120 protein-coding genes, 1 tRNA gene and 1 pseudogene (2 of these 122 only partly in view) are annotated in these 108,668 nt (G+C 67.5%); 50 read left to right on the plus strand and 72 right to left on the minus strand.

Annotated features, from left to right (window positions below; translation table 11 throughout):
• A protein-coding gene (locus ACODSL_RS12635) for a CPBP family intramembrane glutamic endopeptidase (RefSeq protein ID WP_488901048.1) crosses the window boundary here: on the plus strand, positions 1-665 show its 3' portion. The gene continues 244 nt to the left of window position 1, outside the view; the window shows 665 of its 909 coding nt (coding positions 245-909); its start codon lies beyond the left edge, outside the window; the stop codon is at positions 663-665.
• Here the strand turns inward: ACODSL_RS12635 and ACODSL_RS12640 are convergent.
• From ACODSL_RS12640 to ACODSL_RS12650, 3 genes are read right to left on the minus strand one after another with little or no spacing between them, the layout of a single operon-like run.
• Positions 637-1,884: an O-antigen ligase family protein gene (locus ACODSL_RS12640; protein ID WP_488901177.1), complete on the minus strand. Its 1,248-nt coding sequence runs from the start codon at positions 1,882-1,884 to the stop codon at positions 637-639. The two genes, ACODSL_RS12635 and ACODSL_RS12640, sit on opposite strands and share 29 nt — an antisense overlap.
• Before the next feature lie 2 nt (positions 1,885-1,886).
• Positions 1,887-2,591 carry a P-loop NTPase family protein gene (locus ACODSL_RS12645; RefSeq protein WP_488901049.1) on the minus strand — a complete coding sequence of 235 codons (705 nt, stop codon included), beginning with the start codon at positions 2,589-2,591 and terminating at the stop codon, positions 1,887-1,889.
• A 59-nt stretch (positions 2,592-2,650) separates the two neighbouring features.
• Positions 2,651-4,153, minus strand: coding sequence for a GumC family protein (locus tag ACODSL_RS12650; RefSeq protein ID WP_488901050.1), 1,503 nt, complete (start codon positions 4,151-4,153; stop codon positions 2,651-2,653).
• Between the two features lie 87 nt (positions 4,154-4,240).
• Between ACODSL_RS12650 and ACODSL_RS12655 the strand changes: the two genes are divergently transcribed.
• Positions 4,241-5,017 carry a polysaccharide biosynthesis/export family protein gene (locus tag ACODSL_RS12655; RefSeq protein WP_488901051.1) on the plus strand — a complete coding sequence of 259 codons (777 nt, stop codon included), beginning with the start codon at positions 4,241-4,243 and terminating at the stop codon, positions 5,015-5,017.
• A gap of 7 nt (positions 5,018-5,024) precedes the next feature.
• On the opposite strand, the gene ACODSL_RS12660 is transcribed toward ACODSL_RS12655, so the two are convergent.
• Entirely contained in the window at positions 5,025-5,300 is a 276-nt protein-coding gene (locus ACODSL_RS12660; RefSeq protein ID WP_488901052.1) for a sel1 repeat family protein, read from the minus strand.
• A gap of 341 nt (positions 5,301-5,641) precedes the next feature.
• Between ACODSL_RS12660 and ACODSL_RS12665 the strand changes: the two genes are divergently transcribed.
• A complete protein-coding gene (locus ACODSL_RS12665) occupies positions 5,642-6,151 on the plus strand; it encodes an RcnB family protein (protein WP_488901053.1) in 510 nt (169 codons plus the stop codon).
• Between the two features lie 78 nt (positions 6,152-6,229).
• Here ACODSL_RS12665 and gatB read toward each other — a convergent pair whose 3' ends face one another.
• From gatB to gatC, 3 genes are read right to left on the minus strand one after another with little or no spacing between them, the layout of a single operon-like run.
• Positions 6,230-7,720 carry an Asp-tRNA(Asn)/Glu-tRNA(Gln) amidotransferase subunit GatB gene (gene gatB, locus ACODSL_RS12670; RefSeq protein WP_488901054.1) on the minus strand — a complete coding sequence of 497 codons (1,491 nt, stop codon included), beginning with the start codon at positions 7,718-7,720 and terminating at the stop codon, positions 6,230-6,232.
• A 2-nt stretch (positions 7,721-7,722) separates the two neighbouring features.
• Positions 7,723-9,198 (minus strand): Asp-tRNA(Asn)/Glu-tRNA(Gln) amidotransferase subunit GatA, encoded by a 1,476-nt coding sequence (gene gatA, locus ACODSL_RS12675; protein WP_488901055.1) that lies wholly within the window; start codon positions 9,196-9,198, stop codon positions 7,723-7,725.
• Between the two features lies 1 nt (position 9,199).
• Complete coding sequence (gene gatC, locus ACODSL_RS12680) at positions 9,200-9,487, minus strand: Asp-tRNA(Asn)/Glu-tRNA(Gln) amidotransferase subunit GatC (RefSeq protein ID WP_488901056.1); 288 nt, start codon at positions 9,485-9,487, stop codon at positions 9,200-9,202.
• An 81-nt stretch (positions 9,488-9,568) separates the two neighbouring features.
• On the opposite strand from gatC, the gene ruvX reads away from it, so the two are divergent.
• The 9 genes from ruvX (at position 9,569) to rnr (ending at position 20,893) form a co-directional block, all read left to right on the plus strand.
• On the plus strand, positions 9,569-10,042 hold the full coding sequence (gene ruvX, locus ACODSL_RS12685) for a Holliday junction resolvase RuvX (protein ID WP_488901057.1): 474 nt from the start codon (positions 9,569-9,571) through the stop codon (positions 10,040-10,042).
• Positions 10,039-10,968: an AEC family transporter gene (locus tag ACODSL_RS12690; RefSeq protein ID WP_488901058.1), complete on the plus strand. Its 930-nt coding sequence runs from the start codon at positions 10,039-10,041 to the stop codon at positions 10,966-10,968. The genes ruvX and ACODSL_RS12690 overlap by 4 nt, the downstream gene beginning before the upstream one ends.
• A 159-nt stretch (positions 10,969-11,127) precedes the next feature.
• On the plus strand, positions 11,128-12,105 hold the full coding sequence (locus ACODSL_RS12695) for an aspartate carbamoyltransferase catalytic subunit (RefSeq protein ID WP_488901059.1): 978 nt from the start codon (positions 11,128-11,130) through the stop codon (positions 12,103-12,105).
• A complete protein-coding gene (gene pyrC, locus ACODSL_RS12700; protein WP_488901060.1) occupies positions 12,105-13,406 on the plus strand; it encodes a dihydroorotase in 1,302 nt (433 codons plus the stop codon). The genes ACODSL_RS12695 and pyrC overlap by 1 nt, the downstream gene beginning before the upstream one ends.
• A 3-nt stretch (positions 13,407-13,409) precedes the next feature.
• Entirely contained in the window at positions 13,410-13,844 is a 435-nt protein-coding gene (locus ACODSL_RS12705) for a DUF5360 family protein (protein WP_488901061.1), read from the plus strand.
• 48 nt (positions 13,845-13,892) lie between these two features.
• Positions 13,893-14,543 carry a glycerol-3-phosphate 1-O-acyltransferase PlsY gene (gene plsY, locus ACODSL_RS12710; protein ID WP_488901062.1) on the plus strand — a complete coding sequence of 217 codons (651 nt, stop codon included), beginning with the start codon at positions 13,893-13,895 and terminating at the stop codon, positions 14,541-14,543.
• Positions 14,540-15,619, plus strand: a complete 1,080-nt coding sequence (dprA, locus tag ACODSL_RS12715) for a DNA-processing protein DprA (protein WP_488901063.1) — start codon at positions 14,540-14,542, stop codon at positions 15,617-15,619. The genes plsY and dprA overlap by 4 nt, the downstream gene beginning before the upstream one ends.
• A gap of 166 nt (positions 15,620-15,785) precedes the next feature.
• Positions 15,786-18,455 (plus strand): type I DNA topoisomerase, encoded by a 2,670-nt coding sequence (topA, locus tag ACODSL_RS12720; protein ID WP_488901064.1) that lies wholly within the window; start codon positions 15,786-15,788, stop codon positions 18,453-18,455.
• A 137-nt stretch (positions 18,456-18,592) separates the two neighbouring features.
• Positions 18,593-20,893 carry a ribonuclease R gene (rnr, locus tag ACODSL_RS12725; RefSeq protein ID WP_488901065.1) on the plus strand — a complete coding sequence of 767 codons (2,301 nt, stop codon included), beginning with the start codon at positions 18,593-18,595 and terminating at the stop codon, positions 20,891-20,893.
• 3 nt (positions 20,894-20,896) lie between these two features.
• Here the strand turns inward: rnr and ACODSL_RS12730 are convergent, their stop codons facing one another.
• Together ACODSL_RS12730 and ACODSL_RS12735 are read right to left on the minus strand one after the other, a co-directional pair.
• On the minus strand, positions 20,897-21,703 hold the full coding sequence (locus ACODSL_RS12730; protein WP_488901066.1) for a transglutaminase-like domain-containing protein: 807 nt from the start codon (positions 21,701-21,703) through the stop codon (positions 20,897-20,899).
• 18 nt (positions 21,704-21,721) lie between these two features.
• Positions 21,722-22,660 carry a transglutaminase family protein gene (locus ACODSL_RS12735; RefSeq protein ID WP_488901067.1) on the minus strand — a complete coding sequence of 313 codons (939 nt, stop codon included), beginning with the start codon at positions 22,658-22,660 and terminating at the stop codon, positions 21,722-21,724.
• 72 nt (positions 22,661-22,732) lie between these two features.
• Between ACODSL_RS12735 and ACODSL_RS12740 the strand changes: the two genes are divergently transcribed.
• Complete coding sequence (locus ACODSL_RS12740) at positions 22,733-23,470, plus strand: N-formylglutamate amidohydrolase (protein ID WP_488901068.1); 738 nt, start codon at positions 22,733-22,735, stop codon at positions 23,468-23,470.
• A complete protein-coding gene (locus ACODSL_RS12745) occupies positions 23,470-23,865 on the plus strand; it encodes a VOC family protein (RefSeq protein ID WP_488901069.1) in 396 nt (131 codons plus the stop codon). The genes ACODSL_RS12740 and ACODSL_RS12745 overlap by 1 nt, the downstream gene beginning before the upstream one ends.
• A 3-nt stretch (positions 23,866-23,868) precedes the next feature.
• Here the strand turns inward: ACODSL_RS12745 and ACODSL_RS12750 are convergent, their stop codons facing one another.
• Positions 23,869-25,701: a methyl-accepting chemotaxis protein gene (locus ACODSL_RS12750; RefSeq protein WP_488901070.1), complete on the minus strand. Its 1,833-nt coding sequence runs from the start codon at positions 25,699-25,701 to the stop codon at positions 23,869-23,871.
• Between the two features lie 207 nt (positions 25,702-25,908).
• Between ACODSL_RS12750 and ACODSL_RS12755 the strand changes: the two genes are divergently transcribed.
• The 4 genes from ACODSL_RS12755 to rpmG all read left to right on the plus strand — a co-directional run bounded on the left by ACODSL_RS12755 (position 25,909) and on the right by rpmG (position 28,519).
• A complete protein-coding gene (locus ACODSL_RS12755; RefSeq protein WP_488901071.1) occupies positions 25,909-26,919 on the plus strand; it encodes a DUF4424 domain-containing protein in 1,011 nt (336 codons plus the stop codon).
• Between the two features lie 47 nt (positions 26,920-26,966).
• On the plus strand, positions 26,967-27,695 hold the full coding sequence (locus ACODSL_RS12760) for an NUDIX hydrolase (RefSeq protein ID WP_488901072.1): 729 nt from the start codon (positions 26,967-26,969) through the stop codon (positions 27,693-27,695).
• Positions 27,692-28,276 carry an NUDIX hydrolase gene (locus ACODSL_RS12765; RefSeq protein WP_488901073.1) on the plus strand — a complete coding sequence of 195 codons (585 nt, stop codon included), beginning with the start codon at positions 27,692-27,694 and terminating at the stop codon, positions 28,274-28,276. The genes ACODSL_RS12760 and ACODSL_RS12765 overlap by 4 nt, the downstream gene beginning before the upstream one ends.
• Positions 28,277-28,351: 75 nt before the next feature.
• Entirely contained in the window at positions 28,352-28,519 is a 168-nt protein-coding gene (gene rpmG / locus ACODSL_RS12770) for a 50S ribosomal protein L33 (RefSeq protein ID WP_488901074.1), read from the plus strand.
• 59 nt (positions 28,520-28,578) lie between these two features.
• Here rpmG and ACODSL_RS12775 read toward each other — a convergent pair whose 3' ends face one another.
• Positions 28,579-29,943 carry a PleD family two-component system response regulator gene (locus tag ACODSL_RS12775; RefSeq protein WP_488901075.1) on the minus strand — a complete coding sequence of 455 codons (1,365 nt, stop codon included), beginning with the start codon at positions 29,941-29,943 and terminating at the stop codon, positions 28,579-28,581.
• 13 nt (positions 29,944-29,956) lie between these two features.
• Entirely contained in the window at positions 29,957-30,322 is a 366-nt protein-coding gene (locus ACODSL_RS12780) for a response regulator (RefSeq protein WP_488901076.1), read from the minus strand.
• 121 nt (positions 30,323-30,443) lie between these two features.
• On the opposite strand from ACODSL_RS12780, the gene ACODSL_RS12785 reads away from it, so the two are divergent.
• Complete coding sequence (locus tag ACODSL_RS12785) at positions 30,444-31,082, plus strand: 5' nucleotidase, NT5C type (RefSeq protein ID WP_488901077.1); 639 nt, start codon at positions 30,444-30,446, stop codon at positions 31,080-31,082.
• Positions 31,079-31,984 (plus strand): ROK family protein, encoded by a 906-nt coding sequence (locus ACODSL_RS12790; protein ID WP_488901078.1) that lies wholly within the window; start codon positions 31,079-31,081, stop codon positions 31,982-31,984. Before ACODSL_RS12785 ends, ACODSL_RS12790 begins: the two co-directional genes overlap by 4 nt.
• Positions 31,985-32,095: 111 nt before the next feature.
• On the opposite strand, the gene ACODSL_RS12795 is transcribed toward ACODSL_RS12790, so the two are convergent.
• Positions 32,096-33,265: an aromatic ring-hydroxylating oxygenase subunit alpha gene (locus ACODSL_RS12795; protein ID WP_488901079.1), complete on the minus strand. Its 1,170-nt coding sequence runs from the start codon at positions 33,263-33,265 to the stop codon at positions 32,096-32,098.
• A 100-nt stretch (positions 33,266-33,365) separates the two neighbouring features.
• On the opposite strand from ACODSL_RS12795, the gene ACODSL_RS12800 reads away from it, so the two are divergent.
• From ACODSL_RS12800 to ACODSL_RS12830, 7 genes are all read left to right on the plus strand, one after another.
• On the plus strand, positions 33,366-34,631 hold the full coding sequence (locus tag ACODSL_RS12800; RefSeq protein ID WP_488901080.1) for a DNA polymerase IV: 1,266 nt from the start codon (positions 33,366-33,368) through the stop codon (positions 34,629-34,631).
• Between the two features lie 49 nt (positions 34,632-34,680).
• The gene (locus ACODSL_RS12805; protein ID WP_488901081.1) at positions 34,681-35,733 is read left to right on the plus strand and encodes a DUF2332 domain-containing protein; all 1,053 of its coding nucleotides are present in this window, start codon (positions 34,681-34,683) and stop codon (positions 35,731-35,733) included.
• A 144-nt stretch (positions 35,734-35,877) separates the two neighbouring features.
• Positions 35,878-36,207, plus strand: a complete 330-nt coding sequence (gene clpS / locus ACODSL_RS12810) for an ATP-dependent Clp protease adapter ClpS (protein ID WP_488901082.1) — start codon at positions 35,878-35,880, stop codon at positions 36,205-36,207.
• Positions 36,208-36,218: 11 nt separating this feature from the next.
• On the plus strand, positions 36,219-38,537 hold the full coding sequence (gene clpA, locus ACODSL_RS12815) for an ATP-dependent Clp protease ATP-binding subunit ClpA (RefSeq protein WP_488901083.1): 2,319 nt from the start codon (positions 36,219-36,221) through the stop codon (positions 38,535-38,537).
• An 85-nt stretch (positions 38,538-38,622) separates the two neighbouring features.
• The gene (locus ACODSL_RS12820) at positions 38,623-40,716 is read left to right on the plus strand and encodes an ATP-binding protein (protein ID WP_488901084.1); all 2,094 of its coding nucleotides are present in this window, start codon (positions 38,623-38,625) and stop codon (positions 40,714-40,716) included.
• 42 nt (positions 40,717-40,758) lie between these two features.
• Positions 40,759-41,196, plus strand: coding sequence for an EamA family transporter (locus tag ACODSL_RS12825; protein ID WP_488901085.1), 438 nt, complete (start codon positions 40,759-40,761; stop codon positions 41,194-41,196).
• Between the two features lie 15 nt (positions 41,197-41,211).
• The gene (locus ACODSL_RS12830) at positions 41,212-42,147 is read left to right on the plus strand and encodes an aldo/keto reductase family protein (protein ID WP_488901086.1); all 936 of its coding nucleotides are present in this window, start codon (positions 41,212-41,214) and stop codon (positions 42,145-42,147) included.
• Here the strand turns inward: ACODSL_RS12830 and ACODSL_RS12835 are convergent.
• Together ACODSL_RS12835 and ACODSL_RS12840 are read right to left on the minus strand one after the other, a co-directional pair.
• Entirely contained in the window at positions 42,144-42,710 is a 567-nt protein-coding gene (locus tag ACODSL_RS12835; RefSeq protein WP_488901087.1) for a hypothetical protein, read from the minus strand. The genes ACODSL_RS12830 and ACODSL_RS12835 overlap by 4 nt on opposite strands.
• Complete coding sequence (locus ACODSL_RS12840) at positions 42,711-43,148, minus strand: HIT family protein (RefSeq protein WP_488901088.1); 438 nt, start codon at positions 43,146-43,148, stop codon at positions 42,711-42,713.
• Positions 43,149-43,204: 56 nt separating this feature from the next.
• On the opposite strand from ACODSL_RS12840, the gene ACODSL_RS12845 reads away from it, so the two are divergent.
• On the plus strand, positions 43,205-43,798 hold the full coding sequence (locus ACODSL_RS12845; RefSeq protein ID WP_488901089.1) for a DUF4287 domain-containing protein: 594 nt from the start codon (positions 43,205-43,207) through the stop codon (positions 43,796-43,798).
• 20 nt (positions 43,799-43,818) lie between these two features.
• On the opposite strand, the gene ACODSL_RS12850 is transcribed toward ACODSL_RS12845, so the two are convergent.
• The 5 genes from ACODSL_RS12850 to ACODSL_RS12870 all read right to left on the minus strand — a co-directional run bounded on the left by ACODSL_RS12850 (position 43,819) and on the right by ACODSL_RS12870 (position 47,189).
• Complete coding sequence (locus tag ACODSL_RS12850) at positions 43,819-44,979, minus strand: GNAT family N-acetyltransferase (RefSeq protein WP_488901090.1); 1,161 nt, start codon at positions 44,977-44,979, stop codon at positions 43,819-43,821.
• On the minus strand, positions 44,976-45,374 hold the full coding sequence (locus tag ACODSL_RS12855) for a glyoxalase superfamily protein (protein WP_488901091.1): 399 nt from the start codon (positions 45,372-45,374) through the stop codon (positions 44,976-44,978). Before ACODSL_RS12855 ends, ACODSL_RS12850 begins: the two co-directional genes overlap by 4 nt.
• Positions 45,371-46,144: a glycerophosphodiester phosphodiesterase family protein gene (locus ACODSL_RS12860; RefSeq protein ID WP_488901092.1), complete on the minus strand. Its 774-nt coding sequence runs from the start codon at positions 46,142-46,144 to the stop codon at positions 45,371-45,373. The genes ACODSL_RS12855 and ACODSL_RS12860 overlap by 4 nt, the downstream gene beginning before the upstream one ends.
• Positions 46,141-46,605, minus strand: a complete 465-nt coding sequence (locus ACODSL_RS12865; RefSeq protein WP_488901093.1) for a RidA family protein — start codon at positions 46,603-46,605, stop codon at positions 46,141-46,143. Before ACODSL_RS12865 ends, ACODSL_RS12860 begins: the two co-directional genes overlap by 4 nt.
• A 146-nt stretch (positions 46,606-46,751) precedes the next feature.
• Entirely contained in the window at positions 46,752-47,189 is a 438-nt protein-coding gene (locus tag ACODSL_RS12870) for a phasin family protein (protein ID WP_488901094.1), read from the minus strand.
• Between the two features lie 286 nt (positions 47,190-47,475).
• Between ACODSL_RS12870 and ACODSL_RS12875 the strand changes: the two genes are divergently transcribed.
• Complete coding sequence (locus ACODSL_RS12875) at positions 47,476-48,798, plus strand: D-alanyl-D-alanine carboxypeptidase (RefSeq protein WP_488901095.1); 1,323 nt, start codon at positions 47,476-47,478, stop codon at positions 48,796-48,798.
• A 94-nt stretch (positions 48,799-48,892) separates the two neighbouring features.
• Here ACODSL_RS12875 and ACODSL_RS12880 read toward each other — a convergent pair whose 3' ends face one another.
• Together ACODSL_RS12880 and mipZ are read right to left on the minus strand one after the other, a co-directional pair.
• Positions 48,893-49,312: a J domain-containing protein gene (locus ACODSL_RS12880; protein WP_488901096.1), complete on the minus strand. Its 420-nt coding sequence runs from the start codon at positions 49,310-49,312 to the stop codon at positions 48,893-48,895.
• An 18-nt stretch (positions 49,313-49,330) separates the two neighbouring features.
• Positions 49,331-50,170, minus strand: coding sequence for a division plane-positioning ATPase MipZ (gene mipZ / locus ACODSL_RS12885; protein ID WP_488901097.1), 840 nt, complete (start codon positions 50,168-50,170; stop codon positions 49,331-49,333).
• Between the two features lie 156 nt (positions 50,171-50,326).
• On the opposite strand from mipZ, the gene panC reads away from it, so the two are divergent.
• Positions 50,327-51,187: a pantoate--beta-alanine ligase gene (panC, locus tag ACODSL_RS12890; RefSeq protein WP_488901098.1), complete on the plus strand. Its 861-nt coding sequence runs from the start codon at positions 50,327-50,329 to the stop codon at positions 51,185-51,187.
• Positions 51,188-51,265: 78 nt separating this feature from the next.
• Here panC and ACODSL_RS12895 read toward each other — a convergent pair whose 3' ends face one another.
• Positions 51,266-51,673, minus strand: coding sequence for a DUF1489 family protein (locus tag ACODSL_RS12895; protein WP_488901099.1), 408 nt, complete (start codon positions 51,671-51,673; stop codon positions 51,266-51,268).
• 99 nt (positions 51,674-51,772) lie between these two features.
• Between ACODSL_RS12895 and ACODSL_RS12900 the strand changes: the two genes are divergently transcribed.
• Entirely contained in the window at positions 51,773-52,540 is a 768-nt protein-coding gene (locus ACODSL_RS12900) for an OmpA family protein (protein ID WP_488901100.1), read from the plus strand.
• Between the two features lie 102 nt (positions 52,541-52,642).
• Here the strand turns inward: ACODSL_RS12900 and ACODSL_RS12905 are convergent, their stop codons facing one another.
• From ACODSL_RS12905 to ACODSL_RS12920, 4 genes are read right to left on the minus strand one after another with little or no spacing between them, the layout of a single operon-like run.
• Positions 52,643-54,595 (minus strand): acetyl/propionyl/methylcrotonyl-CoA carboxylase subunit alpha, encoded by a 1,953-nt coding sequence (locus ACODSL_RS12905; RefSeq protein ID WP_488901101.1) that lies wholly within the window; start codon positions 54,593-54,595, stop codon positions 52,643-52,645.
• Positions 54,592-55,539 (minus strand): DUF3667 domain-containing protein, encoded by a 948-nt coding sequence (locus tag ACODSL_RS12910; RefSeq protein ID WP_488901102.1) that lies wholly within the window; start codon positions 55,537-55,539, stop codon positions 54,592-54,594. The genes ACODSL_RS12905 and ACODSL_RS12910 overlap by 4 nt, the downstream gene beginning before the upstream one ends.
• Before the next feature lie 18 nt (positions 55,540-55,557).
• Complete coding sequence (locus tag ACODSL_RS12915) at positions 55,558-56,397, minus strand: enoyl-CoA hydratase-related protein (protein WP_488901103.1); 840 nt, start codon at positions 56,395-56,397, stop codon at positions 55,558-55,560.
• A gap of 20 nt (positions 56,398-56,417) precedes the next feature.
• A complete protein-coding gene (locus tag ACODSL_RS12920; protein ID WP_488901104.1) occupies positions 56,418-58,025 on the minus strand; it encodes a carboxyl transferase domain-containing protein in 1,608 nt (535 codons plus the stop codon).
• Positions 58,026-58,144: 119 nt separating this feature from the next.
• Here ACODSL_RS12920 and ACODSL_RS12925 point away from each other — a divergent pair, with 119 nt between their 5' ends.
• The gene (locus ACODSL_RS12925) at positions 58,145-59,890 is read left to right on the plus strand and encodes a patatin-like phospholipase family protein (RefSeq protein ID WP_488901105.1); all 1,746 of its coding nucleotides are present in this window, start codon (positions 58,145-58,147) and stop codon (positions 59,888-59,890) included.
• Here ACODSL_RS12925 and ACODSL_RS12930 read toward each other — a convergent pair.
• Positions 59,887-60,669 carry a methyltransferase domain-containing protein gene (locus tag ACODSL_RS12930; protein ID WP_488901106.1) on the minus strand — a complete coding sequence of 261 codons (783 nt, stop codon included), beginning with the start codon at positions 60,667-60,669 and terminating at the stop codon, positions 59,887-59,889. The genes ACODSL_RS12925 and ACODSL_RS12930 overlap by 4 nt on opposite strands.
• A gap of 87 nt (positions 60,670-60,756) precedes the next feature.
• Between ACODSL_RS12930 and ACODSL_RS12935 the strand changes: the two genes are divergently transcribed.
• On the plus strand, positions 60,757-61,212 hold the full coding sequence (locus ACODSL_RS12935) for a DUF3617 domain-containing protein (RefSeq protein ID WP_488901107.1): 456 nt from the start codon (positions 60,757-60,759) through the stop codon (positions 61,210-61,212).
• Between the two features lie 316 nt (positions 61,213-61,528).
• Complete coding sequence (locus tag ACODSL_RS12940) at positions 61,529-62,677, plus strand: MBL fold metallo-hydrolase (protein ID WP_488901108.1); 1,149 nt, start codon at positions 61,529-61,531, stop codon at positions 62,675-62,677.
• Here the strand turns inward: ACODSL_RS12940 and ACODSL_RS12945 are convergent.
• From ACODSL_RS12945 to ACODSL_RS12970, 6 genes and pseudogenes are all read right to left on the minus strand, one after another.
• Positions 62,674-62,829, minus strand: a pseudogene (locus tag ACODSL_RS12945) (DUF3008 family protein); the annotation flags it as partial. The gene ACODSL_RS12940 and the pseudogene ACODSL_RS12945 sit on opposite strands and share 4 nt — an antisense overlap.
• Before the next feature lie 88 nt (positions 62,830-62,917).
• On the minus strand, positions 62,918-63,718 hold the full coding sequence (locus tag ACODSL_RS12950; protein ID WP_488901109.1) for a DUF6602 domain-containing protein: 801 nt from the start codon (positions 63,716-63,718) through the stop codon (positions 62,918-62,920).
• Positions 63,719-64,882, minus strand: a complete 1,164-nt coding sequence (locus tag ACODSL_RS12955) for an isovaleryl-CoA dehydrogenase (RefSeq protein WP_488901110.1) — start codon at positions 64,880-64,882, stop codon at positions 63,719-63,721.
• A gap of 207 nt (positions 64,883-65,089) precedes the next feature.
• A complete protein-coding gene (locus ACODSL_RS12960; RefSeq protein WP_488901111.1) occupies positions 65,090-66,514 on the minus strand; it encodes a lysozyme in 1,425 nt (474 codons plus the stop codon).
• 189 nt (positions 66,515-66,703) lie between these two features.
• Positions 66,704-68,176, minus strand: coding sequence for a magnesium transporter (gene mgtE / locus ACODSL_RS12965; RefSeq protein ID WP_488901112.1), 1,473 nt, complete (start codon positions 68,174-68,176; stop codon positions 66,704-66,706).
• Between the two features lie 57 nt (positions 68,177-68,233).
• A tRNA-Leu gene (locus ACODSL_RS12970) sits at positions 68,234-68,320 on the minus strand.
• Between the two features lie 318 nt (positions 68,321-68,638).
• Between ACODSL_RS12970 and ACODSL_RS12975 the strand changes: the two genes are divergently transcribed.
• Positions 68,639-69,682: a hypothetical protein gene (locus ACODSL_RS12975; protein WP_488901113.1), complete on the plus strand. Its 1,044-nt coding sequence runs from the start codon at positions 68,639-68,641 to the stop codon at positions 69,680-69,682.
• Here the strand turns inward: ACODSL_RS12975 and msrB are convergent.
• Positions 69,679-70,152: a peptide-methionine (R)-S-oxide reductase MsrB gene (msrB, locus tag ACODSL_RS12980; protein ID WP_488901114.1), complete on the minus strand. Its 474-nt coding sequence runs from the start codon at positions 70,150-70,152 to the stop codon at positions 69,679-69,681. The genes ACODSL_RS12975 and msrB overlap by 4 nt on opposite strands.
• 52 nt (positions 70,153-70,204) lie before the next feature.
• Here msrB and ACODSL_RS12985 point away from each other — a divergent pair, with 52 nt between their 5' ends.
• From ACODSL_RS12985 to ACODSL_RS13005, 5 genes are all read left to right on the plus strand, one after another.
• The gene (locus ACODSL_RS12985) at positions 70,205-70,930 is read left to right on the plus strand and encodes an SDR family NAD(P)-dependent oxidoreductase (protein ID WP_488901115.1); all 726 of its coding nucleotides are present in this window, start codon (positions 70,205-70,207) and stop codon (positions 70,928-70,930) included.
• Between the two features lie 113 nt (positions 70,931-71,043).
• Positions 71,044-73,035 carry an acetyl-CoA carboxylase biotin carboxylase subunit gene (locus ACODSL_RS12990; RefSeq protein WP_488901116.1) on the plus strand — a complete coding sequence of 664 codons (1,992 nt, stop codon included), beginning with the start codon at positions 71,044-71,046 and terminating at the stop codon, positions 73,033-73,035.
• A gap of 78 nt (positions 73,036-73,113) precedes the next feature.
• A complete protein-coding gene (locus tag ACODSL_RS12995; protein ID WP_488901117.1) occupies positions 73,114-73,551 on the plus strand; it encodes a DUF805 domain-containing protein in 438 nt (145 codons plus the stop codon).
• Positions 73,552-73,595: 44 nt separating this feature from the next.
• Positions 73,596-74,000 (plus strand): DUF805 domain-containing protein, encoded by a 405-nt coding sequence (locus ACODSL_RS13000; protein WP_488901118.1) that lies wholly within the window; start codon positions 73,596-73,598, stop codon positions 73,998-74,000.
• A gap of 11 nt (positions 74,001-74,011) precedes the next feature.
• Positions 74,012-74,371, plus strand: coding sequence for a hypothetical protein (locus ACODSL_RS13005; RefSeq protein ID WP_488901119.1), 360 nt, complete (start codon positions 74,012-74,014; stop codon positions 74,369-74,371).
• On the opposite strand, the gene lipB is transcribed toward ACODSL_RS13005, so the two are convergent.
• Entirely contained in the window at positions 74,359-75,117 is a 759-nt protein-coding gene (lipB, locus tag ACODSL_RS13010) for a lipoyl(octanoyl) transferase LipB (RefSeq protein WP_488901120.1), read from the minus strand. The genes ACODSL_RS13005 and lipB overlap by 13 nt on opposite strands.
• Between lipB and ACODSL_RS13015 the strand changes: the two genes are divergently transcribed.
• Both ACODSL_RS13015 and ACODSL_RS13020 read left to right on the plus strand, forming a co-directional pair.
• Complete coding sequence (locus tag ACODSL_RS13015) at positions 75,116-75,424, plus strand: FliM/FliN family flagellar motor switch protein (RefSeq protein ID WP_488901121.1); 309 nt, start codon at positions 75,116-75,118, stop codon at positions 75,422-75,424. The two genes, lipB and ACODSL_RS13015, sit on opposite strands and share 2 nt — an antisense overlap.
• Before the next feature lie 13 nt (positions 75,425-75,437).
• Positions 75,438-75,728 (plus strand): DUF1330 domain-containing protein, encoded by a 291-nt coding sequence (locus ACODSL_RS13020; protein ID WP_488901122.1) that lies wholly within the window; start codon positions 75,438-75,440, stop codon positions 75,726-75,728.
• 20 nt (positions 75,729-75,748) lie between these two features.
• On the opposite strand, the gene ACODSL_RS13025 is transcribed toward ACODSL_RS13020, so the two are convergent.
• Together ACODSL_RS13025 and ACODSL_RS13030 are read right to left on the minus strand one after the other, a co-directional pair.
• A complete protein-coding gene (locus tag ACODSL_RS13025; RefSeq protein WP_488901123.1) occupies positions 75,749-77,281 on the minus strand; it encodes an acyl-CoA carboxylase subunit beta in 1,533 nt (510 codons plus the stop codon).
• Positions 77,282-77,353: 72 nt separating this feature from the next.
• A complete protein-coding gene (locus tag ACODSL_RS13030) occupies positions 77,354-78,076 on the minus strand; it encodes an ATP12 family chaperone protein (RefSeq protein ID WP_488901124.1) in 723 nt (240 codons plus the stop codon).
• Between the two features lie 88 nt (positions 78,077-78,164).
• On the opposite strand from ACODSL_RS13030, the gene ACODSL_RS13035 reads away from it, so the two are divergent.
• Together ACODSL_RS13035 and ACODSL_RS13040 are read left to right on the plus strand one after the other, a co-directional pair.
• Positions 78,165-79,565 carry a DUF1800 domain-containing protein gene (locus ACODSL_RS13035; RefSeq protein ID WP_488901125.1) on the plus strand — a complete coding sequence of 467 codons (1,401 nt, stop codon included), beginning with the start codon at positions 78,165-78,167 and terminating at the stop codon, positions 79,563-79,565.
• The gene (locus ACODSL_RS13040; RefSeq protein WP_488901126.1) at positions 79,562-80,800 is read left to right on the plus strand and encodes a DUF1501 domain-containing protein; all 1,239 of its coding nucleotides are present in this window, start codon (positions 79,562-79,564) and stop codon (positions 80,798-80,800) included. The genes ACODSL_RS13035 and ACODSL_RS13040 overlap by 4 nt, the downstream gene beginning before the upstream one ends.
• Here ACODSL_RS13040 and ACODSL_RS13045 read toward each other — a convergent pair.
• The 4 genes from ACODSL_RS13045 to crcB are packed head-to-tail and all read right to left on the minus strand — an operon-like array spanning position 80,797 to position 85,515.
• A complete protein-coding gene (locus tag ACODSL_RS13045) occupies positions 80,797-82,596 on the minus strand; it encodes a tetratricopeptide repeat protein (RefSeq protein ID WP_488901127.1) in 1,800 nt (599 codons plus the stop codon). The genes ACODSL_RS13040 and ACODSL_RS13045 overlap by 4 nt on opposite strands.
• Positions 82,593-84,095: a putative 2OG-Fe(II) oxygenase gene (locus ACODSL_RS13050; RefSeq protein ID WP_488901128.1), complete on the minus strand. Its 1,503-nt coding sequence runs from the start codon at positions 84,093-84,095 to the stop codon at positions 82,593-82,595. Before ACODSL_RS13050 ends, ACODSL_RS13045 begins: the two co-directional genes overlap by 4 nt.
• On the minus strand, positions 84,092-85,132 hold the full coding sequence (locus ACODSL_RS13055; protein WP_488901129.1) for an RluA family pseudouridine synthase: 1,041 nt from the start codon (positions 85,130-85,132) through the stop codon (positions 84,092-84,094). The genes ACODSL_RS13050 and ACODSL_RS13055 overlap by 4 nt, the downstream gene beginning before the upstream one ends.
• Positions 85,129-85,515, minus strand: a complete 387-nt coding sequence (crcB, locus tag ACODSL_RS13060; RefSeq protein WP_488901130.1) for a fluoride efflux transporter CrcB — start codon at positions 85,513-85,515, stop codon at positions 85,129-85,131. The genes ACODSL_RS13055 and crcB overlap by 4 nt, the downstream gene beginning before the upstream one ends.
• A 110-nt stretch (positions 85,516-85,625) precedes the next feature.
• Between crcB and ACODSL_RS13065 the strand changes: the two genes are divergently transcribed.
• Complete coding sequence (locus ACODSL_RS13065; RefSeq protein ID WP_488901131.1) at positions 85,626-86,855, plus strand: hypothetical protein; 1,230 nt, start codon at positions 85,626-85,628, stop codon at positions 86,853-86,855.
• Here the strand turns inward: ACODSL_RS13065 and ACODSL_RS13070 are convergent.
• The 10 genes from ACODSL_RS13070 to ACODSL_RS13115 form a co-directional block, all read right to left on the minus strand.
• Positions 86,852-87,649, minus strand: coding sequence for an RluA family pseudouridine synthase (locus ACODSL_RS13070; RefSeq protein ID WP_488901132.1), 798 nt, complete (start codon positions 87,647-87,649; stop codon positions 86,852-86,854). The genes ACODSL_RS13065 and ACODSL_RS13070 overlap by 4 nt on opposite strands.
• Positions 87,646-88,956 carry a replication-associated recombination protein A gene (locus ACODSL_RS13075; protein ID WP_488901133.1) on the minus strand — a complete coding sequence of 437 codons (1,311 nt, stop codon included), beginning with the start codon at positions 88,954-88,956 and terminating at the stop codon, positions 87,646-87,648. The genes ACODSL_RS13070 and ACODSL_RS13075 overlap by 4 nt, the downstream gene beginning before the upstream one ends.
• A gap of 183 nt (positions 88,957-89,139) precedes the next feature.
• Positions 89,140-90,558, minus strand: coding sequence for a Do family serine endopeptidase (locus ACODSL_RS13080; protein WP_488901134.1), 1,419 nt, complete (start codon positions 90,556-90,558; stop codon positions 89,140-89,142).
• 75 nt (positions 90,559-90,633) lie between these two features.
• Positions 90,634-91,941 (minus strand): TCR/Tet family MFS transporter, encoded by a 1,308-nt coding sequence (locus ACODSL_RS13085; RefSeq protein ID WP_488901135.1) that lies wholly within the window; start codon positions 91,939-91,941, stop codon positions 90,634-90,636.
• Positions 91,938-92,282 carry an MmcQ/YjbR family DNA-binding protein gene (locus ACODSL_RS13090; RefSeq protein ID WP_488901136.1) on the minus strand — a complete coding sequence of 115 codons (345 nt, stop codon included), beginning with the start codon at positions 92,280-92,282 and terminating at the stop codon, positions 91,938-91,940. The genes ACODSL_RS13085 and ACODSL_RS13090 overlap by 4 nt, the downstream gene beginning before the upstream one ends.
• Before the next feature lie 124 nt (positions 92,283-92,406).
• Positions 92,407-92,868, minus strand: a complete 462-nt coding sequence (locus ACODSL_RS13095) for an SRPBCC domain-containing protein (protein WP_488901137.1) — start codon at positions 92,866-92,868, stop codon at positions 92,407-92,409.
• Positions 92,868-93,209 carry an ArsR/SmtB family transcription factor gene (locus ACODSL_RS13100; protein ID WP_488901138.1) on the minus strand — a complete coding sequence of 114 codons (342 nt, stop codon included), beginning with the start codon at positions 93,207-93,209 and terminating at the stop codon, positions 92,868-92,870. Before ACODSL_RS13100 ends, ACODSL_RS13095 begins: the two co-directional genes overlap by 1 nt.
• A complete protein-coding gene (locus ACODSL_RS13105) occupies positions 93,206-93,670 on the minus strand; it encodes a VOC family protein (protein ID WP_488901139.1) in 465 nt (154 codons plus the stop codon). The genes ACODSL_RS13100 and ACODSL_RS13105 overlap by 4 nt, the downstream gene beginning before the upstream one ends.
• Positions 93,671-93,725: 55 nt before the next feature.
• Entirely contained in the window at positions 93,726-94,175 is a 450-nt protein-coding gene (locus ACODSL_RS13110) for a hypothetical protein (protein WP_488901140.1), read from the minus strand.
• 3 nt (positions 94,176-94,178) lie between these two features.
• The gene (locus ACODSL_RS13115; RefSeq protein WP_488901141.1) at positions 94,179-95,402 is read right to left on the minus strand and encodes an alkaline phosphatase family protein; all 1,224 of its coding nucleotides are present in this window, start codon (positions 95,400-95,402) and stop codon (positions 94,179-94,181) included.
• A gap of 116 nt (positions 95,403-95,518) precedes the next feature.
• Here ACODSL_RS13115 and ACODSL_RS13120 point away from each other — a divergent pair, with 116 nt between their 5' ends.
• The 5 genes from ACODSL_RS13120 to ACODSL_RS13140 all read left to right on the plus strand — a co-directional run bounded on the left by ACODSL_RS13120 (position 95,519) and on the right by ACODSL_RS13140 (position 98,643).
• On the plus strand, positions 95,519-96,412 hold the full coding sequence (locus tag ACODSL_RS13120) for an ABC transporter ATP-binding protein (protein WP_488901142.1): 894 nt from the start codon (positions 95,519-95,521) through the stop codon (positions 96,410-96,412).
• Complete coding sequence (locus tag ACODSL_RS13125; RefSeq protein WP_488901143.1) at positions 96,402-97,268, plus strand: ABC-2 transporter permease; 867 nt, start codon at positions 96,402-96,404, stop codon at positions 97,266-97,268. Before ACODSL_RS13120 ends, ACODSL_RS13125 begins: the two co-directional genes overlap by 11 nt.
• A 42-nt stretch (positions 97,269-97,310) precedes the next feature.
• Entirely contained in the window at positions 97,311-97,523 is a 213-nt protein-coding gene (locus ACODSL_RS13130) for an antitoxin (RefSeq protein WP_488901144.1), read from the plus strand.
• Positions 97,511-97,783, plus strand: a complete 273-nt coding sequence (locus ACODSL_RS13135; protein WP_488901145.1) for a type II toxin-antitoxin system RelE/ParE family toxin — start codon at positions 97,511-97,513, stop codon at positions 97,781-97,783. Before ACODSL_RS13130 ends, ACODSL_RS13135 begins: the two co-directional genes overlap by 13 nt.
• A 128-nt stretch (positions 97,784-97,911) precedes the next feature.
• Positions 97,912-98,643 (plus strand): hypothetical protein, encoded by a 732-nt coding sequence (locus ACODSL_RS13140; protein ID WP_488901146.1) that lies wholly within the window; start codon positions 97,912-97,914, stop codon positions 98,641-98,643.
• Positions 98,644-98,743: 100 nt separating this feature from the next.
• Here the strand turns inward: ACODSL_RS13140 and rplQ are convergent, their stop codons facing one another.
• From rplQ to rpsC, 20 genes are all read right to left on the minus strand, one after another.
• The gene (rplQ, locus tag ACODSL_RS13145) at positions 98,744-99,154 is read right to left on the minus strand and encodes a 50S ribosomal protein L17 (RefSeq protein WP_488901147.1); all 411 of its coding nucleotides are present in this window, start codon (positions 99,152-99,154) and stop codon (positions 98,744-98,746) included.
• A 160-nt stretch (positions 99,155-99,314) separates the two neighbouring features.
• Positions 99,315-100,331, minus strand: a complete 1,017-nt coding sequence (locus ACODSL_RS13150) for a DNA-directed RNA polymerase subunit alpha (protein ID WP_488901148.1) — start codon at positions 100,329-100,331, stop codon at positions 99,315-99,317.
• A gap of 78 nt (positions 100,332-100,409) precedes the next feature.
• The gene (gene rpsK / locus ACODSL_RS13155) at positions 100,410-100,799 is read right to left on the minus strand and encodes a 30S ribosomal protein S11 (protein ID WP_007662706.1); all 390 of its coding nucleotides are present in this window, start codon (positions 100,797-100,799) and stop codon (positions 100,410-100,412) included.
• Positions 100,800-100,811: 12 nt separating this feature from the next.
• Entirely contained in the window at positions 100,812-101,180 is a 369-nt protein-coding gene (rpsM, locus tag ACODSL_RS13160) for a 30S ribosomal protein S13 (protein WP_488901149.1), read from the minus strand.
• Between the two features lie 193 nt (positions 101,181-101,373).
• Entirely contained in the window at positions 101,374-101,940 is a 567-nt protein-coding gene (locus ACODSL_RS13165) for an adenylate kinase (protein WP_488901150.1), read from the minus strand.
• 55 nt (positions 101,941-101,995) lie between these two features.
• Positions 101,996-103,354, minus strand: coding sequence for a preprotein translocase subunit SecY (gene secY / locus ACODSL_RS13170; RefSeq protein WP_488901151.1), 1,359 nt, complete (start codon positions 103,352-103,354; stop codon positions 101,996-101,998).
• Between the two features lie 79 nt (positions 103,355-103,433).
• Positions 103,434-103,919 (minus strand): 50S ribosomal protein L15, encoded by a 486-nt coding sequence (rplO, locus tag ACODSL_RS13175; protein WP_488901152.1) that lies wholly within the window; start codon positions 103,917-103,919, stop codon positions 103,434-103,436.
• Between the two features lie 114 nt (positions 103,920-104,033).
• The gene (gene rpmD / locus ACODSL_RS13180; RefSeq protein WP_488901153.1) at positions 104,034-104,219 is read right to left on the minus strand and encodes a 50S ribosomal protein L30; all 186 of its coding nucleotides are present in this window, start codon (positions 104,217-104,219) and stop codon (positions 104,034-104,036) included.
• Positions 104,220-104,221: 2 nt separating this feature from the next.
• Positions 104,222-104,830, minus strand: a complete 609-nt coding sequence (gene rpsE, locus ACODSL_RS13185) for a 30S ribosomal protein S5 (protein WP_488901154.1) — start codon at positions 104,828-104,830, stop codon at positions 104,222-104,224.
• 13 nt (positions 104,831-104,843) lie between these two features.
• Positions 104,844-105,200 carry a 50S ribosomal protein L18 gene (rplR, locus tag ACODSL_RS13190; RefSeq protein WP_488901155.1) on the minus strand — a complete coding sequence of 119 codons (357 nt, stop codon included), beginning with the start codon at positions 105,198-105,200 and terminating at the stop codon, positions 104,844-104,846.
• 2 nt (positions 105,201-105,202) lie between these two features.
• The gene (gene rplF, locus ACODSL_RS13195) at positions 105,203-105,736 is read right to left on the minus strand and encodes a 50S ribosomal protein L6 (RefSeq protein WP_488901156.1); all 534 of its coding nucleotides are present in this window, start codon (positions 105,734-105,736) and stop codon (positions 105,203-105,205) included.
• Position 105,737: 1 nt separating this feature from the next.
• Complete coding sequence (gene rpsH, locus ACODSL_RS13200; RefSeq protein ID WP_488901157.1) at positions 105,738-106,133, minus strand: 30S ribosomal protein S8; 396 nt, start codon at positions 106,131-106,133, stop codon at positions 105,738-105,740.
• 15 nt (positions 106,134-106,148) lie between these two features.
• Complete coding sequence (gene rpsN, locus ACODSL_RS13205) at positions 106,149-106,454, minus strand: 30S ribosomal protein S14 (RefSeq protein ID WP_488901158.1); 306 nt, start codon at positions 106,452-106,454, stop codon at positions 106,149-106,151.
• Between the two features lie 21 nt (positions 106,455-106,475).
• Positions 106,476-107,033, minus strand: a complete 558-nt coding sequence (rplE, locus tag ACODSL_RS13210; protein WP_488901159.1) for a 50S ribosomal protein L5 — start codon at positions 107,031-107,033, stop codon at positions 106,476-106,478.
• Positions 107,026-107,340: a 50S ribosomal protein L24 gene (gene rplX, locus ACODSL_RS13215; protein ID WP_488901160.1), complete on the minus strand. Its 315-nt coding sequence runs from the start codon at positions 107,338-107,340 to the stop codon at positions 107,026-107,028. Before rplX ends, rplE begins: the two co-directional genes overlap by 8 nt.
• Positions 107,340-107,708 (minus strand): 50S ribosomal protein L14, encoded by a 369-nt coding sequence (gene rplN, locus ACODSL_RS13220; protein WP_487298383.1) that lies wholly within the window; start codon positions 107,706-107,708, stop codon positions 107,340-107,342. The genes rplX and rplN overlap by 1 nt, the downstream gene beginning before the upstream one ends.
• A 20-nt stretch (positions 107,709-107,728) precedes the next feature.
• On the minus strand, positions 107,729-107,968 hold the full coding sequence (gene rpsQ / locus ACODSL_RS13225) for a 30S ribosomal protein S17 (protein WP_488901161.1): 240 nt from the start codon (positions 107,966-107,968) through the stop codon (positions 107,729-107,731).
• 9 nt (positions 107,969-107,977) lie between these two features.
• Positions 107,978-108,169: a 50S ribosomal protein L29 gene (rpmC, locus tag ACODSL_RS13230; protein WP_488901162.1), complete on the minus strand. Its 192-nt coding sequence runs from the start codon at positions 108,167-108,169 to the stop codon at positions 107,978-107,980.
• A gap of 1 nt (position 108,170) precedes the next feature.
• Positions 108,171-108,602, minus strand: a complete 432-nt coding sequence (gene rplP / locus ACODSL_RS13235) for a 50S ribosomal protein L16 (protein WP_488901163.1) — start codon at positions 108,600-108,602, stop codon at positions 108,171-108,173.
• 5 nt (positions 108,603-108,607) lie between these two features.
• Positions 108,608-108,668, minus strand: the 3' portion of a protein-coding gene (gene rpsC, locus ACODSL_RS13240) for a 30S ribosomal protein S3 (RefSeq protein WP_488901164.1). The gene runs 698 nt beyond the window's last position; only the last 61 of its 759 coding nucleotides appear in the window; the start codon falls outside the window, past its right edge; its stop codon occupies positions 108,608-108,610.

Consider the following 108,668-nt stretch of genomic DNA (forward strand, 5'->3'; position numbering starts at 1 on the left):
TGGCCGAGGGCCGCGCTCCGGATGAGCTGGCCCCGAAGGCTGCCCTTCCCGGCCTCGTTTCAGGATTCGCCCTGGGCTGCGCCGTGTTCGCCCTGGTCATGGTGACCCTCATTGGCACGGGCCTTTACAGCTTTGACTGGCTCGGCATGGCCCCGGCCTGGAAGGGCGCAGGGCTGAGCATTGAGTCGGGCTTCATCGAGGAGATCATGGCCCGCGGGGTCATCCTGCGGCTGACCTGGCGGGCGTTCGGGCCCTGGGCGGCGTTCATCTTCTCGGCCGCCCTGTTCGGCGCCGGACATTTCGGGAACCCCAACGCCTCGGTCTGGGCGGCGCTCTGCATCGCGATGGAAGCCGGGATCATGCTGGGCGCCTTCTATGCGCTGACAGGCCGGCTGTGGGTCTCGATCGGGCTGCATGCCGGCTGGAATTTCACCCAGGGCTATCTGTTTGGCGCGGTCGTGTCCGGGACCGACTTCGGGCCGGCTATCGCACGCAGCGTGGCGCGGGACGGCTTTCCGCTGTGGCTAAGCGGTGGACGGTTCGGACCCGAAGCGTCGCTGCCCGCGCTGGTGATCTGCACGTCCGCTGGCCTGCTGGCAATCTGGATGGCCGCGCGGGCGGGCCGGTTCGCGAAGGCTATTCCCGCCCTCGCCACGCCAGCTTGACGGCCAGGGCGACGAAGATCGACCAGCGGATGTCGTTGTAAGTCACGGCAACGCTCTCGGTCAGGGTCAGCAGCGAGTAGATGATCAGGTACGGCAGGGCCAGGTAGGCGGCGGGCCGGCTGAACACCGCCGCGATCGCTCCGCCCATTGTCTGCAGGTAGAACAGGGCCCAGGCGACCACCCCGGCGTAGCCGAGGCCCAGCCACTGTTCCAGCCAGGCGTTGTGGGCGTGGCTGGGCTTGAACCCCGCCTCCTTGGTGATCCACGCAAGGGGGCCCCAGCCGGATTTGTCATCCCAGACCGCGGAGTAGCCATAGCCGGTCCAGGGACGCAGTTCGGCCTGGCGCAGGGCCGCCGCCCAGATCCGCGTGCGGCCCGTCAGGGTGGCGTCCTTGCCGAGGATCTCGAGAAAGACATCGGAGGCGAACAACAGGAAGCCCGCCAGCAGCAGCGCGCCCATGACGGCCGCCCAGGTCGCTGCCACGCCCGACACCGGCCCGCGCCGCGCGAACCAGACAAAGCCTACGGCCCCGGCGCCGAGGATCAGCGAGACCAGCGACGTCTTGGAGGTCGACATCAGCACCAGACCGAGCGCCAGCGCCGCGAACACGCCCCACAGCCACTGCCGCCGCGGATTGAGCATGGCCGCCCCGGCGAAGATGGTGAAGGCCATGGCCATGTTGCCGCCGAGCGCGTTCTTTTCGCTCCAGAGCCCGCGCCAGGCGCCGGGGAACAGTTCCGTCATGATGCCGTTGTGCGGCGGCAGCACCGCCCAGGCGATCGAGCCCAGCACCAGCAGGGCGTTGGCGCTCGCGAGCACTTCCGCCAGGGTCGACCAGCGAAACCGGGTCGCCAGCGCGATGCCGCAGATCGTCGTGGCGTAGACGGCGACGATCCGGCGGACGGTCTGGTCGGGGGCGATCGACCAGAGGGTCGAGATCGCGACAATGGCCAGCAACAGCAGCAGGAACGGCTGGCGCACCATCGCCTGGATGGCCGCGGCCGGCGCCATGGCCAGCAGGCCGATGCCGGCGGCGTAGGCCGGGAAGTAGACGTTGCGGATGGCCCCTGAGGCGCCCGCGTCGATCTTCACGCCGAACACCGGCGCGATCCAGGCCTGGCTGTAGATCAGCACGAAGAACACGGCGAGCCCGAACGCCAGCCAGTCCCACAGGTCCGTGCGCTCCACCTCGTGGCGCGACCAGGCCTCGGCGGACATGCTCACCGCAGGAAGGCCCGCAGGAAGCCCGGCGTCTCGAGTTCGGCGCGGTTGAAGAAGACGCCGGCCACGCGGCCGCCGGCGGCGGTCAGACCGTCCCGCAAGCGGGCGGGCGCCAGCACGTCCGGCTGGTCGGCGGCGACCACCAGAACCGTCTGATCCATGAAGGGCGCGACTGTCAGCGCCGATTGCGAGCGATCCGCCGACGGGCAGTCGACGACCACCAGGTCGGCGTGACGCTTGAGCGCGTTCCAGTAGTCCGCGCTGGGCAGGATATGGATGTTCTGGCTGCCCCGGAGCACGTCGGCCCGGAACCGGGTGACCCACCAGCGGTGCTGGCCCACCGCGTGGGCGACGAGAAAGCGTGAGTCCGGCGCCGCCGACCCGTCCGGCATCAGCGTCGGCGGCTGGACGGTGAAGAAGGTCGAGCCATCGCCCGGTGTCGCGGAAACCGCCTTGCCGAGCGGCCCGTACATGTCCGGCGAGCCGGCGATGGCGGCATGCTGCGGCGAGATGAACAGGTCCAGATCGACCAGCCAGACCGTGCGTCCGGCGCGGCTGGCGGCATAGGCGGCGAACTCGCGGGCGACGGTGCTGGTCCCCTCCCCGCGGCGGGCAGCAACGAACTGGACGGCGCGCGCGCGTCCAGGCGACGTCCCGCCCAGCGACGCCCACAACTCCGCCATCTCGGCGCTCAAATCCACCATCGCTCGAATCGCCGCGCGCTCACGCCCTGCAGGCTAGACTATTGCTGGGCTTATGCGACCTAACCCAGCTTGACCGCGGCGGTTCCGAGCACCGGAAGGTCGAGCGTGCGCTGGGCAGAGGCGCGGGTGGGCAGGCCCGGACGCAGGAACATCCGCACCAGCCCCGCGCAAAGGGCCGAGAACAGGCCAAAGAGGACCGCCAGAACGACGACCGGCTTGCGCAGGCTCTTGCCCCTGGTCGTCGGCGTGGCGCGGTCGACGATGCGGATATTGTCATTGGTCTCCGAGGCGATCTGTCGCGCCGCCTCGTCCTGGCGTTCGCGAACCGTGAAGTCGCGCACGCTGGTCTGCAGAACATCGCGGTCCATCGTCAGGGCCTGGAACTGCGGCTCCAGCGCGGCCAACCGCTGCAGCTGGCTGGTCGCCTTGGCCGACTGGGCCGTGTAGGCGACCAGCGACTGCTGCAGGGCGGCGATCTCGGCCGCCGTCTGGATACGTTCGGTCTGGAGCGTCTGGTGCACCGGATTGACGCCCATGCGCTTGGCGCCGTCCGAGGCCGTGCGGCCGGAACTGACGCCCGCCTCGAGCTGGGCGATCTGGACCTCGATGTCGCGCACCGGAACGGAGTCGGCAAAGTAACGGGAGAGGAGTTCTTCCCGCTGGACCCGCAGGGCCGCCAGACGGGTCGCGGCCGTGGCATCGATGTCGCGGTAGAGACCGATCTCCGGCGCGATCTGCGCCAGCTGGCCATCGAGAGTCGACAGCCGTGCCTGGCGATCCTGCAGGGTCACCTCGGCGGCGTAGCGCTGGGCCTCGATCTGGCCGATCAGCTGTGTCGCCGCCGTCTTCTGGGCGTTGAAGTCGCCGATGTCGTTGGTGGCGAGGAAGTCCTGATAGGCCGTGTCGGCCTTCTGCAGCTGATCCTCGAACATCACCCGCTGCCGTTCGAACACCGGCGAGGTCGGGTGGATCAGCACCGAGCGGCGATAGATGAGGTATTCCTCGAGCAAGGTGTTCACGACGCGGGCGGCCATGACCGGGTCGTCGTGCTCGAAGCTGACGCGCACCACGGGATTGTCCGGGGCGGACGCGATGGTCAGGGTCTTGCCCACGGCGTCGATCGCCTTGGACATGAGCAGCGCCTTGTCGGCGGGCGAGGCTCCCGCGTATTTCGCGGCCAGATCGGGATAGAGATTGCCCAGGCCAATGCGGCGAATAACCCGTTCGCGAAGCTCGCCGCTCTGCAGGATCTCGACTTCGGACTGGACCAGAGAATCAGTGTCCGGCACCGCGCCGCGTCCGGCGTCGCCGGCGCGGGGTTCATAGACGTATTCCTGGCCGAGCTGGATCAGGATGCTGGAGCTGGCCGGATAGGTCTTTTTCAGCGTCAGCGCGAAGCCCACGCCCACCAGGCAGATCAGCGCAAACACCGCCAGCATAAGGCCCCGCTCGCGCCACAGCAGGGTGATGAAGTCGCTGGGCGCATAGCGCGGACGACCGGCCCAGTCGGCGCGCGCCGGCGGGTCATGCGGTACAGTCCTCCAGGCGCTTTGCGAGCTCATGCGAATCCGGGGCTTTCTGGCCTTGTTCCGGACCCTCGCCGGAGCGCGCTTAACACTCCGTTACCCATTCTCGTTAACCTTCGACCCATGCGCAGAGCCGCCCCGATCCGCACCGCCCTCCTGATGACCGCCGCCCTGGCCGTCAGCACGCCGGCGCAGGCGTGGTGGCCGCTCGGCGACGGCCGTCCCGCGCCGCGCCGCGCGGAGCCGCGCCCGACCGCACGGGAGGCCGAAAACTTCCCCAACATCGGTTACGCCGACTGGAGCGAGCAGGAGCCGGACTACCGGCTGTATCCCGGTGATACGATCGACATCACCGTGCCCTCGGCGCCGGAGCTGTCGAAACAGGGCATCGTGATCCAGCCCGACGGGCGCGTGACCATGCCGCTGATTGATCCTGTGATGGCGGCGGACCGGACAATTCCGGAATTCCAGGCCGAGCTGACCCGCGCCTATTCGCGCCAGCTGCTGCGGCCGCAGGTGTCGGTGACGGTCAAGACCGCCTCCCCGCTCAAGGTGTTTGTCGGCGGCGAGGTCGGGACGCCCGGCATCTATGACATGGCCGGCGACATCAACAGTCTGCAGGCCGTGATCCAGGCGGGCGGCTTCAAGCCGGGCGCCAAATCCGATCAGGTGGTGATCATTCGCCGGGGTCCCGGCGGCCGCGCCATGATGCGGACGGTCAATCTCCGGTCCGCGATGAAGACGGCGTCCGGCGCGGACTTCGTGCCGCTGCGCCGCTTCGATATCGTCTATGTGCCGCGCAGCAACGTCGCCGAAGCCGGGCTGTTCGTGCAGCAGTGGTTCCGTGACCTGTCCCCTGTCCAGTTCAGCTACGCGCTGAACGGCACGACGGTCAGGTGACAGGCCTTCAGCCCGCCGCCAGCCACTGGCGCGCCTGACGCTGGGCGTCGGCGACGTCGGCCGGGTCCATCTCGGCGCTCAGTTCCTTGCGGTAGATCTTGGCTTCCACCGATCCACGCATGGCGGCCAGATTGAACAGCATGTGTGCCGAGACGTAGTCCAGCGGCGCGCCGCCCTGACCGGTCGAATAGAGCAGACCCATGCGGAACAGCTCGTCGCCCGAGGACTCCGGGCCCGGCAGCGGCATGGTCGCGTGAGCTTCGCTTTCGATGCTCGCAATCATGGTTTTCTTCCCTTCAAACCCCCTCCGGACCATTCTGTCCGAAGCCGATGTCGACAGAAGAATACCTTTCAGCTGAACACAGGGTTAATCGCGCAAATCCTTTGTATTCAAGGGCCAATAGAGGATTCGTTCACCCGTGTTACTGGCCGTAAAGCAGTGTCTCCGGGCGATTAAGAAGGCTCCAACGAAGCCTTAACAGCACCGCTCCCGGCGCCCGGGCGGAACATCAATCCTGACCAGTCCGTTCAGCCAGGGTTCAGGCGGGCCGATTCACTCTGGCGGCCTGTCGAGGGAACCACCCGCGGCCCGACAAGCCGCACCACTGCGAAGGAGACCTTCCCATGAAGCGTCTGATCTTGACCCTGGCCGCCGCCGTCGCCGTGGCCGGCCCCATGGCCGCCGTGTCGACCGACGCGATGGCCCAGGACCATGGCCGTCACGACCGTTACGAGCGTCGCGATGACCGCTGGGACCGCCGTGATGAACGGCGCGACGACCGCTACGACCGTCGTGACGGCCGACGCGATGACCGGCGGGACGGCCGCTACGATGCCCGGAGCCGCTGGGATCGTGGTCATCACAACGGCTACTACTACAACAACCGCTGGTACTATGGTCCGCCGCCTGCCGCCTATTACGGCCGTCCGGGCTATCGTCCGGGCTACACCGCCTGGCGTCGCGGCGCCTATCTGCCGCCGAGCTATCGCGACCGCGGCTATGTGGTCTACGACTACGGCCGCTACCGCCTGCGTCCGCCGCCCCGCGGCTACTACTGGTACCGGTCGGGCGACGACTACCTGCTCGCCGCGGTCGCCACGGGCCTGATCCTGGACGTGATCATCAATCACTAGTCACGCCGCGCCGAAACGAACGCCGCCCCGGAGCAAACTCCGGGGCGGTTTTCTTTTGAGCGCCGGCAGCGGGGTGATTCAGAGCCCCAGCTTCGCCTTCAGGATCTCGTTGACGGCGGCCGGGTTGGCCTTGCCGCCGGTCTCCTTCATCACCTGGCCGACGAACCAGCCGATGGCCTGGGGCTTGTCCTTCACGGCGGCGGCCTTGTCAGGGTTGGCCGCGATCAAGGCGTCGACCGCCGCCTCGATGGCGCCGGTGTCAGTGATCTGGACCAGGCCGTGCTTCTCGACGATGGCCGAAGGGGTGCCCTCGCCGGCCCACATGTGCTCGAACACCGTCCGGGCGATCTTGCCGGATATGGTGCCGTCTTCGATCAGCGAAACGAGCGCGGCGATGTCGGCCGCCGCGATCGGCGAGTCCTTGATCTCCAGCCCGTCCTTGCCGAGTCGCCCGAGCAGGTCGTTGAGCACCCAGTTGGCGGTCAGCTTGGCGTCGCGGCCCTTGGCGGCTTCCTCGTAGTAGGCGGCGACGTCGCCGTCCGAGGTCAAAACCGTCGCGTCGTAGGCCGACAGACCATAGGCGCTCATCAGCCGGGCCTTCTTGTCGTCCGGCAACTCGGGCAGACCCGCCTCGATGGCCTTCACCCAGGCGGGGTCCAGAACCAGCGGCAGCAGGTCGGGGTCGGGGAAGTAGCGGTAGTCGTGCGCCTCTTCCTTGGACCGCATCGAGCGGGTCTCGCCCTTGCCGGGGTCGAACAGACGGGTTTCCTGGTCGATCTTGCCGCCGTCCTCGAGGATCTCGATCTGCCGGCGGGCCTCGTAGTTGATGGCCTGCTGGATGAAGCGGTAGCTGTTGACGTTCTTGATCTCGCAGCGCGTGCCCAGGTGCTTGAAGGAGCCGTCGGCGCGGAACTTCGCGTACTGGCCGACCCGGCAGACCGACACGTTCACGTCGGCGCGCAGGTTGCCCTTCTCCATGTCGCCGTCGCAGGTGCCGAGCGTCACCAGGATCGCGCGCAGCTTCTTGACGTAGGCCGCCGCGTCTTCCGGCGATCGCATGTCGGGCATGGAGACGATCTCCATCAGCGCCGTGCCGGAGCGGTTGAGGTCGACGTAGGTTTCGTTGGGCGACAGGTCGTGGATCGACTTGCCGGCGTCCTGCTCGAGGTGCAGCCGCTCGATGCGCACATCGAAACTGGAGCCATCGTCGCGATCGACATGCACCAGCCCCTCGCCGACGATCGGCGATTTGAACTGGCTGATCTGATAGCCCTGCGGCAGGTCCGGATAGAAGTAGTTCTTCCGGTCGAAGGTGCTCTTCAGATTGATCTGCGCCTTCAGGCCCAGGCCCGTACGGACCGCCTGTTCCACGCAGAACTTGTTGAGCACGGGCAGCATGCCGGGCATGGCCGCGTCGACCAGCGACACCTGCTCGTTGGGACCGGCGCCGAAGCCGACCGCCGCGCCGCTGAACAGCTTGGAATTGCTGGCGACCTGGGCATGGACCTCCAGCCCGAGAACGATTTCCCAGTCGCCGGTGCGGCCCTTGAGGATTGTGGGTTCAGTCATCGCTACCACCACTTCTCCGCCTTGCCCCGGAAGGCGGCGGCCTTTTCCAGCGCGCCGGCGACCGAGAATACCGTGCCTTCGTCCAGCGCCTTGCCGATGACCTGCAGGCCGAGCGGCAGGCCGCCGGCGTCGAGGCCGGCGGGCACGCTGATCGACGGCAGGCCGGCGAGGTTCGTCGTCACCGTGAAGACGTCGTTGAGATACATGGCGATCGGGTCGGCGTTGCGCTCGCCGAGCGCGAAAGCCGCCGAGGGGGCCGTCGGGGTGAGCAGCACGTCGCAGGTCTGCCAGGCCTGGTCGAAGTCGTCGGCGATGCGGCGACGGACCTTCTGGGCCTTGAGGTAGTAGGCGTCGTAGTAGCCGGCGCTGAGCACATAGGTGCCGATCAGGATGCGGCGCTTGACCTCGTCGCCGAAGCCCTCGGCGCGGCTGTTCTCATAGACCTCGGTCAGGTTCTTGCCTTCACCGCGGTGGCCGAAGCGCATGCCGTCGTAGCGGGCGAGGTTCGAGGAGGCCTCGGCGGGGGCCACGATATAGTAGGCCGGCAAGGCGTATTTCGTGTGCGGCAGGGAGACCTCGACGATCTCGGCGCCAGCGTCCTTCAGCCAGTCGATGCCGTCCTGCCAGAGCTTCTCGATCTCGGCCGGCATACCGCCGACGCGGTACTCCTTCGGCACCCCGACGCGCAGGCCCTTGACCGACTTGCCGACGAACGGCGCGTAGTCGGGGATCTCGACGTTGAGGCTGGTGGAGTCCTTGGGGTCATGGCCGGCCATGCTGGTCAGCAGGATGGCGGCGTCCTCGACCGTCTTGGCGATCGGGCCTGCCTGATCCAGCGAACTGGCGAACGCGACGATGCCCCAGCGCGAGCAGAGGCCGTAGGTCGGCTTGATGCCGACCGTACCGGTGAAGGCCGCCGGCTGACGGATCGAGCCGCCGGTGTCGGTCGCCGTGGCGCCGAGGCAGAGGTCAGCCGCCACCGCAGCGGCCGAGCCGCCCGACGAGCCGCCGGGGGTCAGGGCGCGGTTGCCGCCGGCGACCGACTTCCACGGGTTGATCACGTTGCCGAAGGCGCTGGTCTCGTTCGACGAGCCCATGGCGAACTCGTCGAGGTTCAGCTTGCCGAGCATCACCGCGCCGTCGCCGAACAGGTTGGCGGTGACGGTCGACTCGTACTGCGGAATGAAATTGCCGAGGATCTTCGAGGCGGCCGTCGAGCGGACGCCCTGGGTGCAGAACAGGTCCTTGATGCCCAGCGGCGCGCCTTCCAGCGGGCCGGCCTCGCCCCGGCCGATACGGGCGTCGGAGGCGGCGGCCATCTCGAGCGCCTTGTCAGGCGTCTCGAGGATGAAGGCGTTGAGCGGCCGCGCGGCCTCGACGGCGTCGATGTGGGCGCGGGTGATCTCGGTGGCGGAGAACGCCTTGCTCTTCAGGCCGTCAAGCGCGGCCTTGAGGGTGAGGTTGGTGAGCTCGGACATGCTACTCGACCACCTTCGGCACCACGAAGAAGCCGTCGACCGACTTCGGCGCGTTTGACAGCACCTTCGCGGCGTCGCCGCCGTCGGTGACAACGTCCTCGCGCAGGGGCGCGGCCATGGCCACGGCCGAGGTCATCGGCTCAACCCCGTCGGTTTCCACCTCGTTCAACTGCTCGATCCACGCGAGGATGCCGTTGAGTTCCGAGGCCAGCGACTCCAGTCGCGCCTCGGGTTCGGCGATGCGGGCGAGCCGGGCGACCTTGCGGACGGTCGCGGCGTCGATGGCCATCGTGGCCTCCTTTGTTTCGAACGTGCGGGTTAGCCGTCTCAAGGCCCTGTTTGCAAGCCGTTCGCCGCATTAAGAGGGCGCATGGCCATCCTTGATCTACTCGACCTGCCCGCCGCCCTGCCCGCCTATGCGCCGATCGTGGGCCTCGATCCCGGCGAGAAGACCATCGGGGTGGCGGTTTCGGATGTGACCCGCACCGTCGCCAGCCCGCTGGAGACCATCGAAAAGGTGCAGTTCACCAAGGACGCCGCGCGGCTGTTCAAGCTGATGGAGAGCCGCGGCGCAGTCGGCATCGTCATCGGTCTGCCGATGAACATGGACGGCACCGAGGGCGCCCGCGCCCAGTCCAACCGGGCCCTGGCGCGCAACCTGTTGCGGCTGAAGGACATCCCCATCGCCTTCTGGGACGAGCGGCTGTCGACCGCAGCCGTGACCCGGGTGCTGATCGACGAGCACGACGTCAACCGCAAGCGCCGGGCGGAGGTGGTCGACAAGATGGCGGCAGCGTGGATCCTCCAGGGCGCGCTGGAGCGGTTGAGGAACGCGGCCGGATGAGCGCCATTCTTCTCGGGGTTCTCCCCGTCTTCGCCATGATCGCTCTGGGCTGGGGCCTGAAGGCGTCGAAGTTCATTCCCGAGGTGAACTGGCCGCCGATCGAGCGGCTGACCTATTTCGTCTTCTATCCGGGCTTCCTGATGCCGGCGGTCTGGAAGGCCGACTTCGGCAGCCTGTCGGCCGGGCCGCTGGCCTTCGGCGCGGTGGGCGGCATTCTGGTCGTGGCCCTGGCGGTGCTGCTGGCCAAGCCGCTGATCCGAATCCCCGACCCCAGCTACACCAGCGTGTTCCAGGGCAGCCTGCGCTGGAACACCTTCGTCTTCCTGCCGCTGGCGGCGCTGGTGTTCGGCAAGGAGGGCGCGGGCCTCGGCGCGATGATCATGGGAGCCCTCATCCCGGCCATCAACGTCATCTGTGTGCTGGTCATGAGCCACTGGGGCGAGGGCCAGGGCGGCGGACTGCGCACGGCGCTGCGCGGCCTGGCGCAGAATCCGGTGCTGTGGGGCTGCGGCGTGGGGGCGTTGTTCAACGTGCTGCATGTGCCCAGGCCGCCCGTGGTGATGAGCACGCTGGACCTGCTGTCGGACGCGGCCCTGACCATGGGGCTGGTGGTGGCCGGAGCGGGCCTGAGCTTCGGCTACGTTCACAGCCGCCGGTGGCTGATCGCCTCGGTCAGCGCGGTCAAGCTGCTGATCCTGCCGGTGTTGATGTGGGGCCTGTGCCGCCTGGCCGGTGGCGATCACACGGCCCAGGGCGTGGCTCTGCTGGTCGGTTCAGCCCCCGGCGCGGCGGCGTCCTACGTGCTGGCGCGTCAAATGGGCGGCGACGCGCCGTTGATGGCCGGCATCGTGGCCTTCACCACGGCGGCGAGCCTGGTGACGATTCCGCTGCTGCTGGTGGTGTTTCATCTACAACCGTCATCCTAGGCCTTGTGCCTAGGATCCCTCTGAACGCGTTCCGAACCCATCAAGCTGGAGTTCTGCCCGTGCGGCGGACAAAGGGGTCCTCGCCACAAGGGCGAGGATGACGGATATCGGGGACACGTACCTTGCAGGTACATGTCCCCTCCCGTATGACCACGGCTTATGACGGCTCTCGCCCCGGGAATTGATGACGTCCGCGCGCGGACCTTTCCGTTTCCCCGTCGCCATTTCCTGTCCGCCATGGATGTCAACGTCGTCGAAGCGCAGCAGCTGCTCGACCTGGCGGACGGATTCGTGGCGCTGAACCGGCAGACGACCAAGAAGCTCGACCTGCTCAAGGGTCGGACGCTGATGAACCTGTTCTTCGAGAACTCGACGCGCACCCAAGCCAGTTTCGAGCTGGCCGGCAAGCGGCTGGGCGCCGACGTGATGAACATGAGCGTCAAGACGTCGTCGGTCGCCAAGGGCGAGACCCTGATCGACACGGCGGTGACGCTGAACGCCATGCAGCCCGACCTGCTCGTCGTGCGGCACGCCTCGTCCGGCGCGGCGGCCCTGCTGTCGCAGAAGGTCGGTTGCAGCGTGATCAACGCGGGCGACGGCCAGCATGAACACCCGACCCAGGCGCTGCTCGACGCCCTGTCAATGCGCCGGGCGTTCGGCCATGTAGCCGGCCTGAGGGTGGCCATCTGCGGCGACGTCATGCACAGCCGGGTGGCGCGCTCGAACGTCAATCTTCTCAATATCCTCGGCGCGGAAGTTCGCCTTGTTGGACCGCCGACCCTGATGCCCGCCGGGGCCGAACACTGGGGCGCGACCGTCTTCCATGACCTCGAAAAGGGCATCGCCGGCGCCGACGTGGTGATGATGCTGCGCCTGCAGCTGGAGCGGATGCAGGGCGCGCTGGTCCCCTCGACCCGCGAGTACTTCCGCTTCTGGGGCCTCGACCGCGAAAAGCTAAAGGCGGCCTCCGGCGGCGTGCGGGTCATGCACCCCGGGCCGATGAACCGCGGCGTGGAGATCGACTCCGACGTGGCCGATGATCCGGCCGTAAGCCTGATCCAGGACCAGGTCGAGATGGGCGTCGCCGCCCGCATGGCCGTGCTGGCCTCGCTCGCCGCCCGGCTGGACAACAGCTGATGGCCCGCAACCGCCCCCTCGCCTTTCAGAACGCCCGGCTCGTCGATCCGGAGAGCGGCTATGACGGCCCCGGCGCGCTGGTGGTGTCGGACGAGACCATCGCCGATATCTCGAAGGGTAAGGATTTCAGCAACCTGTCCGGCGATGTTCAGGTAATCGACTGCGGTGACGGCCTGCTGGCGCCCGGCCTGATCGACCTGCGGGTCAAGACCGGCGAGCCCGGCGCGGAGACCCGCGAAACCCTGCGATCGGCCGCCCAGGCGGCGGCGGCCGGCGGGGTGACCAGCTTCGTCGTGCAGCCCGACACCGATCCCGCCGTCGACGACCCCTCCGTGGTCGACTTCATCCTGCGCCGGGCCCGCGACATCGAATCCGCCCGCATCCTCTGCGCGGGCGCGGCGACGCGGCGACTGAAGGGCGAGCAGATCGCCGAGATCGGCCTGATGCGCGAGGCCGGCTGCGTCTATGTCACCGACGTCGACCACGCGATCGTCGACAGCCGCGTCCTGCGCCGGGTCATGGCCTATGCGAAGACCTTCGACATGGCGGTGGCGCACCGGCCCGTCGATCCCTGGCTGACCAAGGGCGCGGCGGCGACCGAGGGCGAGTTCGCGGGCCGCCTCGGCCTGCCCTCGGGGCCCGTGATGGCCGAACGCATCGGCCTGGAGCGGGATCTGGCGCTGGCCGAACTGACCGGCGCACACCTGCTGGTCGACCAGATCACCAGCGCCGGCGCGCTGGAGGCGCTGGCGAGGGCCAGGGCGCGCGGCGTCAAGGTTACGGCCACCGCCTCGATCAACCATCTGAGCTTCAACGAGCTGGACATCGGCGACTACCGCACCTTCGCCCGGCTCGACCCGCCGCTGCGCTCGGAGGATGACCGCCAGGCCCTGATCGAGGCGCTGGCCACGGGATTGGTCGACATCGTCGTCTCGGCCCATGCCCCGGCGCCGGCCGAGGACAAGCGTCTGCCCTACGACGAGGCGACGCCCGGCGGCGTGGGTCTGGAGACGCTGCTGCCGGCGCTTCTCGTGCAGTATCACGACGGCCGCGCGCCGCTGGTCGACCTGCTGCGGGCGGTGACCCTGGCGCCGGCGCGGTTCCTTGGCCTGTCGAGCGGGCGTTTGACGCCAGGCGCGCCGGCCGATCTGGTGCTCTGCGATCTCGGCGCCCCGGTGATCATCGACGCCGACAAGCTGGTGTCGAAGTCCAAGAACTCGCCGTTCGACGGCCGCCGCCTGCAGGGCCAGGTGTTGCGGACGGTGGTGGCGGGGAAGTCGGTCTTCCGGGCCGCGGAGTAGGCCATGTCCCGGTCACTGGCGCTCGCCCTGATGATCACGGACTGGCTGTTCATCGCCTACTGGACCCTGTCAGGCCTCGACAAGGCGGGACTGATCCACATTCCGGCCGACCTGCTCTACGCCAACGCCCACGACCCACGCGTGGTGGCCTGGAACTGGTCGTTCTTCCCGCTCGACATCGCCTTCTCGATCCTCGGACTGACAGCCGTCTCTGCGAGCCGTCGGGGCAAGGGCCTGTGGCGGCCGCTGGCGCTGATCTCGCTGATCCTGACCATGGTCGCGGGGGGCATGGCGATCGCCTACTGGGCGCTGCTCGGGGAATTCGACCCGGCGTGGTTCCTGCCGAACCTGGTGCTGCTGCTCTGGCCGCTGGCCTTCCTGCCGGGTCTCGTCCGCGACCTGGCGTCAGATCATGACACCCGCCGCGACGCGGGCTAGCGTAAAACCACGCGACAACCACAACCATACCGGGTATTGAGGGCGACCATGGAAACTCTGGCGAGCGCTGTCTGGCTGACACTCGGCCTGATCACGGTGGGGGGCTACCTCCTCGGATCCATCCCCTTTGGCCTGATCGCCACCCGGCTGGGCGGCGCGGGTGACATCCGCAAGATCGGCTCCGGAAATATCGGCGCGACGAACGTCCTGCGCTCGGGTCGCAAGGACCTGGCCGCCATCACCCTGATCGGCGACGCCGGCAAGGGCGCGCTGGCGGTCCTGCTGGCGCATCTGCTGACCCACGGCAACGCGGCGGCGGTGGCTCTGGCCGGCGGCAGCGCCTTTGTCGGTCACCTGTTCCCTGTCTGGCTGAAGTTCAACGGCGGCAAGGGCGTGGCGACCTTCTATGGCGTGCTGCTGTCGGCGGCCTTCCCGGTCGGCGCCCTGGCGGCCCTGACCTGGATCGCCATGGCCGCGCTGTTCCGCGTCTCATCGCTGGCAGCACTCACCGCGGCCGCGCTGGCGCCGCTGTTCGCTTTCGCGGTGGACGCCCCCCGGCCCATGGTCGTGCTGGCGGCCTTCATGGCGGTGCTGATCTTCATTCGCCACCACGAAAACATCCGCCGTCTGCTCGAGGGCGAGGAGCCGAAGATCGGCGCAAAGAAGGCGGAGGCGACCGCTCCGACCCCGGACGCGTGACGGCAGGGCCGCCTTCCGACGTTGAACGGATTTCCTGGCTGCGTCTGGCCAGAACCCCGAACGTCGGACCGGTGGCCTTCGAACACCTGCTGCATCGCTGCGGATCGGCCGAGGCGGCGATCGAGGCCTTGCCCGGCCTGGCGCGGCGTCCTGTCGACATCCCCACCCGGGCTGAGGCCGAGCGCGAACTCGAGGCCGGGAACAGGATCGGCGCGCGGCTGATCCTCGGCGCGGAGGACGCCTTCCCGCCCCTGCTGGCCGCGCTCGATCCACCGCCGCCGTTGATCTGGGTGCTGGGGCGACCAGAATTGCTCACGGCTGCCTGCGTGGCCGTCGTCGGCGCGCGCGTGGCCTCCGCCGCCGGACAGCGGTTCGCCCGCACACTCGCCACCGAGCTCGGCCAGACCGGACGCGTCGTCGTCTCCGGCATGGCGCGCGGCATCGACGGCGCGGCGCACGAAGGCGCGCTGCCGACCGGCACGGTCGCCGTCCTCGGTGGCGGCGTCTGCGACATCTATCCGCCCGAGCACGCAGGCCTGCACGAGCGGCTCTCGGTAGAGGGCGCGATCATCTCGGAATGTCCGCCCGACCACCGCGCCCAGGCCCGCGACTTCCCGCGTCGCAACCGGCTGATCAGCGGCCTGTCGCTGGCCGTCGTCGTCGTCGAGGCGGAGCTGAAGTCCGGATCCCTGATCACCGCCCGCCTGGCCGCCGAACAGGGCCGCGAGGTGCTGGCCGTGCCGGGCTCGCCACTGGATCCCCGGGCGCGCGGAACCAACGACCTTCTGAGACAGGGCGCCACAGTCTGCGAGGGCGCGGAGGACGTGCTGCGGGTGCTGGAGGGGCTGGGCGGGATGCGTGAGCGCGAGCGGCCGCCCTGGACTGGATCCGCCGAAGCGGCGTCTGACGCCCTGCGCGACCGCGTGGCGGCGCTGTTGTCGCCGACTCCGGTGACGCTGGACGACCTGGTCCGCGCGGCCGGCGGCCCCGCCCCGGCGGTATTCGCCGCCGTGGTCGAACTGTCGCTGGCCGGACTGGCCGTCTTCGGACCCGGCGGAACCGTCGCAGCCGCCTGAACGCCTGTCATCCGGGTCAATTGGCAGTGTCGGCGGTGACGCAACGGTCATTCGCACGACGGAATCCTTTGACTTCCACGCTCCGCGTTGACATTGCCCCTGCCCGGCCCCCACTTTCCGCGCTCGCTCGAAGGGCGAACTTTCCCTCCACTGTCATCGAGACCGCATGCACGTCGTCGTCGTCGAGAGCCCGGCCAAGGCCAAGACCATCAACAAATACCTGGGCTCGGACTACAAGGTTCTGGCGTCCTACGGGCATGTCCGCGACCTCCCGTCCAAGGACGGCTCGGTCAAGCCGGACGACGATTTCTCAATGAGCTGGGAGGTGGACGCCAAGTCCGCCAAGCGCCTGAACGACATCGCCGACGCCCTGAAAGGCGCCGATACTCTCTATCTCGCGACCGACCCCGACCGCGAAGGAGAAGCGATCAGCTGGCACCTGCTCGAGGTGCTGCAGAAGAAGAAGGCCCTGAAGGGCGTCAGCGTCCAGCGCGCGACGTTCAATGCCATCACCAAAACCGCCGTCCTCGACGCTATCGCCAACCCGCGTCAGATCGACATGGAGCTGGTCGAGGCCTACCTGGCCCGTCGCGCGCTCGACTATCTGGTCGGCTTCACCCTTTCGCCGGTTCTGTGGCGCAAGCTGCCGGGCTCGCGCTCGGCCGGCCGGGTGCAGTCCGTCGCCCTGCGGCTGATCGTCGACCGCGAGCTGGAGATCGAACGCTTCCGGACCCAGGAATACTGGACCGTCGAGGCCGACGTCTCGGCCGGCGCCGAGCCCTTCCTCGCCCGTCTGGTCGAGCACGACGGAAAGAAGCTCACCAAGTTCGACCTGAACACCGAGGCCTCGGCCGGCGCGGCCCGCGCCGCCGTGCAGGCCTGCAGCTTCAAGGTCGCCTCGGTCGAGAAGAAGCCGGCCCGGCGCACGCCGCCGCCGCCGTTCACCACATCGACCTTGCAGCAGGAAGCCTCGCGCAAGCTTGGATTCTCGGCCCAGCGGACCATGCAGGCGGCGCAGAAGCTGTATGAAGGCGTCGACATCGGCGGCGAGACCGTCGGCCTGATCACCTACATGCGGACCGACGGCGTGCAGTCGGCGCCCGAGGCGCTGGACGAGGCCCGCCGGGTCATCGGCGGCCTGTACGGCAAGGACTACGTCCCCGAGTCCGCGCGCCTCTACAAGACCAAGGCCAAGAACACCCAGGAAGCCCACGAAGCCATCCGGCCGACCTCGCTGGAGCGCAATCCCGGCAAGCTGAAGCTCGAAAGCGACATGGGCCGGCTCTACGAGCTGATCTGGAAGCGGATGATCGCCTCGCAGATGGAGGCCGCCCGCATCGAGCGCACCGCCGTCGAGCTGGAAGGCAGCGACGGCAAGACCGGCCTGCGCGCCACCGGCCAGGTGATCCAGTTCCCCGGCTACCTTGCGGTCTACGAGGAAGGCCGCGACGATCCGGAGCAGGACAAGGCCGCCGCCGGCGAGGACGCCGACTTCGCCGGCAAGCTGCCGGTGATCAACGAAGGCGCAGACGCCCGAGTGATCGCCGCCCGCGCCGATCAGCACTTCACCGAACCGCCCCCGCGCTTCTCCGAAGCCAGTCTGGTCAAGCGGATGGAAGAACTCGGCATCGGCCGGCCCTCAACCTACGCCTCGGTGCTGACCGTGCTGCGCGACCGCGCCTATGTGCGGATGGACAAGAACCGCTTCATTCCCGAGGACAAGGGACGGCTGGTCACGGCCTTCCTCGAGCAGTTCTTCCTGCGCTACGTCGAATACGACTTCACCGCTGCCCTAGAAGAGAAGCTCGACCTGGTTTCCGACGGCAAGCTGGACTGGAAGGAATTCCTGCGGGACTTCTGGAAGGACTTCCACGCGGCCGTCGGCGAGATCGCCGAGCTGCGCGTCACCAACGTGCTGGACGCGCTGAACGAAGCGCTCGGCCCTCACATCTTCCCGGCCAAGGCCGACGGCTCCGATCCCCGCCTGTGCCCGACCTGCGGCGTGGGCCAGCTGAGCCTGAAGACCGGCAAGTTCGGCGCCTTCATCGGCTGCTCGAACTATCCCGAATGCCGGTTCACCCGGCCGATCGCCCAGCCTGACGGTGAAGGCGAAGCCGCCGAGGGCGACCGCGAACTGGGCATCAACCCCAAGAGCGGCCAGACCGTCTGGCTGAAGAACGGCCGTTTCGGACACTATGTCGAAGAGACACCGCCCGAGGGCGACAAGCCCAAGCGCTCCAGCCTGCCCAAGGGCTGGCCGCCGGCCTCGATCGACATCGACAAGGCCCTGCGCCTGCTCGACCTGCCGCGCGAGGTCGGAACGCACCCCGAGGACGGCAAGGTGATCGTCGCCGGCATCGGCCGCTACGGCCCGTTCGTGCTGCACGACGGCACCTACGCCAACCTGGAGAGCGCCGACGAGGTGTTCGACGTGGGCCTGAACCGCGCCGTCACCGTGCTCGCCGAGAAGCGGGCCGGCGGCAAGGGCGGCCGGGCCACGGCGGCGGCGCTGAAAGAGCTGGGCGCCCACCCCGAGGACGGACAGGCGATCAAGATCCTGTCCGGCCGGTTCGGTCCCTACATCAAGCACGGCGCGACCAACGCCAACGTCCCGCGCGGCAAGGAGCCGACAGAGATCACGCTTGAAGAGGCCGTGGCCCTGCTCGCCGAACGCGTCGCCAAGGGCGGCGGCAAGAAGCCGGTCAAGAAGGCCGCGCCGAAGAAGGCTGCTGCGCCGAAGAAGCCCGACGCGCTGACGGCCAAGGTGGTGAAGGCGAAGAAGAAGGCCCCGGCGAAGAAAAAACCGGCGGCGAAGGCCAAGGCAGCAGCCGAGTAAGATCCGTCATCCTCGGGCTTGTCCCGAGGACCCATGCACTCGATGTGGCCGAGCTGTCGCCCTCGCGAGAGACTCAGGTGTTCATGGGTCGTCGGAACAAGTCCGACGATGACGAGCTGTTGTGATATCTCCGCTTCATGGCCAAGCCTCCCCCGCCCAAACCGCCCAAGACCACCCGTCCGCCGCCCGGCCTGCCGGATCGCGAGACGCTGATCGCCTACCTGCGGACCGCCGGTGAGCAGGACAAGGGCGACATCGCCCGGGCGTTCGGGCTGAAGGGCGAGGGTCGCCGCGCGCTGCGCGACATGCTGCGCAAGCTCGAGGATGAAGGCGCGCTGGGCAAGCGCGGCCGCAAGGGCTTCGCCGAGGCCGGCGCCCTGCCCCCTGTCGGCGTGGCCGACGTGGTCGAGCGGGACGCCGACGGCGAGCTCTATGTCCGTCTGGTCAAGGCTGGCGAGGACGCGCCGCTGGCCCGGCTGGCCCCGGCCAAGGGCGAGGCCGTCGCCGGCGCGCCCGGCATGGGCGACAGGGTGCTGGTCCACTTCGACCGGCTCGAGACAGGTGAGTTCGAGGCCCGGCTGATCAAGAAGCTCGGCCAGAGCGCGCACCGCATCCTGGGCGTGATCCGCAAATCGAACCGCGAGGTCCGCGTCGAGCCGGTCGACCGCAAGTCGAAGGACAGCCTGATCCTGTCGTACGCCGACGGCGAGAAGCTGAAGGACGGCGACCTCGTGCTGGCCACGGTCGGGGCCCAGACCCAGCGCTACGGCCCCAAACACGGAAAGCTGCTGGAGGTGGTCGGCCGCGAGGACGAGCCCCGCGCGGCGTCGCTCATAGCCATCCACAGCCACGGCATCCCGACCGGCTTCTCGCCGGAGGCTGAAGCGGAAGCCGAAGCCGCCGAGCCGCCGACGCTCAAAGGCCGCGAGGATCTCCGCGACCTGCCGTTCATCACCATCGACCCGGCCGACGCGCGCGACCATGACGACGCCGTCTTCGCCCATCCCGACCCCGCGCCCGGCAACCCCGGCGGCTGGATCGTCTGGGTGGCCATCGCCGATGTCGCCGCCTACGTGCGCCCGGGCACGGCGCTCGACATCGTCGCCCGCGACAAGTCCAACAGCGTCTACTTCCCCGACCGGGTCGAGCCGATGCTGCCGGAGGTGCTGAGCAACGGCCTCTGCAGTCTGCGCGAGGGCGAGAACCGGGCGACCCTGGCCGTGCGGATGGTGTTCAACAAGGACGGCCGCAAGATCAGCCACCGCTTCGTGCGCGGGCTGATGCGGTCGGCGGCCAAGCTCAGCTACGAGCAGGCCCAGATGGCCATCGACGGCAACCCGGACGACAAGACCGGCCCGATCCTCGAAGGCATTCTGCGACCCCTGTGGACCGCCTACGGCGTCATGCTGAAGGGCCGCAACGCCCGCTCACCGCTGGGCATCGAGAGTGACGAACGCCGCATCATCATCTCGCCCGAGGGCGACGTCGCCTCGATCACCAAGCGCGCCTCACTGGAGGCGCACCGGCTGATCGAGGAGATGATGATCCAGGCCAACGTCAGCGCCGCCGAGACCTTGGAGCAGAAAAAGACGCCGCTGATCTACCGGATCCACGACACGCCCAGCCCCGAGAAGATGATGGCGCTGACGGACTTCCTGCAGACGCTGGAGATCCCCTGGGCCAAGGGCGAGGCGCCGCGCACCGACCGGTTCAACAGGCTGCTGGCGGAGACCCACGAGGGACCGCACGCCGACATCGTCAACGAGGTGGTCCTGCGCACCCAGATGCAGGCCCAGTACAACCCGGACAACATCGGCCACTTCGGGCTGAACCTGCAGCGCTACGCCCACTTCACCAGCCCGATCCGCCGCTACGCCGACCTGGTGGTGCACCGCGGCCTGATCCGGGCGCTCGGGCTGGGAACCGACGGCCTGACCGACCATGACGTCAAGCAGATGAAGGACACCGCCGAGCGGATCACCTTCGCCGAACGCAGGGCCATGGCCGCCGAGCGCGACGCCAACGACCGCTACGTCGCCGCCTTCCTTGCGGATCAAGTCGGGGCGGATTTCCACGGACGGATCACCGGCGTGACGCGGTTCGGCCTGTTCATCCGCCTGACCGACACCGGGGCCGACGGCCTCGTCCCGGTCTCGTCGCTGGGCAGCGAGTTCTTCGTCCACGACGACCGCACCCACTCCCTCGTCGGCGAACGCACCGGCGCCCGCTGGCCGCTGGGCATGCCGGTCGAGGTGCGCCTGCGCGAGGCCACGCCGGTCACCGGCGGGCTGCTGTTCGAGATGCTGTCGGAGCCGATGCCGGCCGACCCGAATGCCCCCCGCGTGCGGCTGGGCGTCCGTCGCAAGATGGACCCCGGCAGAGGCGGCCCCAAGCGCGGCGGCACGCCGAAAGGTGTGCGCAAGGGGAAGCGGCGGTAGGGCCTACTCCGCGATCTCCTTCGCCCGCACCGTGAAGCCGACAAGATCCGCCCGGCCGAAGGTGTTGGCGATGGCGACGTCGGTGGCGTCGCGGCCGCGGGCGATCAGGATGCGGCCGATGCGCGGAATGTTGTTGCGGGCGTCGAAGGTGTACCAGCGGTCGCCGAGCCAGACTTCCATCCAGGCGGCGAAGTCCATCACCCCGACCTCCGGCACGCCGATATCAGGCATGTAGCCGGTGCAGTAGCGGGCCGGGATGTTCATGCAGCGGCAGAAGGCGATCGCAAGGTGGGCGTAGTCGCGGCAGACGCCCTGCCCTTCTTCGTAGGCATCGAAGGCGCCCTTGGTGGGTCGGGCCTGCTGATAATCGAAGCGGATGTGATTGTGCACGTAGTCGCAGATCGCCTGGACCCGCGCCCAGCCGAGCGGCGTGTGGCCAAACAGCGACCAGGCGAGATCGCTCAGCCGATCGGTCTCGCAGTAGCGGCTGCCCAGCAGGTAGACGAGCGTCTCGTCCGGCAGGTTGTGGGCGGCGATCTGGACGGCGTCGGGGGCGTAGTCGTCGAACCGGCCCGTGTCGCGGATGATGTAGTCGCCGGCCAGGGTGATCCGGCCGGCCGGGGCCAGAATCCGGCTGACGATGTTGCCGAAGCCATCGAGATACTGGCGCACGTCGACGACAGGGTCGGTCCGCAGCCAGTCGGGGGTTTCCAGGTCATCCCGCCGCGAGGCGTGGACGCTGAGGGTGAGCAGCATCGGGACCGGCTCGGGGCAGTCGTAGGTGACCTCAAAGCCTGCCTTGATGCGCATGGATGGTCTGCTCTTTGACTAACTGGCCATGCCAACGGACCACGACGGCGAAAGTTGCCCGGCGATATCGAAATCGGACCGCACGTCGACCTCGACGTCCATGCCCAGGTAGTCCGACGACAGGCCCGACCAGGCGCCGTGCAGCGGCACCGCCTGACGTGGATCGCGAGCGATGGCCACCCGCACCAGGTCGGCGTTGCCGACGATGCCGTTGGTCGGATCGAACTCGACCCAGCCACAGGCCGGCAGATAGACCCGCACCCAGGCGTGGGTGTGACCGCCACCGACACGCCCTGGCGCGTCGGGATTGTAGTGAGGGCTGTAGATATAGCCCGAGACGAACCGCGCCGCGAGGCCAAGACTGCGCACCGCGTCCATCATCAGCACCGCGAAGTCGCGGCAGCTGCCGGTCCCGAGCGTCAGCGTCTCGACCGGAGTCTGCGCGCCGCCGACGAGACGGGTGTTGTAGCGGAAGTCGGCGTAGATGGCTTGGGTCATCTCGCTGAGCAGCGTCTGTAGCCGGGTCTTGCCGACCGGTCGCACGAACCGGCGCGCCCAGGCGTCCACGAGGCCTTCCGGATCGGCATGCTGACGGTCCAGCGATGAGAGAAGGTCCGGCAGGTCGTCCGGGCTGTAGGCGAACGGCATGGCCCCCGTATAAACCTCGATCTCGCCATCCGGGTCGGCGAAGGCCGGCAGCGGGGTGTGCTCCAGCCGGACGCGACTTTCAAACACCAGCTCGGTGGTCCGGCCCGTGAATCCAGCCACACCGACGCAGTTGCCGAACACGTCCTGCACGGTGTGGTGGCGGGCCGGCGTGGGGGAAATGGTCAGTTCGTGCGACAGTAGTCGCTGGTCATGACTCTCGCGAGGCCGGAACATCATGCGATGCTCGCCCAGAGCCACCGGATTGCGGTAACGGTAGCGGGTAAGATGACGGATCGTGAGGATCGGCATTTGGACCAGCGTTGCGCCGATTCACCGGCCCGGTCGAACCGATTGCTCGGTCCGGACGATTTGCCGCCCTTTGTGGTCATAAATACAGGCGGCCGCTCGCCCTTTCTGCTTCTGGGCGATCACGCCGGGCGGGCGATCCCCCGCGCGCTCGGGGATCTCGGCGTTGCCGCCGTCGAGATGGACAGGCACATCGCCTGGGACATCGGCATAGCGGGCACGGGCGAGCGGCTGGCGGCGGCGCTCGACGCCTGTTTCGTGCGCCAGACCTATTCCCGGCTCGTGATCGACTGCAATCGCAAGCCGGATGCGCCGGACCTGGCGCCGGCGGTCAGTGACGGCACGACCGTTCCGGCCAATGCCGGCCTGACCGACGATGACCGGGCGACGCGCCTTGCGGAGATCCACGCGCCCTACCAGGGCGCCATCGCTGACCTCATCGCCATCCGCACGGCGCGCGGCCAGCCGACCGTACTGGTGTCGCTGCACAGCTTCACGCCGAGCATGGGCGGGTTCGCGAGGCCATGGCTGTACGGGGTCCTGCATCGCAACGACTCGCCGTTCTCCGACGCCGTCCTGGCCCAACTGAGGTCGGCGTTCGGCGACCAGGCGGGCGACAACCAGCCCTATGCGATGGACGGCCGCGACAACACCATTCCGCGGCACGCCGACGGCCACGGCCTCGACTACCTTGAACTGGAAATCCGCCAGGACCTGATCGAGCGGGCGGACGGTCAGGACCGGGCCGCCGCCCTGTTTGCCGACCTGTTGCCGCGCGCCCTGGCCGCACTGCCCTCTCGGGAGCCTGCCTGATGATCCTCGATCTGGACCACATCAATATCGCCACGGACAGGCTGACCGAGACGCGCGACTTCTGGCGTGACGTTATCGGCCTGACCGAGCGATGGCGGCCGGATTTTCCGTTCGACGGCCACTGGCTCTACAGCGGCGACAAGCCGGTTGTGCACCTGATGAGCCGACCGACGGCCGGCGTTGGATCGGACCAGGCGACGCTCAATCACGTCGCCTTCTCCATCGCCGATCTCGAGGCCGCCAAAGCGCGGCTGACAGGTCTCGGCGTACCTTTCCGGGAGATCGGCGTGCCCGACGCGCCGATCAGGCAGCTGTTTCTGCAGGATCCCAACGGCATCGCCATCGAGCTGAACTATCTGGGCGCCCAGACCGCCCGCGAGCGGTCCAACGCCTGATCGTCAGGCCGCGCGCGATCTGTAAGCCGCCCGGTCGGTGGAGCCGGCCGCGTCGCCGATCCTGAACTTGCCGACCAGTTCCCTGAGGTCCGCGGCCTCACGGGCCAGAGAATGGCTGGCGGCCGTCGTCTGCTCGACCATCGCGGCGTTCTGTTGCGTGACCTGGTCCATCTGGTTGACCGCGATGTTGACCTGTTGAATGCCCGTCGCCTCCTCCTGCGCCGAGGTCGCGATCTTCGTCACGGCTTCCGTGATGTCGCCGATCTGACCGACGATCCGCCTCAGCGCCTTGCCGGTCTGTCCGACCAGATCGACACCGCTGTTGACCTGGTTGGCCGACGCCGAAATCAGGGCCTTGATCTCCTTGGCGGCCTCGGCGGATCGCTGCGCCAGCGCGCGGACTTCCGAGGCCACGACGGCGAAGCCGCGCCCCGCGTCGCCCGCACGCGCCGCTTCAACCCCGGCGTTGAGCGCCAGAAGATTGGTCTGGAAGGCGATCTCGTCGATCACGCCGATGATCTGCCCGATCTCGCCGGACGACTTTTCAATCTGGCCCATGGCCGCGACGGCGTCGGTGACGATCAGACCGCCCGCCTCGGCTTCGGTGCGGGCCGCCTCGACCGCCTGCCGGGCCTGACCGGCATTGCCGGCGGTGGCGCGTACGGTGATCGTGATCTCGTCCAGCGCCGCGGCGGTCTCCTCGAGGCTGGCCGCCTGCTGCTCGGTCCGGCGCGACAGATCGTCGGCGGCCTGGCTGATCTCGGCCGCGCTGGTCTGAAGCGAACCCGCGTTGCCCACGATGGTGGACATGGTCGCCTGGAGCTGGCCCTGGGCGCCGTTGAAGTCGGCCCGCAGCTTTTCATAGGCCGGCGCGAACGGCGTGGTGATCCGGAAGGCGAGGTCGCCTTCCGACAGCTTCTGGAGGCCTGACGCAAGCGCCGTGACGACGATGGACTGCGCCTCGGCTTCCTCGGCGCGCAGACGATCATTGCGTTCGCGATCCGCGAGGTTGGCCGCCTGCTGGTCCGCGGCCTGGCGTTCGATCCGGATCCGTTCCTGGGCGCTCTGTTTGAAGGCCATCACGGCCTTCGCCATCTCGCCGACCTCGTCCTGGCGAGAGAGGCTGGGAATGTCGATCTGGTTGTCCCCCTCGGCGAGCCGCTTCATGCGGTCGGTGATGCCGGACAGGGGAGCGACCACGCCCCGGGACAGGGCGACGATCCCGCCGATGACCACCGCGAGCAGAGCCGCCACCAGCGTGGCGGCGACGGCCGCGGCGGTCCTGGCGTCCTTGTCGGATGTCGCGACAACGCCCTTACCGTAGGCGTCCGCCTGGGCGACGATGGTGCTGATCACGCCGCGATGGGCCTTGTAGGCCGCTTCGGCGCGATCATAGGCCGCGTCCGCGGCGGCGCGGTCCCCTCTGTCGATCGCGGGAAGCATCTGACCGTCGACGATGTCGAAAAACGCCTGCACATGGCGGTCCGAGACCTCGGTCAGGTTCCGCTTGATGTCATCCGGCAACGAAGACGCCTGCCAGAAGTCGTGCCGGGTTTGATAGTCCTTGCGGAGCTGGCTCAGCCTTTGTCGCCCCTCGACCGGCGTGACGCGTCCGTCGCGGATCAGCGTCGTTTCAAGGTAGGCCTCGACGATGAAGACCGGAGGCGGCAGGACGTCGGCCACGAGGTCCTTGCTCTGGATGATATCGTTGAAGCGCTGTCCGCCGATGCGGATATGCAGGCTGGTGGCCAGCGCGACCGCGCTGACGATGAGCACACCGGCGACGAGCAGAACGCCAAAGGCGTTGAGGGCGGTGGAAATCTTGAGCTTGAACATGGCGGGTCCGTTTCGGTTTGGCCCCTCATGCGCAGAACAGGCTTAAGGTCGCGGCCTCCCCTATCCCCAAAGCCGGGACATTCCGATCAAGGACCCGGCTCGATACGGGCCGCCCCTCTTTGCGGTGACTTGAAATCGCCCTGGCAGCGAACGGCAGCGGCGGCCCGCGCGGTCCATGCTAGCGTCCGGTATCGGGAGACTGAATCGATGAAAAAGACCGTGCTCGCCGCCGCCCTGGCGACCCTGCTGGCCGTGCCGGCCCTGGCGAACGATTCGACGGCAGAGCTGGCCGCCGGCGGGCTGGTGCTGACCAAGACCACCGCCATCGAGATGCGCTCGGAGGACCTGTTCATCTCCGAACAGGCGGTCAACGTCCGCTATGTCTTCGTCAACATCTCGGCTGCGCCGGTGACCACCCGGGTGGCCTTCCCGATGCCCGATATCGGCGGCGAGGAATTCTGGTTCCACGACACGGCCATCCCCAATCGCGACGACCCGGCCAACATCCTCGACTTCAAGACCACGGTCGACGGAAAGCCCGTGGCGATGGCTGTCGAGCAGCGCGCCTTCGCCAAAGGCGTCGACCAGACCGCCTGGCTGAAGGCCCACGGCGTGCCGCTGGCCCTCCATCTGGAAGGCGCGATCGCCCGGCTCGACGCGCTGCCCAAGGCTGCCCAGGACGAAGCCGTGGCCCTCGGCCTGGCCATCCCGGACGAATATGACGCCGGCAAGGGCTGGGAAAAGCACCTGAACCCGGCCTGGATTCTCAAGACCACGTTTCACTGGGAGCAGACCTTCGCGCCCGGCGCCCAGGTCGTTGTCGAGCATCACTACCGGCCTGCGGTCGGCGGAACAGTCGGTACGATGGTCGGCTCGCCCGGCTACATGGCCGATGCCGAGGGCGCGGCGCAGCGGGCGCGCTACTGCATCGACGCGCCGTTCCTGGCCGCAGTCTCACGGGCCAGGGGCGCGGGCGAGTATGCGCCGTTCACCGAGACCTGGATCGCCTACATCCTGCGGACGGCCGGCAACTGGGCCAAGCCGATCGGCGATTTCCACATGGTCATCGACAAGGGCGCGCCGGCGAACCTGGTCAGCTTCTGCGCCAGCGGCGTGAAGAAGATCAGCCCGACGCGGTTCGAGGTGCGCAAGACCAACTGGCGACCGGACCGGGACCTTTCGATCCTGATCCTGAAGCCCCTGCCCGCCCCCGAGTGACGCTGGGTCACGCTTTCGCTTCCCGTTGAGGGGCCTATCCTGTCGCCATGACCGGACCCGTTCTCGACCCCAACTACGACCCCCGCACGGACGGGGCCATGCGCGAGGGCGGCCACAAGCTGGTCAAGCCACGCCATGCCGCGACCCTGATCATCGTGCGCCGCGACGCGAAGAAGCCCCGGCTGTTGATGGGCCGGCGCAATCGCGGTCACGCCTTCATGCCGGACAAGTGGGTGTTTCCGGGCGGGCGGGTCGACCGGGGCGACTTCACGGCGCCCGCGGCCAATGAGCTGAGCCACGACGTGGCCGCGCGGCTGGCCCTGACGGCCCGGCACGCCAGTCCGCAGCTGCCCCGCGCCCTGGCCATGGCGGCGATCCGCGAGACCTTCGAGGAGGCCGGCCTGCTGCTGGCGAAAGAAGCTCCGCCCCGGCCGGGGATCGGCGGCTGGCGCGAGTTCCTCGAAGCCGGCGCCCTGGCTGATCTGGCGGCGCTGGACTTCGTCGCCCGCGCGATCACCCCGCCCTATCGACCGCGCCGTTTCGACGCGCGCTTCTTCATGGCTGAAGCCGAAGCCCTGTTGAGCCTCGACCGGCGCCCCGACTGCGGCGAGCTCGATGAAATCGAATGGGTCGACCTGGACGAGGCGCTGGCGCTCGACCTGCCCAACATCACCCGCTTCGTCGTTTCCGAGATCGCGGAGCGGCTGCAACATGGGGCGCGGCCGGTTCCGTTCATGCGCTTCCTCAATGGCGCGCGGCGGCTGGAACACCTGTGAATCCGCCTCCGCCTTCGAAGCCCGTCAGGCCTCGCCATGCGGCCAGCCTGATCCTTCTGCGCAAAACCGTCGCCGGACCGCAGGTGCTGATGGGCCGCCGCCCTGCGAAGTCGCGGTTCGCGCCTGACGTCTTCGTCTTTCCGGGTGGCCGTCTCGACGCCGCGGACTTCGCCCGGCCGGTGCTGGCGCCGCTGGCCGAGGACTGCGTCCGCCGGACCGGCGCCGACGCCCGGCTGGCAGCCGCCCTCGCCAGCGCCGCCATCCGCGAAACAGAGGAAGAGACCGGCCTGACGCTGGCCAATGACCATGCACCCCTGACCCTGGCGGCCCGGGCCATCACTCCGACCATGAGCCCCGTCCGTTTTCACGCCCGGTTCTTCGCCGCCGACGCCGAGATCGCCTCGGGCGAGGCGGCTGACAGCAGTGAACTGGCCGATCTGGCCTGGCGCCCCCTGGACGACGCCCTGCGACTTCCGCTGTTCGACATCACCGAGGAGGTCCTGCGGACCCTTCAGCGACAGGGCGATCCGTTCATGATGACCTATCGGGCCGGAACGACGCGGGTGCGCGCCCTGCCCTGATTGACTTCGCGCGAACGATGAGTATGTTCCGCGCCTCTCAGTTTCGGCCCTCGCGGCTACCCAAGGATTCCCACGATGGCCAAACCGGCTTCCATCAAGATCCGCCTGAACTCCTCGGCGGACACCGGCTTCTTCTACGTCGCCAAGAAGAACGCCCGCACCATGACCGAAAAGCTCGTGCTGAAGAAGTACGATCCGGTCGTGCGCAAGCACGTCGAATTCAAGGAAGGCAAGATCAAGTAGATCTGCCAACACCTTGTATGTGTTGAAGGAAACCCGGCCTAGCGCCGGGTTTTCTGCATTCAGGCGGCGCGGGCGACGACCCGGTTGCGACCGCCGGCCTTGGCCTCGTAGACCGCTTCGTCGGCACGCTTGAGCAGGATATCGGGCGTGTCCGTCTCGCCGATCGTCGTGGCGACGCCGATGGAAATGGTCACCGTCAGCAGTTCTTTGCCGCCGGCCACCCGGAAGGGCGAGCCCGCGACATGCAGCCGGATCCGTTCAGCGACCCTTTGCGCGTCAGCCAGCTGGGCGCCCGGCATGATCACCGTGAACTCCTCCCCGCCGTAACGGCAGGGCAGATCGATGGCGCGGACGTTCGAGGCGAGGCGCACGGCGAACTCGCGCAGCACCTCGTCGCCGATGTCGTGGCCGAAGTTGTCGTTGATCTTCTTGAAGTGATCGATGTCGATCATCAGCGCCGACACCGGATCGCCGCCATGGGTCGCCCGCTTCACCAGGGCGCCGAGCTGCCCTTCCATGTAGCGACGGTTGTGCAGGCCGGTCAGCTGGTCGGTGACCGCCAGTTCCAGCGAGTGATCGAGATTGTCGCGCAGGAAGTCGGTGTAGCGCTTGCGACGGATCTGGGTCCGGGCGCGCGCCGACATCTCCTGGGGATCAAGCGGCTTGGTCAGCAGGTCGTTGACGCCGATCTCCAGCGCCTTGACCAGCCGGTGGCGTTCGTCCGGGTCGACGATGGCCAGGATCGGCAGGTGCCGCGTCGCCTCGTCCGACCGGATGGTCGCAGCAAAGCGCAGGCCGTCGAAAGCGCGGGCCGTGGCGTTGACGATGATCAGATCCACGGGCCCGCGGGCCGTCAGATGGGCCTTTTCCGGATCGGTCTCGAACACCGGGCGGTGCTCGATGGCCAGTTCGGCCATCAGCCGCTGCGCCTGGCGCTCGTTGTCGTCGACGATCAGGACCCGTCCGCCCGTGCCGCCCAGCCGCGCCGCGGCGCCGGCGATCACGCCGATGCGGCGACCCGAGGCCTCGCGGGCGCGCAGTTCGTCCATCACCTGCTTGAGGCGGGTCAGGCTGCGCACGCGGGCGAACAGCATGACGTCGTCGATCGGCTTGGTCAGGAATTCGTCGGCGCCCGCTTCCAGGCCCTCGATGCGGTCGGACCGGCCATCGAGCGCGGTCACCAGCACCACGGGAATATGGCGCGTCGCGGGATCGTCCTTCAGCCGGCGGCAGACGGCGAAGCCGTCCATGCCGGGCATCATGACGTCGAGCAGAATGATGTCGGGACTTTCCGCCGCCGCCATCGCCAGGGCGGTCGGGCCGTCATTGGCTGTGAGGACGTCGTAGTACTCGGCGGCCAGCTTGGCCTCGAGCAGCTTAACGTTGGCCTCGATGTCGTCGACCACCAGGATTCGCGCGCTCATCGTCTCGCCTCCCCTAGCCCAGCAGCCGTTTGATCGTGTCGAGGAAGTGCACGACCGAGATCGGCTTGGAAATATAAGCCTCGCAGCCGCCCTCGCGGATCCGCTCCTCGTCGCCCTTCATGGCGAAGGCAGTAACGGCCACGACCGGAATGTGGTTCAGATCGTCGTCTTCCTTCAGCCACTTGGTGACCTCCAAACCGGAGATCTCCGGCAGCTGGATGTCCATCAGGATCAGGTCAGGCCGGTGTTCCCGCGCAAGCGCGAGAGCGGAGAGACCCTCGCGGGTCTGCAACGTCTCGTACCCCTGGGAGTCGAGCAGGTCGTGGAAGAGCTTCATATTGAGCTCGTTATCCTCGACGATGAGGACCTTCTTGGCCATACAGCGACCTGCAACCCCAACCGGTTTCGACATCGCGGGCGAGCAAGGGACTCGCCGCTGTCGTGTTCCACCCAGTAATCGGGGAATATCCTTAAACCCGAGCTAACCCAGCGAGATCGCCTTGCAGCCCGTCGCCCTCGAAGATCTGGATATCCGGCCCACGGCGCCCCTGCTGATCGTCGACGTCGACGAGGTGCTGGCGCACTTCATGGCCGGGTTCGAGCGGTACGTGGGCCGACATGGCTACGAGATGCGGATTGACCGTTTCGCCTTGTTCCAAAACCTTTACAGGCCCGGCGAGGTCGATCACATCGACTTCGACACCGGCAAGAAACTGTTCGACGATTTCTTCCATCATGGCGCCGACGACCTCGACCCGGTGGAGGGCGCGGCCGAGGCCCTGGCCACGTTGTCGCAGCGGGCCGGCGTGGTGATTCTGACCAACGCCCCCGCCCATGCGCTCGAATCACGCACCGGCTGGCTGTCGAAGCACGGATTCGACTATCCGATGATTCTCCATTCCGGGCTCAAGGGCCCGACCATCGCCGGCATGGCCGCGCGCACCAGCGGTCCGGCGGCCTTCATCGACGACCTGCTGCCCAACCTCGAGTCGTCCGCGGAGTCAGCGCCCGCGGTCGCCACGTTCCAGATCATCGCCGACCAGCGCCTGCGCCCGTTCGCGCCGACCGTGCCGGATCGCCACGACCTGCATGAGGACTGGGCGACGCTCGGGCCCGCGCTGGGTGCGGTGATCCGGTGATCCGTATCGGCGTCGATATCGGCGGCACCAAGGTCGAGGCGGCGGCGCTGGACGCCGGCGGCGCCTATGTCGCGCGGGTGCGGCAAGCCAATCCGGGCGACTACGACAGCTTCCTGCAGGTAGTGAAGGACGTGGTCGAGGCGGCAGAGCGGCAGGCCGGCCAGACCGTGAGCCGGGTCGGCATCGGCATGCCCGGCTCGATCTCGACCAGGACCGGCCTGATGCGCAACGCCAACTCGGTCTGGATGAACGACCGACCGATGCGCGAGGACCTGACACGGGTGCTCGGACGGGCCGTGCGGATGGAGAACGACGCCAACTGCTTCGCGCTTTCGGAAGCGACGGACGGGGCGGCGGCCGGTGCGCGGGTGGTGTTCGGGGCGATCATCGGCACCGGCTGCGGCGGCGGGGTGGTTGTCGATGGCCGCACGATTGACGGCCGGAACGGCGTGGGCGGCGAATGGGGTCACACCCCCCTGCCCTGGCCGACGCCGGAGGAATTCCAGACCCACCGCTGCTGGTGCGGGCGGGTCGACTGCCTCGAAACCTGGACCTCCGGTTCGGCCTTCGTCGAGGACTACGCCCAGGCGACGGGTCTGAAGCAGGATGGCGCGACGATCGTGGCCGCCGCTCGTCGAGGCGAAGCCGCCGCCGTGGCCGCGCTGGACCGCTATATCAGCCGACTGGGCCGGGCTCTGGGATCGATGTGCACCCTGCTCGATCCGGACGTCATCGTGCTGGGCGGCGGCATGTCCAACGTCGACGAGCTCTACGATCGCCTGCCGGCCGTCGTGGCGCGCTACATCTTCTCGGACAGCTTCGAGACACCGATCCGCCGGGCGATGCACGGGGATTCCTCGGGCGTGCGCGGGGCGGCGTGGCTGTGGCCGGTCGAAGAATGATGTTCCCCTTCGGGGGAGCTGTCCGCGAAGCGGACTGAGGGGGTCACCCGAAACCTGAGCGGACCCCCTCCGGCACGCCTTCGGCGATCCACCTCCCCCGATGGGGAGGATCTAGAGCCGCCCCCACCCCGGCGCCGGGGCGACCGCCTGGCGACTCTGCGGGATCAGGTCGCGCATCCTCCGGGTGAAGCTCTTCAGCGCCACCTCGTTCACGCTGAGCGGACCCATGCCGTAGCTGGACGAGCTCATGCCCGCCTGAACGCGCTCGATCAGCGCCTTGTCCTCGATGTTGACCTGCCGGTTCACGCGCCAGTTCAGGTAGCGGGTCGCGCGCATCTCGCGGCGGTCGTCGGGCAGGACGTAGGCGATCTCGCGCAGCACGGTCTTCGTCGGCGACAGCGGCAGGAACTGCATGAAGTCGATCTGGTCCGGGTAGATGTCGAAGGCGCAGTTGGGCCAGAGCTTGAAATAGGTCCACAGCCGGCGGCGCTCGGGCGGCAGATGCTCGACGACCGGCAGAAACGCCTGGTAGCGCCGCTCCGACCAGTTGTCCGACGGCGTGTCGCGCAGGGCGCCCCACATCTTGTCGCACCAGTCCGACGCCTCAAGGCCATAACCGGCGCCGAACAGACGCGTCAGACCCGGATGGGCGACGGTGATGTGCAGGCTGTCCGAATAGTTGTCCGAGACGTTCTTCCAGTTGACGTCCCGCTCGCGCAGCGTGACGCGGCCGAGCGGCTGGAGCTCCTCCATCCGGTAGGGCTCCATCTCGGCGTAGTAGCCACCGAGCATCTCGCGCACCGAGGGCAGGCCGCCCTCGAGCCGAATGAAGATGAAGCCGAGGCAGACCTCGATGTCGACCGGGACCAGATTGTGCGCCGCCTGGTCGAAGCCTTCGAAGGCCTTCATGTGGGGCACGCCGGCCAGCCGCCCACGCAGGTCGTAGCTCCAGGCGTGGTACGGGCAGGTCATCCGTATTCCGCAGTTGCCGGCCGGTCCGTCGACAACGCGCGAGGCGCGGTGGCGGCAGACGTTGTGGAACGCGCGCACCTTCTGGTCGTCGCCGCGCACCACCACGATGCTCTCGCCGAGGAACTCCAGGGTGTGGAAGTCGCCGGCCTCGGGGATGTCGGACAGATGGCAGACGATCTGCCAACTCTGGCGGAATACCGCGCGCTTCTCGGCCTCGAAGAAGTCGGGGTCGCTGTAGATCCAGCCCGGCAAGCCGCGATGGTCGTCCGCCGCCTCGGGATGGTTCGCCGCTGGCCGGATCGCGCTCATGTCTGCCCTCGATGCAAGTGCAGCCTAGTCACTCCCCCGCCCGCTCGAGGTCAAGACATCCTGGCGCCCCAAGGCGGGGAGCGCGGTGTATGCTGACTGCATGACAGCCCTCTGCCGCGACTGCTTCTGGACCGGAACCGACGCGATGCGCCGATGCCCGGCCTGCGGCTCGCCGCGGATTCTGGCGCACGCGGAGCTGTCGACCCTGTCGATGGCGCATCTCGACTGTGACGCCTTCTACGCCTCCGTGGAGAAGCGTGACCGACCGGAGCTGCGCGATGTGCCGTTGATCGTCGGCGGCGGCGTGCGGGGCGTGGTGACCACCTGCTGCTACATCGCCCGGATGAGCGGCGTGCGCTCGGCCATGCCGATGTTCAAGGCGCGGGCCCTGTGCCCGCAGGCCGTCATCCTGCCGCCGGAGTTCGCCAAGTATCGCGCCGAGAGCAAGAGGATCTTCGGCAAGGTCCGCGCCCTCACGCCGCTGGTGCAGCCGCTGTCGCTGGACGAAGCCTGGATCGACCTGTCGGGGACGGAACGGCTGCACGGCGCGCCACCGGCGATGATGCTGGCCCGGCTGCAGGCGGAGATCGAGGCCGAGATCGGCCTGACCGTCTCGATTGGCCTGGCGGCCAACAAGTTCATGGCCAAGATCGCCTCCGAGATCGACAAGCCACGCGGCTTTTCGGTCATCGGCGGGGCCGAGTCGCAGAGTTTCCTGGCGCCGAGGCCGGTGCGCATCCTGCCCGGCGTCGGACCGGTCATGGCGGCCTCCCTCGAGAAGGCCGGCTTCAGGACCATCGGCGACATCGCCGCTGCCGACCTGAAGGAGCTGGCTGACCGCTTCGGTCAGCACGGGCTGCATCTGCACCGCCTCGCACACGGTCAGGACGCGCGGGTGGTGAACCCCGACCAGAGCCGCAAGACGATCAGCGCCGAAACGACGTTCAACACTGACCTCAGCGAGACATCCGACCTCGAAGATCGGCTCTGGCCGCTGTGCGAAAAGGTCGCCCGGCAATTACGCGCCGAAGGGATCGCTGGCCGGGTTGCGAGCCTGAAGCTGCGCACCCCCGATTTCAGGATCATCACACGGCGCCGGACCCTGCCCGTGCCGACCCAGACCGCCTGGACCCTGTTCGCCGTCGCGCGTGAGCTGCTGGCGGCCGAGCCGGGCGGACGGTCCTATCGCCTGATCGGCGCCGGCCTGTCGGACTTCATCCCTGCCGGCACGGCTGAGGGCGACTTCTTCGCCGAGGCCGAGACCCGCAGCCTCAAGAGCGAGACCGCCGTCGACGCCCTGCGCGCGAAGTTCGGCAAGGGCGCGGTCGTCACGGGTCGTGCCCTGGGTCACAAGGCGCGGGATTGATCTTTCCCGTCAATCTATCGCCGTGACGCCGCGCGCGTAGGATCGCGGGATGACCGTTTCTCCTTCCCTCGCCATCGCCTTGCGCTTTCAGGCCCAGGGCTGCCATCGCCTCGGCTCGCCCTTCACCGGCGGCCTTCTGGACCACGCCGCGGCGGGAGACCTGGGGCCGCTGGACGACCTGTTCGCCGTCTGGGCGGACGCCGATCTGGATGCCCACATGCGGGACGCGACCCCGTTGCGGCTGGTCGGAGCCCTGCACCATCTGGTCCGGACCGGCGCGGCGCCTACCCTCGCCGCCCGGTACCCCGAGGCGGAGCCAGAAACGGACTGGCCGGCGCTGGTCGCCGCCACCCGCGACGTCCTCGCCGGGCTGCGCCCCGCGATCACCGACTTCATGGCCTCGCCGCCGCAGACCAACGAGGTCGGACGCTCCTTCTGCCTCGCACCTGGGTTCATGCAGATCGCTGCGCGGTTCGGCCTGCCGCTGACCCTGTTCGAAATAGGCGGCAGCGCGGGGCTCAATCTGCGCTGGGATCAATACGGCTATGATTTCGATGGCGCGCGCTGGGGCGACCCGGCGTCGCCGGTGCAGCTGGACAACGACTGGCGGGGCGCGCCGGTGGCCTTGCACCCCGTGACCGTTTTCGCCCGCTTCGGATGCGACCAGGCGCCCGTCGACATCACCGGCGACGCCACCGCCCTGCGACTACTGGCCTATGTCTGGGCCGATCAGACCGAACGGCTGGCCAGGCTGCGCGGGGCCATCGCCGTCGCCCGCGCCGTTCCGGCGACGCTTGATCGATCCGACGCCGCCGACTGGGTCGCGCGGCGCTTCCGGCCCGCGTCCGGCATGGCCTCGGTGTTGTTCCATTCGGTGATGTGGCAATACATGCCCGACGCGACGCAGGCCGCGGTCCAAGCCGCGATCGAGGCCGCCGGCGCTTCCGCGACCCCCGACTCACCGGTCGCCTGGCTGAGGATGGAGCCCGCCCCCGACTCGAACGGGGTCCCCATGGAACTGCGACTCACCACCTGGCCGGGCGCCGACGAGCGGCTTCTCGCGACCGCGCACCCTCACGGAGCATGGGTAAACTGGCTCTGAGCCCTCGCCCATAAGGGGAAAGCGGATCACGACCGCGCCAATCCGACACGCCCGGCCTCGTCAGCCCTTCCAAAGCGCCGATGTTTCCATATCTAATTGAGCATGAGGCGGCCCGTTCCCTGGGCTGCCCTGGATGGACGACGAATGGCGGAGAAGAAGTCAGGCGCTGGATCGAACGGCACGGGATCGGCGGTCGTCACACAGACGAAGCCGAAGACCGCGAAGCCGTCGCTCTATCGCGTGCTTATTCTCAACGACGATTACACTCCGATGGAGTTCGTCGTTTATGTGATTGAGCGCTTTTTCAACAAATCGCGCGAAGATGCGACCCGCATCATGCTTCACGTGCACCAGAACGGCGTCGGCGTCTGTGGCGTCTATACCTACGAAGTGGCCGAGACCAAGGTGGCCCAGGTTATCGATTCCGCCCGCCGACATCAGCATCCGCTGCAGTGCACAATGGAAAAGGATTGAGGAGCCACAGCTTGCCCTCGTTTTCGCGCAATCTCGAAGAAACCCTGCATCGCGCCGTCGCTTACGCGAACCAGCGAAAGCACGAGTATGCGACCCTGGAGCACCTGCTCCTGTCGCTCACCGACGATGAGGACGCCTCGGCGGTGATGGGCGCCTGCGACGTTGATCTCGCCACGCTCAAGAAGACGCTGACCAACTATCTGGACACCGAACTGCGCAGCCTGATCGTCGAGGATGGCGAGGACGCCAAGCCGACGGCCGGCTTCCAGCGGGTGATCCAGCGCGCCGTCATTCACGTCCAGTCTTCAGGCCGCGACGAGGTGACCGGCGCCAACGTGCTGGTCGCCGTGTTCTCCGAACGCGAAAGCCACGCCGCCTACTTCCTGCAGGAGCAGGACATGACGCGGTATGACGCAGTGAACTACATCGCCCACGGCATCGCCAAGAAGGCCGGCGCATCCGAGCCGAAGCCGGCCAAGGGCGCGACCGTCGAGAACGACGAGGAAAAGGCTTCGGTGAAGACGGGCGGCGAGGCCCTTGAGGCCTACTGCGTCGACCTCAACGAGAAGTCGCGCCAGGGCAAGGTCGATCCGCTGATCGGCCGCACCGCCGAAGTCGAGCGCTGCATCCAGATCCTCTGCCGCCGGACCAAGAACAACCCGCTGCTGGTCGGCGATCCGGGCGTCGGCAAGACCGCCATCGCTGAAGGCCTGGCGCTGAAGATCGTGCGCCACCAGGTGCCCGAGGTGCTTGAAGGCGCCACCATCTTCTCGCTCGACATGGGCGCGCTGCTAGCCGGCACCCGCTACCGCGGCGACTTCGAGGAGCGGATCAAGCAGGTGGTCAAGGAGCTGGAGAACCACCCCAACGCCATACTGTTCATCGACGAAATTCATACCGTCATCGGCGCCGGCGCGACCAGCGGCGGGGCGATGGACGCCTCGAACCTGCTCAAGCCCGCCCTCGCCTCCGGCACCCTGCGCTGCATGGGCTCCACGACCTACAAGGAGTTCCGCCAGCATTTCGAGAAGGACCGCGCGCTCGTGCGCCGGTTCCAGAAGATCGACGTCAACGAGCCGACCGTCGAGGACACGCTGAAAATCCTCAAGGGCCTCAAGGTCTACTACGAGGAATTTCACAAGCTGAAATACACCAACGAGGCCCTCAAGGTCGCGGTGGACCTGTCGGCCAAGTACATCACGGACCGGAAGCTGCCGGACAAGGCTATCGACGTGATCGACGAAGCCGGCGCCGGCCAGATGCTGCTGCCGGAGTCCAAGCGGAAGAAGACCATCGGCGTGAAGGAAATCGAGGCCGTCGTGGCCAAGATCGCCCGCATCCCGCCGAAGTCGGTCAGCAAGTCGGACACCGAGGCCCTCAAGGAACTCGAGAAAGACCTGAAGCGCACGGTGTTCGGCCAGCCCGAAGCCATCGTCCAGCTGTCCAGCGCCATGAAGATGGCCCGCGCCGGCCTGCGCGATCCGCAGAAGCCTATCGGCTGCTACCTGTTCAGCGGTCCGACCGGCGTCGGCAAGACCGAGGCCGCCCGTCAGCTGGCCTCGACGCTCGGCATCGAACTGCTGCGGTTCGACATGTCCGAGTACATGGAGCGTCACACCGTCAGCCGCCTGATCGGGGCGCCTCCGGGGTACGTCGGCTATGACCAGGGCGGCCAGCTGACCGACGCCGTCGACCAGCATCCACACGCTGTGGTCCTGCTCGATGAAATCGAGAAGGCGCACGCAGACGTCTACAACATCCTGCTTCAGGTCATGGACCACGGTCAGCTGACCGACTCCAACGGCAAGAAGGTCGATTTCCGCAACGTGGTCCTGATCATGACCACCAACGCCGGCGCGGCCGACTCGCAACGTCAGACGATCGGCTTCGGCCGCGGCAAAGCAGACGGCGAGTCCGAAGAGGCGATCAAGCGCATCTTCACGCCGGAGTTCCGCAACCGCCTGGACGCGGTGGTGGCCTTCAAGCCGCTGACGCAGGAGATCATCCGCCAGGTCGTGCAGAAGTTCGTGCTTCAGCTGGAAGCCCAGCTGGCGGACCGCAACGTGACCATCGAGACCAGCGACGAGGCCGCCGACTGGCTGGCCAAGAACGGCTTCGACGAACTCTATGGCGCGCGCCCTCTCGCCCGCGTCATTCAGGAGCACATCAAGAAGCCGCTGGCCGACGACATCCTGTTTGGCAAGCTGGCCAAGGGCGGCCACGTCCGCGTCGTGCTCAAGGACGGCAAGATCGCCTTCGATTTCGAGGTCGACGAGAAGGCCCGCCAGCCAGGCGAACCCGAGATCGAGGAACCCGCGCTGGCGGAATAGACCGGCCGCCACCCGGATCGGGTAAACCGCATCTAAGCGGACAAGCGTCGAAAGTCCCGATACCAGCGGTATCGGGATGACGCGCATGACTCTGTTTCGGCCTGCCCAGACAGAGCGTCATCCCCTCCTGCCCGTCGCGTTTCTCGCCGCCTATGTCGTCAGCGCGGCGATCGCCTATGTGATGACCCGCGGGTCGGGCGGCCTTGCGGTGCTGTGGATCAACAATGGCGTTCTGGCCGCGGCGCTGCTGCTGTTGCCGAGGGGCCCGGCCATTCAGCTGGCCATCCTCTGCACCATCACCGACGGCCTCGGCGCCGCGATCAGCGGCAGTCCTCCGGGCCAAGCGATGCTGATCGCCGGATGCGACCTGCTGGAATCGGTCGCGGTCGCCCTGATGCTCCGACGCGTCGGTGGCGCGGCGCTGGATCCGACGACCCTGCGGCGCTTTTCCCAGGTGGTCCTGCTGGCGTTCCTGCCGGTCACGCTGCTGGTTTCCACAGTAGGGTCCACCCTTTCGGCCATTCTGTTCGACCACACCTTCACGGACCTCTGGCTGGTCTGGGCCGGCGGCGACTTCCTCGGCATGATGTTCGGCCTCCCCTGCGCCATGTTGCTTGCCCGTTTCCACCAGTTCGACAAGCACTCGCCGGCCGGGCCTGTGGAGCGCGTGGTCTGGATCGCGGTCTCCGCCGGCAGCGCCGCTGCCATATTCTTCCTTGGCCAGGCCCCCCTGCTCTATCTCTTCTTCCCGGTCGGACTGTTGGTCGTGTTGAGGCTGAGCCCGCCGGTCTCGCAGGTCGCCATTCTCGCCTTCGCCATGGTCGCCGCCGGCGCCACGGTGTTCGGCTTCGGCCCGATCGCCGCCTACGCGCCCGATATGAACCAGAGAATTCTCGGCCTGCAGCTGTATCTGGCGTCATTGCAGGGCTGTGCGCTGGTGTTGACCAGTGTCCTGACCCAACGCGCGCGAGCGCAGCTGGCCCTTCGGCGAGCCCTTGCGACGGCCCGGCAGACCCGTGCCGCGGCCTTCGAGGCGGCGGGGGCCAAAGGCCGCTTCCTGGCGGTGATGAGCCATGAAATGCGCACGCCGCTCAACGGCATCGCCGGCTATGCCCAGCTGCTCGCCACCCGACAGGACCTGCCAGCGGACGCCCGGGAGCAGGTGCGCACCATCGAATCCTCCAGCGAGGTCCTGCTCGGCCTGATCAGCGACGTCCTCGACTATTCGCGCAACGAGACGGCCGGCCTGCAGCTGGTCGAACGCCCTTTCAGCCTCTCCGACGCGTTGGCCCGCTCCCTCGACATTGTAAGGCCGATGCTGGCGAACCGTCCGATCGAGCTCGTGCTGGCCTCGGACATCCCTGACGGCCTCATGCACCAAGGGGACGAACGCCGCCTGACCCAGATCCTGATGAACCTGCTCGGCAATGCGGCCAAGTTCACGGAAGAGGGTACAATCACCGTCACGGCCGATTGTCGGCCCGGCGTTCACGACGGCGTGGATGCCCTGACGATCTCCGTGCGTGACACCGGCATTGGTATTCCGGCCGACAAGCTCGACCTTCTCTTCACGCCCTTCTCCCAGGTCGACGTCTCCGATCGCCGCAGCTTCGCCGGAGCCGGCCTCGGACTGGCCATCTCTCAATCGCTGATCCATCGCATGGGCGGGACCATTGGCGTCGAAAGCATCGAGGGCGAGGGGTCGCGGTTCTGGATCGCCGTCGCCTTGCCGCGTTGCGTTGGCGCCGAGCCTGCGGACCAGGCCGCCATCGACGACATCGATCCCCGCACAGCCCGCGTGCTGGTCGTCGATGACCATCCGGTCAACCGTCAGGTCGCCACGCTGATGCTCCAGGCAGCCGGATTTGAAGTGGCGACTGCGGTCAATGGCGCCGAAGCCGTCGAGGCCGTGTGCGCCGGCGCCTTCGACCTGGTCTTCATGGACCTGCATATGCCGGTCATGGACGGGCTGACCGCCTGCCGCGCCATTCGCGCACTCGAGAGCCCCGCCGGCGCCCTGCAGATCATCGCCATGACGGCCGCCGCCATGCCGGAAGACATCGAGCGCTGCCAGGCCGCCGGCATGAACGGGCACATCGCCAAACCGATCCGGCAGGAGGAGCTGTTGCAGGCGACGCTCCAGCAGCTCGCCGCGCGGGACATCGTCGACGCCGCCTGATCGGCCTTGCGCGAGTCGCCTCCAAGCGCCGATGCTCGGGGCATGTCCTCAACGCTTCTCCCCTGGCAGGCCTGGGCGCTGCTCGCGGCGGCCTTCGCCGCCCTGACGGCGATTTTCGGCAAGGTCGGCGTCGAGGCGATCAATTCGGACTTCGCCACGCTGATCCGCACGGCGGTGATCCTGGCCGTGACGGCCGCCATCGTCGCCTCGACCGGCGCCTGGCAACCACTGGCTTCGGTGTCGGGCAAGAGCTGGATCTTCCTGACCCTGTCGGGTTTCGCGACCGGCGCGTCCTGGCTCTGCTACTACCGCGCCCTCAAGCTCGGGCCCGCGGCCCAGGTCGCGCCGATCGACAAGCTGAGCGTCGTGCTCGTCGCCGTGTTCGCCACCCTGTTTCTCGGCGAGCGGCTGACCCCGAAAAACTGGCTGGGCGTGGCGCTGGTCGCCGCCGGAGCCCTGCTCGTCGCCACCAAACGCTGATCCCGGGAGGATCCCATGAAGTACCGCAAGCTCGGCTCAAGCGACCTGATGGTCTCGGAAATCTCGCTGGGGTCCTGGCTGACCTATGGCGTCGGCGTTGAGCGCGACAACGCCATCGCCTGCGTGAACCGGGCGTTCGAGCTCGGCATCACCTTTCTGGATACCGCCAACGTCTATGGGCGCGGCGCGGCCGAGACCGTGCTCGGCGAGGCGCTCGTCGGCCGCCCGCGCGACAGCTACATCCTGGCGACCAAGCTGATGGGCCCGATGAGCGACACCGACAAGGGCCTGTCCCGCGCCCAGGTGTTCAAGCAGATCGACGACTCGCTTACGCGCCTGCGCACCGACTACGTCGACCTCTACCAATGCCACCGCTATGACCCCGATACGCCTCTGGAAGAGACGATGCAGGCGCTGACCGAGATCGTGCAGGCCGGAAAGGTCCGCTACATCGGCTTCTCCGAATGGTCCCCGGATCAGATCGAAGCGGCGTTCGCCCTCCCCGGCGTCGAGCGTTTCGTGTCCAGCCAGCCGCAGTATTCGCTGCTCTGGCGTCGGCCCGAGTCCAAGGTCATCCCGGTCTGCAAGGCCCACGATGTGTCGCAGATCGTCTGGTCGCCATTGGCCCAGGGCGTGCTGACCGGCAAATACCTGCCCGGCCAGCCCCTTCCCGACGACTCGCGCGCCGCCAGCGACGCCATGAGCAGCGCCATCCAGCGCTGGATGGAGCCCGATACGCTGGAGCGCGTGCAGAAGCTTCGGCCGATCGTCGCCGAGGCCGGTTGCAGCATGGCGCAGTTCGCCCTGGCCTGGGTGCTGCGGGAACCGAATGTCGCTTCAGCAATCGTCGGGGCCAGTCGTCCGGGCCAGCTCGATGACAATGCCGCCGCCGTAGACCTGAAGATCGATCCAGCCCTCTTCGCCCAGGCCGAAGCGGTCCTGGCGCGCTAGGTCGGCGCGGGCTCGGCCGGGGCAGGCTCCACCGTGGAGGCCGTTGGCTCGGCCGGCGCCGGTTCGGCCGGGGCAGGCGCTTCCGGCGCAAGTTCCGGCGGCGGCGGGGTCGCGGCGGCGCGACGGGCCAGATAGCCCGCGACGATGGCCTTCACCTCGCCGGCGTCCGCCTTGGGCAAAGCTTCCCCCTTGCAGGCAAAGGCGCCGGCGCGGCTGAACGGCGAGTCCGGCACGATGTCGCGCCAGCTGTACTGGACCGTGCCACGCTCGATGACCGCCATGTCGGCGGTGAACTTGGCCGAAGCCCCCACCTTGTAACGGGCGCCAGGGCAGTCGAAGAGGATGGTCGAACTGACCACCTGGGTGCTGCCCGGGCCGTTCACCGGCTGGGAAAACGCGATGAAGAAGACCGTCTCGCGCCGGCCTTCCGAGTCGGTCTTGATCGCCGCCTCAATGACGCTGATGGCGCGTTCGTCCTCGCCCATGACCCGGTAGTCGACTGCCAACGCGGCGGCCGGGGTCAGGGTGCAGAGGGCGACGACAAGTCCGGTGACGACGTTCATTCAGGTCTCCAGCTTTTCGGCGATGCGCGCGGCCAGCGCCCTGAGCACTTCAGGGTCGGCCATGCCCTCGCCGTGGCGGCCGAGCGGCACGCCGTCCCAGCGCGGGATGATATGGAAATGCAGGTGAAACACGGTCTGCCCGGCCGGCGCGCCGTTGAACTGGGTGACCACCAGCCCGTCGGGATTGAGCGCCGCCCTGACCGCCCGGGCCGTCTTCTGCACCGCCCCGATGACGCGGCCGATCGTCTTGGCCTCGGCATCGAGCAGATTGCGCGCCTTCGAGGTCTTGGAAATGACCAGCACATGCCCTTCCGATTGCGGGAACACGTCCATGAAGGCCAGCACCTGGTCATCCTCCCAGACCTTCACGCTGGGGATCTCGCCGCGCACGATCTTCGCGAAGATGTTGTCGTCGTCGTAGGCGCCGTCGAGGCTCATTGATGCGCTCCCTGCATGGCGTCATGTTCTAGCGAACACCACGGAGAGCGCAAACGATGGGAGCGGGCACAAAGATCCCTGATGAGACGCGTCTCACGGACCGTCAGCGGAAATGGTTCGCCTCGGTGCGGGCAAGCCTGGCGCGCGACACCGGCAAGACGATCGAGGAATGGGTCGCCATCGCCCGCACCTGCCCAGAGACGACGCCTGGCAAGCGGGTCGAGTGGCTGCGCGAGCACCATGGCCTCGGCGTCAACCGCATCGCTCATATCCTGTCGGAGGCCTTTCCGCCGGAAGCAGGCTGGGACGACGCCGACGCACTGCGGACGGCGCTGTGGAAGGACCCGGCCTCGACGGCAATTTTCGAGGCGGTCGAGGCGGCCGTGGCGGATTTTCCAGGTCTCGTCACCGGCCAGCGGAAGGGTTTCTCGGCCTGGTCACGCAATTTCCAGTTCGCGTCGGTGCGGCCCATCAAGGGCGGCAAGGCGCGCCTGGGTCTCTGCGTGCCGGTGGAGGCCGACCCGCGACTGGTCGAAGCGAAGAACGAGGGATGGTCCGAGCGATTGAAAGCCGCGATCACCCTGAACTCACCGGCCGATGTCGATGCCGCTCTGACGTCACTGCTCAGGACGGCCTTCGACAAGTCCTGACTGCCCGCGACCGTGAGGACCTAGTCGCCCGCCTTGAACGGCGAATACTCCTCCGCCAGCCAGTCCATCTCCTGGCGGATGGCGGCGCGCTCCTGGTCGAGATAGCGGCGCACGGGCTCGCGCAGGGCCGGATCGGCGATCCAGTGGGCTGAATAGACCTCGGCTGGCAGATAGCCGCGGGCGATCTTGTGCTGACCCTGAGCGCCAGCTTCGACGCGCGGCAGGCCCAGCCGGATCGCGTGCTCGATGGCCTGGTAGTAGCAGAGCTCGAAATGCAGGAAGGGGATGTCCTCGACACAACCCCAGTTGCGGCCGATCAGGCAGTCGCCGCCGATCAGATTCAGGGCGCCGGCGACCCACCGCCCGCCCCGCCTCGCCATGATCAACATGACCCGGTCGGCCATCCGCTCACCGAGCAGCGAGAAGAAGGCGCGGTTGAGGTAGGGCCGACCCCACTTGCGACCGCCCGTGTCCATGTAGAAGCCGTAGAAGGCGTCCCAGTGGTCCTCGGTCAGGTCCGCGCCGGTCAGGGCGACGATCTCGTCGACCGACTCCTGGGCCAGGCGGCGCTCGCGCTTCACCGTCTTGCGCCGGCCGGAGGACAGGTCGGCGAGGAAGGCGTCGAAGTCGGCGTAGCCGCGGTTGAACCAGTGGTACTGCTGGTCCTGCCGCTGCAGCAGCCCGGCGGCGCCGAGAAAATCCCAGTCGGTGCGGATGGGAAAGGTGACGTGCAGGCTGGAGGCCCCGAGCTTCTCGCAGAGGGTCAGCGCGCCGCCCAGCAGCATGCGCCGGCCCTCGTCGGGGTCGACATCCGGCCGCACCAGCAGACGCGGCCCGGTCACCGGCGAGAACGGCGAGGCGCACTGCAGCTTGGGGTAATAGCGCCCGCCGGCCTTCTCGTAGGCATCGGCCCAGGACCAGTCGAAGACGTATTCCCCCTGGCTGTGGGTCTTCAGGTAGAGCGGCATGGCCGCCGCCACCTGCCCGGCCTCGTCCGCGACCGTCAGATGATAGGGGCCCCACCCCGTCCGGTCGCCGACCGAGCCGGACTCTTCCAGCGCATCGAGAAAGTCGAACGCCACGAACGGGTTCTCGCCGCCCGCGCAGGCGTCCCAAGCCTCCCGCCCGACGTCGCGGATCCGGCGGTGGATGGCGACGGCGGGCTCGAGCGTCGGGCTCATGCGCCGTGGCCGAACTGGACGAAGGAGATGACGTTGCCGTCGCGGTCCCGCACGTGAAAATCGGTTCCCCCCCAGGGTTGGCGGACAATCGGTTGCGCGAAATCGACGCCTCGCGCCTCGAATTCCGCGAACAGCGCCGTCACGGCGTCCGTTTCCAGGGTGGCCAGGATTAGCGAGTCCTCGCGGGCGGCCAGCTCGGCGAAGTTCGGGCGGCCGACGAACCGCAAATGCAGGCAGGCCTCGCCCCTGGACACCGACCCGTAGAACGGCGGCTGGCCATGCAGGAAGTCGACATTGAAGCCGAGCCGCTCCGCATAGAAGGCGGCCGCCGCTGTCACGTCACGGACGAACAGGATGGGTGTCGCCCGCAGGACCCTGCCCCCCGTCGTGCTCAAGCCGCGAAGCCCTCGAAGATCAAATTGTCGCAATGGTCCTTCAGACGATCCCATTCCTCCGCGGAGCGAACGGTCCAGGCGACGATCGGCATACCCCTGGACCGGAACAGGTCGGCGCGCGGCGACGGCAACATCTTCGCGTCCAGAGCCAGGAAGTCCGGCCGGGCGATATCGACATGCTCGAGGTTGGCGAACGACTTGCGGATTTCCGGGGTCAGCTTGCTGGCCGCGCCGTCCTTCCAGTCATAGCTGTCCAGGCCGCGCAGGATCTGCGGGTGATGGTCGGCGAACCAGGCGTGGCTGTAGGGATTGAAACCGATCACGCAGGTCGGGCCGTTGTGATCCAGCAGGACCTCGCTGACGCGTTTCTCCAGCGGGCCGACCTCGCCGAACGGCGTCTTGAGCTCGATGTGGATCATCGCCCGGTGGCCGACCTCGACCAAGACTTCGCCGAGGGTCGGGATGGACTCGTCCGTGCCGGCGAGCCGCAGGTCACGCAGGTCATGCAACAGGCGGTCAGCGACCTTGCCCTCGGCGCCAGTCATGCGCGCAAGGCTGTAGTCGTGGAACACGACGGCCTCGCCATCGGCGGTGATCTGGACGTCCAGTTCGATCCCGTAGCCCGCCGCGCAGGCGGCCTGGAACGCCGCCAGCGAGTTCTCCGGCGCGCCTCCGGGCGACCAGAGACCGCGGTGCGCCACCGGGGGATCGAACAGGCGTTCCCAGGCCTCACCGAAGGCGGCGGGTTCAGGGCGTGCCCTGGCCTTCATCGGGCGATCTCCACGGTGGCGTCGACCTCGACGGAGAAGTTGCGCGGCAGGCGGTAGACGCCCACGGCCGAGCGGGCGTGCCGGCCGACGTCGCCGAAGACCTCGACCATCAAGTCCGAACAGCCGTTCAGGACTACGGGAATGTCGTAGAAGTCCGGGCCCGCCTGGACGAACCCGCCCAGCTTGACCACCCGCGTCACCCTGTCGAGATCGCCCTCGCAGGCCACGCGCATCTGCGCCAGCAGGTTGATCCCGCACAGTCGCGCCGCGCGCACGGCCGTAGCCATGTCGACATCGACGCCGACCGTTCCCGTGATCCCGCCCGAAGAGTCGAGCGACACCTGACCTGAGATGTGGACGAGGTCCCCTGCCCTGACGAACGGCACATAGTTGGCGATCGGGGCGACGGGCTCGGGCAGGACGATGCCCGCGGCGGAGAGGCGTTCTGAAACTTTCGACATGCCGCCAAACTAGCGCGCGGGCGCGGGCGGCGGAAGCGATGTCAGGACGCAAAAATGCCCGGGCCGTTGCCGACCCGGGCCTTCACGCGAACTTGAACCCCGGAGGGCCTTACTGGGGGGAGGACGCCCGCCCGGCGTTCAGGTTCTTACTTCGCGGCTTGCAGCTTCTCGACGGTCGCGGTGACGCGTTCGTTCAGCGGCTTGACCGAGTCCTTGACGGAGGCGGAGACGGTTTCGCCCCACTTGGCGAATTCAGCCATGTAGCCTTCCAGCGAGGACTTCATCCAGGCGGTCTGGAGCTCGACGGCTTCCTGAACGCTCTTGGCGCCGGCCAGGGCCTTGGCGGCCGCGACCTGGTCTTCGATGTTCTTCTTGGAGAAGGCCATCGCCTGGGCGCCCAGGACTTCCGCGCCCTTGGTGGCGGCGGTGACCGAAGCCACGACGGCTTCGAGGTTCTTCTTGGAGTAGGCGTTGGCTTCGTTGAGCGACGCGAGCGACTTCTCGACGTTGTCCTTGAACGCTTGGTTGCCGGCGGTGGTGAACTGCTCGACCGTGGTCTTCAGGGTTTCGGCGCCAGTGGCCATCGGGATGTCTCCTGTGTGGTCGGGGAGGACCAGAATTTGGGTTTCGGCGGCGACCGAGTCGTCGCTGACGCTCGGTATGTCTCATGCTGCACTGCAGCAGTCAACAATTATTGTGCAGTGCAACATGCGAGGTTTGCGGCGCACAAGACCCGGGGCGTGCGTCCGCGACCAATTCGCTCAACAGGTGTTTACTTTGGCGAAAGAGGAAACGATGCATGCTAGTTGGATGTCGCAGTGTCGCCTCGGGGCAGCCCTGTAGAGTCTGGCCTTTTTCGACGGACGCCGTATGTACGAGCTCGCCCGCCGCCTCTCTTTCGCACTTGCGCTGGCCGCCACCCTGGCGACCGGTCTTGGCGCGCCGACCGTAGCGGCGGCGCAGGTGCCTTATCTCGCGCTGCCGGCGACCGAACCGAAGTACGCGGCCATCGTCGTCGACGCCAACACCGGCGAGGTGCTCTACGCCAAACGCGCCGACAGCCCGCGTTATCCTGCCTCAATCACCAAGGTCATGACGCTCTATCTGGCCTTTGAGGCGATCTCTGAGGGCCGCCTCAAGCCGACCGACATGATTACGGTGTCGGCGCGCGCCGCATCTCAGCCACCGACCAAGCTGGGCCTGGCGGCGGGCGAACAGATCACCGTCGATGACGCCATGAGGGCGATCGCGGTGAAGTCGGCCAACGACATGGCCGTGGCGCTGGCCGAACACCTCGGCGGCACCGAACAGCGCTTCGCCGCCCTGATGACCCTGCGGGGCCAGGAGCTGGGCATGACCAACACGCGTTACGTCAACGCGTCCGGCCTGCCTGACAGTCGCCAGATTTCGACGGCCCGTGACATCGCCATCCTGTCGCGTGCCGTGATGCGTGATTATCCGCAGTACTACAGCTACTTCAGCCTGCGCTCGTTCACCTTCCGGGGTGTCACGATAAACAATCACAACCACTTACTCAGCCAGATGTGGGGCGTGGACGGCCTGAAGACCGGCTATACCAACGCCTCCGGCTTCAACCTGGCGGCCTCGGCCGTGCGCGACGGGCGGCGGCTGATCGCCGTGGTTCTCGGTGGCCGTTCGACGGCCACCCGCGACGATCATATGGAAGACCTGCTCCTCACCGGCTTTGACGTGCTCAAGCGGCGCTCGCTGGGCGAGAACATCACTGTGGCCCAGTCGATGTTCGAGCCGGCGCCCGACGGTGCGATCGACCGTCCCTCAGCCGAGCAAGGCGACTCTGAACAGGAAGGCCTGCGGGTGGTCCTGACCGACGGCCCGGCTTCGACGACACCCTATACCGTTCAGCCACGCATGGACGTCGTGCCGCCAACGCGGCGGGCGGCGGCGGCTCCCAAGAAGGTCGCGCCGAAGAAGCTGCGCGGCCAGTGGGCAATCCAGGCCGGCGCCTTCAAGTCGAAATCCCAGGCGCGCGAGCAGCTGGCCTTGATCCAGCGCCGCTTCGCCTCGGCCGTCGATGACGGCGAGGCAGCCATCGGCAACGCTGTGGGCGGCTATTTCCGCGTGCGCTTCGAAGGCATGACCGCCGACGCCGCCCGCTCCGCCTGCAAGGTCCTCAAGGCCAAGAAGCAGGCCTGTATGGTGGTCGCACCCTAGGGGCGTCGGGGACATGTACCGCAGGTAGGTGTCCCCTAGCCGAGCCCATACGATTCTTGATTGGGGGACACGTACCTTCGGTACATGTCCCCGATCACTTCTTCAGCAACCGATCCCGGGCCGCATTGAGCCTGGCCGCGAGGCCGGCTGAGCCGCCGGCGTCCGGGTGCACAGCGCGGATCAGGCGGGCGTAGGCGGTCTGAATCTCTTCGCGGGTGGCCGTGGCCGCGACGCCAAGGATCTCACGGGCCTCGGCCAGATCGGTGCTGTCGAGCTTTGGGGTCGGCAGGTCGCCGCGACGGGCGGTCACGGCCATCACCAGTCCGCCCGCCGCGATGGCCGCGCCGACGAGGTAGTCCCCGCGCAAGGCGATGAAGCCGCCGCCGATAATGGCCAGCACCGAAAGCGTGCCGGAGGCGATCTTCCACTCCGGCCGGGCCAGCGTCGGTCGCGCGCGTCGGCCCACCCAGACCAGCAGGGCGAAGGCGGCGATACCGAGCAGAATGTAGGGCATGCGAACGCGCTCCCCGCCCTATTCGGCGGCGAGCAACTCTTCGCCCGAGAACTGCGAAAGTCCAACCGAATGCACCAGGGCGCGCAACTCCTGGCGCGCCGAGACATGCACCAGCGACACCGGCACCGGCCGCACCTTGGCGGACAGATCGGCGACGGTCAGGCCGAACGGAAACAGCTCGCGATAGATGACCCGGTCGCGCAGGCCCGCGCCGATGCGGAAGCCGACCCGCTTGGCGAGCGCGGTCAGTCGTTCGTCCACACGCTTGCGGTTGCGCGCCTCGACGCTGGCCAGACGGTTGCGCAGCACGATCCAGTCGAGCGCCTGTCGCTGGCCGGTCAGGGCGCGAGCCTTGCGGGCCTCCCAGACCGTTTCCGAATAGATGCTCGGCTTCAGCAGATCGAGGGTCACCGGATCCACATGACCCAGAACGTCGAAGTCGACGAAGCTGTCGTTCATCGGCGTGACGATCAGGTCGGCGCGGGCGTGCGCCAGCCGCGACAGGGCGGAGTCGCCGCCGGGCGTGTCGATGATCACGAAGTCTGCGTCCTGGTGCGCGCTGGCGAACGCTTCCTCGAAGCGCGCCAGTTGCTCGGCCTCGCCGGCCTTCGCCAGGGCGACGCCGTCTTCCGCCGGATGGCGCGGCAGCGGCTCCGGCAGCATGGTGTCCTGCGAGGCGAGCCAGGCCCGCCGGTTGGTGAAGAAGCGGGCCATCGAGGACTGGCGCAGGTCCAGATCCATGACCGCCACGCTGGCCCCGCCGTGCAGCAGTGCGGTGGTCAGGTGGACGGCGATGGTCGACTTGCCGGCCCCGCCCTTTTCATTGCCCACCACGATGACATGCGGCTGCGTCGCCATAGGTCGCCCCAGTTCACGATACCCCCGCCGATGCGGCGGGGTTTTCAGCCAACGAGACACCCGGCGGGTGAGTCGGGGCAATCGCCGCGCCGAAGTTGTCCACAGCTGTGAGGTCGCGGCTGGACCCTCGCCCCCTCGCGCGATAAGCCGCCGCTCATGAGCAAAGCCCCCCTGCCCGTCGTCCGAACCGTGGCTGACCTGCGCGTCGTCGTCGCCGGCTGGAGGGCCGCGGGCGAGCGGGTGGCGATGATCCCGACGATGGGAGCGCTGCACAGCGGCCACCTGTCGCTGATCGCCCTGGGGCGCGAGACGGCCGACCGGACGGTCGCCTCGATATTCGTCAACCCGGCCCAGTTCGCGCCGCACGAGGATTTCGACGCCTATCCGCGCGGCGAGACGGAGGACGCGGCGAAGCTGGCCGAGGCCGGCTGCGACCTGCTGTTCGCGCCGAACGCCCGGGAGATGTATCCGGAGGGTTTCGCTACCTCAGTGACGGTGGACCGGGGCGTTTCCGAACCACTGGAGGGCGTCTCGCGGCCGCATTTCTTCGGCGGCGTGGCGACGGTGGTGGCCAAGCTGCTGATCCAGTGCCGGCCCGACGTCGCGATCTTCGGCGAGAAGGACTACCAGCAACTGCTGGTCATCAAACGCATGGCGAAGGACCTAGACCTGGCGGTCGAGATCCTCGGCGGCGCCACGGCGCGCGAGTCGGACGGCCTGGCCCTGTCCTCGCGCAACGCCTACCTGTCGGACGAGGAGCGGAAGGCCGCCCGCGCCCTGCCCGCCGCGATGCGCTACGCCGTGGCCGCCCTTCGTGACGGCGGCGAGGTGATCGATGTCGAAGGCGCCGTGATGGCCAGCCTGACCGGCGCGGGCTTTCGCCAGATCGACTACGTCGAGGTCCGCGACGGCGCGACGCTGGAACGGTTGGGCCCGGGTCCAGTGCGGCCCGGCGCGCGGGTGTTCGTGGCGGCCTGGATGGGCAGGACGCGGCTGATCGATAACTGGGCGGTGTAGGGGACATGTACCGAAGGTGCGTGTCCCCCAATCGAGCTGCGGGTTTAGGGGACACGTACCTTCGGTACATGTCCCCGGCTACCACGCCCCCAGCTCTCTCAGCTGCTTCGCCAATTCCGGCTCGATCGCCTCGCCCGCGCCGGTTGGCAGGTCCGGCGGAGCGTCGGCGGCGGTGAGATAGCGCCAGCCCTGGAAGGCGCGGCGCGGCTGGGGCGCGGTCTCGATCAGGTCCGGCTTGAGGTAGATGCGACAGGGCTGGGGGCCGCTGTCCTCGGTGACGATCTCGTCGATCGCCTGACGCACCAGCACCTGGCCCTTGATCACCCAGTAGAGTGAACCGCCCTCCAGCAGCTCCGCCGCCCGTTTGGGCGTCTGGCGGGTCGGGCAGACCGAACGATAACCCTGCGCCGCGCGCTGGGCCCGCCAGGCGCGCAGGTCCTCGACACTGTCGACGCCGACGCAGAGCTTGATGAGATGGAGGGGCATGAGCCGTCCATACCCGGTTCGGCCGAAGGATCAAATTGGCGGAGTCCGTCGTTTAGAAACGGGAGGCCACAGGGGCCTCGCGGAAAACGGAGGCTCGCCATGAGCCGCACTCACCTTCTTCTGGCCACGGGCATGGCCGGCGTTCTGCTTCTTCCCGCCTTTTCCGACGCGCAGATCGTCGGCGGCGGCGGCGTCATCGGCGGCGGCGTTGGCGGCGTGGGAGGCACGGTCGGCATCGGCGGCGCGGTCCAGGTCCCGCCGACGCCACGCGTTCGCGAAGTTCCGGTTCCCCGCGCGACGGTGACAGGCCGTGTCGCCGTTCCCGCCGTCGCCCTGCCCGACCGGCCCCGGCTGGGCTATCTCGGCGCGGTCGGCGGCAAGCGTCGTCAGGCCCTTATCGACGACGGCGTGGTCGTCCTGTCGCCCAGCCAGTCCGGCGCCTACATGGACAGCCAGTTCGTGATCCTGCGCGACGGCCTCGCGGACAGCGGTGTAACGGTCGTGCGGCGTGGCGATGACATCGTCCTGCAGCTGCCGGCCGACGTGACCTTCGCCTTCAACAAGTCGGACCTGCAGCCGCGCTTTCGGCCGATCCTGACGCGGGTCGCCGCGACGCTGAACCAGTTTCCCGCCACCTATGTCGACGTGATCGGCCACGCCGACGCCATCGGCTCGGACGACTACAACCAGGCGCTGTCAGAACGCCGCGCCGAGACGGTCGCCGACTTCTTCGTCGGCCATCAGGCCCTGCCCGCGCGACTCTATGTGGCCGGTCTGGGCGAAAGCGCCCCGATCGCCTCGAACGCCACGATCTACGGCCGCGCGGCCAATCGTCGGGTGGAGATTATTCTGCATCCACACGCGTAGGGCCTGACGGACCGGGCGTAGGGCGTAGGAAGTAGGGAATAGCAATAGGTAGGCGCGTCGGCATCGGCGGGCGCAATCGAACTACGCCCTATTCCCTACGCCCTATTCCCTCGCCTCCAGCTTCACCAGCACCACGCCTTCGCTCACCTGCCCGCCGGCGACGGCGGTCAGCTCGGCGATCACGCCGTCGAACGGGGCGGCCAGCGCATGTTCCATCTTCATCGCTTCGAGCACCAGCAGGGTCTGGCCCTTGGTCACCGCGTCGCCGGCCTTGACCGAGACTGACACGACCTTGCCCGGCATGGGCGACAGGATCGCGCCGTCGGAGGCCGTTTCAGCGCCCTTGTGTGCCGCGGATTCGAAGCTGAATTCCCGGACGTCGCCGGATTCGAAGACATAGAGCGGCTCGTCGCCGCAGGTCGGCGGCAGGGTATAGAGGTCGTCCATGGGCACATGGCCGTCGATCTCGATATCCCAGCCCCAGTCCTCGCCAGACCCGGTCAGCGCGACCCGAAGCGGCACCGGCCTGCCGTCCACGCTCATCGGCAGGTCCATCGCGGCCCTTGGCGCGTTCATGCGGAAGCCCAGCAGGCCGGACGGCGCGCTGTCCCAGACGCCTCCGGCCTGGTCGGCGTACATGAAGGCTTCGAGCCGCTCGCTCACGGCGGCCAGGGTCGAAGCGTCGCTGAAGGTCCGCTCCGTGAGCCTGTCCAGATGGCGATCAATGAATCCCGTATCGACATCGCCGGCGACAAAGTCCGGGTGGCCGGCACAGCGTGCCAGGAAGGCGGCGTTGGTCTTGACCGGCCAGACCTCGACGCCGGCGCAGGCTTCGGCCAGCGCCTCGGCGGCCCCGTCCCGGGTGTCGCCCCAGGCGATCAGCTTGGCGATCATCGGGTCGTAGAAGGGGGTCACCTCGCCCCCCTCCTCCACGGCGCTGTCGACGCGGATATCGTCCGGCAACCGGAAGTGGGTCAACGGGCCCGTGCTCGGCAGGAAGCCGGTGGCCGGGTTCTCGGCATAGAGGCGAGCCTCCATGGCCCAGCCCGTCATGGTGATCTGGTCCTGGGTCAGCGGCAGCGGCTCGCCGCTGGCGACGCGCAGTTGCCATTCGACCAGATCCTGGCCGGTGATCATCTCGGTGACGGGGTGCTCGACCTGCAGCCGGGTGTTCATCTCCATGAACCAGATGCGGTCGGCGCGCAGGCCTTCGCTGGCGTCGGCGATGAACTCGATGGTGCCGGCGCCCTCGTAGTTGACGGCCTTGGCGGCCTTCACCGCGGCGTCGCAGACGGCGGCGCGGGTGGCCGCGTCCATCCCGGGGGCCGGCGCTTCCTCGATGACCTTCTGGTGGCGGCGCTGCAGCGAGCAGTCGCGCTCGAACAGGTGGACCACGTTGCCGTGGCTGTCGCCGAACACCTGCACCTCGATGTGCCGCGGCCGGGTGACGTATTTCTCGATCAACACCCGGTCATCGCCGAAGCTGGCGGCGGCCTCGCGGCGGCAACTGGCGAGGGCGGCCTGGAAGTCGGCGGCCGCGTCGACCTTGCGCATGCCCTTGCCGCCGCCGCCGGCCACGGCCTTGATCAGGACCGGATAGCCGATAGCCGCGGCTTCGGTCTCAAGGCGGCCTTCGGTCTGGTCATCGCCGAGGTAACCGGGCGTGCAGGGCACCCCGGCGGCGATCATCAAGCTCTTGGCCGCGTCCTTGAGACCCATGGCGTTGATCGCGGCCGGCGGCGGGCCGACCCAGATCAGACCCGCGTCCTTGACCGCCTGGGCGAAGGCCGCGTTCTCCGACAGGAAGCCGTAGCCGGGGTGGATGGCTTCAGCGCCGGTCTGTTTCGCGGCGGCAAGGATATTCTCCGCCACCAGATAGCTGTCGCGGGCCGGGGCCGGGCCGATCAGGACCGCTTCGTCGGCTTCCAGCACGTGCGGCGCTTCGGCGTCAGCCTCGGAATAGACCGCCACCGCCCGCACGCCGAGCGAACGCGCCGTGCGGATGATGCGGCGGGCGATCTCGCCCCGATTGGCGATGAGAAGTGAGGTGATCATCCGTGGGCTCCAACGGCGTTCAGGCCCAGGAAAAACAGAATGAGCATGATGAGACCGCCGCCGAAAATGGACCCGAAAAACAGGAGGAACATGCGCGTCAGCGTGCCGAAGACGCCGGTTCCATAGACGCCGCGCATATGGACGAACAGATGCACGGGCGCGACGAAGTACAGCAGATTGCCGAGGCTCCCCGGCAGCAGATTGATCAGGAACGCCGTCGAGAGCAGCAGCCCCTGGAACGACAGCGAGTGCATCGAGAAGATCAGGTGATCGAACAGGTAGAACCGCCGCTGGAACACGAACAACAGACCCAGCAGCAGGGCGGCGATGGGCAGGGCGAGGACCGCCAGCCTGTGGCCCCAGGACTCGAGGGCGTGACCGAAGGCTTCGGGGTTCCGGATCGCTGCGTTGCCGCGTTGCTCGATCCAGCGCTCGAACGCGTTGCTCGCGCCCTTGCCCTCCTGTGACCCCATCTTTACGGCCGGAGGCGGGTTGGCCTCGAAGTTGAGCGACATGCCCGGGGCTGTGAGCGTGCGAGAGCCATCCCCGGCATCGACCACATGGGCCTTGTTGCTATCGCCAAGGCCTCCGGTGAGGAACACCAGCAGCACCACGACCAGGAACAGCCGGAACGGCGGAATCTGTGCCGCCCGGCGGCCGTCCAGAAAGGCGCGCGTCAGTTTCCCCGGACGGAGGATCAGGTCCGGCACCGTGGTCCAGAACCGGCCATCGAAATGGGTCAGCCCCTCGAACGCTTCGGCGACGAGATGGCCGATTGAGCGATGAAACTCCTCGCCCTTCTGGCCGCACTGGTGGCACCAGGGCCCCTCCAGCGGGGTCTCGCAGTTGGGACAGGGCGTCCCCACCGGCAGGGCGTGCTTCGGCTTGCGGGAAAAGAACCCGCCGACCGAATCCGCCGCCGCCGCTTCAAGCTCGTGAGACACGCCCCCTCCCCGTAGTACCTAGAGCGCCCAGCCGGGCTTGCGCTTCTCGAGGAAGGCGGCGACGCCCTCCTGGCCCTCGTCGCTCAGACGCTGGTCGGCGATGAGTTTGGCGGTCAGCTCGAGCAGTTCGTCGTCGAACGGCACGCCGGCGACGTCCTCGACCAGCGCCTTCGACTTCGCGACCGCGCCGGGCGCGCAGGCCATGATCTCGGTCGACAGCCGTTCCATGACGTTGTCCAGATCGGCCGCCGCGCCGACCAGTTCATCGACCAGACCGATCTTTTCGGCGAAGGCCGCGTCGAACATGCGGCCGGTGGCGAACAGGCTCTTGGCCCGGCGCGGACCGATGGCCGCGACGACGTGCGGGCTGATGGTCGCGGCGACGAGGCCCAGCTTGACCTCGGAGAAGGCGAACTTCGCGTCCTTGACCGCCACGGCGTAATCGCAGGCCGCGACCAGACCGGCGCCGCCGCCGAAGGCCGGGCCCTCGACCAGGGCGACCGTGAACTGCGGCAGCTCGCGCAGGGCCAGCAGCATCTCGGCCAGCGCCATCGCGTCTTCGCGATTCTCGTCCTTCGTGAAGGTCGCGGCGGACTTCATCCAGTCCAGGTCGGCGCCGGCGCTGAACGCCCCGCCGGCTCCACGCAGGAAGACAATGCGCACGCCATCGGCGTCGCGAAGGGTCTCGAAATGCTGCGCCAGGGCCGCGATGACCTCGGCGTTGAAGGCGTTCTTCCTGTCCGGTCGGTTGATCGTGACGACGGCCACGCCCGACGGGCTGGCGTCCAGCTCGACCAGCGGGCTGAGCGTATCGGTGTCGGGCACTTCGACGAGGGGATCGGCAATGGGATTGGTCATGTGAGGTTCCTGTTCCGGGGCTACATCCGGAAGACGCCGAACGTCGTATCGGGAATGGGGGCGTTCAGGCTGGCCGAGATTGCCAGACCCAGAACGTCCCGTGTCTGTATTGGATCAATCACGCCATCGTCCCAGAGCCGGGATGTGGCGTGATAGGGGTTGCCCTCGTCCTCGTACTTCTGGCGAACCGGAGCCTTGAAGGCTTCTTCCTCTTCCCTGGTCCACTTGTCGGCGTCGCGGTGGACGGTGGCCAGCACGCTGGCGGCCTGCTCGCCGCCCATCACAGAGATGCGGCTGTTGGGCCAGGTGAACAGGAAGCGCGGCGAATAGGCCCGGCCGCACATGCCGTAGTTGCCGGCGCCGAAGCTGCCGCCGATCAGGACGGTGAACTTGGGCACGTTGGCGCTGGCGACGGCCGTGACCATCTTGGCTCCGTCCTTGGCGATGCCGCCGGCCTCGTACTTCCCGCCGACCATGAAGCCGGAGATGTTCTGCAGGAAGACCAGCGGGATCTTGCGCTTGCAGGCGAGCTCGATGAAGTGCGCCGCCTTCAGCGCCGCCTCGCTGAACAGCACGCCGTTGTTGGCCAGGATGGCCACCGGATAGCCCCAGATGCGCGCGAACCCCGTCACGAGCGTCGTGCCGTAGAGCGGCTTGAACTCGTCGAACTCGCTGCCGTCGACGATGCGGGCTATGACCTCGTGCACATCGTAGGGCGCGCGGACGTCGGCCGGAACAACGCCGTAGAGCTCGGCCGGATTGTACTTCGGCGGCTTCGGCTCGCGGACATCCATGTCGACGCGCTTGACGGTGTTGAGGTTGCCGATGATCGAGCGGACGATCTCCAGCGCGTGCTCGTCGTTGGCCGCGACATGGTCGACGACGCCGCTGCGACGGCCATGGACGTCGGCGCCGCCGAGGTCGGTGGCGCTGATGACCTCGCCCGTGGCGGCCTTCACCAGCGGCGGGCCGGCGAGGAAAATGGTGCCCTGGCTCTCCTCGCCCGCCCCGCGCACGATGACCGTCTCGTCGCTCATGGCCGGGACGTAGGCTCCGCCGGCGGTGCAGCTGCCCATGACGCAGGCGATCTGGGCGATGCCCTCGGCGCTCATCCGCGCCTGGTTGTAGAAGATGCGGCCGAAGTGGTCGCGATCCGGGAAGACCTCGTCCTGGTGCGGCAGGTTGGCCCCGCCGCTGTCGACCAAGTAGACGCAGGGCAGCCGGTTCTGCAGGGCGATCTCCTGCGCCCGCAGGTGCTTCTTGACCGTCATCGGGTAGTAGGTGCCGCCCTTCACCGTGGCGTCGTTGGCCACGATCATCACCTCGCGGCCGGAGACGCGGCCGATGCCGGTGATGATGCCCGCCGCCGGGATCTCGCCGTCATACAGGTCGAACGCCGCCAACTGGCCGACCTCGAGGAACGGCGAGCCCGGATCGAGCAGCCGCTCGACCCGCTCACGCGGCAGCAGCTTGCCTCGACTGGAATGGCGCTTGCGCGAGGCTTCGTTGCCGCCGAGCGCGGCCTGGGCGGCCCGCTCACGGAGTTGCGCCGCCAGCGCGGCGTTGACCGCAACATTGTTGCGGAAGGCGTCGGAGTTTGGATCGAGATCCGAGGTCAACCTGGGCATGGCCGAGGCATAGCCTGTTCGGGCGGACGCCGAAAGCGGGGCAATTCTCCCTCCCCGTGCGGCCAAGGGGGAGAGATTGGGCAGTCGCCCCGACTCACCGGCCTTGTTACGGTCTTTCCGTGGGCAGCCTCATCGATCATCGGCACGAGACAGCTCTGGAACGCCTCTTCGACGAGGCGCGCCAGAGCGGCGACGCCCGCTGGTTCTCACTGCCGGGCGGCGAGATGCTCTACGGGCCAGGTGAGCCGGCGCGGGAGCTCTACTTCGTGCGGGCCGGCCGGCTGGGCGCGTTCCGTCGCGAGGAAGGCCAGGAGCGGCACTTTCTCGGCGTGATCCGTCCGGGTGAACCAGCCGGGGAAATGGCCCTGATCGCCGGTACGCCGCACTCGGCCCAGGTGGTCGCCCTCCGGGATTCCGAGATTCTGGCGCTGTCTCGCGAGGACTTCTTCGACGCCGCCGATCGCGACCCGGCCGTGATGACCGAGCTGGCGCGGCTGATGATTCTGCGGACGCGCCAGGCCGCGACCCAGGCCTCGATCGGCGAGCCCACCGTGTTCGGTTTCGTCGCCGCGGACGCCGGCCGCAAGATCCGCCCGCTGGTCGACCGGATCGCGCTGGAAATCGCCCGCATGGGCCAATCGGTGACCGTCGCCGGCGCGGAATCGACTCATGCGCCGACCGAGTGGTTCTCCAACGTCGAGGCGGATCACGACTATGTCCTCTACGCCGCCGAGCACCCGGAAACAGCCTGGAAGGCGATCGTCGGCCGGCAGGTCGACCGGCTGTTCCGCGTGGGGCGCGGAGATCGCGAACCGCCTACGACCCTCGGCGCCTATGCGTCCGAGGCCCTGCAGCAGCAGCAACTCGTCGACCTGATCCTGGTCCAGAAGCCTGACGCCCGACGCCCCTCCGGCTCCGAGGCGTGGCTTGACGTGACCGGCGCGGCCCGCCTGTTTCATGTTCGGGAGGGCAATGGCGATGACGCGGCCCGCATGGCGCGGGTGCTGACCGGGCGCTCGGTCGGGCTGGTGCTGTCCGGCGGCGGGGCGCGCGCCTATGCCCACATCGGCGCCATCCAGGCCCTGCGCGAACGGGGCGTGCCGATCGACTTTGTCGGCGGCGCCTCGATGGGGGCCATCGTCGCCGCCGGCGTGGCCATGGGCTGGGACGAGGCGGAGATGGACGTCCGCATCAAGGACGCCTTCGTCGATTCCAGCCCGCTGGATGACATCGCCTTCCCCCTGATCGCCATGACGCACGGCGAGAAGGTCCGCGAGCGGCTGCATGTGCATTTTGAAGACACCGAAATCGCCGATCTCTGGCTGCCGTTCTTCTGCGTGTCGTCGAACCTGACGACCGGGGCCTATCACCTGCACAAGCGCGGGGTGCTGCGGCACGCCCTGCGCGCCTCCATCGCCCTGCCCGGAATCATGCCGCCGGCAATCGACAACAACAATGTGCTGGTCGATGGCGCGGTGATGAAGAACTTCCCGTCGGACGTGATGCGGTCGCTGCAACTGGGCCCGATCGTCGGCGTCGACGTGACCCGGGGCCGCAGCATCACGGCCGACGACGTGGCCCGCCCCTCCTCCGTCTGGCGCTGGATCCTGTCGGGCGACTGGCGCAAGGGCCCGCCGATCGTGGCCCTGCTGATGCGCGCGGCCACGGTGTCGACCGGGCGCGACCTGCTGGCGGCGCGCGAGGCCACGGACCTGCTGATCATGCCCCAGGCCGACGGCATCGATATTCGCGACTGGAAGGCCTACGAGCCGGGAGTCGACTCCGGCTACCGCGCGGCGATCAAGGCGCTGGACACGCTGGACCGGCCGGTGACCGAGATGCGCAAGGCGCGCGGCAAGGGCTAGCGCCGCACCGCGATCATGAACAGGCGGGGGAACGGGAACAGCGTGACCCCGTCCTTGCGCGGCGGGAAGGCCTGCGCGATGCGGGCCCGGAAAGCGTCAAGGAAGGCGTCGAGCAGAGTGTCATCGCCGGCCAGCACGTCGAGATAGGGTCGCAACGCCGTGCCACGCATCCAGTCGACCACCGGATCATCGCCCTCGAGCGCATGCAGATAGGTCGTGGTCCAGACGTCGACCTCGCCGCACGGCGTCGCCAGCCAGTCGTAGTAGCTGTCCAGCGGCGGCGTCGGATTGATCCGGCGGGCGTCGCGGGTCAGGGGCGCCCATGGCCCCTCCTCCGCCGTTTCGCGCAGGATTCGATGATGCTCCGTCTCGAAGGCCATCGGCATCTGGCAGGCGAACACGCCGCCCGGCGCCAGCTGGTCGACGAGCCGGGGAAACAGCGCCGCATGGTCCGGCAGCCACTGCAGAGCCGCGTTGGTGAAGACAAGGTCGGGCGCGACCGCCGGGGCGAAGTCCTCGATCCCCGACAGCACCCAGCTCACATCGCTCTGCCGGTTCCGGGCCTGCCGCAGCATGTCGGGACTGGAATCCAGGCCGTACACATTGGCCATCGGATGCCGAAGGGCCAGCAGCGCGGCGTGCTCGCCAGTACCGCAGCCCAGGTCCCAGATCTCGCGATAACGGCGGTCGGGGATCTGCACCATCAGGTCCAGCGCCGGACGGTCGCGGTACGCCTTGTAGCGTTCGTAGATGTCGGGATCCCAACTGGGCATGGTCATGCCCTACACCGGTTGCACGGGATGGTCATCGTCCGTTCATTCGGGTTAGGGCAGAAAGTCGCCACGCATTGCTTCGGGACTGGACCCATGAAGACGACCCGCCTTTTCGCCCTTATCGGCTTTCTGAGCCTGGCCGCCGCGCCGGCCGTCGCGCGCCAGGGCGCCACCAGCATCCAGCCCGGCTGGTGGGAGAGCACCAACACCCTCAACCTGATCATCAGCAACACCGAGATCGAGCGCCGCTGCATCACGCCCGCCGACGTCGACAAGGTGCTGTCGGGCCGGATCAACCACCACTACACCTGCACCTATCCGGAGAAGCGGGTCGCCGACGGCAAGATGTATTTCAAGGGCACCTGCGTCGACAAACGCGGCCGCAAGGTCAACGTCACGGCCACCGGGACCTACTCACAGGCGGCTTTCACCCTGACCGCGAACCTGTCGGGCAAGGTCGCCGGAGTGCCGCTCTCGGCCACCGCCACGACCAACGCCAAACGGCTTGGCGACACCTGCCTGGGCAAGCCGCAGAAGATCAAAAGCTAGGCAATTTGTCGCGCGCCGCGTGCGGAGGGTTGGCGACGGCCGATTCTGTCCCTCATAGTGGGGGTCCTGTTTCAACAGCTGAAAGGAGGTGATCCGGTGTCTCATCGTATGAACCCGCGGTCGCAGTGCGTGACCCTGAAATCCGTTTCGACGGAGGTCAGCGCCTGATCAGCGCCTAGCGTTTCGCCGCGACCGCGGCATGACGATGGAAAGGCCGTCGGGGCGCCCCGGCGGCCTTTTGCATTTGTGGACAAGGATTCACTGGGCCCGGCGTTCCCACCGTGCTGCTCTGCATGACTTCGGGCGGAGGCAGACCATGAGCGGATGGGCGAGACGGGACCTGATTGTCGCGACCGGGGCGGCGCTGGCCCTGCCCGGCGTTGCCGGAGCTGCCGCCCCGCCGGTCGCGGATGACGGTCCCCTGCCCGACGACGGGTACTACGAGATCATCGAGCCACAGTTCTCGGACCGCCTGTGGCTGATCCGTCAGGCCAAGCCGTTCCATCTGCAGCCCATCGGCAACGTTACTGTCATCGATCAGGCCGACGGGTTGGTGCTGGTCGATTGCGGCGGGTCGCCCGGCTCGGCGCGGCGGATCATCAGCCTGATCCGCGGCGTCAGCGCCAAGCCCGTGAAGGCGGTGATCCTGACCCACTGGCACGGCGACCACGTGTTGGGGCTGTCGGAAATCCTCAAGGCATGGCCCACCGCCCGGACGATCGCCACGACCGCGACCCAGGCCCACCTGTCCGACCCCAAGACCATGAACACGCCGGGACGGCCTGACCCCAAAGCCAATGCCGCCATGCTGGCCCGGTACCGCGGCTTTGCCGCCTATTGTCGCCAGCAGGCAGAGGCGGCCGCCGAGCCGGCGTTTCGGGCGGGCTGGGCCGCCGGCGCGCGCGTTTTCAACCAGTACGCCCGCGACATGGATGGCGCCCTGACCCTCGCGCCGCGGGAAGCGTTCGATGACGCCCTGCTGATCGATGACCCGGACCAGCCCGTCGTGGCGCAGTTCCTCGGGCGCGCCAACACCGACGGCGACGCGATCGTACGGCTGCCGCGCCAGAACCTGATCATCACCGGCGACCTGCTCGTGGCCCCGATTCCGTTCGGCTACGGCGGCTATCCGTCGGAATGGCTGGCGGCGCTGAAGTCGATCATCGCCATGGACTGGATCCGGCTGATCCCCGGTCATGGCGCGCCGATGAACGACAGCGACTATCTGATCCGGGTCGGGTCCCTGCTCGAAGGCGCCCGCAATGGCGCAAAGGGCCTCCCGGCCGGGACACCCCAGTCCGAAGCCCGGACGAAAGTCGATCTGTCGGCGCGCGGGAAGTGGTTCACCGGCGGCGACCCATGGCTGGACCACTGGTTCCGCACCTACTGGAGCGACCCGATCCTCGACTCAGCCTGGAAGGAAGCCAACGGCGTCCCCATCGTTCAGGCCCTCGGGACAGACTAGGGCTCCATAGACTTCGGCTTGCCGGCGCGTGGGCCGCTGGCGACCTCCTCAAGCTGCCCTTCGGACGTCGACAGCATAGCCTTGCTGGCGCCCTTTAGCCCGGATCTCGGAGTTTCGCCACGCTTCGCCGTCGGGGCGGCGCCGGTGGCCTTCTGATGGGCGGCAAATCTACCGGAAAAGAAAGATCTCCATGATGGAGATCGAAATTTCCGGGTGCCCTACACTTTCCGGCCGATTAAATCAGCTTTTAATATGGTCATGTACAGGTGGATGCAGCGGGATCTCAACCGTCGTCGAATTCTCGTGAACTACGCTGTATCGATACATGGATGGAATATCCCGCATTTTCCATTGGATCGAAAGCATGCTCATAACCGTCCAGAATGCTACCAAGGGGTCTTCCTTCACAAAAGCTAGTTTATCCACCCTTCCAGTGAGCGCCTGAAGACCGGTATCTGAATTATGCTGCACAAATAGCCCAAATCCATTTATATAACATATATCAACGCATAGGTTTACAGGTTCATTTGCGTAACTATTTACATATTTCTCCCACAATGTGCTGCCGACACTTGAAGTTAACCCAAATATCCCGGACAGAATCGGCGGAGAGATCCAATTCTGTCCGTATGCGTGATATGTGTACTCTGGATTGGAAAAATACTTTCTCTTCGATTTGATTTCTTTCGTCTTCTTGGCCCAATCATCGTATCCAGATGATGAAAGATCGGTCTTTATCTCAAATACTGCATATACAAATTCGATTGGAATTACTTTTGTTGCAGACCTTGAAAATAAAACCGGACACTCTGCCTCATCATAAATAATTATGTCGATCTGGGGCGATAAATATCCGTCGCTAGTAACAACAATTCCTTCGCTAGCTCCCAAATGAGCAGGCAAAATCTCCTTTAGCCATTGCTTTACTGCACCTTCGGCTACTGCCCCTTTTTGGCCGGAATGCTTTAAGGCTGCTCTTAGAAGATTCAGCTCAGCCTCGAATGATGACGAAGCAGATCCGAATATGCTTTTGAGATCCATCTACCCGCCCACCAGCTCCCGCCCGATCAGGAAGCGGCGGATCTCGTTGGTGCCCGCGCCGATGTCGTAGAGCTTGGCGTCGCGGACGAAGCGCTCGACCGGCCATTCGCGAGTGTAGCCCGCGCCGCCGAGGGCCTGGACGGCTTCGTTGGCGACCTTCACCGCGTTCTCGCTGGCCATCAGGATCGCGCCGGCGGCGTCGAAACGGGTGGTCTTGCCGGCGTCGCAGGCGCGGGCGACCTGGTAGACGTAGGCGCGGGCCGAATTCAGCGCGACGTACATGTCGGCGACCTTGCCCTGCATCAGCTGGAAGCTGCCGATGGCCTTGCCGAACTGCTTGCGGTCGCGGACGTAGGGCAGGACCACGTCGAGGCAGGCCTGCATGATGCCCAGGGGACCGGCGGCCAGCACGGCGCGCTCATAGTCGAGGCCGCTCATCAGCACGCCGACGCCGCCGTTGAACGGGCCCATGATGTTCTCTTCCGGGACCTCGCAGTCCTCGAACACCAGCTCGGCCGTGTCGCTGCCGCGCATGCCCATCTTGTCGAGCTTCTTGCTGACGCTGAAGCCCTTCATGCCCTTCTCGATGAGGAAGGCAGTGATGCCGCGGCTGCCCTCCTCCGGCGCCGACTTGGCGTAGACCACCAGGGTGTCGGCGTGCGGGGCGTTTGTGATCCAGAATTTCGTGCCGTTGAGCACGAAGCGGTCGCCCTTGCGATCCGCGCGGAGCTTCATCGAGACCACGTCCGAGCCTGAGCCGGCCTCGCTCATGGCCAGGGCGCCGACATGCTCGCCGCTGATCAGCTTCTGCAGGTAACGCAGCTTCTGTTCGGGCGTGGCCCAGCGGCGGATCTGGTTGATGCAGAGGTTTGAGTGGGCGCCGTAGCTGAGGCCGACCGAGGCCGAGGCGCGGGAGATCTCCTCCATCGCCACGACATGTTCGAGATAGCCCAGACCAAGGCCGCCGAACTCTTCCTCGACGGTGATGCCGTGCAGGCCCAGTTCGCCCATCTGCGGCCAGAGCGCGCGGGGAAAGGCGTTGTCGCGATCGATGTCGGCGGCGATCGGCGCGATGCGGTCGGCGGCGAAGCGCGCGGTGGTGTCGCGGATGGCGTCGGCGGTTTCGCCGAGGCCGAAATCCATGGCGGGTCCGGATTGGGTCATGGCGGTGGAAATAGCACGATGACGCCGGGGCGCCACATTTGAACGGGGACATGTACCGCAGGTACGTGTCCCCTAAACCCGGCTGCTCGATTGGGGGACACGGACCTGCGGTACATGTCCCCACAAACGCACGACGCCCCGCGAGCAAGCTCGCGAGGCGCCAACGCTATCCCCATACTGTACGCGGGCGCCCTTACGCTACGCGGGCTACTCCCGAGGCTCCGACTCCGCCTCGGTTACTTCCTCATCCTCGTCGTCGTCGTCCAACGGAGCGCCGAGGAATTTGTTCAGGGCCACCCAGACCGAGACCCCTGTCAGACCGGCGCCGGCGACGGCGACCAGCCAACCCAGATTGCTGACATTGAGCAGGCCGTCGCCGCCGCCGGCGGAGAAGCCGACCGCGATGCCGCCGGCCATCAACGCCAGGCCGCCAACGCCCGTGGCCAGCAGCGGCAGGCCGCTGATGCGCACGGGTTCGAGGGTCGCCTCGTCGAAGGTCGGATCGAAGCCGCCCAGCTCCGCCATCTCGTCCTCGCGAACCAGGCGGCGGACGTAGTCTTCGTTGACCAGCGGCCTGCCCGGCGCGCCTTCAAGCACAAAGTTCGACGGGGTGACGTCGAACAGCCCGGGGCCCGACTCGCTGGCCGGCGCCGGCAGGTCGGCCCGCAGGGCGTCATCCGGCGCCCGTTCGATGGAAACCTCGGGCGCAGGCGTCAGCGTGAAGTCGGCCTCTGGCGTGGCGTAGGCAAGGTTAGATCCGACAACGACCGGCTCAGGCTGTGAAGGGGCGTCGTTGGACTGCCAGGCTGCGACGGGTTCAGGTAGCACTTCGGCGGCCGTCTCGACGGCCGGCGCCACTTCGGAAACCGGTTCCGGCGCGAGTTCGACGACGGTCATCGTCGGGGTAGCCTCGACAACAGGTTCCGGCTCGACCGGAGCCGGTTCCGGCATCAGCTGTTCCAGCCGGGCGCCCACGTCGGCGGCGGCGATTTCGCTGGCCAGCGGGACGACGGGCGGGGCTTCCGGTTGCGGCTGGGGCGTCTCGTCGCGGACCACGCTGGCGCGTTCGCCGGTCATCGAGGCCCTGACGGCCGTCGGCGTCTCACGCGGCACGGAATTGACCGCGTCGTAGTCGACCTTCGGCGCCAGCACGGGCGACGGCGCGGGGATCCAGCCATTGGCCGGAGTCAGGAACAGGGTCTTCTCGGCGGCGCGTCGGCGAACCAGGGCGTCGATGACGATCCGCTCGCCTTCGAAGTCCGCCTTGCGCCACATCTCCATGGCGCAGGCGGCCTGCAGCATCTGGCCTTCGTTGACCCGACGCAGCACCGACGAGCGGCGGAAATTGTCGACGCCGATGTTGAAAGCGAAGCAGCACAGCGAGTCGAACTGGTTCTGGGTCAGCGGCGTGTAGCTGTGCTCGTTGACCGCATGGGCCACGGCGATGAGATCGTACATCAGCAGGGCTTCGGCGTCCGCCTCGGACACCTCCGCGCCCTGGCGTGCGGTCAGGGTATGCCCGTAACCGATCGTCCAGCGGCCGTCGGGCAGTTGGGCGGCGCGTTGGCGATAGCCTTCGAACTTCTTGATCAGTTCGATGGCGACGCGGGAGACCTGGTGACGGGGTTTCATCGGCCTTTTTGATCCGAAATGAGACAGACGCTGCTGCGTTCCAGCTCACTCCCGCAAAAGGGATGCCGGTTGGGCCAGTAGAACGCCTCGGAGGAGAAATGGAGCCACTGCGCCATGGGCGAGAGGCCTAGTTCCGAATTCGGTCATCCGCATGACCGAACGGGATCGCGTCCCGTTTATGCGCCCTGCTCAGGCGAACAGAAGGGACGCGATCAGCAGAACCGCGAAGAACCCCGTGAAGTCGGTGAGGAACGTCACGAAAATCGAGGACGAAACGGCCGGGTCACGCCCCATCCGCTCCAGCAGCAGCGGTGCAAAGATCCCGCCAAGGGCAGCGGTGAAGATATTGATCACAAGGGCCGAGGCCACGGTGATCGCCAGTCGGCCGTTGGTCGCCGTGTCGTGGTCGATCAGCTGATAGACCGCAAACACGGCGACGCCCATGACCGCGGCCAGACTCAGGCCGTTGGTCAGGCCCACGGCCAGTTCACGAAGAACAATGCGCTGGGCGTTGGCCGCGCTCAGCTCGCGACTGGCGAGCGCACGTACGGCAACGGCGAGGGTCTGGGTGCCGGCGTTGCCCCCGAGCGACGAGACGATCGGCATCAGCACGGCCAGGGCCACGACCTTGGCGATCTGTTCCTGGAACAGGGCCACACCGCTGACCGCCAGGGTGGCGGTGACGAGATTGAGCATCAGCCAGGGCAGGCGCGCGCGCACGATATCGATGATTCCGGCGTCACGGCCTGCGTCCGACACACCGGCCAGGGCGAGGATGTCCTCCTCGGACTCCTCCTGGATAACACCGATGATGTCGTCGACCGTGATCTGACCGACCAGCCGGCCGCCGGGATCGATCACGGGGGCGCTGATCAGGTGATACTTGTCGAAGATGTAGGCGACCTCTTCCTGATCCATGTCGACGGTGATCTCGGTCACCGGCTCCATGATCTCGGCCAGGGTGGTCTCGCGTCTGGCCCGCAGCAGTTGGCTGATCGGCGCGGCGCCGATCGGGCGATAGGCCGGGTCGACGATGTAGATGTCGAAGAACAGCTCCGGCAGCTCGTCGCCGGCCTGGCGGACGTGGTCGATGGTCTGGCCGACGGTCCAGAATTGCGGCGCGGCCAGCACCTCGCGCTGCATCAGGCGGCCGGCGGTCTCGTCGGCATAGGCCAGGCTGCTCTCGATCGCCGCCCGGTCGTCCGCGTCCATCGCGGCGAGAACCTGGGCGCGCTTCTCGCCTTCCAGGTCGTCGATGACGTCGGCGGCGTCATCTGAGTCGAGTTCTTCGAGGGCGCGGGCCAGAGCGGTCGGGTTGACCGTCTCGAGGACCTCCTCGCGCAGGTTGTCGTCCAGCTCGGAGAGCACCTCGGCGAGGGTTTCCGAATCGAGACAGGGAATGATCTCCTCGCGGTAGTCCGCATTGAGGAAACCCATCAGGTCGGCGACGTCCTCGGAGCGCAGGGCCCCGACGAGCTCGCGCAGCCGCTCGGCGTCGCCACGGTCGGCGGCGTCGATGACCATGTCGACGTAGGCGGGATTGAGGGCGTAGTCGTCGCCGAGCGCGAGATCCTCGAGATCCTCGGGCGGCGCGGCGTTTTCAGGGGCTGCAGGGATCGAGAGGGTATTCTCATCGATCAGGTCGGCTTTATCCCGGGTCATGTCGGGGCCTCCTGAACGAAGAGATCAATCCTGCAGTGCTTCTTGCCTCTGATTCACTGGTGCGGTCGAGAAGACTCGAACTTCCACTCCGGTTAGGGAACAGCGACCTCAACGCTGCGCGTCTACCAATTCCGCCACGACCGCCCGTGGTGAGGCGCGGGGGGTAGCAAAAGCCGAACGGTATGGGAAGGGGTTGTTCTCTTCGACGCCGCGCTATCGCATATTCTCTCTTTAGTTGTATTTATAAAATACTCGTGACAAGGTACCCGGCGACAGCTGAGCCGGGGGTCATCGTGCTCGAAGGATTTCGCAAGTATCGCAGCTTCGCGGGCGGTCGATGTCCCCCGCGCCACCCAAGGCGGCAGGCGCAACCTCGCCTTCTAGGCCGCGCCTCACGGCGGGACCGAGACCGTCGCCCTCGCGGACCGGACAATCGATAGCAACGGAGCGGTGGGCTAAGCCATGATCACGATCACGCCAAAGCCAGGCACAATTCGCGCGAAGGTGCGCGTCAACGTCCGCAAGGGCCAGCCGTCCGCCGCCGCCGCCAAGGCGCGCACACTCGACCCCGGAGTCCGGTTTCCCGTTCTCGGGGTCGTGCTCGGCCAATCCGTTTCAGGGGTGGCGGAATGGTATGCGTGCGCCGATGACGAGTTCGTCTGGGCCGGCGGATGCGATGCCTTCGAGGCCAACGTCGACGCGGTGGGGCCCGACCAGGGCAGCGAACCCGATGACGACCAGGACCGGCCGAGCCGGATGCAGCTGGGCGACTATGTTCCGCCCCGGTTCGAGCTGATCGCCGGTATCCGCCATACGGTCCAGGGACGCCGTCCCAACGGCCTTGAGGGCTTGATCGTCCACTTCGACGCCTATCGCATCCGGCGCGCCGGCAATGGACCGGAGGATTCCGACAGCCGGTCGCTCGACATCCTGCGATCAGGCCAGGAGAACCACTTCCACTATGGCGAGATCAGCCGGACAGGGAGGGTTCTGCTTCCGGAAAACTTCGACTGGGCCGAGTGGGGATCCCATGCCGGAGTGAGCCTCTGCCCGTCGACCGGTCGATCAGGCGTGTCGCGCTACTACGTCGGCTTCGAAATGAACAACCCGGGAGTTCTCTATCCCACGGCCGACGCCAATGTCTTCTGCCCCTGGTTCAACTCGGAGCGCACCGCCACCGGCGCGGTGGAGCTCGACGCGGAAGGGCGCTGCACCCGCCGTTCCGCCAATGACGAATGGTACAGCCGCGACCAGGTGCGCCTGGCCGAGGGCGGCAACATCCACAAGCACTGGTACCTGCCCTACAGCCACGAGCAGTTCGAGAGCCTGACCAACGTCGTGCTCTATCTGACCAGGCGGTTCCCGACGACGTTCAGCATCGATCGCGTGTTCGGACACGACGAGGTCGCCCCGAACCGAAAGGATGATCCCGGCGGCGCCCTGGCCAATCCCGACCAGGTGATGACCATGGCCGAGTTCCGGGCCTACCTGAAGAGCCGCTTCTAGAAGCGATCCCCTCGCCCCAGCGGGTCAGGAAGCGGATCGCCGTCGCCGACGAAGGTCAGCGAGATCGAATTGATGCAGTAGCGCAGGCGGGTCGGCGGCGGACCGTCAGGGAAGACGTGGCCCTGGTGGCTGCCGCAGCGCGCGCACAGCGTCTCGATACGCAGCATGCCGTAGCTGGTGTCGCGGACCTCCGCGACATGGGCCTCATCGTAGGGCGCGTAGAAGCTGGGCCAGCCCGTGCCGCTCTCGAACTTGGTCTCGAAGCGGAACAGCGGCAGACCGCATTGCCGGCAGCAGTAGGCCCCCGGGCGCTTCTCGCCGAGCAGGCCGCCGCAGAAGGGCGCCTCCGTGCCGTGATGAAGCAGGACCTCGGCCTCTTCACGCGTCAGGTCGGCTTCGAGGCGCGCGCGTTCCGCGTCCGTGGGCGGGGTCAGGTCAAAACCCGAGGCGGAGGTTGTCTTGTCGGTCATTTGACCAATGTAGTGCCGGACCCCCGCCCCGGAAAGACGAGCCCGCGCCGACATGACCGTTTTTGAGCCCACGGGCAGCGCGATCATCGTCGGGGCGAGCGGCGGCCTGGGCGCGGCCCTGACCGACGCCATCGTGACGAGCGGCCGATTCGAAGAGGTTCATGCCATGAGCCGGACCGGCCGCGCGGCGCCGTGGGGGGCGGTAGCGTCGCCGATCGACGTGACCGACGAGGCGTCCGTCGCTGAGGCGATGGCGCGACCGGTCGCCGCGCCCCGCCTGGTGATCGTGGCCAGCGGCCTGCTTCACGCGCCCGGGATCAGCCCGGAAAAGGCGCTGAAGGCGCTGGACCCGGCGGCGATGGCCCACCTGTTCGCGGTCAATACCATCGGTCCCTCGCTGGTCGCCAAACATGCCCTGCCGCGCTTTGCGCGGGATGACCGCGCCGTCTTCGCCGCCCTGTCGGCCCGCGTCGGCAGCATTTCGGACAACCGGCTGGGCGGCTGGCACGGCTATCGGGCGTCAAAGGCCGCGCTGAACATGCTGATCGCGACGATGGCCATCGAGCTGGCACGGACCCGGCCTCTGGCCCTGTGCGTCGGCCTGCATCCCGGCACTGTCGATACCGGTCTCAGCCGGCCTTTCCAGGGTGGCGTGTCGCCGGAGCGCCTGTTCTCCCCGGCCGAAAGCGCGGCGCATCTGCTTCGGACGCTGGACGGCCTGACTGGGGCCGACAGTGGCGGTGTGTTCGCCTGGGACGGGTCGAGGATCCCGGCCTGAACGCCCCGCGGACGGACAAGCGCGGAGGGCGACGTTGCGGCGCCGTTGCCAAGCCGCCCTGTGCGGGCTAACCCGACCCGGCAAAATCGTGCGCAAGGGGCGTGGCCAGGCCGATGTTCTCGAAAATTCTGATCGCCAACCGGGGTGAAATCGCGGTGCGGGTCATCAAGACCTGCCGCCGGATGGGGATCAAGACGGTCGTCGTCTATTCCGAAGCCGACGCCGACAGCCTCTCGGTCGAGATGGCGGACGAGACCGTCTTCATCGGGCCGGCGCCGGCGAGTGAGTCCTATCTCGTCCAGGACAAGATCATCGACGCCTGCCGCAAGACCGGCGCCCAGGCCGTCCACCCCGGCTTCGGCTTCCTGTCGGAGAACGCCGGTTTTGCCCAACGTTGCGCCGATGAAGGCATCGTGTTCATCGGCCCCAATCCCGGCGCGATCCGCGCGATGGGCGACAAGATCGAGTCGAAGAAGTTCGCCGAGAAGGCCGGCGTCAGCTGCGTCCCCGGCCACATCGGCGAGATCGCCGACACCGCCCACGCCGTGAAGATCTCCGAGGAGATCGGCTATCCGGTGATGATCAAGGCCTCGGCCGGCGGCGGCGGCAAGGGCATCCGCGTCGCCCATAGCCGCCAGGACGTCGAGGAAGGCTTCCCGGCCGTCCGCTCGGAAGCCAAATCGAGCTTCGGCGACGACCGGATCTTCATCGAGAAGTTCATCACCAGCCCGCGCCACATCGAGATCCAGGTGCTCGGCGACAAGCACGGCAACGTGGTGCACCTGTTCGAGCGGGAATGCTCGATCCAGCGTCGTAACCAGAAGGTCATCGAGGAAGCCCCCTCCCCGCTGCTCGACGAAGCCACCCGCGCCGCCATGGGCGCCCAGGCCGTCGCCCTGGCCAAGGCCGTCAACTACGACAGCGCCGGCACCGTCGAGTTCGTCGCCGGCCAGGACAAGAGCTTCTACTTCCTGGAGATGAACACCCGTCTGCAGGTCGAACACCCGGTGACCGAGCTGATTACCGGCCTGGACCTTGTCGAGCAGATGCTGCGCAGCGCCGCCGGCGAGACGATGGCGTTCGGGCAGAAGGACCTGAAGATCAACGGCTGGGCGATCGAGAGCCGGATCTACGCCGAGGACCCCTACCGCAAGTTCCTGCCCAGCATCGGCCGCCTCGTGCGCTACGACCCGCCGGTCGAGGGCCAGCACTCCCTTGGTAAGGATGGGGGCTACGTCGTGCGCAACGACGCCGGCGTCCGCGAGGGCGACGAGATCTCGATGTTCTACGACCCGATGATCTCCAAGCTGTGCAGTTGGGCGCCGACGCGCCTGGCCGCTGTCGACGGCATGGGCCGGGCGCTGGAAGACTTCCATATCGAGGGTCTGGGCCACAACATCCCGTTCCTCGCCGCCGTGATGGACCAGGACCGGTTCCGGTCCGGCAAGCTGTCGACGAGCTACATCGTCGACGAGTTCCCTGACGGCTTCACCGGCACGACGCCAACACCGCTGCAGGTCGACATCCTGACCGCCGCCGGCGTGGCGATGCACCGCATGGTCACCCGCCGGGCCGGCGGCTCCGATCGCCGCGACTGGGTTGTGCTGGTCGGCCACGCCAAGCGCCGCGTCGACGTCGACGAGGCCGACGGCGTCCTCAGCCTCTACCTCGAGGGCGACGACCGAACCCTGACGCTGGACAGCGTCAACTGGCGCCCGGGCAAGGCGCTGCTGCGCGGCGTGCTCAACGGCCAGGCGTTCACCGTCAACGTGGCCACGGCCGCGGAAGGCTTCGTCATCCGCCACCGGGCCGCCAAGGCCAAGGTTCTGGTGCTGAGCCCCCGCTCCGCCGAGCTTCACGAGAAGCTGCCCGAGAAGCAGGCCGCCGACACCAGCAAGATGATCATCTCGCCGATGCCGGGCCTGGTCGTCTCGATGGACGTCGAGGTCGGCCAGACCGTCCGCGAAGGGGAAGTCGTCTGCATCATCGAGGCGATGAAGATGCAGAACATCATCCGCGCCGAACGCGAGGGCGTGGTGAAGACCGTCTCGGCCAAGGGCGGCGACAGCGTCGCGGCCGACGAGGTGCTGGTCGAGTTCGGCTAGGGCCTTTCGGCGCCGATCTCCCCCGAGAACCAATCGCTCCCTGCCGCGTTAACGTCGCGGGCTTCGGGAGCAAGGGTCGTGCGCGCTATTCTGAACCTCTACAGCATGAAAGGTCGCCTCGGCCGGCTGGAGTTTGCGCTGACCGGCATCGCGCTGTTCACAGGGACCTATTTCGCCGCCTTTCTGCTGATCGTGCTGAGTGGCGCGGGCGACGAGCCGTTGGCCGGCGTCACCGGCACGGGGCGCGGGCTGGTGGCCAGTCTGGCGGCCATTCTGCTCTGCAATGCCGTGATCATCGCCGTCGCCGCCGCCGTGAAGCGCTGTCACGACCGCGACCGGTCCGGCTGGATGCTGCTGTTCGTCATGCCGCCCTTGCTGGGGCAGCTGTGGCTGGTGCTCAGCCTGATCACCGGGCCGGGGTCGCCAGGTCTCAACCGGTTCGGCGCACGCGAGGGAGTCGATGACCCCGCCGCCCGTTGGGCCGCAAGCCTTTCGCCACGGGCCGCTCTCGCCTAGATAGGGATACTGAACCCTTTTCCAGAGTCGGAGCGAGCGTACGCATGGGCGGCCAGATTGACTGGGTGGAGCTGTTCTTCTCGTCCACGGGCCGCGTGGCGCGGACGCCGTTCCTCATCGCCGCCGCGGTGCTGATCGCGATCGCGATGGTCTATGAGGCCTCGATGGGCCCGACGATGCATCTGCTGACCGGCTGGTTCGTTTATCCCGGCCTGTTGTTCAGCGGGGCCTGCGTCCTGTCCAAGCGACTGCATGACCGCGGCCGGTCGGGCTGGCTGGCGGCGATCCTGATCCTCGCGCTGATCATCGCATGGCCGTTCCCGGTTGGATTCCTCGATTTCGCCTTCTCGCTCGTCATCGTCTGGGCCGCCGTCGAACTGGGCGTGATGGCCGGCGAGCAGGGCGCCAACCGGTACGGGCCCAATCCCATCAAAGCCGCTACAGTCTAGGAGTCTCCGTCATGCGCCTCGGTCTCGCCCTTGCGATAAGTCTGGTTCTGGGCGGTGCCGCCCTCGCGGCGGAAACGATCCCCCCGGATGCCCAGCCTGGCGTCGACGCCGTCAAGGGCATGCTCAAGAGCGCAAGGTCGGCGAGCGTTCGCAAAATCAAGGTCAACGCGGCCGGCGACGTCTGCGCCGTAATCAGCCCAAGCGCAGGGGAAGACGATCTGGAGTTCACCTGGAACAAGGTCACCGGCGAAGTCTGGGTGAACGAGGCCGCCAACAACGCGTACTCGCCGTTCGTGTGGGGCAACCCCAATCTCAAGCGCTCGACCGAACGCGCCGACTACCAGGCGTGGAAGGCCTGTCAGAAGGGCTGACGGCTTCTTCCTCCCGCAATGGGAAGACCATCCACCACAGGTCCGAACACCCGCTGGAATGCCGTCTTCAGGGCCGCATCGGCCTCGTCCATCGTCACCGGAAGGCCCTGGTCCACCAGACTGGTCACGCCGTGTTCGGTCACCCCGCAGGGGACGATGCCGCCGAAATGGTCGAGGTCCGGCTCGACGTTGAGGCTGATGCCGTGAAAGCTGACCCAGCGGCGCAGCTTGACGCCGATGGCGGCGATCTTGTCCTCGCGCGACCAGCCGGGGCCCCGGCGCCCGACCCAGACGCCGACGCGGCCCTCGCGGATCTGGCCTTCGAGATTGAAGGCGGCCAGGGCGTCTATGACCCAGGCCTCCAACGCAGCGACGAACGCCCGCACGTCTTTCTTCCGCTTGCCGAGGTCGAGCATGACGTAGGCCACGCGCTGACCGGGGCCGTGATAGGTGTACTGGCCCCCTCGCCCGCTCTCGAACACCGGAAACCGGTCGGGCATGATCAGGTCGGCCGCCTTCGCCGAAACCCCGGCCGTGTAGAGTGGCGGATGCTCCAGCAGCCAGATGAGTTCCCCTGCCTCGCCTTTCGCGATGGCCTCCGCGCGCGCCTCCATGACCGCCACGGCCTCGGGATAGGGAACCGGCGTCCGCGACACGGCCCATTCGGCCGGCAAACCGTCGGCGCGGCCGAAAAGAAGTGCGGCATCTGGGCCCGTGGGCCCCGGGTTTAACGGCTGATCAAGCATGACGGCCCAATGTGGCGTGTCAGCGCTCATTGCGCGAGGGGCCAAGCGTTTCGTGAGTCAGGTCAAGTCGGTCAACGTCGAGATTTCGGTCGTCCTGGGACGGTCCACGCTCCCCATGTCGCAGCTGCTGCGGATGGGCCGCGGGGCCGTGATTCCGCTCGACGCCAAAGCCAGCGACGAGGTGTGGATCCTGGCCAACAACCACCCTGTCGCGCGCGGCGAAATCCAGATCAACGACGACAAGATCAGCATCGCCGTGACCCGCGCCGCCGACGTCTATGACTTCATGGCCGGCGGCACGACGTAGCGGCTGGGCAGCAATGAAGGCCTATCTGGTCCTCGACTTCAGCGTCAACGACCTCCCCGGCTTCATGCCTTACGTCAACGCGATCCCGGCCCACATCGAACGGCACGGCGGGCGCTATATCGTCCGTGGCGTTGAGCCCACCGTCATGGAAGGCGACTGGCGGCCGCCGCACATGGTGATCCTCGAGTTTCCCGCCCGCGCCAACGCCGAGGCATTCCTCGGCGACCCGGAAATCCAGGATTTGTTCGCGATCCGGCACGCCACCACGACGAGCAAGCTCGTGCTCGTCGATGGGTGCACCTAGAGGCTTCTAGCCGGGCCGCCCTACAGCGGAATGTTGTCGTGCTTCTTCCAGGGGTTGCTCAGCTGCTTGCCCTTGAGGCTGCGGAGGGCCCGGACGATGCGGCGACGGGTGCCGTGGGGCTTGATCACGTCGTCGATGTAGCCGCGTGACGCCGCGACGAACGGGTTGGCGAAGCGGTCCTTGTATTCGGCTTCGCGGGCCGCGAGCGCTTCCGGATCGTTCATCTCGGCGCGGAAGATGATCTCCACCGCCCCCTTGGCGCCCATCACCGCGATTTCGGCGGTCGGCCAGGCGTAGTTGACGTCGCCGCGCAGGTGCTTGGAGCTCATCACGTCATAGGCGCCGCCGTAGGCCTTGCGGGTAATGACCGTAACCTTCGGCACCGTGGCCTCGGCATAGGCGAACAAAAGCTTGGCGCCGTGTTTGATCAGGCCGCCGTACTCCTGCTTGGTGCCCGGCATGAAGCCCGGCACGTCGACCAGGGTGATGATCGGGATGTTGAAGGCGTCGCAGAAGCGCACGAAGCGCGCGGCCTTGCGGCTGGAATCGATGTCCAGGACCCCGGCCAGCACCTGCGGCTGGTTGGCGACGATGCCGACCGACTCGCCGTCCATGCGGGCAAAGCCGCAGATGATGTTCTTGGCCCACTCGCTTGAGATTTCGAAGAAATCCGCCTCATCGACAATCTTGAGGATCAGCTCCTTCATGTCGTACGGCTTGTTGGGGTTGGCCGGGATCAGCGTGTCCAGGCTCATCTCGTCGCGGAACGCCTCGTCGAAGCTCTCGCGCGGGGCCGCCTTCTCGCGGTTGGAAGAGGGCAGGAAGTCGACCAGTCGGCGGACCTGGGTCATTGCCTCCAGATCGTTGTCGAACGCGCCCTCGGCGACACCGGACTTTGCCGCGTGGACCCGGGCGCCGCCCAGTTCCTCGGCTGTGACAATCTCGTTGGTCACCGTTTTGACCACGTCCGGGCCGGTGACGAACATGTAGCTCGTGTCCTTCACCATGAAGATGAAGTCGGTCATGGCCGGCGAATAGACGTCGCCGCCGGCGCAGGGGCCCATGATCACGCTGATCTGGGGCACCACGCCCGAGGACAGCACATTCTCCATGAAGATGTCGGCATAGCCGGCGAGGCTGTCGACGCCCTCCTGGATGCGCGCGCCGCCGGCGTCGAACAGGCCGATGATCGGCGCTCCGACGCGGGCGGCCGCGCGCTGGACCTTGACGATCTTCTGGGCGTGAGCGCCGCTGAGAGAACCGCCGAAGACCGTGAAATCCTTGGAGAAGACGTAGACGACCTTGCCGTTGATCGTGCCCCAGCCGGTGACGACCCCGTCCCCGGGGATACGCTGGTCCTCCATGCCGAAGTCATGGCTTCGGTGTTCGACGAACATGTCGAACTCCTCGAAGCTGTCCTCGTCGAGCAGCAGGTCGATCCGCTCGCGGGCGGTCAGCTTGCCCTTGGCGTGCTGGCTGGCCACGCGCTTTTCGCCGCCGCCGGCCCTGGCCTGCTCGCGCCGCTTTTCGAGTTCTTCCAGGATGTGCTGCACGCCGTCATTCCCCTTGCATCGAACGGGACCGGGTTAAAGCCGTGACGCGGGCGTGACAAGGGCGCCGGAGCGTCAGCCGAGCGCCCTGAACCACCGTTCGAGCAGCACCGCCTCCGCCAGGCGGCCTTCGGTGCGGATCGCGGCTTCCGCGTCGATGCCCCAGAGGCGTTCCTGGAAGGCTTCGTCGAGGCGGGCCAGGTCGTGGGCCGCCTCGCCGGTCAGTCGGCCCCGTTGCAGGGCGAACGCCAGAACCGCTGAGCCCAGCAGGCCGGCGGCGTGCGCCAGGGCGGTCAGGGCGAAGTCGTCGCAGGCCAGGGCGAGGGCTTTCGCCCGGGCCAGTGAGTCCGCCGGTTGCTGTCGGTGGATGATACCCGTGGTCGGCTCCAGAGCGACGCCCAGCTCGGTCCTGGCCCAGTCGAGCAGCGGATCCCAGGCGGCGGCCTGCTCGGCGATCAGCTCGCGCGGGCCTTCGGCGCGGTAGCAGAGCAGGTCAGAGCCGGCGTAGCGGGCGATTTCGTCGGCGACCGCCTCACGGGCGGCGTTGATCTTTTCCAGTGCGGTGAAGGCCAGCCGCACGCCCGGCATCGACGTCATGACAATATGCGGGTCCTGGGCGTCCCATTCGGCCGCCGCCAGCTCGGCCAGAGCCCTCGTCGGCAGGACAAGCGCCGCGCCGCCGGGGGCTTTCGGCGTGCGGCCGTCCAGCAGCACGGCGTGTCCCTCGCCCGCCGGGCCGACCGTCACCGCGCGGTAGAATCGCCGTGGGTGCTGGACCCCGTCCCCCTTGCCGGTCACGCTGACTCTCCGATCGTCGCGACGGAAGCGCGCCGCCGCGTCGTGCAAGTGAACGAACCGCTCTGTCAGCGCAAGGAGGCGCAGCGTCTTGGCCCTTTCCCGAGAGACGATGACCGCCATCGCGGTGACCCGCTTCGGTCTCGGCGCGCGACCCGGCGAACTGGCGAGTGTGGCCGCCGACCCGCCGGGCTGGCTGCACAGCCAGATCCGTCCGGCGGAGGGCGCCGACCAGCCCCAGGCCAATCCGGAAACCGCCGTGACGCGCCTGCTGGCCTTCCGCGAGTACCGCGAGGATCGGGCGATGGCTCGGAAGGACGGCGACGCCGAGACCCGGGACCCGGTACGGATCGCCGCGCGCATGCTGCGAGAAGGCACGGCGGTCGACTTTCTCGCCCGCGCCAGGCTGGCGGCCACGACGCCGGCCGGGTTCCGTGAGCGCTGGGCTTTGTTCTGGGCCAATCACTTCACCGTCTCGGCCGTGAAGCTGGTCACGGCGACGGTCGTCGGGCCTTTCGAGCAGGAGGCCATCCGGCCGCGGGTGTTCGGTCGCTTCGAGGATCTGCTAATCGCCTCCACGGCCCACCAGGCCATGCTGCTCTATCTCGACCAGGCGCAGTCCGTGGGCCCTGACAGCCCGGCCGGCCAGTACCTCAAGCGCCGGCCGATGCCGGGCATCCGGGGCGGGATCAATGAAAACCTGGCCCGCGAGATCCTGGAACTGCACACCGTCGGCGTCGACGCCGGCTACAGCCAGGAGGATGTCACCGAATTCGCCAAGGCCCTGACCGGCTGGAGTGTCGGTGGTCAGCGCGAGGTCCTGGCCCAGCAGGGCGCGTTCGTGTTCAGACTGAACGCCCACCAGCCCGGATCGCGAACGATCATGGGCAAGACCTACCGGTCCGCTGGGCTCGAACAGGCCGAAGCGGTGCTGAAGGACCTCGCGGTTCACCCGGCCACCGCCCGGCACGTCTGCACGAAGATCGCTCGCCACTTCGTCGCCGATGATCCACCGCCTTCGCTGGTGGCGAAACTGGAAGCCGCCTGGATCGCCTCGGGCGGCCACCTGACCCGCGTCGCCGAAGCGCTGATCATCGCGCCGGAGGCCTGGGACCCGACTCCGCGCAAGTTCAAGACGCCCTACGAGTTCCTGATCTCCAGCTGGCGCGCCATCGGAGGTCAACCGGGCGCCATTGAACACCTGGCCCCGCCCCTGAAGGCCATGGGGCAGCAGGCCTTCTCGCCGCCCTCCCCCAAGGGCTGGCCCGAGGATGCCATGACCTGGGTCGCGCCGGACGCGATCATCAAGCGGATGACCTGGTCGGAAGGGTTCTCGGCCATTGTCGCCGCCGATCTCGACCCCAACGCCATCGCCGCCGGAGCGCTTGGCGCGCGATTGAGCGACCCCGTTCGCAAGGCCGTGGCCCGGGCCGAGTCGCGCCAGGAAGCCCTGTCGATCCTGCTGATGAGCCCGGAGTTCCAGCGCCGATGACCCGCCTCCCTCTCTCCCGCCGCCATCTGCTCGCCGCCGCCGGCGGTCTGGGTCTCTCCGTGGGCTTCATGGGTCGCGCCGCCTTCGCGGACGACGCCGTCGGCCGGAAGAAGCTCATCACCATCGTCGCGCGGGGCGGTATGGACGGTCTGTCGGTCTCACCGCCCGTCGGCGACCCTGATTACGCCGGTCTGCGCGGCCGGATCGCCATCCCGGCGAGCGCCGCGCTGAAACTCGACTCGACCTTCAGCCTCCATCCCGCGCTGTCGGGGGTCCATGCCCTGGCGATGAAGGGTCAGGCCCGCATCGCGCCGGCGATCGCCAGCCCTGATCGCGCAAGGTCGCATTTCGAGGCGCAGGACGTGCTCGAGAGCGGCGGGACGGTCGTCTACGGCACGGCGTCGGGCTTCCTCAACCGAGCCCTCACCGCGGCCGGCGGTCGCAAGATCGAGGCCTTGTCCGTGGGCGCCACCGCGCCGCTGATCCTGCGCGGACCGGTCCAGACCGCTTCATGGTCTCCGGGCCCCGTCGGCCAGGGCAGCCCACGACTGCCCGGCATCCTGGCCGACCTCTACGCCGGCGATCCGCTCCTCGCTCCGGCGCTGGCCAGCGGACTCGCGACCGAAGCCATGGCCGTAACGGCGCAGGGCGACATGTCGTCGATGACGCCCGCCCCCGCTGGCGAGGCCACCGGCGGCGTGGCCGGGTTTGTCCGCCAGGGGCAGGCCGTGGCGAAGACGCTCGGCAAGGCGGTCGCCGGCTTCATGACCCAGGCGAACGGCCCGCAGGTCGTGGCCATCAGCGTCGATGGCTGGGACACGCACGCCAACCAGGGCGCCGCCGAGGGACAGCTCGCCACCCGACTGCTGTACCTCGACGCCCTGATCAGCGGACTGAAGGAAGGTCTCGGCGAGTCCTGGAAGGACACCGTCGTGGTCGTGGCCACCGAGTTCGGCCGGACGGCCCGGATCAACGGCACCAGCGGCACCGACCACGGCACCGGCTCGACCGCGCTGGTCCTCGGCGGCGCGCTAAAGCCGGGCGGGATCATCGGTGACTGGCCGACACTGCGTGGCGACGCCCTGTTCGAGAACCGCGACACCCGGCCGACGCTGGACATGCGCGGTCTGTTCAAGGGCGTGCTGGCCGACCATCTGGGCGTGGACCGTACGGCGCTGGACTCCGTCGTGTTCCCGGACAGCGTGGGGGTGCGGCCGGTGGCGGGACTGGTCTAGGCCGGAACCACGTCGAAGGCGCAGGTCAGGCGCGTCTGGTCCCCGCTGAACGGGACCGTGCCGTGCCACATGTAGGACGGGAACAGCACCAGCATCCCTGGCTCAGGCCTGACCCAGTGCTCGGCCTGTAGGGCCGGCCGGGTCGGAACGCCGGGCTCGCCGAAGCCGATCCAGCCCTCCCGGCCCTTCTGCACGGCGTCGGGCAACTGGATGTAGCCCGCCGACGACAGCCAGCCATTGGGATGCAGATGCGGAATGTGGTGGCCGCCCGGACGGAGGCGCACCGACCACGATCCGTTCAGCCGGAATCCCCCCGTCGCACGCGACCGCAGGGGATCACGCCCCTTGCCGAGGTCGGTGATGTACCGGCTGATCGGCGACCGGATCGCCTCGAAAAAGGCCCGGATCGCCGGGTCGGTCGCGTGATCGAGGCTCTGGGTCGTCTGACTGCCCTGCCGAAGGGACTGACCGATCGGGTGGGCCTTCAGGCCGTGCATGCCGTCCAGCGCCCGGGCCAGGTCGGCCAGCCAGGCCTCCAGTGTGGGCCAGCCCTCAGGCGTATCGAGACGATACGGCTTAACGAACGCGTCGTAGTCGTAGAGCTGGTGGTAGCGTGGATCGCCGGCCAGGCGCCAGGCGACGGCGAGCAGCGCCAGTCCCTGCTGATTGCCCGGCCGAAGGGCGAGCATGGCTTCGGCATGGCGGACGGCCTCATCAGCGCGGCCGACGGCGAGATTGGCTTCCGCGGCAACAGCCCGGATAGCCGGGTCCTCTGGTGCGGCCGAAACCGCCCGGTCAGCATGGATCAGGGCGCGCTCAGGATCGAGCCGGATACAGACCTGCGACGCCGTGAGCTCAAGAATGGCATCTGGGGGCTCGTGGCCCTGCACTGGCGACAGCGCGGCATAGCCGGCTGACGGATCGCCCGCGTTCTCGAGCACCTTGGCTTTCAGCACCAGGAGCGATCCGTCGTAGGGCCGCACCGCAAGCGATCGGTCCAGCGCCGCCATCGCGGCCCCGGCGTCCTCCGTGCGTCGCCAGACCAGTTGCGCGAGGTCCCGATGGACGATCGGGTGATGCGGCTCCAGCGTCAGCGCCTCGCGAAGCGCTGCTTCCGCCTCGTCGAAACGATGAAGGCCCTCCAGCGCCCCGCCCAGCGCGCGCAGGGTCTCAAGCGAACGATATCCCCCCGCCAGCGCCCGTCGCGCGGCCGCCTCGGCCTCATCGTAGCGTTCGGCTTGCAGCAGCACGCCGGCCAGCTGGGTCTCGAAGGCCGGCTCCGCGCCCGGACCACCAAGGCTCTTCCGGATCAGGGCGGCGGCTTCATCATACCGCCCGAGCACACGCAGGGCCTCGGCGTGGGCGTTCAGCGCGGCAGGGGCGCCGCCGGCGACGGTCAGGGGCGTGATGACCCGGATCGCCTCCTCCGCCCGTCCCCGGCTCGCGAGCAACCGGGTGAGCAGCTCGGCCGCCGGCAGGAAACGGCGATCCAGCGCAAGGGCGGCGCGGAGCGCCTTTTCCGCCTCGGCCTCCCGGCCCGCGCCCAGCAGCACATCGGCCAGCTCGGCATGGATCACCGGCTGCTTCTTGTCGATCGAGAGGGCGGCCCGAAGTTCCCGCTCGGCGCCGGCGGCGTCGCCGAGCCGCCAGAGCGCGTGGCCGAGCAGTCGGCGCGCGCCGACATGCCGGGGTTCCGCCCGCAGGACCCGCGTCGCGAGGTCGGCTGCCTCTCCGGTCCGGCCCATGCTCATCAGGCCGGCGGCGGCGTCGAGGGCCTGGGCGGTCGTCGGCGTCACAGCGGCTCCGGGACGATGTCGAAGGCGATGGTCATGCGGGTCTCGTCGGTCGTGAAGGCCTGGGTGCCATGCCACATGTAGGACGGGAACAGGGCCAGCAGGCCGGGTTCGGGACGCACGGCGTGATTGGCCTCAAGGGCCGGAACGGTGGCGAAACCGGGCTTGTTGAAGGTCAGCCAGCCCTGCCGGTCGCCGGCGTCGACGGCCGTTGTCGGCGTCTCGACATAGAAGGCCGACGACAGCCAGCCCTCCGGGTGGATGTGGTTCACGTGATAACCGTGGGGCCGAAGTCTGACCGACCAGGCGCCCTTTATCCGGTGGCGCCCGGTGATGCGCGCCCGGACAGGATCGTCGCCCTCCCCCAGCCAGGCGATGTGGTCTGCGATCACGCGGTCGACCGACCGGAAGAAGGCCTGGATCACCGGATCACCGGACGCCAGCACGCCCTGGGCCTGGCTCCCGCCGCGCAGGGACTGTTGCAGCGGATGGGCCGTCAGGCCGTGCAGGGCGTGGGCAGAGCGGCGCAGGTCCGTCAGGAAGGCCTCGCGGCTGGTCCAGCCGTCTGGCGTCGGCAGGTGGTGGGCGCGGACGAAGCGGTCCGGTGCGATCAGGCTGTCGGCGCGGGCGTCACCCTGCAGCCGCCAGGCCGTCGAGCGCAGCATCAGGGCCATCTGGTCGAACGGCGCGCCGACGAGCAGCTGGTCGGCGATGCGCCCCGCCTCCGCCGCCTCCCCGGCCGCCAGACAGGCCTGGCCGTAGACCTCGAGCGCCGGCCTAAGGCCCGGCGAAGCAGCCAGAAGCGCACGCGCTATGGTCAAGGCCTCCGCCCCTTGCCCGGCCTCGATCCGTAAGGCGGCCAGATCGAGCAGCAGGGCGGGATGGCTCTGGCGCGCCGCAGCCGCCTCCAGCGTGGCGATGGCCGCCGGCAGGTCGCCGGCGAACTGCAGCACCGTCGCCCGGGTGCGGGTCAGGGCGACGTCGCCTGGCGCCCGAGCCAGAGCCGCGTCGAGTCCGGACAGCGCACGAGCCACATCGCCCGTACGCATCCAGACCAGCTGGGCCAGATCGCGGTGGGCGGCGGGGTGAAGGGGCTCACGGGCCAGGACCTTTCCAAAACGGTCCTCGGCCTCATCGAAGCGCTGCAGCAGCGTCATCGCGCGGGCCAGCACCAGATCGACCTCGGGACGGTCCAGCCCCCGGCGGATCGCCTCACCCATAGCGCGCTCGGCGTCGGCGGCCCGCCCCAGATCACCGAGCGTGGCGGCGTAGTTGTACCAGCCGATGCGGTCGTCGGGCGCGAGCTCCGTCACCCGGCGATAGACCGGCAGGGCGTCCGCGCCGCGTCCCACGGCGTTGAGCGCCGCAGCGTGGGCCGACAGCAGGGCCGTCGGCGAGTCGGCCAACGCCGCCAGCGGCGTCGTCAGCACCAGCGCCTCGGCCGGCCGTCCCGCGCCGGCCAGCGCCCGCGCGGTGCGGGCGACTTCCAGCGCGTCGCTCATCGCTTCTTGCCGCCCTTGCTGACCGTGCCGCTCTTGCTGACCGGGCTGCTCTTGCGCGCGAAAGGCTCGGGATCGGCCTCGTGCTCGTCGAAGCCGAAGCGGGCAAAGCCCTCCTTCATTTCCTTGCTCAGCGGAGCCTCGATGGCCAGCAGCCCCTGCGAGGGGTGAGGAATGACCAGCCGGCGGGCATGCAGCTGCAGCTGCAGGCCCTCGGACAGGGCGTTGCTCTTCTCGTCGCCGTACTTGGGGTCGCCGAGGATCGGGTGGCCCATGGCCTTCATGTGCGCGCGCAGCTGGTGGGTGCGCCCGGTGTGAGGACGCAGGGCCATCCAGGAGACCCGCGGACCGGCCCGGCTGATGGTGACAAACTCGGTCTCGGCCGCCTCGGCCTTGGGGTCCTTGGGATCGACCGGCACGACCATCTCGCGGTCGTTGATGCCCTTCTTGGCGAGGGGCACGTCGATGATGCCCTCGGTCGGGTGCGGCGTGCCGACGACCAGCGCCCAGTAGGTCTTCTGCGCCTTGTGACGCGCGAAGGCGCCGGACAGGCGGGCGGCGGCGGCGGGCGTCTTGCCGAGCACCAGCACCCCGGAGGTGTCACGGTCGAGCCGGTGAACCAGCCGCGGGCGTTCCAGCCCTTCGCCCCAGGCCGACAGCAGGCGGTCGACGTGCTGGCTGGTCTTGGTGCCGCCCTGGACGGCGAGGCCGGCCGGCTTGTTGAGCACCAGCACCTCCTCGTCCTCGTAGAGCACCAGGGAGCGGGCGTATTTGGCGTCGCGGTCCGACAAGGCCAGTCTCTCGCCGGGCTCCGGCGCGTCGGGCAGCGGCGGAACACGCACCTGCGAGCCGGCCTGCAGGCGCGTGTCGGCCTTGGCGCGCGAGCCGTCCACGCGGATCTGGCCGGACCGGGCCAGCCGCTGGATCTGCACCTGCGTCAGGTGCGGCCAGCGCCGGCGGAACCAGCGATCCAGGCGCACGCCGTCCTCGCCGGCCTCGGCGGGATCCACGAACAGGGTCTTCACTTCACGGGCGGTCATGCGGCGGTCAGCTTTCGCGCCAGCATCAGGCCGGCGAACAGGGCGGCGACGGACAGCACGACCGAAAGGGTCGCATAGCCGAACGCCTGGGGCGTCTGGCGACGCTCGATCATCAGGGCGACCTCGAGGGAGAAGGCCGAAAAGGTCGTGAAGCCGCCGAGCACGCCCACGCCAAGGAGGACGCGCCAGCGCTCCTGATCGGCGCCGGCGCGCTGGGCCAGTATGCCGACGAGCAGGCCCATAGCCAGCCCACCGACGACGTTGACGGCCAGGGTTCCATACGGCCAGCCGCTGCCGAGGGCGCGGGTCATGCCCACGCCGGTCAGATAGCGCATCACGGCGCCGGTTGCGCCGCCGGCGGCGACGAGGAAGAGCTTGTCCATAAACGCCTTATGCGACGACCGGCCGCGACACGCAAAGCCGCCGCCGCAACCCGCTGTTAAGCGGGTCCGGCTCAATATGGGCAATATCCCTTCACGGCCCGCGAGCCCCCATGAGCCAACCGCCTGTCGATCGCCTGAACGCCTCCGATGTCGCCGCCCTTCTGGAGCGGTTCGGCGGTCATGACCTGATGGGCCGCGGCGCGGTCAATATCATCAGCCTCGCGGCCATCCGGGACCGCAGCGGCGACCGCTGGCCGCGCAAACGGCCGGACGTCTGGGCCTATGTCGAGCGCCGGCTGGCAGAGCATCTGACCTTCCAGGATCTGGCGCAGCGCGTCGGCGAAACCGACTACCTCATCGCCATGACCAGCGAAGAGGGCGTGGCCGCCCAGGCCGTGGCGCTCAAGGTTCTGGAGGAGGTGCTGATGCATTTCCTCGGAGCAGCGGAGCCGCGGGACATGTCGGTCCGGGCGGTCACCGAACTCATCAACGGCGAAGTCCTTTGCGCGCCGCTGGATCCGGTGTTCATCCTGGAAGCCCGGGCCAGCGTGAGCGCCGCGCCGTCAACACCCGTTGACCGGCCGGATGTCGACCCTGCCGAGCTGCGCAAGCGCAATCCCTTCAGCTTCCAGTCCGCGGTCGGCCTGTCCCTGCGGATCGACTTCGCGGTCGAGGATCTCCGCAGCCTGAAGCACGGCGTCACCGCCGCGTTCCGGATCGAGCCGACGGTCACGGAGGTCGCGACCGGACGGGTGATTCCCTCAAGGGCTTTCGCCAGACTGTCTGACGCGGACCTGATGACGATCGATCAGGCCACGCTTGATTTCGCGACCCTGTACCTTCCGAGGGTCGACGGTCCGAACCAGCCGGCGCTGATCGTCCCCGTGTCGTTCCGCACCATGGCCGCCAGCAAGGGGCGCGGGGCCCTGATCCGCTGCAGCGGCGCCATTCCCGGTCGGGTCAAAGCCAGCGTGATGATCGAGCTGGTCGACATCGACAAGGGCGCGCCGCTGGCGCGTCTGATCGAGGTGGTCTCGCTGCTCAAGGGAATTTGCCGGGGCGTCTTCGCCCGCGTGCAGCCGGCGCGGGACGCCATGGCTCCGCTGCACGGCGCGCGGTTCATGGGGGTGACGCTGGATGCCGCCGACCTCCCCGGCGGCGACGCCCGCATCGCCAGCCAGATCCTCGAATTCGGCCGCCAGGCCCGGGGCATGGCGCCGTCGCTGGTGGTTCACGGACTGCCGTCCGACGGCTTCTTCGCGGTGGCCGAGACGGCGGGCCTGACCCATGCGGCCTTGCGAGCCCCTGTGGCCGCGCAGGAACGCCAGCCGGCCGCCTAGAAACCCCTGAGCCCAAGCCCTTCCACAAGTCGCTGGAAGTCTTCCGGCGGCGGCGCCTCGATCGTCATCGTCTCCCCGTCCGGGTGCGGGAAGGTCAGCTTGACCGCGTGCAGCATCAGCCGGGGGACCGGCAGCCCGCCGGCCATCAGGGCGCCGCCGTAGCGAGCGTCACCGATGATCGGCCGGCCCAGGCTGGCCATGTGGACGCGCAGCTGATGCATGCGGCCAGTCTCGGGGCTCAGCTCCATCAGCGCCGCCTCGGGCGTGGCCGCGAGCGTGCGGTAGCGGGTCTTCGCGGTCTCCGCGTCCGGGTGGTCGGGGGCGGAAATGCGCATATAGGCCTCGCGGCCGATGCTTTCGCGGCGCAGCGGACTGTCGATCACCCCGCCCTTCGGCGAGGGCGCGCCGGGCACCACGATGGCCAGGTAGGTTTTGCGAAAACGCTTCGCGATCATGGCCTTGCCGAGAAAACTTGCGGCAGGCTGGGTTCGGGCGGTGAGGATCACGCCGGAGGTGTCACGGTCCAGCCGGTGCACCAGACGTGGCCGCGATCCGCCCGGCCGGGCGAAGGCCCAGGTCAACTCGTCCAGCGTGTTCGCGTTGATCCGCCCACCCTGGCTCGAAAGGCCCGCAGGCTTGTTCAGGGCGATGATGTGCGCGTCTTCGGCGATGACGATGCCGCGGATGAAGGCGATCTCCTCAGGCGTGAGGGTGATCGCCTTTTCGTGGGCTTTGATCTTCTTGGGAGGGCGGGGACTCACGGTTGTTCTTCTCCCAGGGGGAGAGGGCGTCATGCGCCGCCGCCCTTCTTCGCCCGCATCCCGGCCCAGCGCTCCAGCCGCTCCCGCACCTTCGCCTCGTGGCCCTCGCCTTTCGGCTTGTAGAACTGGCGCCGGTCCATGCCGTCCGGGAAGTAGTTCTGGCCGGAGAACCCCTCCTCCGTGTCCGGGTCGTAGGCGTAGCCGGCGCCGTAGCCGAGATCCTTCATCAGGCGGGTCGGGGCATTGAGGAGATGGCTGGGCGGAGCCAGCGAACCGGTCTCGCGCGCGGCCTTCCGCGCTGCGCCGAAGGCCTTGTAGACGGCCACCGACTTGGGCGCGCAAGCCATGTGCACGCAGGCCTGGGCCAGAGCCAGTTCGCCCTCGGGGCTGCCGAGGAAGTCGTAGGTGTCCTTGGCGGCATTGCAGAGCAGCAGGCTCATCGGGTCGGCCGCGCCGATATCCTCGCTGGCCATGCGGGTCAGGCGCCGGGCGATGAACAGCGGGTCCTCGCCGCCCTCAAGCATTCGCGCCAGCCAGTAGAGGGCCGCGTCCGGATCGCTGCCGCGCACACTCTTATGCAGGGCGCTGATGAGGTTGTAGTGCTCCTCGCGGTCCTTGTCGTAGGCCGGGCTGCGCTTCTGCAACACCTGGCCCAGCTCCGCCGGTGTCAGGGGCCTGGGCGAGCCGATGGCCAGCAGGGTCTCGGCCAGCGTCAGCAGGTAGCGGCCGTCGCCATCGGCCATGGCGATCATCGCTTCGCGCGCGGCCGGCTCCAGCGGCAGGGTCAGACCGGTCTCAGCCTCCGCCCGCTGCAGCAGTTGCTCCATGGCCGCTTCGTCGAGCCGGCGCAGGACATAGACCTGACAGCGCGACAGCAGGGCGCCGTTGAGCTCGAAGCTGGGGTTCTCGGTGGTTGCCCCGACGAGGGTGATGGTCCCCTCCTCCACGAACGGCAGGAAACCGTCCTGCTGGGCGCGGTTGAAGCGATGGATCTCGTCGACGAACAGCAGGGTCGACTGGCCGACGGCGCGACGCATCTTCGCCTGCTCGAAGGCCTTCTTCAGATCGGCGACGCCGGAGAAGACGGCGCTGATCTGCTGGAACTCATAGCCGGCGGCCTTGGCGAGCAGCCGGGCGATGGTGGTCTTGCCGGTGCCGGGCGGACCCCAGAGGATCATCGAGCCCAGCCGGTTGCCGGCGATCATCCGACGGATCGGCCCACCCTCGCCGAGCAGGTGATCCTGACCGACGACCTCCTCCAGCACATGCGGCCGCAGCCGCTCGGCGAGCGGCGCTGGGGCATGGGGAGTCAGGCCGGCGGCCTCGAACAGGTCGGACATGGGAGGTGGTGTAGCATTGCTGCGCCCCGATTTGCCAAACCCCGTCATGGCCCGGCTTGTCCGGGCCACCCAAGAACACCGGCGGGCGGAAGCGACGCACGGAAATGGCCGTGCTTGACCTGCGAGCTCACTGCGCTTGGGTGGCCCGGACAAGCCGGGCCATGACGGTAGTTTGTTGGTCCCCTACGTCCGGAACGCCGCCGTAATGATCTGGCCGCCGCGCTGGATGGTCACGCGCCAGACCTTGCCGCCGGAGTTGATCGCGGCGTTGAGGTCACCCATCGAGGCGATGGCGCGGCCGTTGATTTCGCGGACCATGTCGCCCGGCTTGAGGCCGGCCTGCTGGGCGAAGCCCTGGGCCACGCGGGTGACCACCACCCCGCCGCCCTTGCCGGCGAACGGGTCGACGCCGATTTCGTCGGCGATGGCCGGCGACAGGTTGGCCACAGTCGCGCCCTGGAAGGGGTTGCTGCCCGAGATGGTCCGCTCGTCGCCGCGCCCGCCGGGCGCGGGTTCAGCGCGGACCGTCAGGCTGCGCTCGGCATTGTCGCGGAGGATCTTCACCGGCACCGTCTCGCCGGGCCGGCGCGAGCCGAACTGGTAGGTGGCGCCGCCTTCGTCGTTCACGGCTTCCCCGCCGACGTCGAGAATCACGTCGCCGACCTTGAGGCCCGCGCGCTGGGCCGGGCCGCCCGGCCAGACGTCTGTGACCACCACGCCGCGGGGGCCTGGAAGGCCGAGACTGCGGGCGACGTCGGGCGTCACGGCCTGGGTGCGCGCGCCCAGCCAGGGCCGGATCACCATATGCTCGCCGCCGAGCGCCGCCGTGATCACCTGACGGGCCATCGCCGCCGGAATGGCGAAGCCCACGCCCGAGGACGTGCCCGAGCGCGACAGAATGGCCGTATTCACGCCGATCAGGTCACCATCCATGTCGACAAGCGGTCCGCCGCTGTTCCCCGGGTTGATGGCCGCGTCGGTCTGCAGGAAGAAACCGTAGTCGGTGATGCCGACGTTGGACCGGGCCGTCGCCGAGACAATGCCGTTGGTGACCGTCTGGCCGACCCCGAACGGGTTGCCGATCGCCAGGACCAGGTCGCCGACCTCCAGCTCTTCCTGGTCGTCGATCGCGATGACCGGCAGGCGTTCGCCGCCGGTGTCGATCTTCAGCACCGCCAGGTCGGACCGGGGGTCAGCCAGAAGCACCTTGGCCGGAAACTCCCGCCGGTCCGCCAGCTGGACCATGATCTCGTCCGCGCCGTCGATGTTGTGGTTGTTGGTCAGGATCACGCCGTCGGCGCGCACGATGGCGCCCGAGCCCAGCGACTGGGCGACGCGCGCGGCCGGCGCGGCTCCGCCCGTGAACATGTCCCAGAAGGGATCGACCCTTTGACGGACGACGCGCCGGCTCGAGACGTTGACCACCGCTGGAGCGGCCCGTTTCACTACCGGGGCGAAGGACGTCTTCATGCCCTCGACGCTGGAAGGCGGCGCCTTGGTCGGCTGTGCCAGGCCGGCGTCCTGGGCCTGGGATTTCGGCGCCGGCCCGGAGCAGGCGGCCAGCAGCACCAGGGTCGGGAGGATCAGTCGTGTCGCGCGCATAAGGTCTTTCAGATCAGGAGGGCCCCACGGTCAGAACAGCGAAGATTTCAGGCGCAATGATGGCGATACAGGACCTCAGGCGGCCGGCGCTTCCGCCACCTTGGGCGGCGGCGCGGCGCTCAGGCCGATCAGGAAGGCCAGCAGCATCAGGCCCGCGGCGAGGAAGATCGCCAGGCCCGGCTGGTGCACGGTCGCGTCATGGCGCACCGACCAGGCGAAGGTCAGGCCGTAAAGCACGGGTCCAAGCATGGAGGCGATGCCCTGCAGGCTCTGATTGGCGCCCTGCAGCTGTCCCTGCTCCTGCGGCTGCACGCGACGGCTCATCAGCCCCATCAGGCCCGGCTGCAGGAAGCCCATCAGAGCAAACACCGGCGCGCCGACCAGATAGAGCATGCCCGTCGGCGCGCCTCCATAGATGGCGAAGCCGAGGAAGCCGAACATCGCCCCGACCAGCAAGGCGCCTTTTTCGCCGATGCGTTTGACCACCGGCCCGACCAGGAACATCGAGACGATGATCCCGAGGACCCCCGTCAGGGCCATGGTCAGGCCCATCGTCGAGGGGCTCCAGTGGTAGCGGTAGCCGACATAGAGCACGAAGATCGACGGCAGCACCGAATGCGCCAGCTGGAACAGGAAGCCGACGCTGGCCAGCCGCACAAGGTCCGGGTGCGAACGCAACAGGATCAGCGATCCGACCGGATTGGCCTTCAGCCAGTTGAAGGTCACCGCGCGCTTCTCCACCGCCAGCGACTCCGGCAGAACAAACAGGCCGTAGAGCAGATTGACGAAGGCCAGGCTGGCGGCGACGTAGAATGGCAGGCGCAAGGACATCTCGAGCGTGACGCCGAGGATCACGGGATCGGCCATTTTCAGGCTGAGATCACCCAGGTAGCCACCAAGCGCCGGTCCGATCAGGAAGCCGAAACTGAAGGCAGAACCCATGATGCCGAACACCCGCGCCCGATCCTGCGGCGGCGTGACGTCGGCAACATAGGCGTTGGCGGTCGAGAAGCTGGCGGCGGTCATGCCATTGAGGATCCGGCCCACCAGCAGCCAGCCGAGGGTCGGCGCCAGGGCCATGAACATGAAGTCCACGGCCAGGCCGAAGGTGGACAGCAGCAGCACCGGCCGGCGGCCATATCGGTCCGACATCATCCCCAGAATCGGGCCGATGAAGAACTGCATCACCCCCCAGGTGGCGCCAAAGATGACGTTCCAGTCGGCGGCCATGGCGGTGTCGCCGCCGGTCAGCGCCTTCACCAGGTTGGGGAGGATGGGGATCATGATCCCGAACGAGACGCTGTTGATCAGCGCCGAGACGAAGATGAAGCCGAAGGCCGCCCGGCGGCCCGTGGGCGCCGCGGCCTGCTGTTGATCCGTCATTCTCGCTCCCCAGCGCTTAGTCTCTTCGGCGCGACCTGTCGCCAGGCGAGGCGCACGAGGTCAGCCATCTTCTTCCCGTCCATGCGCCCGATGTCGAGTTGCGTCCAGCCGCCCTTGTCCCAGTTTCCCAGTGACACGATGGCGCTGCTGTCGGTCTGCTGAAGGCTCTCCTTGACCAGTTCCGGCAGCTTGAGAACGACCTTGTGGACGCCGTCGTCCTGCACCGGGGGAAGCGTCGCGAAGATCTTGCCGCGAACGCGGAACGAGGCGCGGTCGAAGTGTGGTTGTTCCTCCGCTTCCGGCAGGCTGAGCGCGAGGGTGCGGATGTCGTCGTGGGTCATCAATATTTCCGTTCACCCCGGCGAAGGCCGGGGCCCAGATGACATATCGCGAATTCAACAGGCTGGTCGCCTTGCCCGTGGATCTGGGTCCCGGCCTTCGCCGGGATGAGCGGCAGGGGATTGATCATCCCAGATACTCCCCCAACCGTCCCAACAGAGCCCGCCACCATTCGCCATGCCGCGCCAGGAAAGCCGTCTCCGGAAAGCCGTGCTTTGCGACATGAGCCCGGGGCACGCTGTCCCAGCCGGTGTGCGTGACCGTGACGCGGGTTTCGTCGCCGACGGGCTCGAAGGTCACCTCGACCTCGGTGGCCATGCCCGGCGCGAACGTGGCCTGGCGCCAGCCGACCACGAGGCGCGCGCCCGGCTCCCAGACCCTGACCTTGCCGACCTCAAACACCTTGCCGCCGGCGCGGGTCTCGATGAGCCGGTCCTGACCCTCGAACGACAAAACGCCGGGCTCGCGCGGCGTGAAGGCGAACAGGCTGTTGGGCGTCCACCACTGGCCGATCTCGGCCGTGAAGGCTTCAAACGCCCGCGCGGGGGTCGCCCGGACGCGCAGCGAGACGAGCACTCGTGAGGCCATCAGACGTCCGCCTCGACATGCGCCTTGAACGCCGCCAACTGGGCCGTCCAAAGCCGGTCGGTCTCCTCCAGCCAGCGCAGCAGATGAACCATGGGCTCGGGCCTCAGTTGATAGACACGCACCCGGGCGTCGAAGTCGGGGGAGGTCTCCTCGACCAGGCCCGAACGCCGCAGGGTGCGCAGGTGCCGGCTCATGGCCGGCGCCGACAGGCCGGCGGCCTCCGCCAGTTCCCCTGCCCGGCGCGGCCGTTCGCGGAGGAGCTCGACGACCTGTCGGCGATGGGGATCAGCGAGGGCCGCAAGTGTCTCATCGAGGCGGGCGGCCCCGATCAACGCCGTCATGGCTTGAAGATGGGCGTCTTGAGCCCTGTCGTCCGTTCCCAGTCCGCGGGATCGGTCGCCGCCACGGTCTGGCTCACGGTCCAGATATGTCCCTCGGGGTCTTTGCAGCGGTAGCTGCGGTCGCCGTAGAATTGGGTTTCCGGTTCGACAATGATCACCGCGCCAGCCTTCCGGGCCTGTTCACAGTGGGCGTCGACCGTCCCTTCCCCGTCTGCCAGCTGGATATGCACCGTCTGGGTCATGAGACCGTCGATCGAGGCGGGGCTCCGGTGTTCGTCCGTCCATTCGTTGCCGATCATCACAATGCTGTCGCCGTAGACCATCTGCGAATGGGCCAGCTTTCCATCGGCGTCCTCGATCAGCAGGGTGGTCTCGAAACCGAACGCCGCTTCGAGCCATTTCAGGGCCGCCCGCGGGTCCCGGTAGACCAGGGCGGATGACAAGGCGCGCTTCCGGGCCATCGGGGCCTCCTGTTTGTGAATTCCGCAATATTTAACGCATATGTAAATTATCTCGTCAAGCGGGTCGCCGGGGGCGTTGATTGGCGGAGATCGACTTGATCACCATCCGCCCCTGACTGGCGGCATCAGTCAGGGATGGTGCATGGGCCACGGCGCGGTCCATGAGATCGCCCACGCGGGGGTCGTCCAGCAGGTCCACGGGCGTCAGCACGATGTGACGAACCCGGCTGCCGCTTCCTTTCAGGAGCCCGTACGGGTCGTCCAACGTCGCGCCCTGACCGAAGAACAGGCTGACCCAGCGCGGATAGACGGCGAGGGAAAAGACCATGTCGCCGACCTTCTCGCCCGTGCCGAAGCCGATCGCGAGGGCGTTGTAGTTGTCATAGACGGCGATGACGGCGCCCGGCAGGCGACGACGCATGCGGGCCAACGCATCGCGCGCCTGGGCCGCCACCGTGTCGCTGAACTTCGTGATGAAACCTTCCAGCCGGGCTTCGGGGTCCATGCTTCACCTCAGGGCGGGGGCGGTGTCCTTCATGCGGCCGTCGTTGGGGCGGGCCTTGAGTCCCAGCAGCCGCATGATCAGCGGATAGACCGAGACGTTGTCAAACACCGGCAGGCGCGCTCCCGCCCGGAAGGCCGGGCCATGGGCGACGAACAGGGCGCGCATCTCCGGCGCGTCAGGGTCGTAGCCGTGAGACCCGGCGACGCCTGTCATGGGCCGGCGCGCGGACCACTCCCGAGAGGTCAGCACCCAGCCGGTCTCGGGCAGGCAGATGACCGGCGGAATGCGCTTGTGGGTCCCGTAGTGGAAGCGCTTCGGCAGTTCCGCCTTGCGCCAGCATTCGACATGCGGGTGCTTGCCCACCAGCGCGGCCTCCGCCGCCAGCGTACGCGGGATCAGGCCCGACACCGTGCCGAGGGTTACGGTCGTCACCTCCGCGATGGGGACCAGGTCGTCAAGGAACACGATCCGGTCCGGTGAGGTCTCGGCCATGCCATGGTCGGCGACGATGATCAGGTTGACCCGGTCGTAGAGCCCCCTCGCCTTCAGCCCGGCGACCAGGCGGGCCAGCGCCGCGTCGACGTCACTCAGGGCCTTGTCGAGGTCCGCGCCCCCGGGGCTGACGCGATGTCCGACCGTGTCGACGGCCTCGAAATAGAGCGTCATGAAAGCCGGCCGTTCCGTCGCCGGCAGGTCCAGCCAGCCGAGCACCCGGTCAACACGGGAGAAGGCCGGGTCCTTTTCGTCGTAGACGAACCACTGGCTGGGGCGCACGCCGTGCACCGCCGCCTCCGAACCGGGCCAGTACATCGTGAAGGCCCGCAGGCCCTTCTGTTCCGCCGTCACCCAGACCGGTTCTCCGCCGTCCCACCAGAACCGGTCCTGCACCTGATCGCGGGCGTACATGCTGAACTTCACGCCCGGCCGGGCGTCGTCGAACATGGTGTTGTCCGTCAGGCCGTTGTGGTCAGGGCGCAGCCCCGTGACGAGAGCATAGTGGTTGGGGAAGGTGTTGACCGGGAACGATGGCCGCATGCCGTCGGGCGCCCAGGCGCCGTCCGCGGCCAGGGCCGCCAGCGTCGGCGTCAGGCCGCGGGTGGCGTACTCGGCGCGGAAGCCATCGATGGAGATCAGGATTACCGGCGCCCGTTCAGCGGCCAGAGCCGGCCCCCCCGCGAACAACAGAACGAGGGCGGCGAGACAGAACGGGCGGACGACGGCGATCATGAAGTTGCTCCGGCGAGTCTCCATCTGCGCCCACACGCTTGGCGGACTCAAGCACGGTCGTCATAGTCCGGCCCTGTCACCTGTATATGACCGGGAGCGAACCACAGGATGTCCCAATGAGTTTCGCCCTCGAGGCCGCCGATGTCAGCAAGGCCTATGGCGCGGTCAAGGCGCTGGACGGGCTGACGCTGAACATCCCGCGCGGTGGGATCTTCGGCATCCTGGGCCCCAACGGCGCGGGCAAGAGCACCCTGTTCCGCATTGTCCTCGGCCTGGTGCGGCCTACGACCGGCGAGACCCGCCTGCTGGGCGCGCCGGCCGGCGACATCAAGGCGCTGCGACGGATCGGGGCGGTCATCGAGACGCCGCGCTTTCTGCCGTGGCTGACGGCCCGTGACACCCTGACCATGCTGGCGCTGGAATCGGGCCTCAAGACGCCGGACATCGACGGCTGGCTGCAGCGCGTGGGCCTGACCGAGGCGGCCGACCGAAAGGTCAACGGCTACTCCGTCGGCATGAAGCAGCGACTTGCCCTGGCCGCCGCCCTGCTGACCAAACCGGAAGTGCTGATCCTCGATGAGCCGACCAGCGGCATGGATCCGGCCGGCATCCTCGAGATGCGCGCCCTGATGCGCGAACTGGCCGACAAGGACGGGGTGACCATCATCCTCGCCAGCCACCAGCTCGACGAGGTGCAGCGGGTCTGCGACTCCGTGGCCATTCTTGACCGCGGCAAGCTGGTCAAGGACGGCCGGGTCGACCAGATGACCGCCGTCAACGAGCGGCTGCGGCTGCTCGCGTCGCCGGCGGCCAAGGTCCTTGAGATACTCGGCGCGAAGGGCGCGGCCGACGGAGAGGACGCCGTGTTCGCCGCCATCACCCGCGCCGAGGCCCCGGCCCTGATCGCGGCGCTTGTGAAGGCCAGGGTGGACATCACCGAGGCCCGCTGGATCGGCGGCGACCTCGAAACGGTGTTCCTCGATTCCACGGGAGACGCGGATGCTCGCTGACGCTTTCGCCGCCGAGCGGCTGCGCTTCTTCAAGGCGCGCGGGACGGTGTTCTGGAGCCTGGGGTTCGTGCCCCTGGTCAGCATCCTGATCGGCCTGATCCAGGGTCTGCTGATGCGCAACCTGCTGGGCAAGGCCGCGGCGGCCGGCAATCCCGCCGCCGCCCTCGCCCGCGCGCCGGTCTCGCTGCTGAACCAGGCCGTCGAGGCCGTGTCCGGCTCGAACTTCTTCATCGTGCAGCTGTTCTTCCTGATCGCCGCCTCGGCGATTCTGGCGGGCGACTATCGCTGGGAGACCTGGCGGTTCCTCACCCCCCGCAACACGCGGGCCAACCTGCTGCTCGGGAAGATCGCGACGTTCGGCCTGGTGACCCTGATCGGCCTGGTGCTGCTGGCGGTCGGCGGGATCGTCGCAGGGCTGCTGTCGGCCGTGCTGACCAGCGGCGGCATCGTCTGGTCGACGGCCGAGGGCAACACCAACGCCCAGTTGGCCGGCATGTTCGGCATCGCGTTCCTTGAAATGATGGCCCTCGGCGCCCTCGCGGCCGTCATCGCCGTGGCCACCCGCGCGGGGCTGGCCGCCCTGCTGGTTCCGGTCGGGGTGTGGATTGTCCAGGGCTTCGCGGTCAGCCAGCGGCAGAAGGGGTTCGACAATCCTCTGCAGCCACCGCTGCCAGACCTGCTCGGCTTCCCGGTGCTGCAGTCCGACCTGTTGAAGGCGGCCATGTCGCCGCCGCAGATGGGCGTGCCGCCGGACATCAACTGGCCCGTGGCGCTGGTAGCCCTGATCGCCTGGATCGCCGGCCTGACCGCCCTCGCCGTCTGGCTGTTCCAGCGCCAGGACCTAACGCGTGAGTAGTATTTTAGTAGATTTCTCGCATGAGGCGCGTTAGGGTTGATCATGCCTGAAGACAAACCCGGCTTCAAGGAAACTCCCGCGGCGGAGTTCGACTTGTTCGATGAAGTCGACGAGGAAGCGGACGCGCGGCTGATCGCCGAGGCCGAGGCCGACTGGGCAGCGGGGCGATGCGTGCCGCATGAAGAAGTGGCCGCCTGGCTGAGAACCTGGGGGACCCCTGACTACAAGCCGATGCCGAGGTCGTGGCTAAAGTAGCCTGGTCGCGGTCAGCGCTCGCCGACCTGGACGACATCGCCAACCACATCGCCAGGGATAATCTGTCGGCCGCGTTGCGGATCAGCGAGGCGCTCTGGATGGCCGGAGAGAGTCTCGTTGATCACCCGAACCGCGGTCGGCCGGCCGCTTCCGGGCTGCGAGAACTCATTTCGGTCCGCCCTTACATTCTTCGGTACCGGGTTTCGGTGAAGCGGGTGCTGATCGTTCAGATCCGCCACGCGGCGCGACGGCCACGGTGAGACGATTTGGCAAAGGGCGGATTCACGTTGAGTTTGGGCGGGCCGCAGGAACGTCTGCAATGCGCTGCTTGCCGGCTGACATCTCTCACACCTATGGTTGTTGCGCCGATGGCAGCTGGAGTTCACCCATGAGGCAGACCGGGACTTCGCCTGGGGGCCGCCATCGCGGGCGAAATTTGCTGCTGGTTCTAACCTTCCTGGGGTTCGGCCTGTTCGCCCCCTCCGCCCAGGCGCAGGTTGGCGCACTTCAGACCGACTGTCGTCTTGGCGGAAAGGGAGGCGACAGCAGCTATCAATTTGTTTCGACCTGCGCCGGCAGGGCGCTGTCCCCCGACCGACGGCTCGCCGTCGTGCAGAAAGCCTACGACGAGACGCAACCCGTCATCGAGCTTCAGGATGCCCGGGGGCGAACCCTGACGAAATTGACGAGCCTGAGCGACGACATGCCGTTCTCTGTATCCTGGTCGCCGAACTCACATTGGTTCTTTGTGAACCACCACGTCGGCTCATTCATGGATGCGCTTCAGGTCTTCGAGATCGTCGACAACGCCGCCGTCGAGCGCCCGGCCCTGGTAAATTTGGCAGTCCGGATTGCGACGAGCCGGTATCCCTGCCTGTCGCCGCAAGCCGTTCATCCGAATGGGTCGCGATGGACACGCGACAGCCGCCGCATAGTGCTGCTGACGATCAGCGCCTCCTATGCCTGCTCCCCTGGTTTCAGCGAACATCCCGGCGAATGGCGATCGCTCTGGATGATTGGCGACGTCAGGAGCGGCACCATCAACCCTGCCTCCATTCGAGTGCAGGCCGACGACAAGGCCATCCGAGAACCTTCCGACGGGCTATATTCGGGGCGCTGAGCGACATCTGACAAATCAGCTCGCGGCCTGGTCCGGCGCAAAGCAAAAGGCCCCGGATCGCTCCGGGGCCTTTCAGTGTCTCAATCTGCCGAAGCGAAGATCAGTCTTCGCCGAAGGTCTGGACCGGACCGGAGTCCTTGCCCTTTTCGGCGGGGTCGCGGTCGACGAATTCGATGATCGCCATGGCGGCATTGTCGCCGTGGCGGAAGCCGGCCTTCAGCACGCGGATGTAGCCGCCGTTGCGGGCCTTGTAGCGCGGGCCGAGCACCGAGAAGAGCTTGCCGACCTGTTCGATGTCGCGAACCTGACTGATGGCCTGGCGACGGGCGTGCAGGTCGCCGCGCTTGCCGAGCGTGATCAGCTTCTCGACGATCGGGCGCAGTTCCTTGGCCTTGGGCAGGGTGGTGACGATCTGCTCGTGCTTGATCAGGCTCGCCGACATGTTGGCGAACATCGCCATCCGGTGAGCGGTCGTACGACCCAGTTTACGGTGTGCTTTACCGTGACGCATGTTGGTCTCTCCTGGGCCTCAGCCCGCAGTGTTGTCACCTATCCCAGCCTGTTTCCCGCCTGGGTCAGAACGAAGCGCCGGGGCCCTCGGCCGCTGTTGCGGCGTCTCAAGGCCCCGAACCGCCCTTGCGGACGATCCGGGAGATAGCGCGATAGTCGGACTAGATCTGGTCTTCGAACTTCTTGGCCAGATCTTCGATGTTTTCCGGCGGCCAGTTCGGCACGTCCATGCCGAGATGCAGGTTCATGCCCGCGAGCACTTCCTTGATCTCGTTCAGCGACTTGCGGCCGAAGTTCGGGGTGCGGAGCATTTCCGCTTCCGTCTTCTGGATCAGGTCGCCGATGTAGACGATGTTGTCGTTCTTCAGGCAGTTGGCCGAACGGACCGACAGCTCGAGCTCGTCGACCTTCTTCAGCAGAGCCGGGTTGAACGGCAGCTCCGGCTTCGCTTCGCCGTCGGTCTTGGCCTTGGGCTCTTCGAAGGTGATGAAGATCTGCAGCTGGTCCTGCAGGATGCGGGCGGCGTAGGCCACCGCGTCCACCGGACCGACGGCGCCGTTGGTTTCGACTTCCAGCACCAGCTTGTCATAGTCGAGCGACTGACCCTGACGGGTCGGCTCGACGCGGTAGGCGACGCGCTTCACCGGCGAGTACAGGGCGTCGACGGCGATCAGGCCGATCGGCGCGTCTTCCGGACGGTTCTGCTCCGACGGGACGTAGCCCTTGCCGTTGTTGACCGTGAACTCCATGCGCACGTTGGCGCCGTCGTCCAGGGTGCAGAGCACGTGGTCGGGGTTGAGGATCTCGATGTCCGAGGGGACCTCGATCTGGCCGGCCGTCACGACGCCGGGGCCGGTGGCCCGCAGGGTCATGCGCTTGGGGCCTTCGGAATGCATCCGAAGAGCCAGTTGCTTGATGTTGAGGACGATGTCGACGACGTCCTCACGCACGCCTTCCAGCGAGGAGAACTCGTGAACCACGCCGTCGATCTGGACGGCGGTCACGGCCGCGCCTTGCAGGGAGGAGAGCAGAACGCGACGCAGCGCGTTGCCGAGCGTCACACCGAAACCGCGCTCGAGGGGTTCAGCGACGATGCGAGCCTTGCGGCTGGCGTCGGCGCCGGTCTCGATCATCGGCTTTTCGGGGCGAATGAGCTCGTTCCAGTTTCTTTCGATCACGGGCGGATGTCCTTGGAACGCGTCTTCGCCGGCCGCGAAACGCACGGCCGGCGACGGGAGAGGGTCAACGAATAGAACTCAGACTCGCCGGCGCTTGGGCGGCCGGCAGCCGTTATGCGGAATCGGAGTCACGTCGCGGATGGTCGTGATCGTCATACCGGCGGCCTGCAGGGCGCGAAGCGCGGATTCACGGCCGGAACCGGGACCCGAGACGTTCACTTCCAGCGTCTTCACGCCGTGCTCGGCGGCCTTCTTGCCAGCGTCTTCGGCGGCCATCTGGGCGGCGTAAGGGGTCGACTTGCGCGAACCCTTGAAGCCCATGGCGCCGGCGCTCGACCAGGAGATCGTGTTGCCCTGCGCGTCGGTGATCGTGATCATGGTGTTGTTGAACGAGGCGTTCACGTGCGCCACGCCCGAGGTGATGTTCTTGCGTTCGCGCTTTTTGACGCGAGCCGGTTCCTTGGCCATCGAGGCTCTCTCTTACTTCTTCTTGCCGGCGATCGGCTTGGCCGGACCCTTGCGGGTGCGGGCGTTCGTGTGGGTGCGCTGACCGCGGACCGGCAGGCCCTTGCGGTGACGCAGGCCGCGGTAGCAGGCCAGGTCCATCAGACGCTTGATGTTGGTCGAGGTCTCACGGCGCAGGTCACCCTCGACCGTGAAGTCCTTGTCGATCGCTTCGCGGATCTGCAGGACCTCGGCGTCGGTCAGCTGGTTCACCCGGCGCGCATCCTCGATGCCCACCTTGGTGATGATGTCCTTGGCAGACTTCTGGCCGATGCCATGGATGTACTGAAGCGCGATCACCACGCGCTTGTTCGTCGGAATGTTGACGCCTGCGATACGAGCCAAGCCTAAATCTCTCTGTCTTATCGCGCCCCTTGGGACGCACGCGCAAAACGAGACGCCACTAGCGCACCGGCTCTCAGCTTGCACTTCGAGCCGACGCGGGAGTCGCGCCTTTCGCGGAAGCGCACCGTTATAGGGATCGGTGCGCCGCCGTCAATGCCGGAAAAGGTTGATTTTCAACCAATCCGGTCCGTCGTCAGATCGCCGCCAGAGCCGATGCGATCGCGGCCGAAACCGCTTCCATCGTGCCCATGCCGTCGACGGCCTTAAGCTTCCCCTGCCCTTCATAGTAAGGGAGTAACGGGGCCGTCTGGGCGTTATAGGCGCCGAGACGGGTCTTGAAGGTCTCCGGATTGTCGTCCGGTCGCCCCTGTTGTTCAAAACGTCCGGTGACCCGTTCCAGAAGGACCGGCTCATCGACCAGAAGGCGCAGCACGACGTCGATCTTCTGGCCGCGACCGGCCAGCATCGAATCAAGCGCCTCGGCCTGGGCCACGGTGCGCGGGAAGCCATCGAAGATGGCGCCGCCAGCCGCTTCCGCCTCGGGGAGCCGCTCTTCGATCAGCGCGATGACGATCTCGTCGGAGACCAGGTCGCCCCGCGCCAGCACGCCCTTCACCCGCTCTCCGAGGTCGGAGCCCGAGGCGATGGCCGCCCGCAACATGTCGCCCGTCGAAAGCTGCACCATGCCGCGCTCGTCCACGAGACGCTTGGCCTGGGTGCCCTTGCCGCAGCCAGGCGGCCCGAACAGGATCAGATTCATCCGAAGTCTCCCCCTCGCCCCGGTCTTTCGCCGGAGCGCTTCCCGAACTCGCGGTCTACTTACGACCACCCCGCAGCTTGGACTTCTTGATGAGCCCCTCATATTGGTGGGCCAGAAGGTGGGACTGGATCTGCGCCACCGTATCCATCGTGACCGAGACCACGATCAGGATGGAGGTGCCGCCCAGGGCCCGCGTCTGCTGCGGGCTGCCCATGAAGCTGGTCAGGGCCTCGGGGATCAGACAGACCGCCGCGATATAGGCGGCGCCGATGACCGTCAGGCGCGTCAGGACGAAGTCCAGATATTCCGCCGTGCGCTTGCCCGGCCGGATGCCCGGCATGAAGCCGCCGTACTTGCGGAGGTTCTCCGCCGTGTCGTCCGGATTGAACACCACCGAGGTGTAGAAGAAGCAGAAGAAGACGATCAGCAGACCATACAGGATCATGAACAGCGGCTGGCCATGCTGCAGGCTGGCCACCGCGCCCGGCAGCCACTGCAGCCACGCCGGCAGGGTGTCCGCCTGGAGGAAGCCCGCCGCCGTCGCCGGCAGCAGAAGCAGCGAGGAGGCAAAGATCGGCGGGATCACGCCCGAGGTATTGATCTTCAGCGGCAGGAACGAGCTTTCGCCGCCAACCGTGCGGCCGCCCCGCTGCTGCTTGGGATACTGGATCAGCAGACGGCGCTGCGAGCGCTCCATGAAGACGATGGCGAGAATGATGCCGACCGCCAGGGCCAGAAGTCCGAAGACAGCCCCGGCGTTGACCGCGCCGACCTGAACCTGTTGCAGCAACTGGTAGATGCTGCGCGGCAGGACCGCGACGATACCGGCGAAGATGATCAGGCTGATGCCGTTGCCCACGCCGCGGCTGGTGATCTGCTCGCCGAGCCACATCAGGAACAGGGTGCCGCCGGTCAGGGTGACGACGGTCGAGGCAAAGAAGAAGGCCGGCGGGATGCCCGGCACGACCACGCCGCTCTTCATCATGCCGAAGGCGATACCGGCCGACTGGACCAGCGCCAGCACCACGGTCAGGTAGCGGGTGTACTGGTTGAGGGTCTTGCGACCCGCCTCCCCGCCTTCCTTGCGCAGCTTTTCCCAGGGCGGATAGACCGTTCCCAGCAGCTGCACGATGATCGACGCCGAGATGTACGGCATCACGTTCAGGGCGAAGATCGCCATCCGCTGGACCGCGCCGCCCGAGAACATGTTGAACATGCCCAGGATGCCGCCGTTCTGCCCCTCGAAGATGCGGGCGAACTGGACCGGATCGATGCCGGGGATCGGGATGTAGGTGCCGAGGCGATACACGACCATCGCGATGATGGTGAACATGATGCGCTTGTGCAGCTCCGTCGCCTTCTGGAAGGCGCCGAAGTTGAGGTTTGCGGCTAGCTGCTCTGCGGCCGAAGCCATGTAGGTCCCCGCGACTCTTTAAGGAGCGTCACAAATAGGGACGACACCGGGCGTTGTCACCCGGCGCCGCCTCACTGCGTCAGGCTTCGGCTTCAACCTTGGCCGGGCGGGTCAGGGTCAGCTTGCCGCCGAGCTTCTCGACCGCCGCCTTGGCGGCTTCCGAGGCGTGATAGACGGTGATCTCGATCTTGCTGGTCAGCTCGCCCTTGCCGAGAAGCTTGATGCCGTCGAGCTTGCGGCGGATCACGCCGGCGGCCACGAGCACGTCGCCGTCGATGGCCTTCTTCGGGTCGAGCTTGCCGGCGGCGATCGCCTGCTCGATGCGCCAGAAGTTCACTTCAGCGAGCTTCTTGGCGAAGGGGTTGTTGAAGCCGCGCTTGGGCATACGCATGTGGAGCGGCATCTGGCCGCCCTCGAAGCCGGCGATGGCGACGCCCGAGCGCGCCTTCTGGCCCTTCACACCGCGACCGGCGGTCTTGCCCTTGCCCGAGCCCGGGCCGCGGCCGACGCGCATGCGGTTCTTGGTGGAGCCTTCGCGCGGGGCGAGTTCGTTGAGCTTCGTCATCTTGAGTGCCTCTCCTTGGAGATCGATCGCCCGGACCTGGTCCGGACTCGGCTTTGCGGAAATAGAGTCCGCCCGTCCTGCGGTTTGCGGGACGGGCGGCGCTCTGTAGCGGGTTTAGTCGACCACTTCCACCATGTGGGCGACCTTGGCGATCATCCCGCGAACCGACGGGGTATCTTCCAGGACGCGGGTGCGGCCGATCTTGTTCAGACCCAGACCGGCCAGGGTGGCGCGCTGGTCGCCCTTGCGGCGCAGCGGGCTGGCCGTCTGGCGGACGGTGACGGTTTTCTTATCAGCCATGACTAGCCCTCGATTGCGTCAGGCGCGGAAGCGCCGTCGGCCCGGCGACCCAGGACATCGCTGACCTTCTTGCCGCGCTTGGCGGCGATCTGGCGGGGCGAAGACTGGGCCTTGAGGGCCTCAAACGTGGCGCGAACCATGTTGTAGGGGTTGGACGAGCCGGTCGACTTGCCCACGACGTCCTGGACGCCGAGGGTTTCGAGAACCGCGCGCATCGGACCGCCGGCGATGACGCCGGTGCCGGGAGGCGCCGCGCGAACCATCACCTTGCCGGCGCCCCAACGGCCGTTGCCGTCGTGGTGCAGCGTGCGGGACTCGCGCAGCGGAACGCGGATCATCGTCTTCTTGGCTTCTTCCGTCGCCTTGCGGATGGCTTCCGGCACTTCACGCGCCTTGCCATGACCGTAGCCGACGCGGCCTTTCTGGTCGCCGACCACCATCAGGGCGGCGAAGCTGAAGCGACGGCCACCCTTCACGGTCGCGGCGACGCGGTTGATGTGCACCAGCTTCTCGACGATGTCGCTGTCAGCGCGATCGTCGGTCGGGGCGTTGCGGTCCCGGCGGTTCCGGCCTTCGCCGCCACCACCACCACTGCGGGGTTCACGAGCCATATGCTGGGTTCCCTTAGAAGTTCAGGCCGGCTTCACGCGCGGCATCCGCCAGCGCCTTGATCCGTCCGTGATAGATGTAACCGCCGCGATCGAAGACGACGTCCTTGACGCCTTTTTCGATCGCGCGTTCGGCGAGGAGCTTGCCAACCAGGGCGGCGGCATCCTTGTCCGCTCCCTTGGTCTTGCCTTCGCCTTCCAGCGACGACGCGGCCGCCAGGGTCACGCCGTTCTCATCATCGATGATCTGGGCGTAGATGTTCTTGCTCGAACGGAAGACCGACAGACGCGGACGGCCGTTCGAAAGCGCCCGAAGGCGAGTGCGGTTGCGCTGGGCGCGGCGCACATGGGATTCGCGAGGAGAGAGCGCCATGACTACTTCTTCTTGCCTTCCTTGCGGCGGACCTTTTCGCCGGCATACCGGACGCCCTTGCCCTTGTAGGGCTCCGGCGGACGGATGCGGCGGATCTTGGCCGCGGTTTCACCGACCAGCTGCTTGTCGATGCCGGCGATCTTCACTTCGGTCTGCTTGGGCACCACGAAGGTGATGCCGCCCGGAGCGGGGATGTCGACGTCGTGGCTGAAGCCCAGCGCCAGCGAAAGGTCGGAACCCTTCAGCGCCGCGCGATAGCCAACGCCCACCAGTTCGAGGGTTTCCTCGAAGCCGGCCGTGACGCCCTGCACCATGTTGGCGATCAGGGTCCGCGAAAGACCCCACATCGACCGGGCGCGCTGGGTGTCGGCGCGGATCGAGAGGGTGATCTCGGCGCCTTCCTGCTTGACTTCGACCTCTTCGGCGATCGTCCAGGCGAGTTGACCCTTGGGCCCCTTCACCGTGACGGTCTGGCCGTCGAGCGTGACGGTGACCCCTGCGGGTACGGCCACGGCCTTCTTTCCAATACGGCTCATATCAGTAGACCCTGCAGAGCACTTCGCCACCGACGTTGGCGTCGCGGGCGGCAGTGTCGGACATGACGCCCTTGGGCGTCGACAGGATCGAGATGCCGAGGCCGTTCTTGATCGGCTTCAGGTCCTTGATCGACGAGTAGACCCGGCGACCAGGCTTGGACACGCGGGCGATGTCGACGATCACGGGCTCGTTGTCGAAATACTTGAGCTCGATCTCGAATTCGGGGAACGCACCGGGCTTCTCGACGAGCGAGTAGCCGCGGATGTAGCCCTCACCGGCCAGCACATCGAGGACGCGCGCGCGCATCTTCGAAGCCGGGGTGGAGACTTTCGCCCGCTTGCGCATGGCGGCGTTTCTAATGCGGGCGATCATATCGCCAATGGGGTCGTTGACCATTTTACGATCCCTCCCTTACCAGCTCGACTTGACGAGGCCGGGGATCAGACCGGCGGAGCCAAGCTCACGCAGGGCGATCCGGCTCATCTTCAGCTTGCGATAGTAGGCGCGCGGACGACCCGTCACCTCACACCGGTTGCGGATGCGGATGGCGGCCGAATTCCGCGGCAATTTCGCGAGCTTCAGTCGGGCATCGAAACGTTCTTCGAGCGGCAGGGTCTCGTCGTTGGCGGTAGCCTTCAGCGCGGCGCGCTTGGCGGCGTACTGCTTGACGAGCTTCTTGACCATCTCGTTACGGTTGACGGCGCTTTTCTTGGCCATGAGTTCTTTCCTTCCCGTCCGTTACGCGGTGAACGGGAACTGGAATTCCTTGAGAAGCGCGCGCGCTTCGTCGTCGGTCTTCGCAGTGGTGCAGACGATGATGTCCATGCCCCAGATCTGGTCGATCTGGTCGTAGTTGATCTCCGGGAACACGATGTGTTCCTTCAGGCCCATGGCGTAGTTGCCACGACCGTCGAAGGAGGTCGGCTTGAGACCCCGGAAGTCCTTCACCCGCGGAAGGGCGATGGTGATCAGGCGATCCAGGAATTCATACATGCGGTCGGCGCGCAGGGTGACCTTGGCGCCGATGGTCATGCCTTCCCGGATCTTGAACTGGGCGACGGACAGGCGGGCTTTCGTGGCGACGGGCTTCTGGCCGGCGATCGCCGCCAGATCCTTCATCGCCGTGACGGCCTTCTTGGAGTCCGCGACCGCTTCGCCGATGCCCATGTTCAGGACGATCTTGTCCAGCTTGGGAACCTGCATCTCGTTGGAATAGCCGAACTGTTCCTTCATCGTGGCGCGGATGCGCTCACGATAAATGGTCTTCATCCGGGGTTCGTAAGCTTGATCAGCCATTGATCGCCTCGCCCGTGGTCTTGGCGAAACGCACCTTCTTGTCGCCGTCCATGCGGAAGCCGACGCGGGTGGGTTTGCCGTTGGAATCGACGATGGCCACGTTCGAGACGTGCACCGGCGCTTCCTTGTGTTTGATGCCGCCCTGCGGGTCCGCCTGGGTCGGCTTGGTGTGGCGCTGGACCATGTTCAGGCCGCCAACGACGACGCGATCTTCCTTCGGGAGGACGCGCACGACATCGCCGGACTTACCCTTGTCCTTGCCGGTGAGGAGGACGACCTTGTCGCCCTTCTTGATCTTGGCCGCCATTACAGCACCTCCGGCGCGAGGGAGATGATCTTCATGTGGTTCTTGGCGCGCAGTTCACGGGGAACCGGGCCAAAGATCCGCGTGCCGATCGGCTCCGCCTGCTTGTTGACGATCACGGCCGCGTTCTTGTCGAAGCGGATGACCGAGCCGTCCTTGCGCTTGATGGCCGAGGACGTGCGAACGACGATGGCTTGCAGCACATCACCCTTCTTCACGCGGCCGCGCGGAATGGCTTCCTTCACGGAGACAACGATCTTGTCCCCGACGTGTGCGTAGCGGCGCTTGGCCCCGCCCAGCACCTTGATGCACATGACCCGGCGTGCGCCTGAATTATCGGCGACTTCCAGGTTAGTCTGCATCTGGATCATGGTTTAATACCTTCCAGAAACTAGCTGACGGCCTTGGGAAGGACTTCCCAGGTCTTCAGTTTGGACTTCGGCGCGCACTCGACGATCTTGACGATCTCACCAGCCTTGTGGGCGTTGGCTTCATCGTGAGCGTGATACTTCTTGGACCGGCGCACGGTCTTCTTCAGCAGCGGGTGGAGGAACGTACGTTCCACCTTGACCACCACAGTCTTGTCGCCCTTGTCGGAGACGACCACGCCTTCAAGAATACGTTTGGGCATATCGGTCTCCTACGCGGCCTTCTTGGCGCGCAAAACGGTCTTGATCCGCGCGATGTCCTTGCGGATCTCGTTCACGCGGTGGGTCTTTTCGACCTGGCCCGTCGCTGCCTGGAAGCGCAGATTGAACTGCTCCTTCTTCAGGTTCAGCAGGGCTTCGGCCAGCTGGTCGGGCGTAAAGCCCCGAACTTCATCGATCTTCATGTCAGTGCTCCGCGGCCACGCCGCTATCGATGCGGGACACGATGCGCGTCTTGATCGGCAGCTTGGCGGCGCCGAGCTTCAGCGCGTCACGGGCGATGTCGTCGGCGACGCCGTCGATCTCGAACATGATGCGACCGGGGTGAACACGAGCGGCCCAGTAGTCGACGGCGCCCTTGCCCTTACCCATCCGCACTTCGGCCGGCTTGTCGGTGACAGGCAGGTCCGGGAAGATACGGATCCAGACGCGGCCCTGACGCTTCATGTGACGCGTAATCGCGCGGCGAGCCGCCTCGATCTGGCGCGCCGTGATGCGCTCGGGCTCGACGGCCTTGAGGCCGTAGGAGCCGAAGTTGAGCAGGGTGCCGCCCTTGGCGGTCCCGTGGATCCGGCCTTTGAAGGCCTTCCGGTACTTGGTTTTCTTCGGTGACAGCATGACGGTTACGCCTCAGCTCCACGACCACGGTCGCGGCGCGGGCCGCGGGGTCCGCGATCGTCACGG

The sequence above is a fragment of the Caulobacter sp. FG121 genome (genome assembly GCF_057809815.1).

Coding starts and splice junctions, on each gene's coding strand:
- ACODSL_RS12640 (WP_488901177.1), bottom strand. CDS start 1,884: ATGTCCGCCGAGGCCTGGTCGCGCCACGAGGTGGAGCGCACGGACCTG.
- ACODSL_RS12645 (WP_488901049.1), bottom strand. CDS start 2,591: ATGGTGGATTTGAGCGCCGAGATGGCGGAGTTGTGGGCGTCGCTGGGC.
- ACODSL_RS12650 (WP_488901050.1), bottom strand. CDS start 4,153: ATGAGCTCGCAAAGCGCCTGGAGGACTGTACCGCATGACCCGCCGGCG.
- ACODSL_RS12655 (WP_488901051.1), top strand. CDS start 4,241: ATGCGCAGAGCCGCCCCGATCCGCACCGCCCTCCTGATGACCGCCGCC.
- ACODSL_RS12660 (WP_488901052.1), bottom strand. CDS start 5,300: ATGATTGCGAGCATCGAAAGCGAAGCTCACGCGACCATGCCGCTGCCG.
- ACODSL_RS12665 (WP_488901053.1), top strand. CDS start 5,642: ATGAAGCGTCTGATCTTGACCCTGGCCGCCGCCGTCGCCGTGGCCGGC.
- gatB (WP_488901054.1), bottom strand. CDS start 7,720: ATGACTGAACCCACAATCCTCAAGGGCCGCACCGGCGACTGGGAAATC.
- gatA (WP_488901055.1), bottom strand. CDS start 9,198: ATGTCCGAGCTCACCAACCTCACCCTCAAGGCCGCGCTTGACGGCCTG.
- gatC (WP_488901056.1), bottom strand. CDS start 9,487: ATGGCCATCGACGCCGCGACCGTCCGCAAGGTCGCCCGGCTCGCCCGC.
- ruvX (WP_488901057.1), top strand. CDS start 9,569: ATGGCCATCCTTGATCTACTCGACCTGCCCGCCGCCCTGCCCGCCTAT.
- ACODSL_RS12690 (WP_488901058.1), top strand. CDS start 10,039: ATGAGCGCCATTCTTCTCGGGGTTCTCCCCGTCTTCGCCATGATCGCT.
- ACODSL_RS12695 (WP_488901059.1), top strand. CDS start 11,128: ATGACGGCTCTCGCCCCGGGAATTGATGACGTCCGCGCGCGGACCTTT.
- pyrC (WP_488901060.1), top strand. CDS start 12,105: ATGGCCCGCAACCGCCCCCTCGCCTTTCAGAACGCCCGGCTCGTCGAT.
- ACODSL_RS12705 (WP_488901061.1), top strand. CDS start 13,410: ATGTCCCGGTCACTGGCGCTCGCCCTGATGATCACGGACTGGCTGTTC.
- plsY (WP_488901062.1), top strand. CDS start 13,893: ATGGAAACTCTGGCGAGCGCTGTCTGGCTGACACTCGGCCTGATCACG.
- topA (WP_488901064.1), top strand. CDS start 15,786: ATGCACGTCGTCGTCGTCGAGAGCCCGGCCAAGGCCAAGACCATCAAC.
- rnr (WP_488901065.1), top strand. CDS start 18,593: ATGGCCAAGCCTCCCCCGCCCAAACCGCCCAAGACCACCCGTCCGCCG.
- ACODSL_RS12730 (WP_488901066.1), bottom strand. CDS start 21,703: ATGCGCATCAAGGCAGGCTTTGAGGTCACCTACGACTGCCCCGAGCCG.
- ACODSL_RS12735 (WP_488901067.1), bottom strand. CDS start 22,660: ATGCCGATCCTCACGATCCGTCATCTTACCCGCTACCGTTACCGCAAT.
- ACODSL_RS12745 (WP_488901069.1), top strand. CDS start 23,470: ATGATCCTCGATCTGGACCACATCAATATCGCCACGGACAGGCTGACC.
- ACODSL_RS12750 (WP_488901070.1), bottom strand. CDS start 25,701: ATGTTCAAGCTCAAGATTTCCACCGCCCTCAACGCCTTTGGCGTTCTG.
- ACODSL_RS12755 (WP_488901071.1), top strand. CDS start 25,909: ATGAAAAAGACCGTGCTCGCCGCCGCCCTGGCGACCCTGCTGGCCGTG.
- ACODSL_RS12760 (WP_488901072.1), top strand. CDS start 26,967: ATGACCGGACCCGTTCTCGACCCCAACTACGACCCCCGCACGGACGGG.
- rpmG (WP_488901074.1), top strand. CDS start 28,352: ATGGCCAAACCGGCTTCCATCAAGATCCGCCTGAACTCCTCGGCGGAC.
- ACODSL_RS12775 (WP_488901075.1), bottom strand. CDS start 29,943: ATGAGCGCGCGAATCCTGGTGGTCGACGACATCGAGGCCAACGTTAAG.
- ACODSL_RS12780 (WP_488901076.1), bottom strand. CDS start 30,322: ATGGCCAAGAAGGTCCTCATCGTCGAGGATAACGAGCTCAATATGAAG.
- ACODSL_RS12795 (WP_488901079.1), bottom strand. CDS start 33,265: ATGAGCGCGATCCGGCCAGCGGCGAACCATCCCGAGGCGGCGGACGAC.
- ACODSL_RS12800 (WP_488901080.1), top strand. CDS start 33,366: ATGACAGCCCTCTGCCGCGACTGCTTCTGGACCGGAACCGACGCGATG.
- ACODSL_RS12805 (WP_488901081.1), top strand. CDS start 34,681: ATGACCGTTTCTCCTTCCCTCGCCATCGCCTTGCGCTTTCAGGCCCAG.
- clpS (WP_488901082.1), top strand. CDS start 35,878: ATGGCGGAGAAGAAGTCAGGCGCTGGATCGAACGGCACGGGATCGGCG.
- ACODSL_RS12820 (WP_488901084.1), top strand. CDS start 38,623: ATGACTCTGTTTCGGCCTGCCCAGACAGAGCGTCATCCCCTCCTGCCC.
- ACODSL_RS12825 (WP_488901085.1), top strand. CDS start 40,759: ATGTCCTCAACGCTTCTCCCCTGGCAGGCCTGGGCGCTGCTCGCGGCG.
- ACODSL_RS12830 (WP_488901086.1), top strand. CDS start 41,212: ATGAAGTACCGCAAGCTCGGCTCAAGCGACCTGATGGTCTCGGAAATC.
- ACODSL_RS12835 (WP_488901087.1), bottom strand. CDS start 42,710: ATGAACGTCGTCACCGGACTTGTCGTCGCCCTCTGCACCCTGACCCCG.
- ACODSL_RS12840 (WP_488901088.1), bottom strand. CDS start 43,148: ATGAGCCTCGACGGCGCCTACGACGACGACAACATCTTCGCGAAGATC.
- ACODSL_RS12845 (WP_488901089.1), top strand. CDS start 43,205: ATGGGAGCGGGCACAAAGATCCCTGATGAGACGCGTCTCACGGACCGT.
- ACODSL_RS12850 (WP_488901090.1), bottom strand. CDS start 44,979: ATGAGCCCGACGCTCGAGCCCGCCGTCGCCATCCACCGCCGGATCCGC.
- ACODSL_RS12860 (WP_488901092.1), bottom strand. CDS start 46,144: ATGAAGGCCAGGGCACGCCCTGAACCCGCCGCCTTCGGTGAGGCCTGG.
- ACODSL_RS12865 (WP_488901093.1), bottom strand. CDS start 46,605: ATGTCGAAAGTTTCAGAACGCCTCTCCGCCGCGGGCATCGTCCTGCCC.
- ACODSL_RS12870 (WP_488901094.1), bottom strand. CDS start 47,189: ATGGCCACTGGCGCCGAAACCCTGAAGACCACGGTCGAGCAGTTCACC.
- ACODSL_RS12875 (WP_488901095.1), top strand. CDS start 47,476: ATGTACGAGCTCGCCCGCCGCCTCTCTTTCGCACTTGCGCTGGCCGCC.
- ACODSL_RS12880 (WP_488901096.1), bottom strand. CDS start 49,312: ATGCCCTACATTCTGCTCGGTATCGCCGCCTTCGCCCTGCTGGTCTGG.
- mipZ (WP_488901097.1), bottom strand. CDS start 50,170: ATGGCGACGCAGCCGCATGTCATCGTGGTGGGCAATGAAAAGGGCGGG.
- panC (WP_488901098.1), top strand. CDS start 50,327: ATGAGCAAAGCCCCCCTGCCCGTCGTCCGAACCGTGGCTGACCTGCGC.
- ACODSL_RS12895 (WP_488901099.1), bottom strand. CDS start 51,673: ATGCCCCTCCATCTCATCAAGCTCTGCGTCGGCGTCGACAGTGTCGAG.
- ACODSL_RS12900 (WP_488901100.1), top strand. CDS start 51,773: ATGAGCCGCACTCACCTTCTTCTGGCCACGGGCATGGCCGGCGTTCTG.
- ACODSL_RS12905 (WP_488901101.1), bottom strand. CDS start 54,595: ATGATCACCTCACTTCTCATCGCCAATCGGGGCGAGATCGCCCGCCGC.
- ACODSL_RS12915 (WP_488901103.1), bottom strand. CDS start 56,397: ATGACCAATCCCATTGCCGATCCCCTCGTCGAAGTGCCCGACACCGAT.
- ACODSL_RS12920 (WP_488901104.1), bottom strand. CDS start 58,025: ATGCCCAGGTTGACCTCGGATCTCGATCCAAACTCCGACGCCTTCCGC.
- ACODSL_RS12930 (WP_488901106.1), bottom strand. CDS start 60,669: ATGACCATGCCCAGTTGGGATCCCGACATCTACGAACGCTACAAGGCG.
- ACODSL_RS12935 (WP_488901107.1), top strand. CDS start 60,757: ATGAAGACGACCCGCCTTTTCGCCCTTATCGGCTTTCTGAGCCTGGCC.
- ACODSL_RS12940 (WP_488901108.1), top strand. CDS start 61,529: ATGAGCGGATGGGCGAGACGGGACCTGATTGTCGCGACCGGGGCGGCG.
- ACODSL_RS12950 (WP_488901109.1), bottom strand. CDS start 63,718: ATGGATCTCAAAAGCATATTCGGATCTGCTTCGTCATCATTCGAGGCT.
- ACODSL_RS12955 (WP_488901110.1), bottom strand. CDS start 64,882: ATGACCCAATCCGGACCCGCCATGGATTTCGGCCTCGGCGAAACCGCC.
- ACODSL_RS12960 (WP_488901111.1), bottom strand. CDS start 66,514: ATGAAACCCCGTCACCAGGTCTCCCGCGTCGCCATCGAACTGATCAAG.
- mgtE (WP_488901112.1), bottom strand. CDS start 68,176: ATGACCCGGGATAAAGCCGACCTGATCGATGAGAATACCCTCTCGATC.
- ACODSL_RS12975 (WP_488901113.1), top strand. CDS start 68,639: ATGATCACGATCACGCCAAAGCCAGGCACAATTCGCGCGAAGGTGCGC.
- msrB (WP_488901114.1), bottom strand. CDS start 70,152: ATGACCGACAAGACAACCTCCGCCTCGGGTTTTGACCTGACCCCGCCC.
- ACODSL_RS12985 (WP_488901115.1), top strand. CDS start 70,205: ATGACCGTTTTTGAGCCCACGGGCAGCGCGATCATCGTCGGGGCGAGC.
- ACODSL_RS12990 (WP_488901116.1), top strand. CDS start 71,044: ATGTTCTCGAAAATTCTGATCGCCAACCGGGGTGAAATCGCGGTGCGG.
- ACODSL_RS13000 (WP_488901118.1), top strand. CDS start 73,596: ATGGGCGGCCAGATTGACTGGGTGGAGCTGTTCTTCTCGTCCACGGGC.
- ACODSL_RS13005 (WP_488901119.1), top strand. CDS start 74,012: ATGCGCCTCGGTCTCGCCCTTGCGATAAGTCTGGTTCTGGGCGGTGCC.
- ACODSL_RS13015 (WP_488901121.1), top strand. CDS start 75,116: ATGACGGCCCAATGTGGCGTGTCAGCGCTCATTGCGCGAGGGGCCAAG.
- lipB (WP_488901120.1), bottom strand. CDS start 75,117: ATGCTTGATCAGCCGTTAAACCCGGGGCCCACGGGCCCAGATGCCGCA.
- ACODSL_RS13020 (WP_488901122.1), top strand. CDS start 75,438: ATGAAGGCCTATCTGGTCCTCGACTTCAGCGTCAACGACCTCCCCGGC.
- ACODSL_RS13040 (WP_488901126.1), top strand. CDS start 79,562: ATGACCCGCCTCCCTCTCTCCCGCCGCCATCTGCTCGCCGCCGCCGGC.
- ACODSL_RS13050 (WP_488901128.1), bottom strand. CDS start 84,095: ATGAGCGACGCGCTGGAAGTCGCCCGCACCGCGCGGGCGCTGGCCGGC.
- ACODSL_RS13055 (WP_488901129.1), bottom strand. CDS start 85,132: ATGACCGCCCGTGAAGTGAAGACCCTGTTCGTGGATCCCGCCGAGGCC.
- crcB (WP_488901130.1), bottom strand. CDS start 85,515: ATGGACAAGCTCTTCCTCGTCGCCGCCGGCGGCGCAACCGGCGCCGTG.
- ACODSL_RS13065 (WP_488901131.1), top strand. CDS start 85,626: ATGAGCCAACCGCCTGTCGATCGCCTGAACGCCTCCGATGTCGCCGCC.
- ACODSL_RS13070 (WP_488901132.1), bottom strand. CDS start 87,649: ATGACGCCCTCTCCCCCTGGGAGAAGAACAACCGTGAGTCCCCGCCCT.
- ACODSL_RS13075 (WP_488901133.1), bottom strand. CDS start 88,956: ATGTCCGACCTGTTCGAGGCCGCCGGCCTGACTCCCCATGCCCCAGCG.
- ACODSL_RS13080 (WP_488901134.1), bottom strand. CDS start 90,558: ATGCGCGCGACACGACTGATCCTCCCGACCCTGGTGCTGCTGGCCGCC.
- ACODSL_RS13085 (WP_488901135.1), bottom strand. CDS start 91,941: ATGACGGATCAACAGCAGGCCGCGGCGCCCACGGGCCGCCGGGCGGCC.
- ACODSL_RS13090 (WP_488901136.1), bottom strand. CDS start 92,282: ATGACCCACGACGACATCCGCACCCTCGCGCTCAGCCTGCCGGAAGCG.
- ACODSL_RS13095 (WP_488901137.1), bottom strand. CDS start 92,868: ATGGCCTCACGAGTGCTCGTCTCGCTGCGCGTCCGGGCGACCCCCGCG.
- ACODSL_RS13100 (WP_488901138.1), bottom strand. CDS start 93,209: ATGACGGCGTTGATCGGGGCCGCCCGCCTCGATGAGACACTTGCGGCC.
- ACODSL_RS13105 (WP_488901139.1), bottom strand. CDS start 93,670: ATGGCCCGGAAGCGCGCCTTGTCATCCGCCCTGGTCTACCGGGACCCG.
- ACODSL_RS13110 (WP_488901140.1), bottom strand. CDS start 94,175: ATGGACCCCGAAGCCCGGCTGGAAGGTTTCATCACGAAGTTCAGCGAC.
- ACODSL_RS13115 (WP_488901141.1), bottom strand. CDS start 95,402: ATGATCGCCGTCGTCCGCCCGTTCTGTCTCGCCGCCCTCGTTCTGTTG.
- ACODSL_RS13120 (WP_488901142.1), top strand. CDS start 95,519: ATGAGTTTCGCCCTCGAGGCCGCCGATGTCAGCAAGGCCTATGGCGCG.
- ACODSL_RS13125 (WP_488901143.1), top strand. CDS start 96,402: ATGCTCGCTGACGCTTTCGCCGCCGAGCGGCTGCGCTTCTTCAAGGCG.
- ACODSL_RS13130 (WP_488901144.1), top strand. CDS start 97,311: ATGCCTGAAGACAAACCCGGCTTCAAGGAAACTCCCGCGGCGGAGTTC.
- ACODSL_RS13140 (WP_488901146.1), top strand. CDS start 97,912: ATGAGGCAGACCGGGACTTCGCCTGGGGGCCGCCATCGCGGGCGAAAT.
- rplQ (WP_488901147.1), bottom strand. CDS start 99,154: ATGCGTCACGGTAAAGCACACCGTAAACTGGGTCGTACGACCGCTCAC.
- rpsK (WP_007662706.1), bottom strand. CDS start 100,799: ATGGCCAAGGAACCGGCTCGCGTCAAAAAGCGCGAACGCAAGAACATC.
- ACODSL_RS13165 (WP_488901150.1), bottom strand. CDS start 101,940: ATGAATCTGATCCTGTTCGGGCCGCCTGGCTGCGGCAAGGGCACCCAG.
- secY (WP_488901151.1), bottom strand. CDS start 103,354: ATGGCTTCGGCCGCAGAGCAGCTAGCCGCAAACCTCAACTTCGGCGCC.
- rplO (WP_488901152.1), bottom strand. CDS start 103,919: ATGACGAAGCTCAACGAACTCGCCCCGCGCGAAGGCTCCACCAAGAAC.
- rpmD (WP_488901153.1), bottom strand. CDS start 104,219: ATGGCTGATAAGAAAACCGTCACCGTCCGCCAGACGGCCAGCCCGCTG.
- rpsE (WP_488901154.1), bottom strand. CDS start 104,830: ATGGCTCGTGAACCCCGCAGTGGTGGTGGTGGCGGCGAAGGCCGGAAC.
- rplR (WP_488901155.1), bottom strand. CDS start 105,200: ATGGCGCTCTCTCCTCGCGAATCCCATGTGCGCCGCGCCCAGCGCAAC.
- rplF (WP_488901156.1), bottom strand. CDS start 105,736: ATGAGCCGTATTGGAAAGAAGGCCGTGGCCGTACCCGCAGGGGTCACC.
- rpsH (WP_488901157.1), bottom strand. CDS start 106,133: ATGGTCAACGACCCCATTGGCGATATGATCGCCCGCATTAGAAACGCC.
- rpsN (WP_488901158.1), bottom strand. CDS start 106,454: ATGGCCAAGAAAAGCGCCGTCAACCGTAACGAGATGGTCAAGAAGCTC.
- rplE (WP_488901159.1), bottom strand. CDS start 107,033: ATGGCTGATCAAGCTTACGAACCCCGGATGAAGACCATTTATCGTGAG.
- rplX (WP_488901160.1), bottom strand. CDS start 107,340: ATGGCGGCCAAGATCAAGAAGGGCGACAAGGTCGTCCTCCTCACCGGC.
- rplN (WP_487298383.1), bottom strand. CDS start 107,708: ATGATCCAGATGCAGACTAACCTGGAAGTCGCCGATAATTCAGGCGCA.
- rpsQ (WP_488901161.1), bottom strand. CDS start 107,968: ATGCCCAAACGTATTCTTGAAGGCGTGGTCGTCTCCGACAAGGGCGAC.
- rpmC (WP_488901162.1), bottom strand. CDS start 108,169: ATGAAGATCGATGAAGTTCGGGGCTTTACGCCCGACCAGCTGGCCGAA.
- rplP (WP_488901163.1), bottom strand. CDS start 108,602: ATGCTGTCACCGAAGAAAACCAAGTACCGGAAGGCCTTCAAAGGCCGG.